A 115,343-nucleotide genomic window follows, 5' to 3' on the forward strand; every position below is an offset into this window, starting at 1 on the left:
CTTCGACAACATCAAGTRCTTCGTCCGGTCCACGGAGCGGCAGGCCGCCAGCTGGGAGGACCTGCCCGAGGACATCAAGAACACCTACGACCGGCTGGGCATCCCGGAGGCCGAGAAGCAGCGCCTCGTCGCCGGTGTCGCCGCGCAGTACGAGTCGGAGGTCGTCTACCACTCGATCCGCGAGGACCTCGAGAAGCAGGGCGTGCTCTTCCTGGACACCGACACGGCCCTCAAGGACCAGCCGGAACTGTTCAAGGAGTACTTCGGCACGGTGATCCCGGTCGGCGACAACAAGTTCGCCGCGCTGAACACCGCGACCTGGTCCGGCGGCTCGTTCATCTACGTCCCCAAGGGCGTGCACGTCGACATCCCGCTCCAGGCGTACTTCCGGATCAACACCGAGAACATGGGCCAGTTCGAGCGGACCCTGATCATCGTCGACGAGGACGCGTACGTGCACTACGTCGAGGGCTGTACCGCCCCGATCTACTCGTCGGACTCGCTGCACTCCGCCGTCGTCGAGATCATCGTGAAGAAGGGCGGCCGCTGCCGCTACACGACGATCCAGAACTGGTCGACCAACGTCTACAACCTGGTCACCAAGCGCGCCGTGTGCCACGAGGGCGCGACGATGGAGTGGGTCGACGGCAACCTCGGCTCCAAGGTCACCATGAAGTACCCGGCCGTGTACATGGTCGGCGAGCACGCGCACGGCGAGGTGCTCTCCGTCGCGATGGCCGGCGAGGGCATGCACCAGGACGCGGGCGCCAAGATGGTGCACGCCGCGCCGTACACCTCCTCGACGATCATCTCCAAGTCGATCGCCCGGGGCGGCGGCCGCACGTCCTACCGCGGCCTGGTCCAGGTCATGGACGGCGCGCACCACTCGAAGAGCACCGTCAAGTGCGACGCGCTCCTCGTGGACACCATCTCCCGCTCGGACACCTACCCCTACGTCGACGTCCGCGAGGACGACGTCCAGATGGGGCACGAGGCCACCGTCTCGAAGATCAGCGACGACCAGCTCTTCTACCTGATGAGCCGTGGGCTGACCGAGGACGAGGCCATGGCGACCATCGTGCGCGGCTTCATCGAGCCGATCGCGAAGGAGCTCCCGATGGAGTACGCCCTCGAGTTGAACCGTTTGATCGAGCTCCAGATGGAAGGCGCTGTCGGTTAATGCTCTCCGAAACCATCGTCCCGCCGAAGACCCGCGCGCAGGAGCTTCGCTCGTACGACCCCGCTGACTTCCCGGCCCTCACCGGCCGGGAGGAGGAGTGGCGGTTCACCCCGCTCAAGCGCCTCCTCGGCCTCGCCGACGGGGACGCCGCGGTGGCCGCCGCCGGTCCGCGGCACGAGTACGGCCAGAACCTGCCCGGGGTCACCGTCGGCGTCCTCGCCAAGGGTGACCCGCGGTTCGGCGCGACGCTCGTCCCGTTCGACCGGCCCAGCGCCGTGGCGTACGCGGGTGCGGACAAGGCCCTGCTCGTCGAGATCGGCCGCGAGGCGGTCCCGGCGGAACCCGTCACCGTGCGGATCATCGGCGGCGGCGTCGACGGGGTCGCCTACGGGCACACCGTCGTCGACGTCGGCCCGCTGGCCGAGGTGTCCGTGATCCTGGAGCAGTCCGGCCCGGCCGTGCTCGGCGACAACGTCGAGGTGCTCGTCGCCGACAGCGCCCGGCTCACGCTGGTCACCGTCGCCGACTGGGACACCGGCTCGGTGCAGGCCCAGCACGTCAAGTTCCGGCTCGGCCGCGACGCCAAGGTCACGCACGTCCAGGTGACGCTCGGCGGGGACCTGGTCCGGCAGTACACCTCCGCGGAGTACACCGGGCGGGGTGGCGACTTCGAGAGCTTCGGCCTCTACTTCGCCGACGCCGGCCAGCACCAGGAGCACCGGCTCCTCGTGGACCACACCGTGCCCGACTGCCGCAGCCACGTGACCTACCGGGGCGCGTTGCAGGGCGAGGGCGCGCACACCGTCTGGGTCGGCGACGTGCTGATCCGCGCGGCGGCCACCGGCACCGAGACGTACGAGATCAACCGGAACCTGATCCTCACCGACGGCGCGCGCGCCGACTCGATCCCGAACCTGGAGATCGAGACGGGCGAGGTCGCCGGGGCCGGGCACGCGAGCGCCACCGGCCGGTTCGACGACGAGCATCTGTTCTACCTGATGAGCCGGGGCATCACCGAGGAGGAGGCCCGCCGGCTGGTCGTCCGGGGCTTCTTCGCCGAACTGCTGGCGAAGATCCCCGCGGAGGACCTGCGCGAGCGGCTCAGCGCGGTGATCGACACCCGGCTCACGGCGGTGGGCGAATGACCCGGATCTGCTCCGTGGAGGACGTGCCCAAGGGCTCCGTCCTGCGGGCGGACATCGACGGCCTGGCCGTCGCGGTCGTACACGCCGAGGACGACAACTTCTACGCCATCCGTGACGAGTGCTCGCACGCCGCGATCGCCCTGTCGGAGGGCGAGGTCGACGGCTGCACGATCGAGTGCTGGCTGCACGGTTCGCGGTTCGACCTGCGGACGGGCGAGCCGTCCGGCCTGCCGGCCACCGAGCCGGTCCCTGTTTACCCCGTCGAGGTGCGTGACGGCGAGATTCACATCATTGGAGTGGTAAGCGCATGAGCGTGTTGGAGATCAAGGACCTGCAGGTCGCGGTCAAGCTGGCCGAGGGTGAGCTGAAGCCGATCCTGTCCGGGGTGAACCTGACCATCCGGGCGGGCGAGACCCACGCGATCATGGGGCCGAACGGTTCGGGCAAGTCGACGCTCGCGTACTCGATCGCCGGGCACCCGAAGTACCAGATCACCGGCGGCACGGTGACCCTCGACGGCGCCGACGTCCTCGAGATGACCGTGGACGAGCGGGCCCGCGCCGGCCTCTTCCTGGCCATGCAGTACCCGGTGGAGGTGCCCGGCGTCAGCGTCGCGAACTTCCTCCGCACCGCCAAGACCGCCATCGACGGCGAGGCCCCGAAGCTGCGCACCTGGGCTAAGGAGCTCAAGGACGCGATGGCGGCCGTGCAGATGGACCCGGCGTTCGCCCAGCGCAACGTCAACGAGGGCTTCTCCGGCGGCGAGAAGAAGCGGCACGAGATCGTGCAGCTCGAACTGCTCCGGCCGAAGATGGCCATCCTCGACGAGACCGACTCGGGCCTGGACATCGACGCCCTGCGCGTCGTGTCCGAGGGCATCAACCGGGTCAAGGAGCGGGGCGAGACCGGCCTGCTGCTGATCACGCACTACACCCGGATCCTGCGGTACGTGAAGCCCGACTTCGTGCACGTCTTCGTCGGCGGCCGCATCGTCGAGCAGGGCGGGCCGGAGCTGGCCGAGCACCTCGAGGCCAAGGGTTACGAGCGGTTCCTCCCGACAGGAGTCTGAGATGACGTTGACCATCCCGGAGGGGATGCCGCAGTACGACGACGCGCCGCGGTTCGACGTGGCGAAGGTACGCGCCGACTTCCCGATCCTCAACCGGGTGGTCAACGGTAAGCCTCTCGTCTACCTGGACAGCGCCAACACCTCGCAGAAGCCGCAGCAGGTGATCGACGCGATCGCCGTGCACTACGCGTTCCACAACGCGAACGTGTCCCGGTCGGTGCACACCCTGGGCACCGAGGCCACGGACGCCTACGAGGGCGCCCGGGCCCGGATCGCGGCCTTCATCGGCGCGCCGTCGGCCGAGGAGCTGGTCTTCACGAAGAACTCCTCCGAGGCGATCAACCTGGTGGCGCACGCCTTCCGGGAGCGCTCGGAGGACGACCGGTTCCGGATCGGCCCCGGCGACGAGATCCTGATCTCGGAGATGGAGCACCACTCCAACATCGTGCCGTGGCAGATGCTCGCGGAGCGGACCGGCGCGACCCTGCGCTGGTTCCCGATCACCGACCACGGCCGGCTCGACGTGTCCACCCTGGACGACCTGCTCAACGAGCGCACGAAGATCGTGTCGATCGTGCACATGTCGAACATCCTGGGCACGGTCAACCCGACGGCCGCGATCACGAAGCGGGCCCGCGAGGTGGGCGCGCTGGTCATGCTGGACGCGTCGCAGTCGGTGCCGCACCTGCCGATGGACGTGGTCGCCTACGACGTGGACTTCATCGCGTTCACCGGGCACAAGATGCTCGGCCCGACCGGGATCGGCTGCCTGTGGGGCCGCGGCGAGCTGCTCAACGCGATGCCCCCGTTCCTCGGTGGCGGCTCGATGATCGAGACCGTGACGATGGAGAAGACCACGTACGCGGCGGCGCCCGCCCGGTTCGAGGCCGGCACCCCGCCGATCGCCGAGGCCGTCGGGCTGGGCGTGGCCGTGGACTACCTGACCGCGCTCGGCATGGACGCGGTGCAGTGGCACGAGAAGGAGATCACGGCGTACGCGCTCGACGCGCTCGCCACCGTCCCCGGTCTGCGGATCATCGGGCCGGAGATCCCCATCGGGCGCGGCGGGACCATCTCGTTCGCCCTCGACAAGATCCACCCCCACGACGTGGGTCAGGTCCTCGACTCCGAGGGCGTGCAGGTCAGGGTCGGACACCACTGCGCCAAGCCGACGTGTGTCCGGTTCGGCGTACCGGCGATGACCCGTGCCTCGTTCTACGTGTACACGACGACCGAAGAGGTCGACGCGCTCGTGCGCGGGCTCGAGCAGGTCCGGAAGGTCTTCGGCTGATGCAGCTTGACCAGCTCTACCAGGAGATCATCCTGGATCACTACCGCCGCCCGAAGGGCAAGGGCCTCCGGGACCCGTTCGGAGCGGAGGTGCACCACGTCAACCCGACGTGCGGTGACGAGATCACCCTGCGTGTCTGGTTGGTCGGCGGGGTCGTCAAGGACATCTCCTACGACGGCCAGGGCTGTTCGATCAGCCAGGCCGCCGCGAGCGTCATGTACGAGCTGCTCGCCGGCGCCAAGCTCGAGACCGCCCTGCACCTCGGGGACGTGTTCGTCGAGCTGATGGGCAGTCGCGGCAAGATGGAACCGGACGAGGAAATGCTGGGCGACGGAGTGGCCTTCGCCGGGGTGTCGAAGTATCCGGCCCGGGTCAAGTGCGCGTTGTTGCCCTGGATGGCGTTCAAGGACGCGGCCGCCCGTGCCGCTGCGGTAGGGGAGTAGAAGCCATGAGTGAAGCTGTCGAACTGGCCACCGAGCCGAAGCCGAAGCCGAGTCTGGAGGACCTGGAAGAGGCCCTCAAGGACGTGGTGGACCCGGAGCTCGGGATCAATGTCGTCGACCTCGGCCTGATCTACGGGATCCACGTCGACGACGAGAACGTCTGCACCGTCGACATGACGCTGACATCGGCGGCGTGCCCGCTGACCGACGTGATCGAGGAGCAGGCCCGCGCGGCGCTGCTCACCGGTCCGGGCGGCGGGCTGGCGACGGACCTGCGGATCAACTGGGTGTGGCTGCCGCCGTGGGGCCCGGACAAGATCACGGACGAGGGCCGCGAGCAGCTCAGGGCGCTCGGGTTCAACGTCTGACCGTTGGGACCCGGCGTGGACGACGCTGGACTGCGCCGGGCCACTTCGCCCCAGATCAAGGGCACGTTCACAATCTTCATATGGTTACGGTGGGGCGTGACCGGCATCTGAAGGTAGGCCCCGCGTGACCACAGGAAAAAGGGCGCTCCCCGTGGGGAGCGCCCTTTTCTGGCTTACTTGGCGGCGGCTTTTCTCGCCTCGCCCCGGAGCTGCGCGTCACGCTTCTCCGCCGACTTCTTCTTCTTGATCCGGTCCTTCGTCCAGCGGACCTTGCCACGCGCTCCTCTACCCATTCGGGAAGTGTAGCCGCAATAATTCTGTATTCCCCGGTCAGCCCCTACGCAGCCAGCTGATCCCGAGCTCCTCGGCGGTGTGGGCGACCAGAGTGCGTAGTTCCGCCGCTTCCGGGGTGTCGCCCAGGACGTCGGCGAGGGTGTTCTGGGCGGCGGCGAGCTGGGGGCGGGCCCCGGCGGCGGCGCGCTGCTGTACGGACAGCCGGAAGAGGGGCACGGTGTCCTCCCCGGTGGCCAGGTGCCGGGTCGCGTACGACTCCAGCAGCACGTCACCGGTGTCCCGGGCCCACTGCCGGACCTTCTCGTAGCCCACGGTGGCCGTCGGGGTGTCGCCGCGCAGGTTCTCCGTGGACACGGCGTGCCAGAAGATCGGCCAGCCGCCGAGCTCGGGGGCGTCGAGGACCGTGGCGAACAGGTCCACCGGGTCGGCGTCCAGGCCGGGGAGGTCGAGGGAGAACAGCCGGCCCCAGTAGGTGACCTGGCCGGTGAGCAGGGTGGCGAGTGGGGTGTCGCCGAGGGCGGCGATCGCGGCCAGGGCCGGGGCGACGTCGCCGAGCTGCCAGAGGAACCGGTCGACGGTGATCTCGGCGATGAGGGCGGCGCGGACCGGGTCGGGGGCCGCGTGCGTGGTGGGGGCGGCTCCTTGGGCGGCCGGGCCCTCCGCGTGCCCGTCCGGCAGGGTGGTGCCGAGGTGGTCGAGGGCCAGGTTCCACTGGCCGGCGCGCTGGAGGTGTCGGGCCACGGCGAGTTCCGGGCGGGACAGGTAGGCTTCGTCAAGCGTCATGGGACCTACCATGCCCCCTCTCCGTGTAGGTGGTCAAGTGCGTTACGAGGACTACATCGCGAATCTGGCCCGGCTCGCCGTCGAGCTCGCCAACGGCGACGGCCCGACCCCGTTCAGTGACATGATGTTCGGCGACCACGGGGTCGCGCGCCCCACCCCGGACGAGGTGGCCGCACTCCTGGCCGAACTGCGCCCCGCCCTGGAGGCGGTGGCCGACGGCGGCCCGCTGACCCCGGTCAACGCGCTGCTCGCGCACTACCCGCCCCGGCTGCACATCAGCGACCACGACGGGCTCGGCGACCCGCACCTGCACCACGCGTACGACGGGGAACCCGCCCTGGACTGGCTCGCCCGGGGGTGCGGCGCGGCCCTCGCCCACATCGCATGCGGGGTGCCGGAGGTGGTGCTCGGCCGGTGCGGGGCGAAGGGCTGCCCGCACTTCTTCGTCGACTCCTCGCGGAACCACAGCCGGCGGTTCTGCGGCAACACCTGCGCCAGCCGGACCACGGTCGCGGCCCACCGCAGCCGCGCGAAGCGGGCCTGAGTGTCTACAGGTGCTTCAGGGCCTCGCGGACCGAGAGCGGGGACAGCGTGTCCCGGTGCGCGGCCACGAACGCGCGGACCAGCTCGGGCTCCGTGTGCGCGTACTCCCGGAGGGCCCAGCCCAGGGCCTTGCGGATGAAGAAGTCGGGGTGGCCGGCGAGGTCGGCGCAGTACCCGAACAGGCGGGTCGCGTCCGTGCGGCCCTTGTAGCGCAGCTGGTGCAGGACCGCCGTCCGGGCCACCCAGAGGTTGTCGTCGCGCGCCCAGGCGTCCATGGTCGCGACCAGCTCCGGGTGCGCCGTCACCAGCGGGCCGACGACGTGCGCGGCGAGCGCGTCCACCGTGTCCCACCACGAGTGCGTCTCGACCAGGAACCGGGCGGTGTCCAGGAACTCCGGGCCGGCGACGGCGATGTGGCGGGCCGCGTAGTCAGTACCAAAATAGTGGTATTCGCGTTCGTCGAGCGCCCAGCAGGCGCGCACCACCGACTCCAGCTCCGCCCCGGACGGCTTCGGCAGGCCCCGGGTCACCTCGCGGGACAGCGCCCGGCGCGGCGTCGACATGATGCCGAGGAACGCGAACTGGTCGCGCATGTAGGCCGCCATCGCCGCGGCCCGCTCCGGATCGGCGGCCCCCTCGAAGGCCGCGGTCAGCCGGGGGAGCAGCGTCGACGTGGTCACAACCCAGAGCATCCCATCCGGGTACGACACCCGGGCGGAAACCCACGCCCCGCCGAGTGCCGCTCCGGCCGCGCCCGGGGTGGCATAGCGTGGCGGCATGGCGAGCAGACCAGCGGTGGGCGGCGGACGATGGGTGGACGTGGCCCCGGCGCGTCTGGACAAGTGGATCGCCGGCTTCGCGGAACGGCACGGCGGCGCGACCGAGGCCGGGCTGACCCTGACCGGCGGGGACGGCGAGACCGCCGAGTTCCACCTGACCGTCGGCGCGGCGGCGACCCTGGCGGAGCTGGTCGCGGCGGCGAACGAGCCGTACCGGATCGCCCTGATCCTGGCCCGGCGCGGCGGCTACGCGGTCGGGGTGGCCGCCGGTGACCGGCTGACCGTCTCGAAGGTCGACACGAAGTACGTCCAGAGCCGCACGGCCGCCGGGGGCTGGTCGCAGCAGCGGTTCGCCCGCCGCCGCGCCAACCAGGCCCGGCAGGTCTGGGACGCGGCGGCGGACACGGCCGTCCGGGTACTGGTGCCGGCGGGGCCGGTCAGCGCCCTGGTGTGCGGCGGGGACCGCCAGGCGGTCGACGAGATCCTCACCGACCCCCGGCTCGCCGCACTGGCCGCGGTGCGGGTCGACCGGTTCCTCGAGGTGGCCGACCCCCGGCTCGCGGTCCTGGAGCAGGCGGTTCTCCAGGCGCGGTCGGTGCGGGTGCTGTTGAGTTCCTGACGGGGCGGCGACGCCGTTGTCGCCGCCCCGCCGGATCCGGGCCACTCCCAGCCCGGAGTCCTGATCCGGGTCACCCCGGCGACCCTGTCCGTTCCGGCCCGGGAGCCCCGGAGTTCCCCGCCCGAGGGCGGAGGGGCCGGTGCGGGCGGCTCCCGGCCAGGAGCCGCCCGCCGACCGCGCGACCCGACGCCCCCGGGACGCGCGGCCCGACCGCGCGGCCATGGGTCGGCCCGGCCGCGCGACCGTCTAGAACCCGTAGATCTGGTACGAGAACGTGGTGCTCCCCGACGCGCCCCCGGCCGTCGCGGTGACCTTGACGCTGTAGGTCCCGGCGGTCGTCGGCGTGCCCGAGATCGCGCCGGAGGAGCTGATCGCCAGCCCCGGCGGCAGGCCGGTCGCGGAGAACGTCAGCGTGCCGCCCGTGCTGGACGTGGCCTTGACCTGCACCGGGAACGACTGGAACCCGACGAACCCGCTCTGGTTACCGGGGTTGGTGACCGTGACCGTGCCGTTCGGCGGCGTGGTCGGCCCGGCCGTGGGGCTCACGGTGGGGCTGGTGGTCGGCCGCGGTGTGGGGCTCGACGACGGGGACGCGGTCGGGCTGGACGTCGGCGACGGCCCGGAGTTCACGGCCTGCGCCCAGATCGTGTACGCGATCCCGTCCGCCGCCCGGTTCAGCGCGGTGTCGTTGATGTTCGTCGGGTACTTGTCGCAGGACGCGTGGTAGCACGGGTCGTACGAGGAGTTGGCGGTCCCGCCCCATTTCTGCTGCTGGGCGGACGTCTTGCGCGCGCTGGCCCCGGTGGCGTACCCGGAGCTGGGGATGCCCGCGTTCTGGAAGGAGTAGTCGTCGGACCGGCCGGCGCCTTCCTTGTTCTCCTCGGGTGCGAGGTTGAGCGATTCCCAGTAGTCCTTGAGCGGTTTGGCGACGGCGGTGGTGATGTTGTTGACGAAGTACCCGGCGTTGGTGGAGGCGATCATGTCGAAGTTGTAGTACCCCTTGATGGCGCTCTTCTGGGTCGAGGTCAGGGAGCCGACGTAGAACTTGGAGCCGTTGAGGCCCTGTTCCTCGTCGGTCCACCAGCCGAACCGGACGTGTTTGGTCATCGTCGGGTTGGCGCTGGCCAGGGCCAGGGCGGCCTCCAGGATCGCCGCGGAGCCGGAGCCGTTGTCGTTGATCCCGGGGCCGGCGGAGACCCCGTCGAGGTGCGCGCCGAACATGACCGTCTGGCTGGTGTCGCCACCGGGCCAGTCGGCGATCAGGTTGTCCGAGGCGTACTGGCAGCCGCTGGAGCAGCGCTGCCGGGCCACCGTGTACCCGGCGTCCTTGAGTTTCTGCTCGATGTAGGCCACCGACGCGGTGTGCCCGCCGGACCCGGCCCGCCGGTTGCCGGAGTTGTTCGTGGCGATGGTCTGGAGCTGGTTGAGGTGAGCCTTGACGTTGTCGACGCTGATGTCGGGGGCCGCGAGCGACGGCGCCGACTGCGGGCCGGCGTTGGCGGTCACGGCGACCGCTACGGCGCCGGCCAGGCCGAGTGCCAGGGCGGTGAGGGCGATACGTGAGGTCTTCATGGGCACGTCTTTCGCTGAGGGGTTCCCCGCCCCGGGGTCAGTGGGGTGGGGAGAGGGGACCGGCCCGGGACGCGCACCCCCCTCGGGACACGCCCCGGGCCGGGGCTGCTGGCTAGAAGCCGTAGATCTGGTAGCCGAACGTGGTGCTGCCGGTGGCGCCGCCGCTGCTGGTCACGGTGACCTTGACGGAGTACGCGCCGGCCTGGCTCGGAGTGCCCGTGATCGAGCCGGTCGCGCTGATCGACAGGCCCGGCGGCAGTCCGGTGGCCGCGTAGGTCAGGGTGCCGCCGTTGCTGGAGGTGGCCCTGATCTGCACGGGGAAGGACTGGAAGCCGACGAAGCCGGACTGGTTACCGGGGTTGGTGACGGTCACGGTGCCGCCCGGCTGCCCGGTCGGGCTGGTGCTCGGGCTGGCCGTCGGGCCCACGGTCGGGCTGGTGCTCGGCGACGGGGACGCCGTCGGGCTGGTCGACGCGGACGGGGACGCGGTCGGGGTGGAGCCCGTGCAGGTCGGCTCGTTGGACTGCGCGGGGACGCTGACGGCGTTCCACGCGGCCTTCACGGCGTTGTACTGCGCGCACGTCGAGTCGATGTTCTTCGCCGACGTGAGGGTGAGCGTGCGGTACTTCGCGTACGTCATGTTCGACGTCTTCGCCAGCATCGCGTTGTAGAAGATCGCCCCGGCCTTCTTGATGTCCTTCAGCCCGGTGACCGTCGAGTTGTTGCAGGTCGGGCTGTTCGGCTTGCCGCCGCCGGGCGCGCTGCCCTCGGCGAGCAGGTAGAACCAGTGGTTCATCGGCCCGGCCGCCTTGTGCACCTCGGTGTTGGGGATCGAGGAGGAGTAGCAGTTCGGGTCGTTGGAGACCTTCGAGGGCTCGTACATGTTGCGGATCGGGCCGTTGCCGGAGAAGTTGATCTCCTCACCGACGAGGTAGTCCGGCTCGTCGTACTCGGCGGACTCGTCGGCGTACGCCTCGGTCAGCGCGCCGAAGATGTCACCGGTCGCCTCGCCCAGGCCCGCCTCGCCGGACACGGAGCTGCCGCCCCCGGTGTACTGGTCCAGGCCGTGCCCGAACTCGTGGCCCACCACGTCGAGCGAGCTCAGCCACTCCTTCGCGGAGTTGTAGCCGATCTTCACGTACGGGGCGGAACCGCCGGTCCAGTACGCGTTGTTCTCCTGGAGGCCGACCCGGATCTGGAAGCCGCCGCCCTGGCCGTCGATCCCGTTGCGGCCGTACCAGGACTTGAGCATGTCCCACTCCTTCTGCGCGGCGAACAACGCGTCCACGCAGCCGGTCTCCTTGTCCTTGGCCTGCCCGTTGCCCCAGGTGTTGTCGGAGCCGCTGAACACCGTGGAGTTGCCGTAGTCGGCGCACGACAGCCCGGGCCGCTTCGGGTCCTTCATGGAGTACGTCGAACCCGACAGCGTCGTGTCGATCGTCAACGGGCTCGGGCCGTTGTAGTGCGCGGTGCCCTGGCCGGCCTCGGCGTGCACGTCGTCGTAGGTCCGCACGACCCCGGCGGTGCGCGCGTCCACGAACACGTGCTTGCGCGACTCCAGGCCCTTGTCCCGGCCCGCCACGATGGTCTCCCAGGTCAGGGTCGGGGTGCCCCAGGCCAGGACCACGAGCCGCTGTCCCTCGACCGCGGTGACCTCGGTGAGCTGGCCCTTCGAGACCGCCGTCGCCCGCGCCGCCTCCACGGTCGGCGTGGTGTCCACCGCGATGGCCGCGGTCTGCGCCACCGACGTGGACCGGACCCGGCCCTGCGCGTCGGTCACGACGGTGAAGTCCCCGCCCACCACGGGCAGGCCCTTGTACTGCCGGTCGTACGTCACGTACTGCAGGCCCTGTGGGCTGGAGGCGACGCCCCGGGCCGCGTACCTCTCGTCCGCACCGGTGAACAGCGCACCGGCCTTCGCGGCGATCAACTGGTCCGCACCGGCGACCGCGGCCACCGGGTCGACCACGGGGTTGGCGTTGGCCGCCAGGGCCGGGGGCAGGGCGGCACCGGCCAGGCCGGGCGCGCCGGCTCCGGTCAGGGCGGCGGCGGTCGCGACCGCGACGGCGGCGCCGACGGCCACCCCCGCGGCTAACAGACGCTGGGTCCTCATGGAAATCCTCGCTTGTCAGAGGGGAAAACGGCCGATGAACAAGGGGGTTCATCGAGACCGGTGAACGGAGCGTAGGAGCGCGCGGACCTGGGGAAATGCCCGAGAAGGGTGATCGAGGGTGATCCGTAGGGTGTGGGCGAGGGTTGTGTGACCCACCGCACACAACGGGTCGCTGTACGTGCTGACCTGGGAACACTCGCCTGAAACGGGCCGGACGGGCAGACTGGCGCTATGCAGGATGTCGCCGCCGTCCTCGGCCGTACGGAGGTCCTCGACCGGTGCCGGGTGCGGCTCGACCGGGGCGGCGGGCTGCTGCTGTACGGCCCCGCCGGCATCGGCAAGACCACCCTCGTCGACGCGCTGGCCGCCGAGGCCGCCTCCGCCGGCACCCTCGTGCTGCGCAGCACCCCCTCCGTGGCGGAGTCCGAGCTGCCCTACCTGGCGCTCGCCGACCTGTTCGGCGGCGTGATGGTCGCGGCCGGCCCCGTCCTGCCCACCCCGCAGCGGGTCGCCCTGGACACCGCGCTGCTCCGGCGGGTGCCCGCGCCCGGCTCCCGGGTCGACCCGCTGGCCGTCCGGCTCGCCGTCGTCGAGCTGCTGCGGTACCTGACGACCCGGCGCGGCGTCCTCCTCGTCCTCGACGACGCGCAGTGGATCGACCAGGCCAGCTTCGACGTGCTCGCCTTCGCCGCCCGTCGGCTCACCGGGGGCCGGCTCCGGGTGCTCGCCGCCGAACGCACCACCGGCCCGCCCGCCCGCACCGCCGTCGTCCCGGCCCCCGACGAGGAGATCGAACTCGGCCCGCTGTCCGAGGACGTGCTCGCCGACCTGCTCCGGGCCCGGCTCGACGTGCGGCTCGTCGGCCCCGGCCTCAGCCGGCTGTGCGCCGCCAGCGACGGCAACCCGTTCTACGCCCTGGAACTCGGCCGCTCCCTCCGCCGGCACGGCACCCAGCCCTGGCCCGACGAGCCGCTGCCCGTACCCGACCGGCTGCGCGCCCTGGTCGCCGCCCGGCTCGCGGACCTGCCCCCCGAGTCCGGCCCGGCCCTGCTGCTCATCGCCCTCACCGGCCGGCCCGAACGGGTCCTCGTGCCCCGCACCGACCCCGGCGTCGTCGCCGCGATGGACGCGGGGGTCCTGGTCTTCGGCGTCGACGGCCGGCTCCGGTTCAGCCACCCGCTGCTCAGCGACCTCGTGCAGGCCGAGGCGGACCCGGCCGACCTGCGGGCCGCGCACGCCCGGCTCGCCGCCCGCGCCGACGACCCCGTCGAACGCGCCCGGCACCAGGCCCTCGCCGCCGACGGCCCCTCCGAACAGCTCGCCGCGGACCTGCTCGCCGCCGCGGTGGTCGCCGAGGACCGGGGCGCGCCCGGCACCGCCGCCGAACTGGCCCACCTGGCCGCCGGCCGGACCGTGGAGCCGGCCCTCGCCGCGAGCAGGCTCGTGACCGCCGGCTGGTACGCGCACCGCGCCGGCCTCGCCGACCGGACCCGCGCCGTGTGCGAGGAGATCCTGGCCGGCGCCGTACCGTCCGCGCGGGTCGAGGCCCGACTGCTGCTCATGGAGCTGTCCGGCGGCGACACGACCGGGGTCCGTTCCCTGCTGGCCGCCGCCGAGGCCGACGCGCGCGGCGACGACCGGCTGACCGGCTGGGTCTACCGCTACCGCGCCGAACTGGCCGTCCGCGAGACCGGCTGCGCGTCCGCCCGGCCCGACCTCGACATCGCCGAGGAGCTGGCCGAACGCTGCGGCGACACCGAGCTGCTCCTCGACACGCTCACCATCCGGCTGTCCGTCGAGGTCACCATCGACCCCGAGCACGCCCGGGAGGTGCTCGACCGGGGCCTGCGGCTCGCCGAGGGGCGGGAACTGACCCGGGGCTCGGCCATGTTCCGCCGGTACGCGGCCCTGAGCATCATGCGCGCGGGCGACCTGCCCCGCGCGGTCGACGTGATGGAACGCCTCCGCGCCGACGTGGAGCGCGCCGGCATCCTCACCGAACTGTTCGAGGTGCTCCAGCTCTGCTCCGTCGTCTACGGCCGGGTGGGCCGGTGCGCCGACGCGTACGCCATCGGCCTGCTCGCCGGCCAGCTCCGGATGGAGGTCGAACCGACCCCCGGCCGCGGTCTCGTGCACCAGGGCACCGCGGAGCTGTTCGGCGGCACCGTCGAGCGCGCCGTCGAACTCCTGGACGCCGCGGTCGACGTCCAGGAACGCATCCACGACCAGGAGTGGCTGGGCTTCGCCCTGATGGCCCGGGGCCGCTGCGACCTGCTCCTCGGCCGGTTGGAGGCGGCGGCCGCCCGGCTCGACCGGGCCCGCACCCTGATGCACAAGCTCGGCCTCACCGACCCGACCCAGGCGGTGATCGACGCCGACCTCGCCGAGGCGTTGGCCCTGACCGGGAACGCCGACCAGGCCGACCTCGTGCTCGCCGGGGCCCGGGCGGAGGCGGACCGGCTGCACCGCACCTCCGTGCTCCTCGGCTTCACCCGGGCCGACTGCGTCATCGAGGCCGTCAGCGGCCACCCGCGCCAGGCCGCCGACCGGCTGCGCGCCGCGCTCACCGAACCCGACGCGCCGCCCCTGGAGATCGCCCGCGCCTGGTTGACCCTGGGGGAGCTCGAGTGGCGGGCCCGGCGGCCGGGGCTGGCCCGGGTGGCGCTGCGCGAGGCGGCGGACCTGTTCGCGCTGGCGGGGTGCCGGCCGTGGCACCGGTACACGATGGAGCGGTTGGCCCGGCGCGACGCGGAGGGCGGGCCGGCCTCGGAGACGGAACGCCGGATCATCGAACTGGTCCGGGCGGGCGCGACGAACAAGGAGATCGCGGCGACCCTGCACCTGTCGGTGAAGGCGGTGGAGGCCAACCTGACGAAGCTCTACCGCCGCCTGGGGGTCCGCAACCGCGCGGGCCTGGCCCGCACGACCCAATAACCCAACCTCTTCCGGGTACCGGGCCCCGCGCGCCCCCTCAGGCCCGGAACGTCTGCCGGTACGCCGCCGGCGGCGCGCCCACGATCCGCCCGAAGTGCGCCCGCAGACTAGCGGCGGTCCCGAACCCGCAGGTCGCGGCGATCCACCCCACGGGCTGGTCGCTGGTCTCCAACAGCTCCTGGGCCCGGTACACCCGCTGGTGCAGCACCCACTGCAACGGCGACATCCCGAGCGCCCCGGCGAACCTGCGCTCCAGGGTCCGGACGCTGACGTTGGCCTGCTCGGCCAGTTCGGCGGTGACCAGGGGCAGGTGCAGGTGTCCGCCGACCCAGTCGAGGAGCGGGGCGAGCCAGTCGTCGGTGTCCGGCGGGGTCGGCCTGCGGAACTGGGCCTGGCCGCCCGCGCGGTGCGGCGGGGTGACCATCCGGCGGGCGATGTCGGCGGCGACGGCGGCCCCGTGGTCGACGCGCACCACGTGCAGGCAGGCGTCGATGCCGGCCGCGGTACCCGCCGAGGTGATGACGTTCCTGTCCTCGAGGTAGAGGACCGAGGCGTCGACCCGGACGGCCGGGTAGCGCCGGGCCAGGTGCTCGGCGTGCAGCCAGTGCGTCGTGGCCCGCCGCCCGTCGAGGACCCCCGCCGCGGCCAGCACGAACGCCCCGGTGCAGATCGACAGGATGCGCGCGCCCCTGGCGTGCGCGGCCCGTACGACCTCCACCAGGTCCGCCGGGGGGTCGTCGAGGTCCGGGCAGGCCGGCACGACCAGGGTATCCGCCCGGTCCAGGTCGGGGCTGTGCCCGGCGGGGAGCTGGAAGCCGGGGCCCAGGGTGACCGGAGTGGCGCCGACGACGGCGATCGAGAACCGGTACCACGGCTCGGGGAGCCGGGGCCGGGCGGCGAAGATCTCGCACGGCACGGCGACCTCGAAGATCGGCATCCGGTCGGAGAGTGCCATGACGACGACGTGCGGCTGCGCGGGCATGACGCAAATCTAGCGCATGCTGCCGTTCGCGGCACTGTTGGCGGCGTCCGGGCCCGGGCAGACTCGGCGACATGCGCAGCGAACAGACGCCGGGACAGGCGATCACCGTGTACGGGGCCTACGGGCACACAGGCAGGTTCGTCGTCGCCGAACTGCGGCGGCGCGGCTGGACCCCGGTCCTCGCGGGCCGGGACGCGGCGAAGCTGGCTGCCGTGCGGGACGCGACGCCGCCGACCGGCGCGCGGGACGTGGCGACCCCGCCCGGAGCCGGGGGCGTGGCGATCCCGGCCGGCGCGCCGGGTGAGCCAGGGGGCCCCGCGGCGCCCCTGGAGATCCGGCCGGCCTCCGTGGACGACCCCGCGGCCCTCGACCGCGCGCTCGCCGGTTCCGTGGCGGTCATCAACTGCGCCGGCCCGTTCGCCGAGACCACGCCCCCGCTCGTCGACGCGGCCCGCCGCGCCGGCATCCCCTACCTGGACGTCACCGGGGAGGCGCTCGTCGCGATCAGCACGTTCGAGCGCTACGCCGACGGCGACCGGAGCATCGTCATCGCGCCGGCGATGGCCTTCTTCGGCGGACTGGGCGACCTCCTCGCCACCGCCGCCGCACGCGACTGGGAGTCCGCCGACGAGGTGACCGTGGCGGTCGCGCTCGACAGCTGGAAGCCGACCCCGGGCAGCACGAAGGCGGGGGAGCGCCGGGCCGGCCGGCGGGTCGTGTTCCGCGACGGCGGGCTCGCGGTCCTCCCCGGCGACAACCCGCCACCGATGGGTACCTGGGAGTTCCCCGCGCCGTTCGGCACCCAGGAGGTGATCAGCGAGGTGTCCGCCACGGACGTGGTGACCATCCCGCGCCACCTCCGCACGTCGGCCATCCACGCGCTGCTCAACACGCGCCCCCTCGCCGACCTCCGCGATCCGACGGGTACGGGTCCGGACGCGGTGGACGACAGTGGACGGTCGGCGCAACGGTTCCTCGTCGACGTGGTGGTCCGCAGGGGGACCGAGGAGCGCCGGGCCTCGGCCCACGGGCAGGACATCTACTGGTTCACGGCCCCGATCGTGGTGGAGGCGGTGGAACGGATCCTCGACGGCCGGGCGAAGGCCACCGGGGTCGCCACGGCCGGCGAGCTGTTCGACGCCCGCGACTTCCTGGAGTCCCTCCCGTTCGACCGGCTCGACCTCGACGGAAACTGACCCGCGCGGGGCCGTGACCGGCCGTCATCCCGGCGGAAGCGACCACCGGCCCCAGCACGCGAAACGGCCCCCACCTCGGTGGGGGCCGTCCGCACAACTAGATCAGCCGAGCGCGTTCCCGAACGTGTTGCACTGCTTCGGGTCCCCGGTCTCGAAGCCCTTCCCGAACCACTGCTGCCGCTGCACGCTCGACCCGTGCGTCCACGAGTCCTTGTTGATGCTCCCGGTGGCCTTCTTCTGGATCGCGTCGTCCCCGACCGCCGCCGCGGCGCCGAGCGCCTCGGAGATGTCCTGTTGGGTGATGGACTTGAAGATGGCGTTGCCGGACTGGTCGGTCGTCGCGGTGGCGGCCTTGGCCCACACCCCGGCGTAGCAGTCGGCCTGGAGTTCCAGCATCACCGAGTACTGGTTGGCGTTGCCCGGGTCGCGCTGCTGGGCGCGGCGCATCTGCGCCTCGGTACCCAGCAGGTTCTGCACGTGGTGCCCGTACTCGTGCGCCAGCACGTACGCCTGCGCGAACTGCCCCGGCGCGCCGAACCGCTGGGCGAGCTCGTCGTAGAAGGTGAGGTCGATGTACACCTTCTTGTCGCCCGGGCAGTAGAACGGGCCGACGCCGGAGCTCGCGCTGCCGCACGCGGTGTTGACGGAGCCGGAGAAGAACTGGGTGGGCGCGAGCTGGTACGCCCGGCCGAAGTTGGCCTGCAGCCCGCCGCGCCAGTAGTTCTGGATGGAGTTCACGAAGAGGGTGTTGCGGCACTTGACGTCCTTGAACCGGTCGGGGTTCGAGACGGCGCACTTGGTCTGGAGGTCGGAGTTGTCGACGTTCTGCCCGGAGGTGGTGCCGCCGGAGTCGAGGATCCCGCCCATCCCGCCGAGGTTGCCGCCGACGCCGAGGAAGCCGAGCAGGCAGATGATCAGCAGCCCGACGATCCCGCCGCCGAACAGCCCACCCTTGCCGCCGAGTACGGACCCCAGCCCGCCGCCGCCGGCACCGCCGCCGGAGTCGGCCCCGGGGAACGACGCGCCGCCGGGGAACTGGAAGCCGCCGCCACCGCCCGAGGAACCACCCGTGGCGTCCTCGACCTGTGACGTGTCGATCTCGGCCTTCTCATTGAATTCCATCTCGCCTCCTGCGGACAGATTACGGTCGCTTCGTCCCCCGTGTCACACGTGACGCAAAACCCATTTTGATCATGAATGCGCCCCCGGTAGACTGGCCGGGTGCCTCTCCTCCTCGACTGACCCGACGGTGTCCGTTCCCGTCCTCGTCACGCCTTTCTTAGTTCCCCGAGAGTGAGCACTTCTACCATGATTTCCGTCAGCGGCCTCGAGCTGCGCGCCGGCTCCCGCATCCTGCTGTCCGACACCACTCTGCGGGTCCAGCCCGGCGACCGGATCGGCCTCGTCGGCCGCAACGGCGCGGGCAAGACCACCACCCTGAAGGTCCTGGCCGGCGAGGGTCAGCCGTACACGGGCCAGATCGAGACCAAGGGTCCGATCGGGTATCTGCCGCAGGACCCCCGCACCGGCGACCCCGCCCAGCGGGCCAGTGACCGGGTGCTGTCCGCGCGCGGGCTCGACGTCATCATGGCCGAGATGAAGGCCGTCGAGGCCCAGTTGGCCACGGAGCACGGCGACAAGCTCGTCCGGAAGTACGGGGCGCTGGAGGACCGGTTCGCCGCCCTGGGCGGTTACGCGGCCGAGGCCGAGGCCGCCCGGATCTGCTCCAACCTGGGCCTGCCCGACCGGGTGCTCGCCCAGAACCTCGGCACCCTCTCCGGCGGTCAGCGCCGCCGGATCGAGCTGGCCCGGATCCTGTTCTCCGACGGCGCGGAGGGCGGCATCCTGCTGCTCGACGAGCCGACGAACCACCTCGACGCGGACTCGATCTCCTGGCTGCGCGGCTATCTCGCCGGCCACAAGAGCGGGCTCATCGTGATCAGTCACGATGGCTCGCTGCTGGAGGCCGTGGTCAACAAGGTGTGGTATCTGGACGCGAACCGCTCGGTGGTCGACCAGTACAGCCTGGGCTGGAAGGCCTATCTCACCCAGCGCGAGTCCGACGAGCGCCGCCGCAAGCGCGAGCGGGCCAACGCGGAGAAGAAGGCCGGCGCGCTGTTCGCCCAGGCGGACAAGATGCGGGCCAAGGCCACCAAGACCGTGGCCGCGCAGAACATGGCCAAGCGGGCCGAGAAGATGATCAGCGGGCTGGAGGAGGTCCGGGCCAGCGACCGGGTCGCGAAGGTCCGGTTCCCGGCCCCGGTGCCCTGCGGCAAGACCCCGCTGACGGCGTCCGGGCTGAGCAAGTCCTACGGCTCGCTGGAGATCTTCACGGACGTGGACGTGGCGGTCGACCGGGGTTCGCGGGTGGCCATCATCGGCCTGAACGGCGCCGGCAAGACGACGCTGCTGCGGATGCTCGGCGGCGTGGTCGAGTCCGACACGGGCGAGGTCGTCGCCGGCCACGGCCTGCGGATCGGCTACTACGCCCAGGAGCACGAGACGCTGGACGTGGACCGCACGGTTCTCGACCACATGCGCTCGGCGTCCTCGGCGGTCGGCCCGCACGGCACCGGCCAGACGGACACGGAGCTGCGCAAGATCCTCGGCGCGTTCCTGTTCACCGGCGACGACGTGGACAAGCCGGCCGGGGTGCTCTCCGGCGGCGAGAAGACCCGCCTCGCCCTGGCGGGCCTGGTCTGCTCCGGCGCGAACGTGCTGCTCCTCGACGAGCCGACGAACAACCTGGACCCGGCGAGCCGCGAGCAGGTGCTCGACGCGATCGCCAACTACCCGGGTGCGATCGTGCTGGTCACGCACGACCCGGGCGCGGTGCTGGCGCTGAAGCCGGACCGGGCGATCCTGCTGCCGGACGGCGTCGAGGACGCGTGGTCCGACGACCTGCTGGAGCTCATCGAGCTGGCCTAGCCGCCATGGGCCGACCGCTTCTCGCGGACATCGGAGCCAAGAACAAGAGCGCTTTCGTCGGGTACTCCGGCGAAGGCGCTCTTTCTCGCGGGTACCCGGATGAGGCGTTCCTGTTCGTGCCCCGGTGCCGCGAGCTTTTCTCACCAGGGGGTCGCGAGCGCAGCCTCGATCACAATCGCTGTGAGAGCCCCTGCGGTGACCAGGAGTAGCGGAGGGTGCACCGGTGCACCGGCCGGGCGTTCCGGGGCCGTGGCGGCCACCAGGAGCCACGGGAAGAACGGCAGCCACGCGTGCTCCACCCCGCCGCGCGCGAACCCGGCGAACACCGAGAACAGGATCGCCACGAGCGCGCCGATGAGGAACGGCCAGCCGGGGGTGTTGCGCAGCTTGCGGACGCTGGCCACCAGCGCGGGCCCGGCGGCGAGCAGGAGCACCACGAGGCTGATCCCGCTCCACCACAGCGCCGAGCGGTGCGGCTCGATCCGGGCGGCGAAGTCGGCCTGGGCGGTGACCAGCCCGTCGAACCAGTTGAACCCGGCCCAGGTGGCCAGGAGGACCGGGATGAGCGCGCCGAGCCCGCTGGCCAGGTGCAGCATCGGCCGGCGGCGGGCGAAGTACAGGCAGACGACGGACAGGCCCAGCCACGGCACGGAGTACGAGAACAGCGCCGCCACGCCCAGCACCAGCCCGGCGGCCAGGGTCAGCCCGGCCGCCCGCCACCCGGTGCGGATGTGTTTGCTGCCCCGCTCGCCGAGCATCACCCCGGTCGCGCCGAGCAGCGCCACGATCGCGTCGAGGCTGACGGCGGTCCACACCGCGTACGGGGCCAGGACCAGCACCGGCACGAACGCCCGCGCGGCGGCGTCCCCGCACGACCCGCGCACCGCGACCAGCACCACGGGCACGGTGAGCGTCCCCACGGCGGTGAGCAGCAGGCCGATCGACAGGTCGGGCAGGCCGGCCTCGCGCAGCCAGCCGAGCAGCAGCAGCGGGCCGGGCGGGTGCCCGACGCCGGTCGAGTCGTCGGTGAACGTCAGGGAACGGGTCAGGCCGCCCGCGCCGTCGACGAGGGCCAGCCCGACCGCCCAGGCGAATCCGGCGACGTAACCGAAGGCGAGCACGTGCCGCCACCGGAGTCCGTCGAGCAGTCCCCGGGCCGCGGCGACCAGGACGACCAGCGCGACCGCAGGTGCGAGAAGGCTCCCAGGACCGAGGTGGAAGCGGTAATGTCCCAGGAAGGGGGCACTGGCGGTGCCCAGATGCGCACCTCCGTGCACGGCCAGCCACGTGAGCGTGAGCCCGACGCCAGCGAGCGTCAACCAGGTCACCAGTTCACGCCGCTCGATCCGGCCCGGTTGTGTCGTCACGGAGCAAGAGGCTATCGGGTACCCGACACGAGCGCGCGTGTTGGTTGGCTTCCGGGGCATATCTGGCGCATGATCTTTGGAAACGATCTCATGGGTGGGATCGGCAACCGCTCACAGCGAGACGTGAGGGATAGATGATGGTAGCCACCGGCACCAGCACCACCACCGAGAAGGGGCGCCGGATCATCGGGGCCGAGCGTCAGACCCTGGCCAAGGACCTCGTCGAGCGGTACGCCGCCGGCGAGAGCATCCGGGCCCTGGCCGCCTCGACCGGTCGCTCGTACGGCTTCGTGCACCGGGTGCTCTCGGAGTCCGAGGTGCAACTACGACAGCGAGGCGGCGCGCGGCGTCGTAAGAAGGCGTGACCTGGCCGAACAGGGGGCGTCGGTGACGACACCGGCGCCTCACGCCTCTTCTTCATCGTCCCCGGCGGGGGTGCGGCTCGACGTCGACGGCCAGGTCGCGACGGTCACGCTGTGCCGCCCCGAGGTGCTCAACGCGCAGACCCCCGCACTCTGGGCGGCGCTGCGTGATTTCGGCCGCCAACTGTCCGGCGACATCAGGGTCGTCGTGGTTCGGGGCGAGGGCCGGTCGTTCTCGGCCGGGCTCGACGCGGCCGCGATGGCCGGTGGGGAACTGGCCGGCGGGCTGTCCCTCACCGAGATGGCCAAGCTCTCCGAGGACGAGTGCGCGGCCCTCATCGCGGGGTACCAGGAGGCGTTCAGCTGGCTCCGCCGCCCGGACCTCGTGACGGTGGCCGCCGTGCAGGGCCACGCCATCGGGGCCGGCTTCCAGCTGGCGCTCGCGTGCGACCTGCGGGTGCTGGCCGACGACGCGAAGTTCACGATGGCCGAGCCGACCCTGGGCCTGGTGCCCGACCTCGGCGGCACGCAACCCCTGGTCCAGCTCGTCGGGTACTCCAGGGCGCTGGAGATCTGCGCGACGGGCCGCCGGGTGGGCGCGCTGGAGGCCGAACGGATCGGCCTGGCCACCCTGGTCGTTCCCGGCGAGGAACTGGCCGAGGCCGTGGACGACCTGGTCGCCGCCCTCCTCGGTCCGAACCGCGACGCCGTGGTGGAGACGAAGGCGCTGCTGCTGGGCGCCGCGGACCGGTCCTACGCGGACCAGCTGGCCGCCGAGCGCTCCGCCCAGGTCCGCCGGCTGCGTGATCTGGCCGGCCTCGGGGAATAGGTAAGGGTCGACAACCGCTACCACTCCTGACAATATCTCCGACGGGCTCCGCGCTGCGGGTCCGTCTGTGAAGATGGCAGTGGGGTGGCTGAATGGCGATGGGCGGCGGCGGTTTCGGGGGCGGCGGCCTCGGCGGTGAGATGGTCCGCGCGATGCGTCGCGAGGACCAGCTCGGTGACCGCAAGTTGGCCAAGGGCAGCTGGCGGCGGATCGCGGCGTTCGCGGGGCCCTACCGGCAGGACATCACGCTGTTCCTGATCCTGGTCGTGCTGGACGCGGTGGTCGGTGTGGCCACCCCGGTCTTCGCCGGCCGGGTCGTGGACGCGATCACCAAGCCCGGCCCGGGGGCGCAGAAGGCCGTCATCACGATCGCCCTGATCATCGCGGGCCTGATGCTCGCCGACGCGTTCCTGTCGATCACACAGCGCTGGTTCTCGTCCCGGATCGGGGAGGGGATCATCCTCGACCTGCGCACCCAGGTGTACGACCACGTGCAGCGCATGCCCCTGCAGTTCTTCACCCGGACCCGGACCGGCGCGCTCGTCAGCCGGCTCAACAGCGACGTCACCGGCGCCCAGCGCGCGTTCACGTCCACACTGTCCGGAGTGGTCAGCAACGCGATCTCGCTGATCCTGACCGTGGCCGTCATGTTCACGATGTCCTGGCAGGTCACCCTGTTGTCCCTGGTCCTGGTGCCGGCGTTCATCCTGCCCGCGCGCCGGGTCGGCCGGAAACTGGCCGCGATGACCCGGGAGTCGTACCAGCTGAACGCGGACATGACGACCACCATGACCGAGCGGTTCGGGGTGTCCGGCGCGCTGCTGATCAAGCTGTTCGGCCGGCCGGAGACCGAGGCGAAGCGGTTCGAGGAGAACGCGCACCGGGTCCGCGACATCGGCGTGCTCACCGCGATGTACGGCCGGGCGTTCTTCACCGCGATGCTGCTCGTGTCGGGCCTGGCCCAGGCGCTGACGTACGGGCTGGGCGGGTCGCTGGCGGTGGCCGGGGCACTCAGCGCCGGTACCGTGGTGTCCCTCGCCCTGCTCCTCACCCGGCTGTACGGGCCGCTGACCGCGCTGTCCAACGTCCGGGTCGACGTGATGAGCGCCCTGGTCAGCTTCGAGCGGGTCTTCGAGATCATCGACCTGCCGCCGGGGATCCGGGAGAAGTCCCCGACCGTGCCGCTGCCGGCCGGGCCGGTGCGGGTGGAGTTCCGGGACGTGGAGTTCAAGTACCCGAGCGCGGCGGAGGTGTCGCTGGCCTCGCTGGAGGACGTGGCGGTGCTCGACCGGCGGGAGAACGACCTCGTGCTGCGGGGCGTGTCCTTCACCGTGGAGCCCGGCCAGCTCGTGGCGCTCGTCGGCTCCTCGGGCGCCGGCAAGTCCACGACCTCGATGCTGGTGCCCCGGATCTACGACGTGACCTCCGGCGCGGTACTCGTCAACGGGGTGGACGTGCGCGACACCTCGCTGGACGAGCTCCGCGACACCGTGGGCGTCGTGACCCAGGACTCGCACCTGTTCCACGAGACCATCGCGGAGAACCTGCGCTACGCCCGGCCGGACGCCACCGAGGCCGAGATGCTGGAGGCCCTGGAACGCGCCCAGGTCGGCGACCTGATCCGCACCCTGCCCGACGGGCTGGACACCCTGGTCGGCGAGCGGGGCTACCGGTTCTCGGGCGGCGAGAAGCAGCGGATCGCCATCGCGCGGCTGCTGCTGAAGGCGCCCGGGTTCGTGATCCTGGACGAGGCGACGGCGCACCTGGACTCCGAGTCGGAGGCGGCGGTGCAGCGCGCGCTGGGGGAGGCGCTGGTCGGGCGGACGGCGCTGGTCATCGCGCACCGGCTGTCGACGGTGCGGGACGCGGACCAGATCATCGTGCTGGACGGCGGCCGGATCGTGGAGCGGGGGACGCACGAGCAGCTGGTCGGCTCCGGGGGCCTGTACTCCGACCTGTACCGGACCCAGTTCGCGGTGCTGGACGTCGGCTGACCGCCCCGGATCCGGTCACCCGCCCCGGATCCGCGCGGGTCACAGCCCGTGCAGCGCCCCGCCGTCCACGGGCACCGTCACCCCGGTCAGGTAGCTCGCCGCCGGGGACAGCAGGAACGCCGCCACCTGTCCGAACTCGTGCGGCTCGCCCAGTCGGCGCAGCGGGATCGCGCCCCGGGCAACGGCCTCGGCGCGCTCCGGGTCCCCGGTCGCGGCCAGCAGCTCCTGGTTGCGTTCCGTCTTGATCCGGTGCGGCAGGAGGCTGAGCACCCGGATCCCGTGCGGCCCGTACTCCCGGGCCATGTCCTTGGCGACGCCCGCCAGCCCCGGCCGGAACCCGTTGGAGACGCCGAGCCCGTCGATCGGCTCGCGGACCGAGGACGACAGCACGAAGCCGATCACGCCGCCCGTGGTGAGCTGCTTGGCCGCCGCCCGGGCCATCCGGACCGAACCGAGGAACACGGTCTCGAACGCGTCCCGCCACGCGTCGTCCTCCGTGCCGGCGGCGGTGCCCCGGGCCGGGCCGCCGACCGAGATCAACACCCCGTCGAGCCGGCCGAACCGCTCCAACGCCGCGCCCAGCAACAGATCCGGGGTGCCCGGGTCGGCCAGGTCCGCCGCGACGCCCACCGCGTGCTCCGGGCCGAGGGTCGCGACGGCCTCCTCGAGTCGGCCGTGGCCGCGCGCGGACAGCACCACCCTGGCGCCGTCGGCCACGAGGGCCTGCGCCGTGGCGAATCCGAGGCCCCGGGAACCCCCGGTGATGACATAGACGCGGTGCCGCAGTCCGAGATCCATGCGCCGACCCTACCGGCGGACAGAGGGCAGGTGACGCACCGTACAGAATGCTGGTCTTAAAGCTTTCTAAAGAGGTTTGCGGACCGCGCCCTCGACGAGATCGAGCACCGGGCCGAGGTCGTCGGCGGGGCGGCCCATCGCGAGGTGCATGACCAGGCCGTCGTAGGCCAGTTCGAGAAAACGCTGCAGGGTCTCGACGGGTACGTCGTCGCGGAGCACCCCGGCCTCGCGCTGCCGGTCGAGCCGGTCGCGGGTCGCCTGCGCGATCGCACCGGACCGCTCGGCCCACTGCTCGCCGAACTCCGGGTCGGTGCGCAGCCGGCGGGTCACCTCGAGCTGGGTGCCGAGCCAGCCGACCACGTCGGGGTTGCCGACCAGGTCGCGCATCACCTGGACCAGCCCGTTCTGGGCGACGGTCACCGCCATCTCGGCCGCGTCGTCGGCGGCCACGGCGAGGAAGAGCGAGTCCTTGTCGCGGAAGTGGTGGAAGATCGCGCCCCGGGACAGCCCGGTCTCCTCCTCGAGGCGGCGCACCGTGGCGCCCTCGTAGCCGTACCGCGCGAAGCAGGCCCGCGCGCCGGCGAGGATCTCGTGGCGGCGGGCCGCGAGCTGATCCTGGCTGACTCTGGGCACAGAGTGATCGTGACATGCCGTAGTGCTTATTGCAATCCGTACGTACGGCTTGCAAGGTGGACCGATGAAGATCGTAGATCCGAGTGTACGGGTGGCACAGCTGGCCGACGAGCTACGGGCCATCGCGGCCACCTCGTTGTACTTCAGCGAGGATCCGCACGACCGCGCGCGCTTCGAACAGATCCGGATCGTCGCCGCGGAACTGACGGCCGTCGTCGACCGGCGCGACGCGGCCGAGATACGAGCGATATTCGAAGACGACCTCACTCCGCGTACTCCACTCGCGGGCGCCGACGCCGTCATCTTCGACGCGGCCGGCCGGTTGCTCATCACCGACCGGGCCGACGGCCGGGGCTGGTGCGTGCCCGGCGGGCTGGTCGAGGTGGGGGAGTCCGCGTCGGAGGCGGCGGTGCGCGAGGCGTACGAGGAGGTGGGGCTGACGGTCCGCGCCACCGAACTCCTCGCGGTGTACGACAACCGTAAGGTGTTACCGCCTGGGAGGGCCCACGTTTTTCACCATGTGCACCGGTGCGAGGTCGTCTCGGGGGAACCTGTCACGACGCACGAGGTGCGGGATTTCGGGTGGTTCCATGAGTCCGAAATCGACAAACTGACGTTCTTTTCACTCCATGCCACCCTTGTTCGGGACGCGTTTCACGCCGGTAAACAAACGCTCTTCCACTGACCGGCTCTGTTGCGCCGCGCGAAACTGGCGTAACGTCCCGCGCGTGCCGCTGCTACTCCTCGACCTGGACAACACGCTGGTCGACAGAACCGGCGCGTTCCGATTGTGGGCAAAGGAATTCCTGCCCGTGATCGGCGCGCCGGACGCCGACCTGGAGTGGCTCATGAAGCTGGACGGCGACGGGTTCACGCCGCGCGAGGAGGTCGCCTCGGCGATGCGCGCGCGGTACCTGCTGGACGCCGCCGTCTCCGACATCGTCGCCGAACTCCACATGGGCGTCGTCGAGCACACCCGCCTCGACCCGCTGATCGCCTGCGCCCTGCAGATCGCCGACCGGGCCGGCTGGATGCCCGTCATCGTCACCAACGGCACCCAGCGCCAGCAGGAGGCCAAGATGCGCCGGATCGGCCTGGACCGGTACGTGGCGGCCTGGGTCATCTCCGAGGAGGTCGGGGTCCGCAAACCCGACCCGCGCATCTTCGAGGCCGCCGCGAACCGGGCCCGGCACCGGCTCGACGGCGCGTGGATGATCGGCGACAACCCGGCGGCCGACATCGGCGGGGCCACCCGGGCCGGGATCCCGAGCGTGTGGATCAGCCACGGTCGGCACTGGGACGAGCCCCGGTTCGCGCCGACGGAGATCGCCGGGAACTGCCTCGCGGCCGTGTACAAGGTGCTGGCGGCCTGACGGAAGTGCCGATGCGCGCCGGGTGAGTGGCGCGGCGTAACCCTCTGATGCTCTTGATCTGAGCCTGGGTAAGCGGAAGGCCGACCCGACAGGACAAGCGCCCCGCGGATCGGCCTTCCGTGTGTGACTAGCTGGCCGCGCGCACCATGCCTCGCAGCACGTACTGCAGGATGCCGCCGTTGCGGTAGTAGTCCGCCTCGCCGGGGGTGTCGATCCGGACCACGGCGTCGAACTCCACGCCGTCGGCCTTCACGTGCACCGTCTCCGGGATGCCGCCGTCGTTGAGCGCCGTGACCCCGGTGATCTCGAAGGTCTCGGTGCCCGTCAGGCCCAGCGACTCGGCGTTCTGGCCCGCCGGGTACTGCAGCGGCAGGACGCCCATGCCGATCAGGTTCGACCGGTGGATCCGCTCGTAGGACTCGGCGATGACGGCCTTGACGCCCAGCAGCGCGGTGCCCTTGGCCGCCCAGTCCCGCGAGGAACCGGAGCCGTACTCCTTGCCGGACAGGATGACCAGGGGCACGCCGGCCGCCTGGTACGCCTGCGACGCGTCGTAGATGCTCTCCACGGCGCCGGACAGGAAGTTCGTGGTGAAGCCGCCCTCGGTGCCGGGCGCGATCTGGTTGCGCAGCCGGATGTTGGCGAACGTGCCCCGGATCATCACCTCGTGGTTGCCCCGCCGGGAACCGTACGAGTTGAAGTCGCGCCGCTCGACGCCGTGCTCCGCCAGGTACTTACCGGCGGGCGAGTCGGCCTTGATCGTGCTGGCCGGCGAGATGTGGTCGGTGGTGACCGAGTCGCCGAGCTTGGCGAGCACCCGCGCGCCGGCGAAGTCCACGACGGGCGTGGTCTCCATCGTCATGCCCTCGAAGTACGGGGGCTTGCGCACGTAGGTCGACTGCGGGTCCCACGCGAACGTGTTGCCGGTCGGGGTGGGCAGGCCCTGCCACTGAGCGTCGCCGGCGAACACGTCGGCGTAGCTGTCGGCGAACTGGGCCGGGTCGATCGCGGAGGCCACGACCTCGTTGATCTCGTGCGCGCTGGGCCAGATGTCCTTGAGGAACACCGGCTGGCCGTCCGAGCCCGTGCCGAGCGGCTCGGTGAGCAGGTCGATGTCCATCGTGCCGGCCAGGGCGTACGCGATGACCAGCGGCGGGGACGCCAGGTAGTTCATCTTCACGTCCGGGTTGATCCGGCCCTCGAAGTTGCGGTTGCCCGACAGCACGGACACGACGGTGAGGTCGTGCTCGTTCACGGCGGCGCTGGCCTCGGGGAGGATCGGGCCGGAGTTGCCGATGCAGGTGGTGCAGCCGTAGCCGACCAGGTTGAAGCCGAGCTTCTCCAGGTACGGCGTGAGGCCCGAGCGGTCGTAGTAGTCGGTGACGACCTTGGAACCGGGGGCCAGGGTGGTCTTCACCCACGGCTTGCGGGTCAGGCCCTTGTCCACCGCGTTGCGGGCCAGCAGCGCCGCGCCCAGCATGACCTGCGGGTTCGACGTGTTGGTGCACGAGGTGATGGCGGCGATCACGACGTGGCCGTGGTCCAGCTCGTAGCTGTTGCCGTCGGTGCCGGTGACCGTGACCTTCTTGGACACCCGCGGCTTCAGCGCGGTCGCGGAGGCGTGCGGCTGGCCGTTGCCGTTGTGCACGGCGGGGGAGTCCGACGCGGGGAACGACTCGGCGACGGCCTCGTCCAGGGCGGACTCGACGCCGTCGGTGCCCACGTAGTCCACGATCGCGGCGCGGAAGCCGGCCTTGGAGGACTTCAGCGGGACCCGGTCCTGCGGGCGCTTCGGGCCGGCGATCGAGGGCTCGATCGTGGACAGGTCGAGCTCCAGGCGCTCCGAGTAGTTCGGCTCGGCGGCGGCGTCGTGCCAGAGGCCCTGGGCCTTCGCGTACGCCTCGACCAGGTCGGTCTCGGCCTTCGAACGCCCGGTCAGCGTCAGGTACTTCACCGTCTCGGCGTCGAGCGGGAAGATCGCGACCGTGGAGCCGTACTCCGGGGACATGTTGCCGATCGTGGCCCGGTTGGCCAGCGGCACGGCGGAGACGCCCGGCCCGTAGAACTCGACGAACTTGCCGACGACGCCGTGCTTGCGCAGCATCTCGGTGATCGTGAGCACCAGGTCGGTGGCGGTGACGCCCTCGGGCAGCTCGCCGGACAGCTTGAAGCCGACGACCTTCGGGATCAGCATGCTGACCGGCTGGCCGAGCATGGCGGCCTCGGCCTCGATGCCGCCGACGCCCCAGCCGAGCACGCCCAGGCCGTTGACCATGGTGGTGTGCGAGTCGGTGCCGACGCAGGAGTCCGGGTACGCCACGCCGTCGCGGACCATGACCGTGCGGGCCAGGTGCTCGATGTTGACCTGGTGCACGATGCCGGTGCCCGGGGGCACGACCTTGAACTCGTTGAACGCGGTCTGGCCCCAGCGCAGGAACTGGTAGCGCTCCTTGTTCCGCTCGTACTCCAGCTCGACGTTGCGGGCGAAGGAGTCCGGCGCGCCGAACAGGTCGGCGATCACCGAGTGGTCGATGACCAGCTCGGCGGGCGCGAGCGGGTTGACCTTGGTCGGGTCGCCGCCCAGGTCCACGACGGCCTCGCGCATGGTGGCCAGGTCGACCACGCACGGCACGCCGGTGAAGTCCTGCATCAGCACCCGGCCCGGCGTGAACTGGATCTCCACGCTCGGCTCGGAGCTGGGGTCCCACTCGCCGAGGGCGCGGATGTGGTCGGCGGTGATGTTCGCGCCGTCCTCCGTGCGGAGCAGGTTCTCCAGCAGGATCTTCAGGCTGTAGGGCAGCCGCTCGTGACCGGGGACAGCGTCCAACCGGTAGATGTCGTAGGCCGCGTCACCGACCTCAAGTCGGCTCTTCGCACCGAAGGTGTCGAGGCTCGCCACGTCGTACTCCTCAGTCATGGGATCTTCGTGCAGTCTCCCGCACCGACTGCTCCGTGCGGGTCTTAGGGTCCTCTACGCTCACGCAAACCGTACGTCCGTCTTGCTAAATCCGCAACTCGACGCCAGACTGTGGGACATGACCCTGCATCACGTACAGCTTGCCTGCCCGGCCGGCAGCGAGGACACGCTTCGGGGGTACTACACGGGCGTCCTCGGCTTCGTCGAGCTCCCCAAGCCCCCCGCCCTGGCCGCGCGCGGCGGCGCGTGGTTCCGCTCGCCCGGCGGCGCCGACCTGCACCTCGGGGTGGAGGAGGACTTCCGCCCGGCCCGCAAGGCGCACCCGGCCCTGATCTGGCCGGACCTCGACGCCCTGGCCGAGAAGATCCTCTCCGCCGGGTACGAGGTGACGTGGGGCGAGAACGAGGTGCCCGGGATGCGCCGGTTCCACACGTTCGACGTGCTGGGGAACCGGTTGGAGTTCGTGGCGCCGGAATAGGCCCGCCCGGGTCAGGCGACGATCTCCAGTGCCGACTGGGTGCGCGCCGGCCCGCCGGCGTCCACGTCCGCGCGGGCCAGCCTCAGCCGCCGCACCACGTCGACCAGCTGCGCCTCCGGCAGCGTGTACGGCAGCCGGACGAACCGTTCCATCAGCCCGTCCAGCCCGAAGCGCGGCCCGGCCGCCACCCGGACCCCGCGGCCCTCGGCGGCGGCGGCCAGCGCCGTGCTCACCGGCGCGTCCAGCTCGACCCACATCGACATCCCGCCGGTCGGCACCGTGAACCGCCAGTCCGGGCACTCGGCGCGCAGCGCGGCGACCAGCGCGTCGCGCCGGGACAGCAGGGTGGCCCGCTGGGCCGGGATGATCTCCTCGGCGCGGGCGATCAGCCGGCCGGCGACGAGCTGCTCCAGCACGGGGGAGCCCATGTCCGCGCCGACCCGCAGGGCCGCCAGCCGCTGGATGACGGGGCCGGCCGCCCGGATCCAGCCGATCCGCAGCCCGCCCCAGTACGCCTTGCTCATGCCGCCGACCGTGATCACCCGGGAGTGCCGGTCGAACGCGGCCAGCGGCAACGGCATGTCCTCGCCGGTCAGGGACAGCTCGGCGAACGTCTCGTCCACCACCAGGTCCGCGCCGACCGGGTGCGCGGCGGCGGCCAGCCGCTCCCGGGTCGCCGCCGGCATCAGGTGCCCGGTCGGGTTGTGGAAGTCCGGCAGGAGGTACGCCACCCGGGGCCGGACCTGCCGGAGCGTCGCGATCAGCTCGTCGGCGTCCCAGCCCGTGCCCGGCAGGCCGTAGCCGGCGACCCGGGCGCGGTGCGCGGTGAGGGCGACGAGCGCGTTGGCGTAGGTAGGGACCTCGACCAGGGCCGGCTCGCCCGGGGACAGCAGGAGCCGCAACGTCAGGTCGAACGCCTGCTGCGCCCCCGTCGTGATCATGATCTGCTCGGGGGTCGTCGCCAGCCCCCGGGCCGCGTACCGCTCCGCGACCGCCGCCCGCAGCGGGGCCAGCCCGGTCGGCGTGTACCCGGAGCCGTTCGCGAACCGGGGCAGCTCCTCGGCGGCCTCGCGCGCGGCGTCGGCGAGCTGCGGCGGGGCGGGCAGCGCGGCACAGCCCAGGTCGAGCACGTCCTCGCCGGCCCCCGCGTCCGACCACAGGCCGCTGGTGCCGATCCGGTGCCCGTCGGGGACGGAGGTCCAGCTGCCCGCGCCCTGCCGGCTGGTGAGGAAGCCCGACTCGCGCAGCCGCCGGTACGCCGCCGTGACCGTGGTCCGGCTCGCGCCCAGCACCAGGGCCGCCTCGCGCTCGGCGGGCAGCCGGACGCCCGGCGGCACCCGGCCGTCGAGGACCAGGCGGTGCACGGCCCCGGCGAGGGCCAGGTAGTCGGCCTCCCGGCTGCGCCAGTCACCGAGCAGCCGGGCGAACTGGGTGGCGCTGAGCATGCGTTTCAAGGCCAGTACCCCGCAATTGGCTCTTTAATCGGGCTGGAATGGCCTTAAGAATGGCATGCATGAAGGACCTCGGCAAGCGCTTCGCCCAACTGCAGCTCGGCCTGGTGATCTACGGCGTCAGCATGGCCCTGATGATCCGCGCGCACCTCGGCACCATGCCGTGGGACGTGTTCCACCAGGGCGTGGCGGCGCAGACCCACCTGCCGTTCGGGTGGATCGTGGCCGGTACCGGGGCGCTGGTCCTGCTGCTCTGGATCCCGCTGCGGCAGAAGCCCGGGGTCGGCACCATCAGCAACGTGCTCGTGATCGGCTTCGTCGCCGAGCTCACCCTGCGGCTGCTCCCCGAACCGGGGCCGCTCCCCGTCCGGATCGGCCTGCTGCTGTCCGGGGTGGTGCTCAACGGGCTGGCCGGCGGGCTGTACATCGGCGCGCGGCTCGGCCCCGGCCCCCGCGACGGGCTGATGACCGGGCTGGCGGCGAAGACCGGGAAGTCGATCCGGCTGATCCGCACCCTGATCGAGATCGCCGTGGTGACCAGCGGCTGGCTGCTCGGCGGCACGCTCGGCGTCGGCACCCTGCTGTACGCGGTCGCGATCGGGCCGCTCGTGCAGTTCTTCCTGGCCCGCCTCACCGCGCCGACGGCCCGCCTGGCCGCGCCCCCGGCCCGGGAGGCCTGAAACCGCCGCCCCGGGCGGGGCGTGCCCACTCACGTTCCGCGCGGGGCGGCTCGCCGCCGTTCCCGAACGTTCCCGAACGCTCTCTCGACCGTTCCGGTGATCATTCGACGCGACGTGAACGTTTACATTGTCCACATGGGAGTGGCGGACAGCGTGGACGTTCGGGACCGGATCAGGGAACTGCTCGCGGCCGGGACCTGGGTGGTGAACCTGGTGGGGCCGGTCGGGATCGGCAAGTCCCGGCTGATGGCGGAGCTGGCCGGGCCGGGTGGCGTGGTGGGGTCCGGTTCCAGCGGGCCGTCCACGGCGGCCGGTGCGGACACCGCTACCGGGCCGGGCCGCGCCGCCCCGGGTGACCCGACCGACCCGTTCCCCGACGTCCGGTTCGTCGACGAGGTCAACGACGAGGCCGCCGTCGCCCGCCTCGTCCTGCCCGCCGGCCCGCTCGTCGTCGCCAGCCGCCGGCCCCTGCCCGCCCACCGGTCCTGGGACCCCGAGATCCCCGTCGCCGTCGTGCACGCCGAACCGTGGTCGGACGCCCGGATCGCCGAGCTGGTCGCCGCGTCCGGCGTCGACGACCCGGCCTCGACCCGCAACGTCGTCCGGCTGTCCGCCGGCATCCCGCTCCTCGCCCGCGAACTGTGCCGGGCCCTGCGCGCCGCCGCGATGGCCGACGCGCCCGGGGCCGTCGTGCACGCCGCCGTGGCCGGGGTGCTCCGCCGGCTCGCCGTCGAGAACGCCGGCACCGAGGAGGCGCTCCTGCTGCTCGCCACGGTCGGCCAGGCGGACGGCGACCTGCTGACCGTGCTCGGCGCGGGGCCGGAGTTCGCGGCGCTCGCCGAGTCCAGCGTCGTCGTCGCGGTGGCCACCGGGCTGGCGGTGGCGGAGCCGTACCGGACCGTCTTCGACCTCGCGCACGAGTGGCGCGCCCCGGTCGGGCACCGCACCGCCGCGACCCGGGCCGCCGCGCACCACGGCCGGCTGCTCGCCACCGAGCACGGCGACCGGGCCCGGGCCGACCGGGTCGCCCAGGCCCTGTTCCTCACCGTCCCCGACCCGGCCCGCCGGCTGTTCCGGCCCGTCACCGCGCCCGCGCACGTCCGGCCGGCCGGACCCGCCGACGCCGACGACGTCGCCCGGCTGGTGCGGCGCTGGGCGCGGTGGGGCTCGCTCGGCGCGCGGCGGACCGAGCGGCTGCTCGACGGGTGGATGCGGACCACCCCCGACGGGTTCCACCTGGTCTGCGACCGGGAGGGCCAGGCCGTGGGCCTCGCCAACGTGTTCCCGGTGACCGACCGGGCCATGGCGACCATGGAACCGCTGCTCCAGCAGCACACCGGGGTGCTCACCCCGGGCAAGGGCGCCTTCATCGGTCTCGCCACCTACGACGACCGGCAGCCGGCCGCCCGGGCCGCCCTGTTCCGGTTCCTGCTGTCCATGGGTATCCGGCACGGCGGGATGGTGATCTCGACCCCGTCGCGGGAGTACCAGCGGCTGGCCGCCGGGCTCGGGCTGCACGCGCACGGCGGTACCCGGGACGACGTTCTGGACTGTGGCCGGCCCAACCAGGTGTACTCGCACGACTTCGACACCGAGAGCCTGCCCCGCTGGCTGGACCGGCTGCGCGGCCCCGGACTGGCCCCGGTCGTGCCCGACGACGCCGGCTGGGTGCTCCGCCAGCTCCGCGAGGCGCTCGACCACGTGCACGAGCCGCTCGCCCTGGCCCGCAGCCCGCTGCTCGCCGTGGCCGGCGGGCCCGGCCCGCTCCGCGACCTGCTGGTCGGCGCGATCGGGGAGCTCCAGGCCGGTCCGGCGGCCGCCGACGTGGAGGCGGGGGAGATCCTCGCCCGGTACTACCTGGAGCGCCGCGGCGGCCACGAGCACATCGCGATGCGCCTGCACCTCAGCCGGGCCACGTACTACCGCCGGCTGCACCACGGCCTGGCCCGGCTCGCCCGTCCATTCGTCGTCCAGTCGCGCTGAGCACACTGCCCGCAGACCAGCGCGTTCCCGTACCCGCCCGAGGTTCCACTATGGACGCGGGACCGTCATGCTTGTCGATGGTCGCACCGGCGCCCGTCACCGAACCCAGAGGAGACAACCATGTCCCGACTGTCCAGATCCGTCAGCGCGGTAGCCCTCGTCGCGGGCGTCGCCGGGGCGATGCTGGTGGGGGCGGCCCCCGCCCAGGCCAGCACGCTGTCGGCCACCCAGTTCTGCGAGTCGATCCGGAACAGCATCCTCTGCGAGGCCACCGTCGCGGGGGGCACCGCGCCCTACACGATCAAGTGGTACTTCAACGGCTACTACTTCTCGCAGCACGACAACAAGCGGTTCGTGTCCTGGGGCTGTCAGCCGTACACCACGCCGCAGTCGAAGATCGTGGTCACCGACGCGGCCGGCGCGAGCGTCACGAAGATCACGAACCAGCGCTGCACCGGTGGGGCGCCGTAACCGGTCCGCGGCCCGACTCCGGGACGGGTCCTCGACGCTGTGACCGGTCCCGGCCCGGCCGGGTGACCGGCCTCAGCCCGACTGCCGGGTGAGCAGGAGCCGGGCGTCCTCCAGCAGGTCGCCCGGCGCCACCCCCAGCTCGCGGCGCAGGGCCACCCGGGCCCGGCGGTAGACGGCCACGCCCGCCGCGCGCTGGCCCAGGGCGTGCAGCACCCCGATCAGCCGGGCCTGGGCGCCCTCGTCGAGCGGCCGGTCCCGGGCGTCCCGCTCCACGAGGGCGAGAGCCTCTCCGGGGGTACCGGCGGCGACGGCGGCCGCCGCGTACCAGCCCAGGACGAGTTGGCGGTCCGCGTCCAGGCCCGCGACGGCCGGGCAGTGCGCGAGTTCGGCGAGCACCGGGGCCCGGCACAGGTCCAGGGCCCGCGCGCAGAGTTCCAGCACCCGGCCGGGATCCCGCGGTCCGGCGGCCCCGGCGTCGCGCGCCTCGCGGACCAGGTGCCGGAACAGCCACACGTCCACGTCGTGGTCGGCGAGCCCGAGGGCGTACGCGTCCGTGCCGGGCACGCTCGGCAGTACCGCGCTCGGCGTCCACCGCACCCGGTCAGGTTCCAGCGCCCGCCGCAGCCGCCGCACGTACGTGTGCACCACGTTGCGGGCGCACCGGGGCGGATCGGCCGGCCACAGGGTGTCCACCAGCTCGGCGACCCGGACCGGCCGGCCGCCGCCCAGCGCGATCAGGCCGAGGACGGCGCGCTGCCGGGCCGGGCCGAGCGGCACCTCCGCGGGGCCGTCCCAGGCGGCGACCCGACCGAACAGTTCGAGGCGTACGGCGGACACGGGACCTCCAGTGGCGAGGTGTACTCGCGCCACCGTACGGAGGTTCCGGGGCCGCCGTCGTCTCAGAACCGTCTTGGAACCGTCTCACGTCGCGGGGTGGGACCGGGCCCCGCCGGGGGTCAGCTGAGGAACTTGGCCAGGGTGGCCTGGAGCGCGGCCGGGTCGAGCTGCCCGTTCGGGCTGGACTCGTCGACGAGCGCCGGCACGACCTGGCTGAGCGTGTCGCTGACCTGCTCGGGGGTCGCGCCCGTCTCGGCGGCGATCTCGTTGACCGTGTCCGGGCCGAGGGCCTCGGTGAGCTTCTGGGCGTCCACGGGCTCGTTGGCGCCGGTGCCGATCCAGGACTGGAGCTGGCCGCCCAGGCCGGCCGCGTCGAGCTGGCCGACGAGCCCCTTGCCGCCGCTGCCGCCGAGTACCCCGCCGAGGATCTTGCCCAGGTCGATGCCGCCGCCACTGCCCCCGGAGCCGCCACCCAGCACGCTGCCGAGGATGCCGCCGAGGTCGATCCCGCCCGGCGCGGCCCCCGCCGGCGCCGCCCCGTTCGCCGCGCCGCCGAGCTTGCCGGCGAGCAGCTTGGTCACCAGCGCGAGGATGATCTGCTGGGTCATCGGGTTCTTCAGGATTTGCTGCAGGTCCATGGGTTGCTCCAGGTTCGAGTGAAATGCCGCCTACCGACCCTAGGCCGAACGGGTGGACGGGACATGCGAAACGCCCCGGGAGGGTGCTCCCGGGGCGTCGTGTCGCAGAGCCCGATCAGCCCGGCCGGGTGGCCGGGGCGGCCCGGCGGCGTGCGCCGGACGCGGTGCGGTCTAGCCCGGCAGTCGCGGGCCCGCCTCGCGCTGGGCGGCCATCCACGACTCCACCTCGGTGGCGGTCCGGGGCAGCCCGGCCGACAGGTTGATCGAGCCGTTCTCGGTGACCTGGATGTCGTCCTCGATCCGGACGCCGATCCCGCGCAGCTCGGCCGGGACCAGCTCGTCCTCCGCCTGGAAGTACAGCCCCGGCTCGACGGTCAGCACGTAGCCGGTGTCGAGTTTGCCGTCGGTGTACATCTCCTTGCTGGCGTGCGCGCAGTCGTGCACGTCGAGGCCCAGCATGTGGCCGAAGCCGTGCAGGGTCCACCGGCGGAAGTACTGCGCGTCCGCGCTGAGCGCCTCCTCGACGGAACCCGGCAGCACCCCGAGGTCGCCCAGGCCCTCGGCGAGCACCCGGTTGCAGGTGTCCCGGATCTCCTTGTACTCCACGCCCGGCTTGATGGCGTCGATCCCGGCCTGCTGCGACGCGTACACCACGTCGTAGACGGCGCGCTGGAGGTCCGTGAACCGGCCGGTCACCGGCAGGGTACGCGTGACGTCGGCGGTGTAGAGGTTGTTGTTCTCGACGCCCATGTCCATCAGCAGCAGGTCGCCCGGCTGCGTCCGGCCGTTGTTGCGGGTCCAGTGCAGGATCGTGGCGTGCGCGCCGTTGCCGACGATCGAGCCGTAGCCGACGTCGTTGCCGTCGTGCCGGGCCCGGAGCGCGAACACGCCGTCGAGCAGCCGCTCGGACACGGCCCGGTCGGCGGGCAGGATCCGGGTGACGTCCTCGAAGCCGCGCACCGTGGCGTCGATCGCGTCCTGGAGCTGCGCGATCTCCCAGGCGTCCTTGACGAGCCGCAGCTCGGAGAGCACCTTGGCCAGCTCCGCGTCGCGGGCGGCGTCGGTGACCAGCACCGCGCCGTCGACGGCGGCGTCGTAGCCGCGCAGCACCCGGGTCCGGCCCGGGGCCAGGTCGGCCAGCGCCTTCGGCAGGTCGGCCAGGTCGGCCGTCGGGAGGCCCAGCTCGGTGGTCTTCTCGGCCAGGGTCTGCCGGCGGCCCACCCACAGCTCGCCGTGCTGGGCGTTGCGGAAGAAGGCGTCGGTGTCCTTGGGCGAACGGGGCCGCACGTACAGCACCGCGTCGTGGCCCGTGGCGGTCGGGTGCAGGATCAGCACCGACTCGGGGTCGTGCTCGCCGGTGAGCCACATGAAGTCGCTGCCCGGGCGGAAGGGGTAGTCGGTGTCGTTGGCCCGGACCTGCTCGCGCCCGGTCGGGACGACCAGGTTCTCGCCGGGGAAGGCGGCCGACAGCTGGTCACGCCGGCGCGCGTGGTGCGCCGACTGGGGGAGGGCGAGCACGTTCAGAGGGGATTCCGCCCAGCCGGTCCGCATGAACTCCAGGAACTTCTCCGGGAACATCGGGTCGTGGCTGCGCTCACCCTCGGGGCGCTCTTCGGTCATCTGGGGGCTCCTCGCGGTAGTACGGCTAGAGCCAAGGTACCCCTTACGGGCCGGTAATGTTCCACTGCTTCATAACAGTTGTTCGGTACTTTGCGCCACAGTCGTGTTCGGCCCCGCGCCGGCCCCGCGCGACGTCACCGCAGCCGCGCGTCGACGATCATCATCAGGTCCTCGCGGACGTCCTCCAGGGCCCGGTCCGGCGAGTGCACGAGCCAGTCCAGCGCCACGGCCAGCACCACCCCGAACAGGGCGGACGCCCCGAACCGGACATCGACCCGCTTGTCGAACTCGCCCGCGTCCACCCCGCGCTGGATCACCTCGGCGATCGCGGTGACCGCCTCGTCCCGCAGCGCGTGCAGGGTGGGCGTCCACTCCCGGTTCGTCCGCCACATCTCCGCCATCAGGAGCTGGGCGAACTCCTGGTACCGCTGGATGTAGCGCAGCTGGGCCGTCGCCACCGCGTGCACCCCGTCCGGCCCCGACAGCCCCTCGGCGGCGGCCCGCAGCTCGGCGGTCAGCGCGCCGAGCCCGTACCGGAGCAGCTCGGTGAACAGCACCGGCTTGGAGGTGAAGTTGTAGTACACGGTGCCCTTGGCGACCCCGGCGGCCGCCGCGATGTCGTCCACGGTGGTCGCGGAGTAGCCCCGCTCGGCGATCAGCGTGACCGCCGCGTCGAACAGGCGTTGCCGGGTGGACTCGCGTCGGCCCATGGTCGCTCTCACATCACGAGGTCGGGGTGCAGTTTGCTCGGGGTGAGCCGCCGGGACCGGCGCAGCACCAGGGTCGTCAACCCCAGCGCCCCGACGGTGAAGGCGATCAGCACGAACACAGCCTGCCACACCGGGCCCGCCGCGCCGCCGTTGATGAGGTGCCGCAGACCCCGCACGACATAGGTCATCGGCAGGTACGGGTGCAGCGCGCGCAGGAACGCCGGCGACGTCTCGATCGGGTACGTGCCGCCCGACGACGTGAGCTGCACCATCAGCAGCATCAGGGCCAGCACCCGGCCGGCCGCGCCGAGCTTCGCGCCGATCAGCTGCAGGATCGCGGTGAACGCGCCCACGGTCAGCACCAGCAGCCCGGCCGCCGCCCAGGGCCGCACCAGGTCCAGCCCCAGCGCGAAGTGCAGCACCGCGAGCAGCACCGCGCCCTGCACCAGCCCGACGGCGAACCCGGGCAGCCAGCCCGCGAGGGCCACCCGCCAGGCGGGCGCGCCGGACGCGAGGTGCCGGGAGTTCACGGGCCGCAGCAGCATGTACGCGAGCATCGCGCCCACCCACAGGGCCAGGGCGATGAAGTACGGCGAGAAGCCGACCCCGTACGTGGCGGCGGCGTTCTTCGCGGAGCGCTGCAGGGCCACCGGGTCGCCCATGATGTCGGAGCGCTGGGCGCGCGCGTCGGCGTCGTACCCCGGAATTTTCCCTTCCGCGTCCGTCAGCCCGGTGGCGAGCTTCCCGGCCCCGTCGTGCAGGGTGACCAGGCCGCCGGCCAGCTCGGCCGCGCCGCCGGACAGGGTGCCGACCCCGGAGTCGAGCTGCCGGGCGCCCGTGGACAGCCGGTAGAGGCCGCCGGACAGTTCCTTCATGGCCCCCGTCGCGCTGGTCAGGCCGGTGTGGATCTGGTTGGCCCCGGTCGCGATCTGCTCGGACGCGGTGGCCAGCGCGTTGACGGACGCCCGGGCGCCGGCCACGTCGTCGGCGAGGTGCGGGGCGGCCTGCTGGAGCGCGCGCGCCCTGGTGGCCACGTCGCGCAGCTTCGTCTTCAGCGCGGCGAACGCCCCCGGGTCGGTGTTCAGCGCCGACTGCACGGCCTTCGCGGAGTCCACGGTCCTGTTGGCGGAGTCGAGCACGGCGACGTAGGTGGTGTCGGACTTCAGCTCCGGCTTCTCCTCGCCGAGCTTCACGACGTTGCGCTGGACCGCCTGCGCCTGGGTGGTCGAGTCCGTGACCAGGTTCGGCAGGGTGTCGAGCCTGTTGGCGATCAGCTCCGCCCCGTCGGCGACCGCGCCGGCCGCCGTGGCCAGGTCCCCGCCGTGCTCGCGGAGGAACGGCTCGACCGTGTCGGCCGCCCCGGACAGCTTCGTGGCCAGCGCCCGGTTGCCGGCCGCGAGCTTCGTCGTGCCGTCGGCGAGCTGCCCGGTACCCGCGTTCAGCGTGACCAGGCCGTCGGTGATCTTCTTCGCCCCCGCGTTCGCGCCGGCCAGGCCGGTCGCGAGCTGGCTGCTGCCGGTGTGCGCGGAGCCCAGCCCGCCGTCGAGCTTCGCCGCCCCGTCGCTGAGCCTGCCGGAACCGTCGTTGAGCCGCCCCGCGCCGTCGGCCGCGTCCCCGATGCCGGCCTTCAGCTCCGAGACACTCAACAACATCTTGTCCAGGTACTTCTTCGTCGTCTTCCCGCTCGCCCCCGCCCGGATCTCCGTGAACGCCGAACGCGCCAGCATCCCCGACAGGTAGTTCGTCGCGTCGTTGGTGACCACGGACAGCTCGCCCCGGCGCGGGGCCGCGGCGGAGTCGGCCGGCGAGTTCAGCGACGCGGAGAAGTCCTTCGGAATCGTGAACACCAGGTGGTACGTGCCGTCGTCGAGCCCCTTCGCCGCGTCCTTCGCGTCGGTGACCTTCCAGCCGAAGACCTGCCGGTCGATCAGGGTCTGCTGGAGGTCGGCCCCGGCGGTGACGTCCCCGGCCCGGACGTCGGAGTTCACGATCGCGACGGGAATCCGCTTGAGCTGCCCGTACGGGTCCCAGAAGGCCCACAGGTACAGCGCCCCGTACAGCAGCGGCACCAGCATCAGCACGACCATGGCGGCCCGGGTGAGCCGGGCGCGCATGAACCGGCGCAGCTCGAACCTCGCCAGCGTGAACATCACTTCTCCTTGGTGAGGGTGAGAACGTGGTCGGCCACGGCCGAGGGTTCGCGGCTGACGGCGACGACGGCGGTGCCCGCGTCGGCGACCTCGCGCAACATGCCCCAGAACGTGGCCTGCTCCTCGCCGGTCAGCGCGGTGTCCACGTCATCGGCGACGATGACCCGGGGCCGGCCGAGCAGCGCCAGCTCCAGGCAGAGCACGTGCCGCTGGAACGGGGACAGGTCCCGGGCCAGGGTGCGGTCGGTGTTCCGCTCACCCCGGCGGCCGAGGAGCACCCGGCGCTCGCGGAAGTGCTCGCCGACGGTCAGCGCGGGCTCGGGCTCGTGCACCCCCGGCACGTACCCCAGTGCGAGGTGTTTCCAGTGCTGTTTCGGCAGCGTCAGGGTGCCGTGGTTGGTGGTGAACCGCCCGGCCAACGCCAGCAGCAGCGAACTGCGCCCGCTCGCGGCGGGACCGGCGACGCAGATCAGCTCGCCGGGGTGCACGGACAGGGTCACGTCCCGGAACACCCAGCCGCGGCCGGTGCGCAGGCCGAGGTCGTGCGCGGAGACGACGGGCAGCGGGGCGCGCTCGACGATGGCCGCGGCCTCCTCGACGACCCCGGACTCGTCCACGTCCTGGGGGACCGCGGTCTCCTCGGTCTCGGGTTCCACACACGCTCCTTGAACTGACCGGTCAGTACAAAAACCAAGGTATGCGGGGGCGGAGGTTCCTGTCCAGCCGAGTGACGATAGTCATGCACTACCGCGACGTCACCTTTGTCCGCCGGACCGGCGAATGGGCGGAACGCGAAGGCCCGCCGTCCCCGGGGGAACGGCGGGCCTGCCCTGCGGACCGGTGGAACTACAGCTCGAAGCCCGTGGGGAACGGGTCGCGCGGGTCGAGGAGGTACTGCGCCATCCCCGTGATCCACGCCCGCCCCGTCACGGTCGGCACCACCGCCGGGTACCCCCCGACCGTGGTCTCCTCGACCAGCCGGCCGATGAACCGGGTCCCGATGTAGGACTCGTTGACGAAGTCGTCGCCGAGCGCCAGTTCCCCGCGGGCCCACAGCGACGCCATCCGCGCCGAGGTGCCCGTCCCGCACGGGGAGCGGTCGAACCAGCCCGGGTGGATCGCCATCGCGTGCCGGGAGTGCTTCGCGTCGGAGCCGGGCGCGGCCAGGTACACGTGGTGCACGCCCGCCATCGTCGGCAGCAGCGGGTGGGTCGGCGGCGGGACGGCCGCCATGATCGCCAGGCCGGCCTTCAACAGCTCCTCCTTGGCGGAGCGCTCGAAGGGCAGGCCCAGTTCGTCGAGCTGGACGATGGCGTAGAAGTTGCCGCCGTACGCCAGGTCGTAGCGGACCGTGCCGTAGCCGGGGACGTCGACCGTGGCGTCCAGGGCCACCGAGAACGCGGGCACGTTGGTGAACGTGACCGACTCCGCCCGGCCGTCGCGGACCGCCACCGAGGCGACGACCAGGCCGGCCGGCGTGTCCAGGCGGACCGTGGTGACCGGCTCGGTGACGGGCACCATGCCGGTCTCGACCAGGACCGTCGCCACGCCGATCGTGCCGTGCCCGCACATCGGCAGGCAGCCGGACACCTCGATGAACAGGACCCCGAAGTCGGCGTCCGGCCGGGTCGGGGGCTGCAGGATCGCGCCCGACATGGCCGCGTGGCCGCGCGGCTCGTTCATCAGGAACTGCCGGATGTGGTCGGAGTTCTCGATGAAATGGGTACGACGTTCCGCCATCGTCGCGCCCGGGATCACGCCCATCCCGCCGGTGATCACCCGGGTGGGCATGCCCTCGGTGTGCGAGTCGACGGCCGTCAGGTAGCGGGAGAAGTTCACGCGACGAACCCCAATCCGCTCAGCCCGCCCGCGCTCATCGCTGCGCCAGGTACGAGATCGCCTTGTCCATGTCGGCCTTCACCTGGGCGGTCTGGGTCTCGTTCAGCGGCCCGCGCGGCGGCCGGCACGCCCCGCCGACCCGCCCGACGAGCTCCTGGCCCAGCTTGATGGCCTGCACGAACTCGGTCCGCGAGTCCCAGCGGAACGCGGCGACCAGCGGCTCGTAGATCGCCCGCGCGCCGGCCACGTCCCCGGCGGTCGCGAGCGTGTACAGCTCCACCGACTCCTTCGGGAACACGTTCGGGAAGCCGGCCAGCCAGCCGACGGCGCCCATCAGCAGGCTCTCCAGGACCACGTCGTCGGCGCCGGACACCACGTCGAGGCCGGGGGCCGCCTCGCGGATCTCCAGGACCCGGCGGACGTCGCCCGAGAACTCCTTCACCGCGACGATGTTGTCGAGGGTGGCGATCTCGGCGAGTACCGACGGCGTCAGGTCGACCTTCGTGTCGATCGGGTTGTTGTAGACCATCACGGGCAGCCCGACCTTCGCGATCTCGGCGAAGTGCGCGACGACCTCGGAGCGGTTGGCCCGGTACATGGTCGGCGGCAGGGCGAGCACGCCGTGCGCCCCGGCCTCGGCGGCCTGCTCGGTCCACAGCCGCGCCTGGTGGGAGCCCGGGGCGGACACGCCGGCCACCACGACCCCGTTGTCGCCGACGGCGGCCACGGCGGTGCGGACGACCTGCGCGCGCTCCTCGTCGGTGAGGGACGAGTACTCGCCGAGCGACCCGTTCGGCGTCACGCCCCGGCAGCCGTTCGCGACGAGCCAGGCGCAGTGCTCGGCGTACGCGTCGTGGTCGACCCGCAGTCCGGCCGGGGCGGCGGCGTCGGAGACGTAGGGCAGGGTGGTGGCGACAATGACGCCGCGCAGATCCGTGGTCATGAGGGGTCCTTTGCTGAGGCGAGGTCGCCGAGGGTGATGGGGGTTGCGATGGGACGGTGGTCGGCGGGCGGCAGCCCCGCCAGGTCCGCGACGTTGCGGCCGCAGACCCGGCCCTGGCACCAGCCCAGGCCGGCCCGGGTGCACAACTTGAGGGTGCGCAGGCCGGTGACCTGGTCGGCGAGGGCCGCGCGCAGCGTGCCGCACGTGACCTCCTCGCACCGGCAGACCAGGGTGTCTTCGTCGAGCCAGGTCCGCCAGCCGGGCTTCACCGGGTACACGGCGTCGAGTGCCGCCGCGAACCGGGTGTAGGTGGCCCGCTGCTTCGTTGCCGCCGGGTCGGGGGCGGCCCCGGCGGCGGCCAGCCCGGCGAGCCGACCCTCGGCGGCGGACAGCGCCGCGCCGCCGATCCCGGTGAGCTCGCCGGCCGCGTAGACGCCGGGGACGGTGGTGCGCTGGGTGGCGTCGACCCGCACGAAGGCCTGGCCGGAGTCGGGGGCCGCGGTCCGGGCAGCGCTCCGGCCCGCGGTCCGCGCGACGGTCGAGCCGGCGGTCTGGTCCGGCGTCCCGATTCCGGTCGTGCCGGCGGCCCGGCCCGCGGTTCCGTCGGTGTGGTCGAGGGCCTGGCCGACCGCGCAGCCCAGGGCCGTGGCCAGCTCCAACTGCGGGGTGAAGCCGTAACCGACCGCGACGGCGTCGACCTCGACGGTCCGGGTCGACGCGACCGTCCAGTCCGGACGGAGCTTCGCCACGGTGGCGGCCTCGACCCGGTCGGTGCCGTGCACGGCGACGATCGCCTGCCCGTAGCGGACGAGGACGCCGTGCCGGGCCAGGACCGCGTTGTAGTGCGCCGCCTCGGCCAGCTTCGCGGGGACCCGCAGGAGGTCGGCCGGCCGCCGCAGCCAGCCGCCGGCGATCCGGTTGGCCTCCAGGACCCCTTCGAGGTGTACGCCGGCGGCCAGCAGCCCCGCCGCGACCGGCAACAGGAACGGCCCCGTCCCGCCGACGAGCATCCGGGCGCCCGGCCGGACCCGCTGCCCCTTGACCAGCGCCTGGGCGGCCCCGGCGGTGTACACCCCGGGCAGGTCCCAGCCGGGGAACGGCACGGCCCGGTCGTACGCCCCCGTCGCGAGCACCACCGCGGCGGCCGTGACCGCGCCGCCGGCCCGGCCGTCGGTGAGCAGGTGCAGCACGTGGCCCGGGTGCCCGTCCGGTCGGCTGGACGCGGGCTCGGCGGCCCAGACCGTGGTGCTCGTCCGGTGCTCGATCCGGCTGTGCGCGACGACCTGGGCGATCAGGTCGGCGGCGGCCCGCTGGTCGGGGTGCGCGCGTTCGGGGTGCGCGGCGCGGAAGCTCCCCGGCAGCTGCCGGTGGTACTGCCCACCGGGCCGGGCGTTGGCGTCCAGCAGCAGGACGCGGGCCCCGGCGTCGGCGGCGGCGAGCGCGGCGTGCAGACCGGCAGGCCCGGCCCCGACCACGACGACCGTGTGGCCGCGCGCCGGGGAGCCGTTCGACGTCGTGTCCGGTCCGGTTGCGGTCGCGCCGCCGGAGGGCGCGAGGGAAGGGGCGGCCGTGGGCGGCGGCGGGGTGGTGCCCGTGCCGCCCTGGGTGCGGATCGCGTCGCCGTCGGACACCGGGCGCAGGCAGGCCCGCACGTCCGGCTCGTCGTTCACGGTGACCAGGCAGTCGAAGCACGCCCCGATCCCGCAGAACACGCCCCGGGGCCTCCCGCCGAACCGGGTGCTCCGCCAGGCGGCCCGCCCGTCGGCGATCAGGGTCGCGGCCACGGACTCGCCGTCCCGGGCGACCAGCGGCACACCGTCCACGGTGACGGTCACCGCCGCGGCGTCCACCCCGACGGGATCGTCAGGGATGCGGCCGGCGGCCTGAGCGCGGGTGGAGCCGCTGGCCCGGCCCGGGGAGGCCTGGGAGCCCGGGGAGCCTGCGGGGACTCGGCCGGGCGTGCCGGCGGAGCCGATCCGACCCGGGTCGGCGGTGGCCGCCTGCGGGGGCTGGTCCGGGGAGCCGGCCGTGGGCGCGGTCACGCGAACCTCCCGGGGGAGAAGGGGATCGGGTCGACGGTGGAGGTGCCGCCGGTCATCAGGGCCGCGAGCAGCGCGCCGGTGGCGGGGGCCAGGCCGATGCCCGCGCCCTCGTGCCCCGTCGCGTACCACAGCCCCGGGTGCCGGGGGTCCTCGCCGATCACGGGCAGGTGGTCGGGGGCGTACGGCCGGAAGCCGCCGTAGGCGCGCATCACGCGTACCCCCGAAAGGGTGGGGAAGAGGGAGACCGCGCCCTGGGCGAGCACCCGCAGCGCCGCCACCCGGATGGTCGCGTCGAAGCCGATCCGTTCGCGGGTGGAGCCGATCAGGATCGGGCCGGCCGGGGTGCCCTCGACGACCGCCGACGCCTGGAGCCCCGCGTCGTCGCTGGCGACGGCGGCGAGGTAGCTGGCGTCGTAGACCTTGTGCCGCACGAGCGCGGGCACCGGGGCGGTCACCAGGACCATGCCGCGCCGGGGCTGGATGGGCAGGTCGGCCCCCGCCAGCGCGGCGACGGCGCCCGACCAGGGGCCGGCGGCGACGACGACCTGCGCGGTGGAGAGCGTGCCGAGGGTGGTGTGCACCGCGCGCCCCGGCTCGATCCCGGTGACCGCGGCCCCGGTCAGCAGGACCGCGCCGAGGCGGCGGGCGGCGGTGAGCAGGGCGGCCGTGGCGAGCACGGGCTGGACCTGGCAGTCCTGCGGGTAGTGCGCGGCGCCGGCGACGTCCGGAGTGAGGTGGGGTTCGCGGTCGGCGAGTTCGTCGGCGGTGATGTCGCGGGCGTCGACCCCGACCTCGCGGTGGGTCTTCGTCAGGTGCCCGAGCGCGGTGGCGGCCTCGGGGGTCCGGGCGACGAGGATGCCGCCCTTGTCCTCCAGCTCGACCTCCGGGCCGAGGCCCAGGGCGTGCCAGCGGGTCAGGGAGTCGCGGGCCAGGTCCAGCTCCGGGCCGGGCGGCTTGTCGGAGACGAGGAGGTTGCCCTCGCCGCCGGACGTGGTGCCCCCGGCGAGCGCGCCCCGGTCGACGACGGTGACGGACAGCCCGAGCCGGGCCAGCTCATACGCCGTCGCGGCGCCGATGATGCCGGCCCCGATGATGACGACGTCGCTGTTCACCGTTCTCCTGTTCGCTATATCGAACGCTTCGTTCGACACAGTATGCCTGTCACATGTACTGCGTCAAATATTACCGGCCGACGGAAGCCCGGTCACCCGTGCGCGCGGGCGACGGCCATACGCCAACTTATGGGACGCGGGGACCACCCGGACGCGCAAAGCGCCAACTTCGCCCTCAGGACCTGGGATCGCCTCTGTTCTTGATCTGACGTCTTGGCCCGCTGAGGGCGGGGAGCCGAAGGCGGAGGTGCGTCCGCATACCGGTGTTGTATGCGGACGTGCCGACAACGCGCGGATCGTCGCCCTCAGCGGGCCCCACCCACTACGAAGAGTGCTGAAGGATCAAGGTCGACAGCACGGGCCCGTCCACCGCCTCGTAGCTGTGCGGAATGCTCGCGGAAAAGCACACGTAGTCACCGGCCCGCAGTTCGAACGGGTCGTTCGGCGGCCCCACCCGCAGCACCCCGGACACCACGTGGATGTGCTCCAGTCCCGGGTGCCCCTCCGAGTGCTGCACGGCCCCGGGGCGCACGCGCTGCTCGTACACCTCGATGATCGTTCTTCCTGCGTCGAGCCGGTGCAGCAGCCGCAGCTCGACCGCCGCCCCGCTGATCTTCGTGCCCTCGCCGGCCCTGACCAGGGCGATCGCGCTGCGCTCGGCCTCGCTGACCAGCGCCGAAACCGGGACGTCCAGGGCGCGCGACAAGGAGAACAGCGTCTCGATCGTCGGGTTCCCGCCGGGCCCCTCCAGCTGGGACAGCGTCGCCTTGCCGATGCCGGAGCGTCTGCTCAGCTCCGACAGGGAGATGTTGCGGGCGGCGCGCAGGGTGCGCAGGTTCGCGGCGAGGACGGCTTGCATCGTGGACACGCTCAGCAGCGTAGCGGGACGTCGTGACAGGATAGGGAGCATGTGTGGACTGCTCACCTTCGTCAGCGCTCTCGGAGCGGCACCCCTGCAGCAGGCGGCGTTCACCGCGGCCCTGGACACGATTCAGCACCGTGGGCCGGACGAGACCGAGGTCACCCGGGCCGGGCACGACGTCCTGCTCGGCTTCCAGCGCCTGTCGATCATCGACGTGGAGAAGAGCCACCAGCCGATCTGGTACGACCACGACCGGTACGTGATGACCTTCAACGGCGAGATCTACAACTACATCGAGCTGCGCGAGGAGCTGGTCAAGCAGTTCGGCGCGGAGTTCCGCACGGACGGCGACTCGGAGACCATCGTCGCGGCGTACCACTACTGGGGCCCGCAGGCCGTCAAGAAGCTGCGCGGCATGTTCGCGTTCCTGATCTGGGACACCCAGTCCAAGACGGCGTTCGGCGCGCGCGACCCGTTCGGCATCAAGCCGCTGTTCTACACGCTCACCGAGGACGGGCTGTACGTGGCGAGCGAGAAGAAGGCGCTCATGCCCTTCTCGGCCGCGGCGCGCAACGGGGACGCGGGCATCGACGGGGCGAACCTGTCGCACTACCTGACCCTGCAGTACGTGCCGGAGCCCGGCACCATGACGAAGGGCATCTCCCGGCTCGGCTCGGGCGAGTGCTTCACGTACCAGCCGGGCGGCTCGATGGAGGTCATGCGGTACTGGAAGGCGGAGTTCCGCCCGACCCCGGTCACCGACACGGAGCGCAAGTACGCGCAGATCCGTGAGGCCCTGCGGGAGAGCGTCCGGATCCACATGCGCTCGGACGTGCCGGTCGGCGCGTTCCTGTCCAGCGGCATCGACTCCACGGCCGTCGTCGCGCTGGCCCGGGAGTTCAACCCGAACATCCTCACCTTCACCGCCGCGCTCGACGTCGAGGGCTACTCGGAGCTCGACGTCGCGCAGGACTCCGCCCGGCACCTGGGCGTGAAGACGTACCCGGTGGTCGTGACGGCCCAGATGATGATGGACGCGCTGCCGAAGATCGTCTGGCACCTCGACGACCCGGTCGCCGACCCGGCCCTCGTCCCGCTCTACTACGTCGCGAAGCTGGCCAGCGAGCACGTCACGGTGTCCCTGTCCGGCGAGGGCTCCGACGAGTTCTTCGGCGGCTACACGATCTACCGCGAGCCGCTGTCCCTGCGCTCCATCACGGGCCTGCCCGACGGGGTGCAGAAGGGCCTGCGCGCCGTCTCGAAGGTGATCCCCGAGGGCGTGAAGGGCAAGAGCTTCCTGGAGCGGGGTACGACGCCCCTGACCGAGCGGTACTACGGCAACGCCAAGATCTTCACCGAGGACGAGAAGCGCGACCTGATGCGCCGCTACGACCCGGCGGTCCGCTACACCGACGTCACCGACGGGATCTACACCGAGGCCGCGCACCTCGACGACGTGACGAAGATGCAGTACATCGACCTGTACACCTGGCTGCGCGGCGACATCCTCGTCAAGGCGGACCGGATGTCGATGGCCAACTCGCTCGAGGTCCGCGTCCCGTTCCTCGACTACGAGGTGTTCGCGGCCGCCGCCGACCTGCCGGTGGACCTCAAGCTCCCGCCGCGCTCCACGGACACGAAGTACGCGCTCCGCCAGGCGCTGCGCGGGGTCGTCCCGCCGGAGATCGTCAACCGGGTCAAGCTCGGCTTCCCCACCCCGATCCGGGTCTGGCTGAAGACCGAGATGTACCAGTGGGCCAAGGACATCTTCGCGTCCTCGGGCGCCGGCAGCCTGGTCGACCTGGGCTACGCGCAGCGCCTGCTCGACGCGCACCGGGCCGGCGAGGGCGACCAGAGCCGCAAGGTGTGGACGATCCTGGTCTTCTGCCTCTGGTACGCGATCTACGTCGACCACACCCTCAACCCGGGCGTCGGCCACAACGCCTCCCAGCTCAAGCTGAAGCCCCGGGTCGACCGGGTCGTCGCGTAGCCCGATGACACTCCGCGCGGCCGGGTCTGTCGTGCCCGGACCCGGCCCGGCCGCGCCCCGTCAGGGGCCCGGCCGGTGATCCGGGTCATGGTGGTCGACGACCATCCCATGTGGCGCGACGGTGTGTCCCGCGACCTCACCGCCGCCGGGTACGACGTCGTCGCCACCTGCGGCGAGGGCCGCCAGGCGGTCAGGATCGCCCCGGCAGTCCGCCCGCAGGTCGCCGTCCTGGACCTGCAACTGCCCGACCTGTCCGGGGTGGACGTGGTGCGCGGCCTGCTCGCCGCCGACCCGGAGATCCGGATCATGATGCTGTCGGCCGTGGACGAGCGCCAGGCCGTCCTGGACGCGGTGAAGGCCGGCGCGCTGGGCTACCTCCTCAAGTCGGCGCACACCGCCGAGTTCCTGGAGGCGGTCCGGGCCACCGCCGCCGGGGAGGCCGTGTTCTCGCCGGGGCTGGCGGCGCTGATCCTGGGGGAGTACAAGCAGCTCCCGGCCGGCGGGCCGCAGCTCACCGACCGGGAGACCGAGGTGCTCCGGTTCGTCGCCAAGGGCCTCAGTTACCGGCAGATCGCCGAGCGCCTCGTCCTGTCGCACCGCACCGTGCAGAACCACGTGCAGAACACCCTCACCAAGCTCCAACTGCACAACCGCGTCGAACTGGTCCGGTACGCGATCGAGAACGACCTCTACGACTGAGTACGACCGGCCGGCGAGGCTGGACCCGTGCGGCCTCCAGCTCGTGGCATGCGCGATCCGGCGTGCCCGCCCCGGATTCTGGGTACCTTCGACCTCATGGTGGACGACGACCCGACCCGTGCCGGGGCGCGGCAGCTCGCCCTGTGCGCCGCCGTCGGTATCGGCTCGGCGGTGCTCTGGCTGCTCGGCGGCTGGGGCGTCGGCTCCCTGATCCCGTGCGAGATGGACGGCTTCGGCTGCCTGGGCACGATGCTGGTGGCCCTCGCCGTAGCGGTGCCGGTCACCATGCTGGTCAGCTGGATCGTGCTCCGGCTGCTGAGGGTGCGCGGCCCGGCCGCCGTGGCCCTGCTCGGTCCGGTCCTGACCGTCGCGCTGGTCTACGGCGTCGACAAGCTGCGGCTGTGGGGCCCGACCAGCGCGGTGCCCGGCCTGTCCGAGGCGCTGGGCGCGGTGCCGGTCCTGGCGGCCGGCGTCGGCTACCTGCTCGTCGGCTGGCTCACGTACGCGGTGACCGCCCGGCGTGCCGCGGCACGCGGAACTCGATTTCGGTCCCCTGACCCGGGGCCGTGACCAGGGACATCGTCCCGCCGAGGCCCTCGGCCCGCCCGCGCATCGACTGGGCGACCCCCAGCCGGCCGGCCGCCGCCGCCCGGTCCACCTGGTCGGCCGTCGCCCCCAGCCCGTCGTCGCGGACCGACACCAGCACGTCGGCGCGTTCCTCCTCGACCGTCACCCAGGCCCGCGCCCCGGGGCCGGCGTGCCGGGTGACGTTGTCCAGGGCGGCGCCGACGGCGGCGACGAGTTCCGTGGCCCGGTCCGACGGCAGCAGTACCGGACCGGCCGGGCCCGAGACCGACACCTGGGTGGACGCGAAACCTGTGAGGAGTGCGCACAGGTCCGCCTCCCCGCCGGGGGCCACCGGCCCGTGCACGCCGAGGACCAGGCCGCGCAGGGCCGCCTCCTGCTCGCCGGCCAGCCGGGCGATCTCCGCGCCGTCCGGGCCTAGGTCGGGGCCCCGCCGGTGCACGAGGGTGAGGACCTGGAGCACGCCGTCGTGCACGATCCGGGCGAGCCGTTCGCGTTCGTTGACGGCCGCCTCGCGCTCCGTCATCAGGGTCATCCGCCACTCGGCGTCGCGGAGCAGCTGGGACACCAGGCCGACGACGCCGCCGCCCATCAGGAGCATCACGACGTCGTACAGGGTGTTCTGGCTCGGCGGGACGCCCGGCAGCACCATCGTGATCACGATGATCACCAGGCTGGCCGCCATGCCGCGCCACGGGCCGCCGAGGATCGCGCAGGCCAGCACCGACGCGGACACCCACGGGCCGGTGACCGTCGCGTCCGGGTCGCCGCCGTCGAGAACGTAGAACGTGCCCAGCAGGAGTACGGCGCTGACGGCCAGGTCGGCGAGGCACACCGCCCACCGCCGGCCCCGGTCGACCGCGTTGGCGGCGGTCATCGCGACCGTCCACAGCACCATCGTGACGAACACCCCGAGGGCGAGCCGCCGGTCGGTGTACACCGGCCAGTAATGCACGGTCTGCATCGCGGCGTAGCCGAGCAGAATCACGCGGTACGCGATCAAGGCGCGCCACAACGGCGTCGCGAACCCCAGCGTCTTCACGCGCCCATCGTGCCACCCACCCCGGCCGCCGTCAGCCCGCCAGCGCCGTCAGCTGCGCCCCGACAGCTCCACGAACCCCCGGCTGACCGCCTCCAACGCGAAGGCCGCCCCCAGCTCCGGCCACCGGCTCAACGCCAGCTCGGCCACCGCGGAGACGTCCGCCCCGTCGGCGTGCCCCTCCCGGATCGTCCAGTCCAGCCCGGCGAGGTCCTTGCGCTGCTCCTCGACGAACTCGCGCCCCACGACGTCCCCGTGCCCGGGCACCACGGGACCGTCCCCGCACAGTTCCAGCAGGGCGCCGAGCGCGTCGGGCCACGACAGCGGGTACGCGTCCGCGAACGACGGCGGCGCGCCCTCCTCGACCAGGTCCCCGGCGATCACGACCCCGTCCACGGCCACCACCAGGTCGCCGGGGCTGTGCCCGAGGCCGAGGTGCCGCAGGTGCACGGCCCGGTCGCCCAGGTCGAGGGTGTGCGAGGTGCGCACCCGGTGGGTCGGGGGCGTGACGACGACGTCGAGCAGGCCGTCGAGGCCGGGGGTGGTGCCCCAGCTCTCGTACACCCGGCGGGTCAGGGTCTCGGAGTTCTCCGCCAGCCGGTCGGCCGTGGCCTCGTGCGCCCAGATGTCGCAGTTGGCGAACGCGGCGTTGCCGAAGCAGTGGTCGAAGTGCGCGTGGGTGTTGACGACGGTCAGCGGCAGGTCGGTGACGGCCCGCACGGCCACCTCCAGCTCGGCGGCCTGCCGGGGGGTGGACAGGGTGTCCACCAGCACCGCGCCGTCCGCGCCGAGGATCAGGGAGACGTTGACGTCGAGCACCGGGTACCGCCAGACCAGAACGCCCGGGGCGACTTCACGAAATGCCATGCGCCTTCTCCACGAATCGGTGCCGGTCGACGACGAGCCGTTCGATCCGGCCCTCGGCGACGAGCGTGTCGGCGTCGTGCAGGGTCACTGTGAAGATCAGCCTACGGCCCTGGACGTCGGCGAGAATGGCTTCGCAGACGACGGTGTGCCCGATGATCGACGGCGCGAGGTGCGAGAACTCGACGAGTACCCCCACGGTCGTGCTGCCGCTGTTGATCTTTCTGGCGGTCGCGGCCACCGTGGCGGCCTCCGCGAGGGCCAGCGCCCGGGGCGTGCCCAGCACGGGAACGTCCCCCGAACCCAGCGCCTGGGCGGTGTCGGCGTCCGTCACGGTCATCTCGAGACGGGCTGACAGGCCCGGCAGCAGCTCCATGTGCTCAGCCTAACGGTGGAAGGCCCTCAGGCACCCGATAGGCTTGGCCGGCTATGACAGCCGAGGAACCCGACACCGCAGGTGCGTCCCGCCGTCGCCGGATCATCGGGATGGGCGTGTGGGCGGCCGCTTTTCTCGTCGGTTGGCTGGTCATCGGCCTGCCGACCGACCCGATCTACGCCTTCGGATGGCTGTGGGCGGCCACGATCGCGTGGAACAACAACCGGCCGTGGCGCTACCACCTCGGCTTCGTCCGGGACTGGTTGCCGATCGTCTCCCTGCTGGTGATCTACAACCTGTCGCGCGGCTTCGCCGGCAAGGGCGTCCCGCACGTGTACGAGCTGGTCGAGTTCGACACCTGGATGTTCGGCTGGGCGATGGACGGCCTGACCCCGACCGTGTGGCTGCAACGGGAGCTCTACGACCCGGCGACCATCCACTGGTGGGACGTCGCGGGCAGCTGGGTCTACTTCTCGCACTTCGCCGCCGCCCTGGTCGTGGCCGTCGTGCTCTGGCTGCGCAGCCGCGACCTGTGGGCCCGGTTCATCCGGCGCTGGTTCTTCCTGTCGTTCATCGGCCTGATCACGTACTTCGCGTACCCGGCCGCCCCGCCGTGGTGGGCCGGCAAGTACGGGGTCGTCGACGAGGTCGCCCGGATCTCCACCCGGGGCTGGCAGGCGATGGGCCTGCACGGCGCCGGCAACATGCTCAACGCCGCCCAGGTCAACGTCGCCAACCCGGTCGCGGCGATGCCGAGCCTGCACACCGCGTTCGCGCTGCTCGTGGTGGCGTTCTTCTTCACCCGGGTCCGGAAGCGCTGGATCCCGGTGCTGCTGCTCTACCCGCTGGCCATGACGTTCACCCTGGTCTACTCGGGCGAGCACTGGATCATCGACGTGCTCGTCGGCTGGCTGTACGTCGGCGTCACCTTCGCAGCCTGCGCCCTCGCGGAGAAGGGCTGGGCGCGTTGGCGGGCCCGGCGGGTGACCGGGGCGAAGGAACCGGTCCCGGTCCCGTGAGGCCGGACGCCACCGGTTCCGCACGACCGCACGCCACCACTTCCGGTTCCGCGCGGCCGGACCCAGCCGGTTCCGCGCGGCCGGATCCGACCGGTCCCGCGCGGTTCGACGACGCCTTCCGGGCCGGTTTCGACACCCTGCTGCGCTGGCGGCGCGACGTGCGGCACTTCTCGCCCGCACCCCTGCCCGCCGCGCTCGTCGAGGAGCTGCTGGACGCCGCGTGCCTCGCGCCGAGCGTCGGCAACGCCCGGCCGTGGCGGTTCGTGTCCGTGGACTCCCCGGACCGCCGCGCCGCGATCGGGGACAACTTCGCCACCGCGAACCGCGCGGCCCTCGCCGGGTACACCGGGGACCGGGCCAGGACCTACGCGACCCTGAAACTGGCCGGGCTCCGCGAGGCGCCGCAGCAGTTCGCCGTGTTCTGCGAGGAACAACCCGTCGAGGGGTACGGGCTGGGCCGCGCCACCATGCCCGAGACCCTGCGCTACTCGGCCGTCCTCGCCGTGCACACCCTGTGGCTGGCGGCCCGGGCGCACGGGGTGGGGGTGGGCTGGGTGTCGATCCTCGACCCGGTGGCCGCCGCCGCGACCCTGGAGGTGCCACCCACGTGGCGCCTCGTCGCGTACCTGTGCCTGGGGTATCCGCTCGCCGAGTCCGAGACGCCCGAGCTGGAGCGGCTGGGGTGGCAGGCGCGGACGAGCGCGTGCCGCGAGGTGCTCCGCCGCTGAGGGCTGCCGCCCCAGCCCTGTGCGCGGGGGTCCCGCGCGGATCGGGCGCCTCGGTGGCCCGGACCGGTGTTCCGGCCGCACGCGCCGGTCCCGGGAGGCCGCCGCGTGGCCGCCGCTCTAGTCCCGGGACGCCGCCGCGCGGGCGTGCAGCTCGGCGGCGAGCCAGTTCGCCTCGGCCACGGTGCGGTAGTCCGCCGTCACCCGGGCCCCGCCCGCCGTGTGCACCCGCACCGACGCGAGCCCGAGCCGGCGCTGCCACGGGCCCTGTTCGAGGCTGACGGCCTGGATCCGGGTGTACGGCACGACCGTCACCCGGGGGCTGAACAGCCCCGACCGGGTCACGAACAGCTCGGGGGTGAGCCCGAAGCCCAACGTCCGGGCCCGCACCGGGGCCCGCCAGCGCGCCCGCTCCGGGGCCGGGGACAGCGGCATGGTCGCCGCCACGGCCGCGCCCGGCAGCGCGCGTTCCAGGATCGGCCACGCGGTGCCCGGGTCGGCGACCGGCAGCAGGGTGTCGCCCGTGATCGCTTCGCCCTCACCGGTCCGCACCCCGGCGACGTGCAGCTCGCACGCCACCCAGCCCTGCGAGCGCCACAGCAGCGGCCGGACCACCGCCACGGACTGCACCCGCTCCGCCGGGACCGTCTGGTGCCGGGTCTCCGTCGCGCCGTGGCTGATCCGCAGCCCCTCGGGCACCGCCGCGACGGTGAAGTCGTAGAACCGCAGGAACCGCCGGATCGGGGTACCGAGGGTGCCCAGCGCGGCCGTCACCGTACCGGCGATCCCGACGAACGACAGCTCCGGGTTGAACGAGAACAGGACGATCGGGACGGCGAGCGCGAACGGCGACAGCAGCGCCGACCAGGTGAGCGCCTGGGACACGGCGAGATCTCGCAACGCCACCTGGTGCAGCACCTCGGGGGCGGGTTCCCCGTCGGCGGCGACCGTGCCCGTCGTCGCGGCGGGGAACCCGCCCGGGTCGGTGTCGGAGCCCGCACCCGCGTCCTGGTCGGCGCCGGTGTCCGGTGCCGCCACCGGTGCCGGTCCGCGCTTCAGGGCCAGCAGTTCCACCCGGAGCCGCTCGGCGTCGACCACCGGCAGGTACGCCAGCCGCGCCTCCGACTTGTCCCCGCCGACCACCTCGATCCGCAGCTCCGCGAGCCCGGTGAGCTGGGCCAGCAGCGGCCGGATCACCTCGATGGACTGCATCCGCTCCAGCGGCACCGACCGGTTGCGCCGGACGAGGAGCCCCTCCTGGATCCGCAGTTCCCGGTCCACGACCTCGAAGTTGCTGACCCGCCAGGCCACGAACGAGTACGCGAGCGCGCCGGCGCCGCCGATCGCCACGATCAGCGCGCCCTGCTGGAGCCCGAACCGGGCGAAGCCCTGCCAGGACAGGGCGGCGATCACCACCCAGAACGCCCTGACTCCCTTGAGCAGCGGGGTGAGCGGGTGCAGCCGCTGGCTCACAGGCCCTCGGTCCCGTGCCGGCCGAGCGCGGCGAGCCGGTCCCGCAGCCGCACGGCCTCGGCGGGCGCGAGGCCCGGCACCGTAGCGTCGGCCCCGACGGCGGCGGTGTGCATCTGCACCGTGGCCAGCCCGAACATCCTTTCCACCGGCCCGACGGCCACATCCACGAACTGCATCCGGGCGTACGGCACGATGGACAGTCGGCGGATGAGCAGCCCGTGCCGGACGAGCAGGTCGGCGTCGCGTTCCGCGTACCCCCAGGACCGGATCTGCCGGACGAGGAACGGGGCGCGCACGAGGCCGTAGACCACGACGGCGACGGCCCCGGCGAGGGCGGGCCACCAGTCGGTCACCAGCCAGCCGACCACCCCGGCGACGGCGAACGCGAGCGTCCCGGTGGCCAGCGAGATCAACCGCACCAGCACGTACCGCGGCGAGAGTTTCTGCCAGGTGACGTCGGGCAGCGGGTCCAGCGGGCTCGTGCTCGGGTCCGTCATGACTCCACGGTAGCGTCCGGCGCGGTGGTGAGCGGTTCGACGCCGAGCAGGAAGCCGCGCGCGTCCAGGAAGCTGGAGAGCGAACCCCGGTGCTCGTCGCAGGCGACCCACACCTTGCGCCGGTCGGGCGCGTGCAGTTTGGGATTTCGCCACACAACGGACCAGGTGGCGGGGGATTTGCATTGTTTCGCGGAGCAGATGATGGACTCGGCGGAGCTGATTGTCTCGCTCATGACGCCCAAGTCTGAAGTATGAGGAGCGCCGGGCAGCCACGGGGGAAGCTGCCCGGCGTCGATGCCAATGCTACACGCGGCCCGGGGGGCGATGTCCAGCACAGGTTGCGGCCCGCGGCGAGAATTTACCGGGGCCGAACGGAGCCGGTCGCGGTGCGCACGGCCGGGTGGTGCCGGCGTGTAATGCTGGGGGTCGACAAGCTCACCATCACCGTGGAGGTTCCGTGTCGACCCAGCAGACCACGCCCGCCCAGGACGCGACGCTCCTGGAGAAGGCGTTGTTCGAGGTCAAGCGCGTGATCGTCGGTCAGGACCGGATGATCGAGCGGATGTTCGTCGCGCTGCTGGCCAGGGGACACTGCCTGCTGGAGGGCGTGCCCGGCGTGGCGAAGACCCTCGCGGTGGAGACGATCGCGAAGGTCGTCGGCGGTTCCTTCTCCCGGGTCCAGTTCACCCCGGACCTGGTCCCGGCGGACCTGGTCGGCACCCGGATCTTCCGGCAGTCCAGCGAGAGCTTCGATGTCGAGCTCGGCCCGGTGTTCGCCAACTTCCTGCTCGCCGACGAGATCAACCGCGCGCCCGCGAAGGTGCAGTCGGCGCTGCTGGAGGTCATGGCGGAGCAGCAGGTGACGATCGGGGGCAAGGCGTACAAGGTGCCGCTGCCGTTCCTCGTGATGGCCACCCAGAACCCGATCGAGCAGGAGGGCGTCTACCCGCTCCCGGAGGCGCAGCGCGACCGGTTCCTGCTCAAGATCCAGGTGGGCTACCCGACGGACGCCGAGGAGCGCGAGATCGTCTACCGGGTCGGCGTCGCCATCCCCGAGCCGAACGTGGTGTTCGCCCCGGAGGACCTGACCACCCTGCAGAAGAAGGCCGACGAGGTCTTCGTGCACAACGCGCTGGTCGACTACGCGGTCCGGCTCGTGCTGGCCACCCGGTCGCCGGCCGACGCGGGACTGCCGGAGATCGCCCCCCTGATCCAGTACGGGGCGAGTCCCCGCGCCTCGCTCGGCATCGTCCGGGCGACCCGGGCGCTGGCCCTGCTCCGGGGCCGCGACTACGCCCTGCCGCAGGACGTCCAGGACATCGCGCCCGACATCCTCCGCCACCGGCTCGTGCTGTCCTACGACGCGCTCGCCGACAACATCCCGGCGGAGCAGATCGTCGAGCGGGTGCTCCAGGTCGTGCCGGTGCCCACGGTGGCGCCCCGGCAGCAGGCCGCCGCGCACCCGGCCCCGACCGGCGGGCCCGCCCCGGTGTACGCGCCGGCGCCCCAGCCCGCCCCGGCCAGCCCGGGCGCCTGGTGACCGGGCGGCCCGCCACCAGGCCGCTCGCCGCCGGACCGTTGACGACGGAGCGGGCGGAGGTCGTCCTCTCCAAGCTCCAGCTCCTGATCACCCGCAAGCTCGACGGCCTGCTCCAGGGCGACTACCTGGGGCTGCTGCCCGGGCCGGGCTCGGAGCCGGGGGAGTCCCGGGAGTACCGGCCCGGTGACGACGTGCGCCGGATGGACTGGCCGGTCACGGCCCGGACCACGGTGCCGCACGTCCGGCAGACCGTGGCCGACCGGGAGCTGGAGACCTGGATGGCCGTGGACCTGTCGGCCTCGCTGGACTACGGCACCGCCAACTGCCTCAAGCGCGACCTGGTGGTGGCGGCCTCGGCGGCCATCTCGCACCTGACGGTGCGCGGCGGCAACCGGATCGGCGCGGTCGTCGGCACGGGCGAGGGCGTGACCCGGCTGCCGGCCCGGCCGGGCCGCAAGGAGGCCGACGGGCTGCTCCGCCAGCTCGCCCGGACCCCGATCCGTCCGGGCCGCGCCGACCTGGGCACGCTGATCGACAAGCTGAACTCGCCGCCGCGCCGCCGGGGGATGGCCGTGGTGATCTCCGACTTCATGACCCCGACCGGTTGGGAGCGTCCGCTGCGTAAGCTGGCCGTCCGGCACGAGGTGCTGGCCATCGAGGTGGTCGACCCGACGGAGCTGGAGCTGCCCGACGCGGGCGTGCTCACCCTGGTCGACCCGGAGACCGGCTTCTCGCACGAGGTGCAGACCGGCGACGCCCGGCTGCGGGCCCGCTACGCCGCCGCGGCGGCCGAGCAGCGCGCTACGATCGCGCGGGAGATCCGGCGTGCCGGCGCGGCCCAGCTGCGGCTGCGCACCGACTCCGACTGGCTACTCGACATCGTGCGCTTCGTCGCCGCCCAACGGCACGCGCGTACCAGGGGGACCACCCGATGATCCGTTTTCTCGAGCCGTGGTGGCTGCTGGCGGTGCTGCCGGTGCTGGCGCTGGCGGGCGCGTACGTGTGGCGCCAGCTCCACCGCCAGGCGTACGCGCTGCGGTTCACCAATGTGGACCTGCTCAAGACCCTGGCCCCCCGGGGCCTCGGCTGGCGGCGGCACGCGGCGGCCGTGGCGCTGCTGTTGAGCCTGCTGGTGCTGTCCACGGCGATGGCCCGGCCCTCGACGGACGCGCGGACGCCGATGGAGCGCGCGACGGTGATGATCGCCCTGGACGTGTCGCTGTCGATGCAGTCCCGGGATGTGGCGCCGAGCCGGATCCAGGCCGCCAAGGACGCGGCGAAGGACTTCGTGAAGCAGCTGCCGAAGTCGTTCAACATCGGGCTGGTGTCGTTCGCGAAGAGCGCGAACGTGCTGGTGTCCCCGGTGAAGGACAAGGAGGCGGTGGTGGCGGCGATCGACGGGCTGCAGCTCGCCGAGTCCACGGCCACCGGCGAGGCGGTGTTCACGTCGCTGCAGGCCATCCAGTCGGTGCCCGCCGACGGGGCGCAGGGCGCGCCGCCGGCCCGGATCGTGCTGATCTCCGACGGCTTCCGGACGTTCGGCCGGTCGATCGAGGAGGCGGGCCAGGCGGCCGCCGCCGCGAACGTGCCGGTGTCGACCATCGCGTTCGGGACGGACGAGGGCACGGTGGACATCAACGGACAGACCACCCGGGTGCCGGTGGACCGGGTGTCGCTGGAGAAGCTGGCCACGTCGACCAAGGGCCACTACTACCAGGCGGTCACGAGCGAGCAGCTCAAGCAGGTGTACCAGGACATGGGCCACTCGATCGGGTACCGCACGATGTCCCGCGAGATCAGCCAGTGGTTCATCGCTCTGGGGCTGTTGTTCGCTTTCGCGGCGGCGGGTATGAGTCTGCTCTGGACGTCCCGACTGCCATAGCACGACGGGTATCTCCTCCGAAGCAGAGTTCGCGACTTTCGCAAACAAATGTCCGTTAGCTAGTACATTCCGCGCATGGGGATGAAGCGGGTCGCTCGGTGGTGTGCCCTGGCTGTCGTGGCGTCGGGGCTGGTCGTGTTGCCGGGGCTCCCGGCGCAGGCGGCGGTCATCACGCCGTTCACGCTCTCGTACGACCAGAAGGTCTACGGCCGCTTCATCACCAACGGCAACGGGGTGATGCAGTGCCCGCCGGACGGTACGCCGCAGATCGGGTCGTTCTCGTGCCCGGGCGGGGCGAACCGCACCGACCCGAACGCGCCGAACGACTACTTCTCGATGCGGTACACCGACGTCGACGCCGACGCGCTGACGTTCAACTCCAGCCGGGCGCTCATCCCGATCCCGCCGGGGTCGACGATCGACTACGCCAAGCTCGGCTGGGCCGGCAACACCGGCGTCGTCGGCGGCATCGGCGAGCCGGCCTGCGGGGCCAACGCGGCCCCGACCGGCGCGGTGCGGGCGACCAACCCGGCCGGTACGCCGGCCACCCAGCAGGTCCGGGTCACGGTCGGCGGGGGCTCGACCACGTCCGTCGCCCCGTCGCCGTTCATCGCCGAGCCCGCCCCGGCGTTCAACGCGCCGCAGTACTACAGCGGCCAGGCCGACATCACCGCGATGTTCGCCGGGGTGAACGGCGACACGACGGTGACGGTCGGCAACGTGTGGACGCCGACCGGCTACGGCTGCTTCGGCGGCTGGTCGCTGACCGTGGTGTACAAGTTCGCCGGCCCGGAGCCGACGTACGCGCCGGAGCTGCGCGAGATCTTCATCTACGACGGGCACGTCCGCCAGGGCGCCATGGACCCCCCGACCGACGTGACGATCTCCGGCTTCAAGAACGCGGGCGGGCTGGTCCGGTCCGGGGTCACCGCCTACGAGGGGGACTACTCGATCGTCGGTGACCAGTTCCTCATCAACGACCAGGCGATGAACGAACCCGCGATCGGCGGCACGTCCAACTTCTTCATCAGCAACGCCGAGCACGAGTCGAACCCGACCCCGCTCAACAACTACTCGGTGGACGCCAAGTCCTTCCAGCTGCCGGCGGGCGTGGTGAACGCCGGCGACACCTCCGTGAAGCTGACCGTCTCGACCAGCGGCGACTCCTACATGGCCACCCAGGTCGTGTTCTCGGTGCCGATCGCCGAGCTGCGGGTACTCAAGGAGGTCTGCCAGTCGAAGGTCGTGGCCGACTGCACGTCCCCGACCGGCCCGTGGGCCCCGTCGGTGAACCTGCTGCCCGGCGACACCGCGTACTGGCGGATCACGGTGTCCAACATGAGCGCCGGCGACGCCAACAACGTGGTCCTCAACGACCCGGCCGAGGCCTCGTGCGTGACCGCCGCCGGCACGTTCATGGTGCCCGCGAACTCGTCGAAGGTCTTCTACTGCTCGACGGCGAACGTGACCGACACGAAGGCCAACACGGTGACCAGCCGGTTCCCGGCCCCCGACGACCCGCCCGGCTCGCCGCCCCGGGAGTCGCCGCCGTCCACGGCCACGGCCAACATCGCCCGGATGACCCTGCTCAAGCAGGTCTGCCAGTCCGCGGTGGTCGCCAACTGCCAGACCGGCGGGGCCGGCCCGTGGGTGACGAGCACGAACATCCCGTACAACTCGACGGCGTACTGGCGGATCGCGGCCACGAACACCGGGCAGGTGGCGCTGACCAACGTGGCGATCGCCGACGCCGACGAGCCGACCTGCGCGGCGACCGTGGACCTGGCGGTCGGCGAGACGAAGTACGTGCACTGCTCGACGGCCGGCGTGACCGGCAACAAGACCAACACCGCCAGCGCCGTGTTCCCGCCCCCGCCGGGCTCCCCGCCGGGTACCCCCTCGACGAATGTCCCGCCGACCAGCGCGAGCGTCGGCACCTACGAGGTCACCCTCGTCAAGGAGGTCTGCACCTCCACCACCGTGGCCGACTGCCAGAGCCCGACCGGCCCGTGGGTGGACGCGACGAACGGCCCGGTCGGCTCGACCGCGTACTGGCGGCTGACGCTGACCCACCGGGGCACCGTGCCGGTCACCGGGATCACCGTGACCGACCCGGGGCAGCCGTCGTGCGCGCCGGCCGGCACGGTGGACCTGGCCGTGGCCGAGACGAAGTACTTCTACTGCAACACGACCTCGGTGACCGCCGACAAGGTGAACACGGCGACGGCGAGCTACCCGCCGCCGGGGCTGCCCCCGGGCACCCCGCCCACGACGGTCACCGACTCCGCGACGTACCGGGTCTACGGCCTGACGATCCTGAAGGAGGTCTGCACCTCGACCACCCCGGCCGACTGCCAGAGCCCCACGGGTCCCTGGGCGGCGGCGGGCACCGGCCCGGTCGGCTCGACCGCGTACTGGCGGATCACGGCCACCAACACCGGCACCCTGACCCTGACGGGCGTGACGCTCGCCGACCCGGGCCAGCCGGCCTGCGCGACGGCGGCGGGCACGTTCGACCTCGCGGGCGGCGCCTCGAAGCAGGTGTACTGCTCCACGGCGAACGTCACGGACAACACGACCAACACGGTCACGGGCACCTTCACCCCGCCCGGGAGCCAGACACCGGTGACGACGCCGCCGTCCAGCGCGACGTACTCCGTGTTCGCCCTGGTCCTGAACAAGGAGGTCTGCACGTCGGCGACGGCGTCCGACTGCGGGACCGGCGGCGCGGGCCCGTGGGCGAAGGAGACCACGGTCCCGGTCGGCACCGCCGCCTACTGGCGGATCACGGTGACCAACACCGGCAAGGTGCAGCTGACCGGGATCACGGTCACGGACGCCACCGAGGCGACCTGCCAGACGGCCGCTGACGCCGTGGGGCCGTTCACCCTCGCCGCGGGAGCGAGCCGGGTGTTCCACTGCTCCACGGCCGCCGTGACGGGCGACAAGGCCAACACGGCCACGGCCACGTTCACGCCGCCCGGCACGACCACCCCGCAGACGTCCACCTCGACCGCGACGGCGCACACCCACGGCCTGACAATCGTGAAGTTGGTCTGCACGGGTACCGGGGCCGACTGCGCCGGCGCGACCGGCCCGTGGGCCCCGACCGCCACCGGCCCGGTGGGCTCGACGGCCTACTGGCAGATCACCGTGACCAACACGGGCACCGTGAACCTGACCGGGGTGCAGGTCGCCGACCCGCTCGTCCCGGGCTGCGTGAAGACCCTGGACGTGCCGGTCGGCGCGCCCCAGGTCTTCTACTGCTCCAGCGCGGACGTCCGCAACAACCTGACCAACGTCGCGAAGGCCACGTACACGGTCGACGGGCGGAGCACGACGACCCCGGACGCCTCGGCCACCTACAAGGTGTACGCGATGACCGTGGTCAAGGAGGTCTGCCAGTCGTTGACGGCCGCCGACTGCCAGGCGGGCGGGGCGGGCCCGTGGGCGGCCAGCACGAACGTGCCGAAGGGCGGCACCGCGTACTGGCGGATCACGGCCACCAACACCGGTGACGAGACCATCACCGCGATCACGCTGACCGACAGCGCCGAACCGGCGTGCGCGACCGCGATCGGCGGCCCGTTCGACCTGGCCAAGGGCGCCGTCCGCCAGGTGTACTGCTCGACCTCGCCCGTGAACGGCGACACCGCCAACACGGTCACCGGCACGTTCACCCCGCCGGACAAGCCGCCGGTGACGGTGCCCCCGACGACGGCCGAGGTGCACGTCTACGCGCTGACCCTGCTCAAGGAGGTCTGCACGTCGGCCACCCCGGCGGACTGCGCGCCGGGCGGGACCGGCCCCTGGGCCGCGACGGCCAACGGACCGGTCGGTTCCACGGCCTACTGGCGGCTGACCGCCACGAACACCGGCACCGTGGCCCTCACCGGGATCACGGTCACGGACCCGGCCGAGCCGGCCTGCGCGGCGGCGGCGGGCTCGTTCGGGCTGACGGCGGGGGAGACGAAGCTCTTCTACTGCTCCACGGCGGCCGCGACCGGGGCGAAGGTGAACACCGCCACCGCCACGTTCACCCCGCCGGGCAAGCCGCCGGTCACGACCCCGCCGACCACGGCCACGTACGACGTGGTCGGGCTGACCCTGCTCAAGGAGGTCTGCACCTCGACCTCGGCGACGGACTGCGCCGGGCCGGGGCCGTGGGCCGCGACCGAGGTGGGCCCGACGGGCTCGACGGCGTACTGGCGGATCAGCGCCACCAACACCGGTTCGCTGGCCCTGACCGGGGTGGCGATCGCCGACCCGGCCGAGCCGACGTGCGCGACCACGGTCGACGTACCCGCCGGCCAGACCCGCTACGTCCACTGCTCGACGGCGAACGTGACGGCGGATCGGGCCAACACGGCCACCGCCACGTTCACCCCGCCGGGCAAGCCGCCGGTCACGACCCCGCCGACCACGGCGACGTTCACGATCGTCGGGCTGACCGTCGTCAAGGAGGTCTGCCGGTCGGCGACCCCCGCTGACTGCGGCGTCGGCGGCGTGGGCCCGTGGGGTCCGACGACCTCCGTGCCCACCGGCTCCACGGCCTACTGGCGGATCACGGCCACCAACACCGGCACCGGCCCGCTGACGGCCGTCACGCTCACCGACTCCGCCGAACCGTCCTGCGGCGCGGCGTTCGGCGGACCGTTCGACCTGGCCGGGGGCGCGTCGAAGGTGTTCCACTGCTCGACGAGCTCGGCGACCGGGAGCGTCACCAACACGGTCACCGGCACGTTCACCCCGCCGGGCAAGCCGCCGGTCACGGTCCCGCCGACCACGGCGACGGTCGAGACCCACGGCCTGACGGTCCTCAAGCAGGTGTGCCCGCCGAACGGGTCCTGCTCGGCCTCGGCCACCGGGGACTACGGCTCCGCGGCGCGCTGGCGGATCACGGTCACCAACACCGGCAGCCTGGCGCTGACCGGCGTGACGGTGGCCGACCCGGACGAGCCGACCTGCGCGGCGACCATGGACCTCGCCCCCGGGCAGGTCAAGGTGATCGAGTGCTCCACGGCCAACGTCACGGGGCGCAAAACCAACACCGCGACGGGTACGTACACGCCGCCGAGCTGCCAGGAGAAGGCGGAGGCGACCTGCGCGCCGGTGAGCACTCCGCCGTCCACGGCCACCTACGAGGTGTCCCCGCCGCCGCCGACCCCGATGCCGGTGACCGGTTCCTCGGCGGCCCCGCTGCTGCCCCTGGGCGGGCTGCTGCTGGGTGCCGGTGGCGCGCTGGTCTGGTTCTTCCGACGGAGGCGGTCCGCGTGAGCCTGCTCCTGGTGGCCGCGCTGTACGCGGTGACCCCGTTGCCGGCGGTCGCCCCGCTGCGGGAACCACCGCCGCCCAGGGTCGCGGTCGAGATCAGTGACGGGGCCGACCGCGCGGCCCCCGGCGACCTGCGGGTGTACCGGATCGGGGTGCGCAGCTACGAACCGGTCACCCCGGTCGGCCTGACGGTCGTGGCCCGGCTGCCCCTCGGGGCCCGGGTGCGCGACGCCGGCCCGGGCGCGGTGCTCGGCGACGGCACGGTGTCCTGGACCGCGGGCGTACCGGCCGGCGGCACCTGGGAGACGACGGTGTCGGTACGGATGCCGTCCAGGCCGGCGGACGGCCCGGCGCGGCTGGCCGGGGTGGCGTGCGTCGTGCCGGACGGCTTCGACCGGCCGGCGGTGTGCGCGTCCGACGTCGACGGGGCGGCACCGGGTCCGGTCGCGGCGGACCCGGGTGCCGGCGGGGCACCCGCGGTGGTGGCGGTGGCCGGCGGGCTGCCGGCACTGGCCACTGTGGGCGCGGCCGGCCAGCTGTGGTGGTGGCGCAGGCGGGTCGGCGCCTAGCGGGTGTGGTCGATGAGGATCACGAGGAAGACGACCCAGACGGACGCCAGCGCGAAACCGAGACGGGGGAGAAAACGGAGCATGGCAGTGACCTTCCAGCGGGAAGAATGAAGGAAAGGAACGCTGGAGGCACGGTCGAGAACTGACCGACGTGCGTCGTCGGTCGTCACAGGGTGTGAGGAAAACCCAGCTCAGGCTCGACCGCGACTAGGAGGATCGCTATCTCGCACAGCGATCACCTCCTAGGGTCAGGGCACACACTCAGGGCCGGAGACATCGTACACGCAACCCCGGTGTTTCCGGTACTTGGCGGTAGCGCCTAGTCTCCTTGGCGACTGTGCAGAAGGCTTGGGAGGACGCGTGGCGCGTACGGTACTGGTCACTGGCGGTAATCGTGGCATCGGGCTGGCGATCGCTCAGGCGTTCGCCAAGCAGGGCGACCGGGTCGCCATCACCCACCGGGGCAGCGGCGCGCCGGACGGGATCTTCGGGGTGCAGTGCGACATCACCGTCCCCGAGCAGGTCGACGCGGCGTTCGCGGCGATCGAGGCCGAGCTCGGCCCCGTCGAGGTGCTGGTCGCCAACGCCGGCATCACGGCCGACACGCTGCTGATGCGCATGAGCGAGGAGCAGTTCGGCAGCGTCGTCGACACCAACCTCGGTGGCGCCTGGCGGGTCGCCAAGCGCGCGTCGAGCAAGATGCTCCGCGCCCGGTGGGGCCGCATGATCTTCATCTCGTCCGTCGTCGGGCTGTACGGCGGCGCGGGTCAGACGAACTACGCCGCCTCCAAGGCCGGCCTCGTCGGCCTCGCCCGCTCGATCACCCGCGAACTGGGCGCGCGCAACATCACCGCCAACGTCGTCGCGCCCGGCTTCATCGAGACGGACATGACGGCGGAGCTGCCGGCGAACCTGCGCGAGCAGTACGTCAAGGCGATCCCGGCCGGCCGGATGGCCACCTCCGAGGAGGTCGCCAGCGTGGTCACCTGGCTCGCGAGCGACAACTCGGCATACGTCACCGGGGCGGTCATCCCGGTCGACGGCGGCCTCGGCATGGGTCACTAGAGGGAGTACACGAAATATGTCTGGACTGCTCGCCGGCAAGCGCATCCTGATCACCGGCATCATCACCGACGCGTCGATCGCGTTCGCCACGGCCAAGTTCGCCCAGGAACAGGGCGCGGAGATCGTCGTCACCGGCTACGGCCGGCTGTCCCTCGTGGAGCGGATCGTCAAGCGGCTCCCGAAGCCGGTCGGCGCGGTCATCGAACTCGACGCGACCAACCCCGAGCACCTCGCCGGCCTCGCGGACGAGGTCCGCAAGCAGGTCGACGGGCTCGACGGCGTCGTGCACTCGATCGCGTTCGGCCCGCAGGGCGCCCTCGGCGGCGGCTTCATGACCGCCTCCTGGGAGGACGTCAGCACCGCCCTGCACGCCTCCACGTACTCCTACAAGGCCCTCGCCGTCGCGTGCGCGCCGCTGATGGGCCGGGGCGGCTCGATCGTCGGCCTCACCTTCGACGGTTCGTTCGCGTGGCCGGTGTACGACTGGATGGGCGTCGCCAAGGGCGGCCTGGAGTCCACGTCGCGCTACCTGGCGCAGTACCTGGGCGAGAAGGGCATCCGGAGCAACCTCGTCTCCGCGGGCCCGCTGCGCACCATGGCGGCCAAGTCGATCCCCGGTTTCGAGAAGTTCGAGCAGGCCTGGGTCGACCGCTCCCCGCTCGGCTGGGACCTCACCGACTGCGAGCCGGCCGGCAAGGCCGTGTGCGCGCTGCTGTCCGATCTGTTCCCCGCGACGACCGGCGAGATCGTGCACGTCGATGGCGGCTTCCACGCGATCGGCGCCTGAGAGCACACATTTACGGTACCCGCCGGCCCCTGATGTCCCTGTTTTGTGGGATATCAGGGGCCGGAAAACCGTGATCCGCGAAATTGAGAGATCAACCCGCGCTTCCCAGTGGTGCGAAGCGCGCCGAGATCGGACAGGATGTCGGAGTGACCTACGACGCCTTCCTCCTCGTCTCCTTTGGCGGCCCCGAAGGGCCTGACGACGTGGCGCCGTTCCTGGCGAACGTGACGCGCGGCCGAGGAGTTCCCCCGGAGAGGCTCGCCGAGGTGGCCGAGCACTACCGCCACTTCGGTGGCGTGTCCCCCATCAACGACCAGTGCCGGGCGTTGATGGCCGGGCTCCGCGACCGGATCGACCTCCCGATCTACTGGGGCAACCGCAACTGGCGGCCGTACCTGGTCGACGCGCTGCGGGACATGCGCGACGCGGGGATCCACCGGGTGCTGGCCTTCGTCACGAGCCCCTACGGCTCGTACTCGTCCTGCCGGCAGTACCTGGACGACATCGCCGCCGCCCGCGCCGCCCTGGGCGAGCGCGCCCCCGAGGTGGACAAGCTCCGGCACTTCCACGACCACCCGCTGTTCATCGCGGCGCACGCCGACGCGGTGAAGGCGGCCCTGGCCACCCTGCCGGACCCGGCCAACGCCCGGCTCGCGTTCACGGCGCACAGCATCCCGGTGTCCATGGCGGACACCGCCGGCCCGGTGCGCAACGGCGGCCGGTACGTCGCCCAGCTCACCGAGACCGCCCGGCTGATCGCCGCAGCGGCCGCCCCCGGCATGCCGTACGAGCTGGTCTGGCAGTCCCGCTCCGGCCCGCCCGTCGTGCCGTGGCTGGAGCCCGACGTCAACGACCACCTCGCGGCGCTGTCCGCCGAGGGGGTCACCGGGGTCGTGGTCAGCCCGATCGGGTTCATCTCCGACCACATCGAGGTGCTCTGGGACCTCGACCACGAGGCCGCCGAGACCGCCGAGAAGCTCGGGCTCGCCTACGCCCGGGCCGCCACGCCCACCGACGACCCGCGGTTCATCGACATGCTCGTCGAGCTGATCGAGGAGCGCCGCAACCCGGGCGCCGAACGCGCGGCCCTCGGCGAGATCCCCACGTGGGACCGGTGCGCCCCCGGGTGCTGTCCCGCGCCGCCGAAACGTCGATAATCGATGCCATGACCTCCGTCCACCGTCGCGCCGCCGACCGCACCCGGCACGCCGCCCGGTTCGTGGCCTGGGCCCGCGCGTGGCGGGCCGGGTTCGTCTCGTACGACGAGGTGGGCCCCGCCGTCACGGGCGGCGAGGAGCACCTGGTCACCGACCTGCCCGGCCAGGACTGGGAGGTGCCCCTCGGCACGGCGCTCGCCGCGCTGTCCCGGCTGCGCGCCGACGACCTGCGCCTCGTGCTGCCGGCCCCCGGCGACCCGCGCGGCCTGCCCGGGCCCGGCGCGTTCAGCAGCGCGGCGCTCGGTGCCGGCGAGGGAGTCATCGCGGGGGAACTGGGGCTGGTGCCCGCCATCCGGGAGCACGTGTCCGGCTCGGGGGACACCTGGCACACCGTGCGCTGGCAGGTGCTGCCGGTGCAGGCCGGGGCGCACCCGGAGTACATCGCGCCGGGGGAGGCCGAGCTGGACCTGGCCCGGGAACTCAACGGCGCCGCCGACGCGCTGATCCGGCTCGACGTGGCCCGCTGGCAGCCCGAACTCGCCGGGGCGCTCGCCGCGCTCCGCAAGCCGGGCTCCGGGGCCGACCTGCCGCCCGGCTTCGACCCCCGCTGCCGCCGGCTGTACGCGCGCGCCGCCATGCTCGACGGGGTGCTGGTGCTCGCCGACCACAACGCCCCGGGCGGGGCCGTGACGGCGCACGAGGCCCACCAGCGCTCGGAGGTGCTGCGGCCACTGCGGACGGCGTGCCGGCGGGCGCTGATGGCGGCCTGCAACGCGCGGCTGAGCGCCTGAGGGTGCCGCCGGTACAGCGTGCGGTGGTCACCGGCTCGGCAGTGCCTCCAGAAGCCGGGTCGGGGCCCACCGTAACCATCTGATGCGTTTGACCTGGGGTTACTCGGTGATGACGATGCCCAGGGCGTCGGCGAGGGTGTAGGACAGCGCCACCAGGTCCTGGCCCTCGACCCGCGCGCCGGCGAAGCTCGTCACCCCGCCCAGCTCCGCCAGGGCGCAGCGGCTGAACACCGTGCCGTCCATCAGCGCGTTGTGGAACTGCGCCCCGGTCAGGTCACAGCCCGCGAACCGCACGCCGCGCAGGTCAGCGTTGGTGAAGTCGGCCCGGGTCAGGTTGCACCCGGTGAACACGACGTCCTTGAACTTCGAGAACCGGAAGGTGCACAGGTCGAGCCGACACTCGGTGAGCGCGACGTCCTGCAGCACCCCGTCGATCCACTGCAGGCCGGTGGCCCGGCTGGCCGAGAGCTCCACCCGGCGCAGCGTCGAACCGGTGGTGCGCAGGTTCGCCAGGTTGGAACGCTCGACGACGCAGTCGGTGAGGCGGGCCCGGTCGAGGCTGGTGCCCGACAGGTCCACGGACGTGAGACGGCACTGCTCGAACTCCACCAGCTCGGCGACCCGGCGCGACAGGTCCTGGTCGGTGAAGGAGAGTTGCCAGTAGGACGCCTCGCTGTCGAACACGCCACTCTCCGGCCCGGCGGGGGTGATCCCGCCCGGTACGGCCGGTTGCTGGGGGCTCTGGGAGACGCGGGTCTTCGGCGGCATGGATGAACACTAGCTGTCCGAGGCGTGATGAGGCTCTACCCTGTTTCGCATGGACGTCTTGGCGGGAGACTGGCGACGGCGGCGCGAGGTGCCGACCGTGGAGGCTGAGCTGGACCTCGTCGTGGAGGACGCCACCGGCGACTTCTGCGGCGCCGTGGTCGGCTACGAGGCCGACGGGGTGGTCCTGGAGGACCGCCGCGGCCGCCGACGGGTGTTCCCGCTGCTCCCGGCCGCGTTCCTGCTCGACGGGGAGGTGGTGACCCTGCGCCGGCCGGCCCCCGGCCCCGTGACCCCGCAGAAGCGCCGCACCGCCTCGGGTTCCGTGGCGGTGCCCGGCGCCCCCGCCCGGGTGGCCCGCGCCGGCCGGATCTGGGTGGAGGGCATCCACGACGCGGCCCTGGTCGAACGGATCTGGGGCGACGACCTGCGGGTCGAGGGCGTGGTGGTCGAGCCGCTGGACGGGGTGGACGACCTGCCGGAGGCGGTCCGGGCCTTCGATCCGACCCCGGGCGCGCGGTTGGGCGTCCTGGTCGACCATCTGGTCCCGGGGAGCAAGGAGTCCAGAATCGTCGCCTCGGTGACGAACCCGCACGTCCTGGTCACCGGCCATCCCTATGTGGACATCTGGCAGGCCGTGAAGCCCGCCCGGCTGGGGATCGCGGCGTGGCCGGTCGTGCCGCGCGGCCAGCCGTGGAAGGAGGGGGTGTGCGCGGCCCTCGGGGTCGCCGAGCCGTACGAGCTGTGGCGGCGCATCCTGACCAGCGTGCGCGACTTCCGGGACGTGGAGGCGCCGCTGCTGGGGGCCGTCGAGCACCTGATCGACTTCGTGACGGAGCCGGGGGAGCGGTAGCTACCAGTTCGCCTCGGGGTGCCGGGGCGGCAGCGGCACGTCCGGGCGGTGGATCACGTACACGATCCCGCCGCTCGCCCCGAGCCAGGCCCGCTCCAGTTGGGCCCGCCGGTACACCCGGCGGACCGACGCGCTGTCCGGGGCCGCCGGGTCGTGGCACACCACGTCGCCGCCCGCCGTGAAGCCCGCGATCACCAGCAGGTGGCCGCTCGCCGTGTAGCCCGCGCCGTCCAGCTCCCCGGCCACCACCCGGATCGAGGCGACCAGCGGGATGCCGGCCGCGACGAACTCCTCGGCCTCGGTCAGGTCCCGCAGCCGGGTCACGAACGCGTCCAGACCGTACCGGGCCGCGTACGCCGTGTTGAAGGACCAGTTGCCGGCCCCGTCGTAGGAGTAGTCGTAGCAGTGCCGGACGGCGTGGTGCACGTGCCGGTCGACGTAGTCCGGCTCGACCCAGGCGAACTCGTCCTGGTAGGGGCCGTCCGTCCAGTACCGCATGACCATGCTCGTCGAGGTCGGCGAGCACCACGAGTCGCCGCCGCCGTCCCAGTGCGGGTACTGCCCCGCGTGCAGCCGCTGCGAGTACGACGGCACGTCCAGCACCCGGCCCACGGTCGGTCCCGGCGCGCTCGGCCCGGCCGGCTCCGTCGGCAGCGCGGACACCATCGCGCCCAGGTAGCTCAGGGTGGGCGACAGCGCCGTGCCCGCCGGCCGCAGCAGGGTGACCCGCAGCCGCCACGCCAGGCCCTCGTTGCCGTCGGCGGCCAGCCACGCGTCGGTGGACACCCGGCCGGTGGCCTCCCGCTGGCCGGGCACCGAGGTCGGGTGCACGGTCGAGTCGTCCCCGGACCACCGGGCCAGGGTCAGCCAGCTCGACGGGCCGGCCGTGCCGCGCACCTGGGCGGCGATCTCGATCCAGGTGCCCTCGGGGGTCGACGCCGCCCAGGACGCGATCAGGTCCGTGAAGCCGAACGGGACGGTGACCTCCGCCGTCGTCCACTGCCCGTACTCGAACTCCTGCGCCGCCGCGTGCGCCACGAACGGGTCCGTGTAGGACACCGTGCCGACCGGCCGGGTGAGGACGACCCCGCTCCGGGTGTGCCGCGCGCCGTCGCCGTGGCCCTCGGCGAGGTCCGCCGCCCGGTACGCGACGTGCCGGGGCGCGCCCTGTGTTTCGACGGGCACGACGGTCTCCGAATACGTGGCGTACGACATCCGCGGCTTCTCCCCAAAGGCCGGCCCAACCGGGCAATTTTCTAGCGGCACACTAGCAACTTCACCTGGGTGTACCCCCAAACGCCTCGGCGACTCGCAGTCGTCCGGGAAACCTGTCACGATCGAGGCGTGGAGTCGGCGGTGGTATGGATCGTCATCGGGATCGCTCTGGCGGTCGCCGAGGTGTTCACCATGACGTTCGTTCTTCTGATGTTCGGCCTCGGGGCGCTCCTCGCGGCCGGCGCGGCGGCCGTGGGAGCGCCCGTCTGGGCGCAACTGGTCGCGTTCGGGATCGGTTCCGGCCTGTCCCTCCTCCTGCTCCGCCCGGTGCTCACGAAGCACCGGCTGGGTAAGGCCGGCGCGATCGCGGTCGGGTTGGAGGCGATCGAGGGGTCCGACGCGATGGTTCTGAAGACCGTCACGGCGGACACGGGCATGATCAAAATCGGGGGCGAGATCTGGACCGCCCGGGCCTATGACGCCACGCAGGTGATCGAGGCCGGAGAGCACGTCCAGGTCATGAAAATCGATGGCGCCACGGCGCTGGTGTGGAGGAACTGATGGGCAACCTGGTCCTGGTGTTGGTCGCCGCCCTGGTATTCCTGGTGGTGGTGATCCTCGCGCGCTCGGTCCGGATCGTCCCGCAGCAGCGGCACGACATCGTCGAGCGGCTCGGCAAGTACAACCGGACGCTCACCCCGGGTCTGAACCTCCTGATCCCGGTGATCGAGTCGGTGCGGGCCAAGGTCGACATGCGCGAGCAGGTCGTCAGCTTCCCGCCGCAGCCCGTGATCACCTCGGACAACCTGGTCGTCTCGATCGACACGGTGCTGTACTTCAAGGTGATCGACCCGGGCCGCGCCACCTACGAGATCGCCAGCTTCCTCCAGGCGATCGAGCAGCTCACGGTCACCACGCTGCGTAACGTCATCGGCTCGCTGGACCTGGAGAAGGCCCTGACCAGCCGGGACCAGATCAACCAGCACCTCAGCGTCGTCCTGGACGAGGCGACCGGCCGCTGGGGCATCAAGGTCACCCGGGTCGAGATCAAGGCCATCGAGCCGCCGCCGAGCATCCGCGACTCCATGGAGAAGCAGATGCGCGCCGAGCGGGACCGCCGGGCCGCGATCCTGACCGCCGAGGGTGTCAAGCAGTCCCAGATCCTCACCGCCGAGGGTGACCGCCAGGGCCAGGTCCTGCGGGCCCGGGGCGACCGGGAGGCCCGGATGCTGCGCGCCGAGGGTGAGGCGAAGGCCATCCAGACCGTGTTCAACGCGATCCACGCCGCGAACCCGGACCCGAAGCTGCTGGCGTACCAGTACCTGCAGACCCTGCCGCAGATCGCCAATGGCCAGGCCAACAAGGTGTGGATCATCCCGGCGGAGCTGACCCAGGCGCTCGGCGGCATCGGACAGGCCCTCGGCGGCGCGTTCGGCGACCTGAGCAACCCGAGTCCGACCCCGATCACGTCCCCCGCGGAGGACGTGGACCCGGAGATCGCGGAGATCGAGAAGGCCGCGGCCGCCGAGGTCGCCGCGATCGAGGAATCCGGCAAGACCCTCTAAAACCATAATGTGGTTACGATATGTGACCGGCCCGCCGTCCGACGGCGCGCCGGTCATTGTCTTTCCGCCGGCCGTACGGGGTTCGCCGTGGGCGCGCACCCGGGCATGCCGGTCGTCCGAGCAGGTAACGGGCGTTACCGGGCACCGGGCCGGACCGGGGCGGGCCGTCGCCGACTGCGCACGGGCGCGGGCACACCGACCACGCACCGTCAGGGACAATGGTGCGGTGCCCATCGTGATCACCGACCCCGACGACCCCCGCCTCGCCGACTACCGCGCGCTGACCGACGTCGCCCTGCGGGTGGCCTTCGAGCCGCCGCACGGCCTGTTCGTCGCGGAGGGTGAGCTCGTGCTCCGCCGGGCGTTGCGGGCCGGGTACCAGCCCCGGTCGTTCCTCGTCGACGCCAAGCGGGTCGACCAGCTCCCGGAGACCGACGCCCCGGTGTACGCGGCCGACCAGGCCGTCCTGGAGCAGATCACCGGCTTCCACGTGCACCGGGGCGTCCTCGCCTCGTTCCACCGCAAGCCCGACCGCGACGCCGCCGACCTGCTGGCGACCTCCCGCCGGGTCGCCGTGCTGGAGGACGTCAACAACCACACGAACCTGGGCGCGATCTTCCGGGGCGCCGCCGGGCTCGGCATCGACGCGGTGCTGCTGTCCCCGTCGTGCGCGGACCCGCTGTTCCGCCGGTCGGTCCGGGTGAGCATGGGCGAGGTGTTCGCCGTGCCGTACGCGACGCTGTCGCCGTGGCCGCACGCCCTCGCCGACGTCCGGGCGCACGGGTTCGCGGTGCTGGCGATGACCCCCAGCCCGGAGGCGGTCCCGCTGCACCGGGCCGTCAAGACCGACCGGACGGCCATCCTGCTCGGCGCGGAGGGCCCCGGGCTGTCCCGGCACGCCATCGCGGCCAGCGACACCCCGGTCCGGATCCCGATGCGCCGGGGCGTCGACTCGTTGAACGTCGCCGCCGCCGCGGCCGTGGCGTTCTACGAACTCGGCCGTGAAGACGACTGACATGTTCCCCACCGTCCGCGACGTGCTGGTCCTCGACCCGGTCCGGTACGGTGCGCCGCGCGTCGTGGCGGGGCACGCCGGCCTCGAACGGCCGGTCCGCTGGGTGCACTCCGCCGAGGTGCCCGACATCGCGGGCCTGCTCAAGGGCGGCGAGCTGGTCCTGACCACCGGGATCGGCATGCCGGCCAGCGACACCGGCCTGCGGACGTTCATCGCGGAGCTGGCCGAGGTCGGCTGCGCGGGGCTGGTGGTGGAGCTGGGGCGGCGGTACACGAGCGGGGTGCCGAAGTCGATGGCCATCGCCGCCGAACGCGCCGGGCTGCCCCTGATCGAGTTGCACCGGGCCACGCCGTTCGTCCCGATCACGGAGGCCGTGCACGCGCTGATCCTCGACGCCCAGCTCGCCGAGCTGACCGCCACGGAGGCGATCCACCAGCGGTTCACCGAGCTCACGGTGGAGGGCGCCGACCCGGCCGAGGTGGTCCGCGAGGTGGCCCAGCTCGCGCACAACCCGGTGGTCCTGGAGAACCTGGCCCGCCAGGTGCTCAGCTACGACGCGGCCGGCGACCGGCCCGAGATGCTGCTCGACGGCTGGGAGGCGTTCAGCCGGGGCCTGCGGGTCGAGGGCCGGACCGGCTTCGACCCGGCCACCGGCTGGCTGGCCACCGTCGTCGGCGCCCGGGGACACGACTGGGGCCGGCTGCTGCTGCGCTGCGGGGGAGAGGGCCCGCCGCCGTCCCGCCTGATCATCCTGCTCGAACGGGCCGCCTCGACCCTGGCGCTGGACCGGCTGGTCCGCCGGGACGAGGAGGGCCTCGAACGCCAGGTGCACCGGACCCTGCTGACCGGCCTGCTGGAGCACTCCCGGTCGGCCGCCGAGATCGCGCTGCGGGCCAAGGCGCTCGGCGTCCCCCTGGAGCGCCGCCGGCTCGTCGGTCTCGTGCTCCGCAGCCGGGAGGACGAACGGGGCCCCGTCGCCGCGCACCTGCAACTCCGCGAGCTCACGGACAGTGTCGGCGCGGCGCTCCGCGAGACCCGGCTGGCGGGGCTGTGCGGGGCGCTCGACGAGCACGCGGTGGGCGTCCTGCTGGCCCTGCCGGGGGCCGACAGGGAGCCGGCGGCGCTGGCCACGTTCGCCGAGTGCGTGCACCGGATGAGTACAAGGGCGGTGCTGATCGGGGTCGGCTCCGGGGTGGACGAGATCCGGGAGGCGCGCCGGAGCCTGTTGGAGGCCGGCCAGGTGGCCCAGGTGGCCCGGCACGCGACCCGCCCCGCCCCGTACTACCAGCTCACCGATGTGGGCCTGCGCGGCCTGCTGCACCTGTTGCGGGGCGACGCGCGGCTCCAGACGTACGTGGAGCGCGAACTGGGGCCGCTGCTGGCGTCCCGGGGCGGGGTGCCGGGGGAGGAACTGCTCGGCGCGCTCCGGGCGTACCTGGCCCACGGAAGGAACAAGTCGGCGGCGGCCGCGGCGCTGCACCTGTCCCGCCCGGCGTTCTATGAGCGGCTGAACCGGATCGGCCGGCTCCTCAAGGTCGACCTGGAGTCGGCGGAGGACTGCCTGTCACTCCACGTGGCCATCCTGGCCCTCGACGCCCTCCGCGACTGACCCCTCCGCCCCCGGACCGGACCGCCCTCCCACCTCGGGCCAGGGCTGCCCACCCATCCGCGAGGCCCCCGCCTCCGGTGCCGAGCACCTGTCACCCGGCGCCCGATCCCAGCCCGGCGTCTCCTCCAGCACCCGAGCCGCCCCAGCCCCGCCCCCGGTGCCGAGCACCTGTCACCCACCCGCGACGGTCGAAGGATGCGGCGCCCCCGGATCCAGACTCAGCGCCGCCAACCAGGCCGCCCCCGCCGCCCCGTCCACCGCGGACCCGACCTCGGCCCCCGGCCACCGGGCGCCCATCTCCTCCCGTACCCGTCGGGCCAGGGGTGTCGGAACGGTCAGGAGCGAACCGGCCAGGACGATCGGGCTGGTCTCCTCCGGCCCCCGGACCGCGGCGGTCGAACGGAGCAGGTAGCCGGCGGCCTCGGCGATAAGGTTTTTCGCCACCGGGTCGCCCTCTGCGGCAGCTTCAAGAACTAATGGCGCGAATCTGGATAAAGTGACCGGTGGTCCGGTGTGCGCGGCGGCGATCAGAGCGCTCACCAGCCCGCGACGGGTCGCGAACACCGATTGCCCGACGAGTCTGTCCCTGATCATGGCGGTAAGGGAGGTTCCGATGCCCTCCTCTATGTCGGCGAGGGCTGCCCGAACGGCGTGCAGTCCTAACCAGAATCCCGACCCCCGGTCGCCGAGCAGCCAGCCGTGGCCGTCGGAGATCAGGCCGAGCCGGCGCGCTGTGATCTGTCCGGCGATCGCCCCGGTGCCGGCGATCAGCACGGTGCCGTCGGGGCTCGCGGTGCCGGCGGCGAACGCCACCACGGCATCCCCGATCTGCCGGACCTGGCAGGTGATGCCGTGGTCAGGCCATACTTCGTCCAGGGCCCGGCGCTCCTGGGCACCCCCGGCGAGTCCGATCACCGCCGCTCGGATCCGGCCCGGGTCGATCCCCGCCAGGGCGGCGTCGAGGGCGGTCCCGACGGCGGCCGCGGCGGCCTGCGCGCCGTGGGCGACGGGGTTCCCACCGCCCCCGCGACCGGTGCCGAACCGGACACCGTTCAGGTCGGTGACCACTACTCGGGACGAGGTACCCCCGACATCCAACCCAATGACCAACGGATCGGACACGATCAACCCCTCACTGTGGCGTGGCGCACGTTCATGTCATATTGTGCGCGGTAGAAGCAACGAGCAAGCAGTAATGGGCATCGAGCCGGGACTGTTAAGTAACAGTTTGAAAACATGAACCACAGGCTTGACTTGATGGTCGCTTCGGTAATAATTTTCGCCACAGGGCACGAGATCGAGGAAAGGGGTGAGGATCATGGCCGAGCAGGTCCCGAGCTACGCGACGGAACTGGCCGTCGGCGAGAACGTCCTCATCCGGATCCGCTCCCTGTTGCCGGAGCTCACCGGTGCCCTGCAGCGCGTCGCGGAGCAGGTGCTCGCCGACCCGCTGCGCGCCGCCCGGGCCACGATCGTCGAGCTCGCCGAGCGCAGCGGCACCTCCCCGGCCACCGTCACCCGGTTCTGTCGGGCCCTCGGCTTCGAGGGGTACGCGGAACTGCGGCTCGCGGTGGCCGCCGAAGCCGGGGCCGCCACCCGGGCCGCCGGTTGGAGCGTGGACATCGGTAGGGAGATCCTGCCGACCGACCCGCTGGACCGGGTGCTCAACCAGATCATCGTCGCCGACGCGCGAGCGATCGAGAGCACGGCCGCCCTGCTGGACCTCGACGCGGTCGACGCGGCGGCCACGGCCATCGCGAACGCCAACCGGGTCGACATCTACGGCATCGGCGGCAGCGCCCTCGTCGGCGCGGAACTCCAGATCTGTCTGCACCGGATCGGCGTCGCCTCCTGGGCCTGGACCGAGGTGCACCTGGGCCTCGCGAGCTCCGCGCTGCTCGGCCCCGGTGACGTGGCCCTCGGGGTGTCGCACTCCGGCGGGGCCCGCGAGACGATCGAGATGCTCGCCGAGGCCGGCAGCCACGGCGCGACCACCGTCGCGCTCACCAGTTTCCCCCGGTCGCCGCTCGGCGAACTGGCCGACATCGTGCTCACCACGGCGGCCACCGAGATCGCGTTCCGGCCCGACGCGCTGTCCGCGCGGCACTCGCAGCTGGTCGTCCTCGACCTGGTGTACGTGGCGGTCGCGCAGCGTACGCACGACCGCAGCCACGCGGCGTTCCAGCGCACGGCGCACGCCGTCGCCGGGCACCGCGACGAGCAGACCGCCAGCCGGCGGCGCGGCCGGGCAGTCCCCACGGTCGGGGGCGAATGATGACCGATTTTCTCGCAGGAGTGCACGAGACCCTCGACAAGGTCGCGTCCACCCAGGCGGACAGTGTCCAGCGCGCGGCGACGGCCATCGTCGACGCGCTGGCGGCAGGCGGAGTGGTGCAGGCATTCGGTGCCGGTCATTCCGAGGGCCTCGCGATGGAGATCGCGGGCCGGGCGGGCGGGCTCGTGCCCACCAACCGGATCGCACTCCGGGACATCGTCATCTACGGGGGAGAACCCCCCGAGGTGCTGTTCGACGCCTTGCTCGAACGTCAGCCGGGGATCGCGCACCGGTTGTACGAGCTGGCGGCTCCGCGTCCCGAGGACGTGTTCGTGCTCGCCTCGCAGTCCGGCATCAACGGCAGCGTGGTCGAGTTGGCGTTACTGATCAAGGAACGCGGTCACCCGTTGATCGCGATCACGTCCGTGGAGCATTCCTCCGCCGTCCCGCCGCGTCACCCTTCGGGGCTGAAGCTGGCGGAGCTCGCGGACGTGGTGCTCGACAATGGCGCGCCGTACGGCGACGCGGTGCTGCCGCTGGAAGGCGGCGGTGCGGTCGGCGCGGTCTCGGCCATCACGGGTGCGCTTCTCGCGCAACTCGTGACGATCGAGGTCGTCCGACAGATCCAGGCTGCGGGCAACACACCCCCCGTGTACCTGTCCGCGAACGTCCCCGGTGGGGACGAACACAACACTGCCCTCGAGTCGCGGTACGCCGGACGTATCCGGCGCACCGCCTGACCCGAACCGAGGAGACACACAATGTCCAAGACCCCTGACCTGCCTGGTGAGGTTTCCCGTCGCACGGTGATCACCCGGGCCGCTGCCATCGGTGCCGCGATCCCGGCCGCCGGCCTGCTCGGCGCGTGCGCCGGCGGTGGCACCGAGGATAAGAAGACCGACGCCTCGAACACCGGTGACGCCAAGAACCCGTTCGGCGTGAAGGATGGTGACCCGTTGGAGGTCGTCATCTTCAACGGTGGCTACGGCGAGAAGTACGCCAAGGACATCCACGAGCCGATGTACAAGGCCGCCTTCCCGAAGTCGGAGATCAAGCACTCGGCCCCGACCGAGATCTCCACGACGATCCAGCCGCGGTTCGCCGGTGGCAACCCGCCGGACTTCCTGAACAACTCGGGCGCCAAGGCGATCGACATCGGCTCCCTGGTCGGCGACGGCCAGCTGCTGACGCTCGACAAGCTGTGGTCGGCCCCGTCCTACGACGACCCGAAGAAGACGGTCAAGGACACCCTGATCCCGGGCACCATCGAGTCCGGTGAGTTCGACGGCAAGTCCGTCCAGCTCAACTACGTGTTCACCGTCTACGGCATCTGGTACAACTCGGCCCTGTTCTCCAAGAACAGCTGGGTCGCGCCGAAGACGTGGGACGAGACCACCGCGCTGTTCGACAAGATCAAGGCCGCCGGCATCACGCCGTACGCCTACGCGGGCGCCAACGCCGCGTACTACCAGTTCGAGGTCATCCTCTCCAACGCCGCCAAGATCGGTGGCGCCGAGGTGCTCAAGAACATCGACAACCTCGAGGACGGCGCCTGGCAGGTGCCCGCGATCAAGGACTCGCTCGAGTTCTGGGCCGGCATCGGCGCGAAGTACATGGACAAGGCGCACGAGGGCCTCAAGCACACCGAGGTCCAGCTCCAGCAGAACCAGGGCAAGATCGCGTTCTACCCGTCCGGCTCCTGGCTCGAGAACGAGCAGGCCAAGGAGACCCCGGCCGACTTCAAGTACGCGATGACCCTCGTGCCGAGCAAGGGCGCCAGCGACAAGATCGGCTTCACCGGCATCCACGCCACCGCGGGTGAGCCGTACGTCATCCCGGCCAAGGCGAAGAACCAGGCCGGCGCGCTGGAGTACATGCGCATCATGCTCTCCAAGAAGGGCGCCAACGAGTTCGTCAAGCTGAACGGCTCGCTGACCTCGGTCATCGGCTCCTCGGACGGCGCGACGCTGACCCCGGGCACCGCCTCGGCGAAGACCGCGCTCGACGCCGCTGGCAAGGACGTCTTCACGTTCCACATCAACGACTGGTACGCGGACATGAACACCGAGATGAAGGCGGCCACCAACGCCCTCATGTTCGGTCACCAGAACGTGGCCCAGTTCGTCGAGCGGGTCCAGAAGGCCGCGGACAAGCTCAAGAAGGACGCCAGCATCAAGAAGAACAAGGTCAAGTAGTAACGCGCAAGCGTCGCTTCCTACAAGACCGAGTGGAGAGCACAGGTCATGCGGCACGGTAGAAATCCGTTTATCATCGGCTTCTTGACGGCGCCAGTAATTCTGTACGTGTTCTTTGTGATTCTGCCTTACGTTGAGGCATTCTATTACTCGTTCACGAGCTGGCACGGTTTCCAGAAGGCCGAATGGGTTGGCCTCGCCAACTACCAGAAGATGTTCGACGATGACACCTTCTGGAAGGCTGTTACGCACAACGGGATCATTCTGCTGCTCCTGCCGCTGGCCACGCTCGTCATCGCCCTGTTCTTCGCCTTCCTCCTGAACGTCGGGGGGAAGGCGAAGGCGGGGGTCTCGCAGGGGGTCAGGGGGTCGAAGTTCTACCGCCTGGTGTTCTTCTTCCCCCAGCTCCTGGCGGTCCCGATCGTCGCCGTGCTGTTCCAGTCGGTGTACCGGCCGGACAAGTCCGGTGTGCTGAACGGCATGCTCGGCTGGCTCGGGATCAAGCCGGTCGGCTGGCTGATCGAGCCGAAGATCGCGCTGCTCATGCTCATCGCCGTGATGGTCTGGCAGGCCATCGGCTTCTACGTGGTGCTGTTCTCCGCGGGCATGTCGTCCATCCCGGCCGAGATCTACGAGGCGGCCGAGCTGGACGGGGCGACCCCGGCCACCACGTTCCGCAGGATCACGCTGCCCCTGCTGTGGGGCAACATCCAGACCGCGTGGGTGTACCTCGGGGTCGCGGCGTTCGACGCCTTCGCGATCGTCGACGTGCTCTCCAACAACCAGGGCGGTCCCGACTTCAGCACCACGGTGCTGTCGGAGGAGATCTACAAGTCCACCCAGGCCGGCAAGTACGGCTACGCGACCACGCTCGGTGTGGCGTTGTTCTTCCTCACCGCGACCTTCGCCGTGATCGCGTTCACCACCACCAAGCGCGAAACGATCGAGTACTGATGGGAACGAAGATGACGAAGAAGCCGCGCGGCAAAGCCAGCGCCTTCATGAGCCTCGGTCACATCGCGCTCGCGGGTTTCGCCGTGATGGTCATCCTCCCGATGCTCTGGGCGTTCATCTCCTCGTTCAAGAACAACTCGGAGATCTTCGACCACGCCTTCACCTGGCCGGCCGAGTTCCGGTGGAGCAACTGGATCGACGCGTGGAACACCGCGCACATCGGTACCTACTTCTTCAACACCGTGATCGTCGTGTTCTTCGGCGTCGCCGGTACGATGCTGCTCGGCTCCATGGCGGCCTACGTGCTGTCCCGGTACGACTTCATCGGCAACCGGGTCATCTACTACGCCATCATCGGCGGGCTCGGCTTCCCGGTCTTCCTGGGCTTCGGGCCGCTGTTCAAGCTCGTGCAGATGACCGGTGACTTCCCGGTGATCGGCCAGTTCCTGGGCCTCAACTCGTACGTGACCCTGGTCCTGGTGTACATCGCCTACTCACTGCCGTTCACGGTGTTCTTCCTGTCGGCGTTCTTCCGCACCCTGCCCACCTCGGTGGCCGAGGCCGCGATGATCGACGGCTGCTCGCACACCCGGCTGTTCTTCCGGGTCATGCTGCCCATGGCCAAGCCCGGCCTGGTCGGCATCACGATCTTCAACGTGATCGGGCAATGGAACCAGTACATGTTCCCGACGCTGCTGATCAACGACCCCGAGAAGTGGCAGCTCACCCAGGGCATCGCGCGGATCTCCGTGTCCGCCGGGTACGAGGCCAAGTGGGGGCCGCTGTTCGCCGGCATCTGCATGGCGATCATCCCGATGATCCTCGTGTACGCCTTCTTCCAGCGCCAGATCCAGTCGGGTCTCACCCAGGGCGCCGTGAAGTAGTCCGAAGCCGCGCGGCCCCGTACTGCCCACAGGCGTACGGGGCCGCTGCATGTCCGGGGCGGCGCAGGGCCGCCCCGGTCGCGCGGAGGTTCAGGTGGCCGCGAAGTACGCCGCCGCGACCGCCGTGTGGTTCGGGAACGCCAGCTCGGTGGGGCCGAAGATCACCTCGTACCCGCTGGTCTCCTCGGTCAGTTCCGTCGGCGCCGCCGCGATCTCCGGCACCAGCCCGAACACCAGGATGTGCCACTGGCTGCTCTGCACCGTGTGCAGCCGCACCTGCTCCGCGGCGAACTCGATCGTGGTCTCCTCGCGCAGCTCCCGGACCACCGACTCCTGCCACGACTCGCCGAACTCCATGAACCCGCCCGGCAGGCACAGGTGGCCGCGCTGCGGCTCGATGTCCCGGCGCACGGTCAGCAGCCCGCCGCCCCGCACCGGAACGACCGCGAGGGCCACGGGCAGCGGGTTGCGGTAGGTGAACTCGCCGCAGCCCTGGCAGTGCCGGGGCCACAGATCATTGGTGTACTTGGTGCCGCAGTGGGTGCAGAAGATCGCCATGGACAGATCCTGTCAGAGGGCTGTGGCACAGTCAGTGCCGTGGAGCGGATCGCGGTGGTGGAGACCCCGGAGGGGGGTTTCCGGCTGCGCGCGCTCGACCGGCCCGGCACGCCGACCGAGCAGGTCACCGACCCCGCGGCGCTCGACCGGCCCGGGGTCCGCTGGGTGTGGGCCGACACGTCCGCGATCTACCCGAAGCTGCTCGCCGCCGGGGTGCGGGTCACCGCCTGCCACGACGCCGCCCTCACCGAGGCCCTGCTGTCCGGGCACGACGGGAGGTGGGGCGAGCCGCGTGCGCTGCGGGCCGCCTGGGCGCGGCTGACCGGCGGGCCGGTGCCCAAGGACCCGCCGCCCCGGGAGCGCGACGCCCAGCCGACCCTGTTCGACCCGTTCGACGACGGGATGCCCGCCGGGGTCGACGCCCTCGACGCGCTGACCGCCGTGCACGCCGCCCAGGTCGCGCGGATCCCCGACCCGGCGTTCCGGCTGCTCGTGGCCGTGGAGTCCGCGGGCGCCCTCGCCGCCGCCGAGATGGGCCACGTCGGGCTGCCCTGGCGGGCCGACGTGCACGACGCGCTGCTGGTGGACATGCTCGGCGAGCGGGCCGGCCCGGGCATGCCGCCCCGCCGGCTCACCGAGCTGGCCGCCGAGGTGGTCGCCGCGCTCGGCGGGCCCGTGTTCCACGTCGACTCGCCGGCCGAGGTGGTCCGGGCCTTCGCCCGGGTCGGGGTCCGGCTGCCGTCGACCCGGAGCTGGGTGCTGAAGGAGGTGGACCATCCGGCCGTCGCGCCGTTGCTGGTCTACAAGGAGCTCTACCGGTTGTACGTGGCGCACGGCTGGAACTGGCTCGACGCGTGGGTGCGGAAGGGCCGCTTCCACGCGGAGTACGTGGCGGGCGGGGTCGTCACCGGCCGGTGGGCCACCCGGGGCGGGGCGGCGCTCCAGATCCCCAAGGTGGTGCGCCGCGCGGTGATGGCCGACCCCGGGCACGTGCTCGTGTGCGCCGACGCGGGCCAGCTGGAGCCGCGCATCCTGGCCGCGATGGCGGGGGACCGCCGGCTCGCCGAGGCCGCCCGCGACGCCGACCTGTACGCGGCACTGGCCGCCGAGGCCTTCGGGGGCGACCGGCAGCGCGCGAAGATCGGCATGCTCGCCGCGATGTACGGGCAGACGTCCGGCGAGGCCGCCGCCCCGCTGGCGACGCTGCGCCGCCGGTTCCCGGTGGCCCTGGACTGCGTGGAACAGGCCGCGCGGGCGGGGGAGGAGGGCCGGCTGGTCCGGTCACGGCTGGGGCGGACGTGCCCGTCGCCGTCGGTGGGCTGGTGGGGGGCCTTCGAGGGGTCCGGGCTCGACGGGCCGGGGGCCGGGGAGGGCGGCTCGGCGGAGGGCGGTGGGCTGGGCGCCGGTGGGGGCCGGTGGCCGGGCGCCGGCGGCCCGGGATCGAGCGGAGGCACGGGTGGCGGGTTCGGCGCCGGCTCGGGCCAGGGAGGTGGTCCCGGTGGAGTGCCGGGCGCGGAATCCGGTGGCGCCGGCGGCGGCTGGGGTGGCGCGTCGAGCGGGTCGGACGGTTCGGGCGGTCGGCGGGACGCCGGGTCCCGGGCGCGGGCCCGGGGGCGGTTCACCCGGAACTTCATCGTGCAGGCCACCGCTGCCGAGTGGGCGTTGGCGCTGGTCGCGGGCCTGCGCCGGGAGCTGATGGCGATCGACGGGGCGGAGCTGGTCTTCTTCCAGCACGACGAGGTGATCGTGCACTGCCCGGCCGGGGTCGCCGGACAGGTCACGGCGGCGGTCACGGAGGCGGCCCGGCGGGCGGGGGAGCTGCTGTTCGGGGACACGCCGGTGCTGTTCCCGGTGGGCGCGGCGGTCGTGGACTCCTACGCGGACGCGAAGTAGCCGGCACGGACCGCCGCACACCGGGTCGGTGACGCGTCGTAACCATATTGCGTTTGTGATCTCAGGGAGCTGTGTGGCTCACCCCGGTGAGCAGCACCCAGACCCGGCAGCTGTTCGCCGCCGAGCCGGCCAGGGGCGGGCCCGCCGTCGTGCAGGTCGTGCGCAGCGTGACGGTCTTGCCCGCAGGCACGTCCACCGGGGTGGCCACGTGGTGGTCGATGTCGCGGATGTTCGCCAGGGAGAAGACGAGGAGCACCTGCCCGTCGACCAGCAGTTCGACCTTGCCGGTGTCGCCCTGCGGCGCCTGGAAGAGCAGGTCGGTGATGCTCAGCGACGTCTTCGCGCCGAGCGTCAACGGCGAACCGGACGTGGTGCCGCCGTTGGCGACCGTGTTCTCCAGCCGGAACCGGTAGTTCGCGTGCACGGCGGCCGGGGGCTGCACGGGCGGCGGGGGCGGCGGCGGGGAGCCCTCGGCCTTCGCCTTGGCCTCCTTGGCGAGCTGCTCGGCGTTGCTGGCCTTCTCCGCGACCTGGGTGAGCGGCTCCTTCACCGACTCCTTCGCCGTGGACTTCACGGCCGGCTTGAGCAGCAGGAACCAGGCCGCGATCCCGGCGAGCACCAGGGCGAGCACGCCGGCCACGACCCGGGCCAGGGTCGGGGAGAACACCGGGGACTGCACGATCGCGCCGTCCAGGGTGATCGGCCGGGCGCCGTCGTCGGGGGTGACCGTGACCTGGAACGGGTGCGTGACCGGCTGCCCCCGCCACAGCCGCTGGTTCGCCCGGACCACGACGGTCGTGAACACGGCCTGGCCGGGCGGCACGGTGACGATCGACGGCCGGGGCGAGACGAGCAGCCTGCCGTCGGGGTCGCCACCGTCCACCTGCACCGTGACCGGCAGGTTGCCCCGGTTGTCGATGGCCAGCTCGTGCCTGGCGCGCCGGCCCCGCGAGGTCCGCGGGGTCAGCTCGGCCCCCGTGTCCGTGTACGCGAGGACCCGCACCACCCCCTCGGGCGCGGTGGCGGTCTCCGGGTGCTCCGTGGGCAGCACCCGGACGGCGAACGGCACCTCCCCCGCGGGGACGGCCGCCGAGCGGGGCGGATGGAAGGAGACCACGACGACGGTCTCCGCGCCGGGGTACAGGCTCACCACCCCGGGCTCGACGGTGGCCCAGGGCGCGGCGTCGCCGACGACCTGGAACCGGTACTCCTCGACGACGTCGCCGTTGTTGCGCAACGTCAGTTCGCAGGCGGACTGCGAGCCAGGGGTTACTTCGAGCACAGCGGAAGTCAGAGCGGCCAGGGTCGTCATGATCACGAGGTTATGAAGGGGTTTGCCGTGTCGGTACGGGCGGGCGGGAACACTTTCGGGCAAGAGTTCTGCCCGTTGACCCCACGTTGACTGGATGCTGAGGGGCATCGGTCATGCTCTCCTCAGATGTCCCTCTGGCACGGGGAGCAATTCATGTTGATCAGTAGAATCCCGGTGTACCTGCACGCCGCCGACCCGATCTCGCACGCGGGCGTCGCCGGCCAGTTGCGTCCCCGCCCGGAGATCCAGATCCTGGGCGAGGCGGAACTGGACCTCGCGAAAGTCGCCCTGATGGTGGTCGACACCGTCGACGACGAGGTCCTGCGCCTGCTGCGCAGCCTCCGGTGCGGCGGCGTCCACCAGCTCGTCGTCGTCGCCCGCCAACTCGCCGACTCCGACCTCGTCGCGCTCGTCGAGGTGGGCGTCGGCGGCCTGATCCGCCGCTCCGAGGCCACCTCGGACCGCCTCGTCTCCGTGATCATGAGCGCCGCGGCCGGCGAGGGCGTCATCCCGCCAGACCTGCTCGGCCGGCTGCTGTCGCAGGTCGGACAGGTGCAGCGCCAGGTCCTCGGGCCGCGCGGCCTGACGTTCTCCGGCCTCGCCGAGCGCGAGATCCAGGTGCTCAAGCTCGTGGCCGAGGGGCTGGACACGGCCGAGATCGCCCTGAAGCTGTCGTACTCGCAGCGCACGGTCAAGAACGTCCTGCACGACATCACCAGCCGGCTGCACCTGCGCAACCGGTCGCACGCGGTCGCGTACGCGCTCCGGCACGGGCTGATCTGATGATCCACGAGGTCGACGACGGGCTGCGCCGGCTGCTCCGCGAGGAGGCGCTCCGGGGCACCGAGGTCGAGATCGCCCTCGACGCGCCCACCAAGGACTGGGCGGCCCGGCGCAACGCGCCCACCGTCAACATGTACCTCTACGACATCCGCGAGGACATGCGGCGCAAACAGCGGGGCATGCTCAACGAGTACGGCGGGGACGGGACGGTGGCCGCCCGGCACTCCCCGCCCCGGTACCTGAAACTGTCCTATCTCATCACCGCCTGGACCCAGCGGCCCGAGGACGAGCACCGGCTGCTGTCGGACCTGCTCGTCACGCTCCTGCGGCACGACGCGCTGCCGGTGGGGCTGCTCAGCGGTTCCCTGGCCGGGTTCGGGCTGCCCGTGCCGCTGACGTGCGCGTTGCCGCCGCCGGAGGACCGGGCGTTCGCCGACGTGTGGACCGCGTTGGGCGGGGAGCTGAAGCCCTCGTTGGACGTGGTGGTCAGCGCGCCGGTGGATCCGGGGCGGCGGATTCCCGTCGGGCCGCCGGTCGAGGGCGGGATGCTGCTGAAGATGGGTGGGGAGAGCGTGTCGCACGAGGTGCCCGAAGGGGCGGAGCCCGGGGAGCCCCGGGTCGCGATGATGCGGTCGCGGGCCGGGCGGGGGGAGGGATGACGGCAGGGGACGGGGATCGGGCCGGGGTGATCCGGCCCGGGCAGGGGTCGCCGTTGCGGGCCGGGTTCGGCGCGGAACGGGAGTCGGCTTCCGGGCCGAGTGACCCTGACCGGGGTGACGGCGGGGCCGGGTCCGCCGCCGGGTCCGCCGCCGGGGACGACGACGGGCTCGGGCGGCTGCTCGGGCTGCTCGCCGACCTCGAACAACGGGTCCGGGTGGCCGTCGCCGCCCGGCGCGCCGCCGACCCTGCCCCCGACGACCCGTTCCGGGGGCTGTACCTGTCCGACGAGGCGATCGACGCGTTGCTCGACGCGCGGCGCGATCCGTGGCCGGCCGGCGGGCCCGCTGCCGAGGCAGGCGCTGTGGCCGGGCCCGCTGCCGAGGCGGGCGCTGTGGCCGGGCCCGTCGCCGCGGCAGGTGCTGTGGCCGGGCCCGCCGCCTGGACCGACCTCGGGCGCGATCCTGTTCCGCCTGGTGGACCCGGTCTCCGGGGTGTTCCCGGGCCGGATGCCGACGACCGCCTCGCCCGCCTCGCCGACGCCGCCCGCCTCGACCCGCTCGACGTGCGACTCCTCCTCGTCGCGCTCGCCCCCGACGTGGACAGCAGATTCGAACAGTTCTACGGGTACCTGAACGACGACGTCACCCGCCGCCGGGCCAGCGTCGGCCTGGCGCTCCGCCTCGCGGGGCTCCCCGAGGGCGCCGGCGCCGGCCGGGCCCGACTCGACGCGGGCGCCCCCCTGCTCGCCGCCGGGCTGCTGGCCGTCGAGGAGACCGACCGGCCCCTGCTGTCCCGGCCGCTGCGGGTACCCGACCGGGTCGTCGCGCACCTGCTCGGCGGCGACCTGCTGGCCCCGGCGCTCACCGGCCTCCTCACCGACGCGCGCCCCGAACCGCTGCTCGCGGAGCGGGCCGACGCCGTCCGGTTGGGGCGGGCGCTGGCGGGTGGGGCGCTGCTGGCGTACCTGCGGGAGCATGGCGGGGGCTCCGGACAGGCCCTGGGCGTGGCCGGACTCGCGGCGGCCGGTCAGTCGGCGCTCGCCGTGGACGCCGCCCGGTACGCGGCCGGCCCCGCGGGCACCGCGCTGGTCCGGGAGGCGGTGCTGCGCGGGGCCGGAGTCGTGTTCGGACCCGTCGACGGGTACGACCCCACGGACCTCCTCGACCTGTTCGGCCGGGTCGGCGTGCCCCTGCTGCTGTACGGCACCGTCGGCTGGGACCCCCGGTGGACGCACCGCCCGCCCCTGAACGTCCCGGCCGCACCGGTACCGGCGGACCTCCGTGCCCAGCTGTGGCGCACCGCCCTCGACGGCGCGCGCCTCGCCGACGGGGTCGACCCGGCCGCCGTCACCGCGCACTTCACCCTCGGCCCGCCGCAGATCCGCCGGGCGGCCCGGGCGGCGACCCTGGCCGCGTACGGCGACGACGGCGTCGTCCGCGCCGAGCACCTCCGGCACGGCGCGCGCAGCCAGAACGCCGCCGGCCTCGAACGCCTCGCCCGCCGGATCGAACCGGCCGTCGGCTGGGACGACCTGGTCCTGCCGCCCGCCGTCACCGGCCAGCTCCGCGAACTCGCCGGCCGGGCCCGGTACCGCGACCGGGTTCTCGACGAGTGGCGGATGCGCCCCGGCGGCGGGCGCGGCCGGGGCGTGACCGGGCTGTTCGCGGGGGACTCCGGCACCGGGAAGACCATGTCCGCCGAGGTCATCGCGGGCTCACTGGGCCTGGACCTGTACACGGTGAACCTGGCGACCGTCGTGGACAAGTACGTCGGGGAGACCGAGAAGAACCTCGAACGCATCTTCACCGAGGCCGCCGGCGTGAACGGGGTACTCCTCTTCGACGAGGCGGACGCCATCTTCGGCAAGCGGTCCGAGGTCCGCGACGCGCACGACAGGTACGCCAACATCGAGTCCGCGTACCTGCTCCAACGGCTGGAGACCTTCGACGGCCTGGCGATCCTGGCCACCAACCTGCGCGCCAACCTCGACGACGCGTTCACCCGGCGGATCGACATCGTCGTGGACTTCCCGCTCCCGGAGTCCGAGCTGCGGCGCGCGCTGTGGGACAGCTGCCTGGGACGCCTCGTACCCCGCGGCGACGATCTTGATCTGGGGTTCGTGGCCGGGGCGTTCGAGCTGGCCGGGGGGCACATCCGCTCGGCGGCGATCACGGCCGCCTATCTGGCGGTGGAGGCGGGGCGGCCGGTGGCCATGGTGGACCTGATCGGGGCGGTGGCGCGCGAGTACCGGAAACTGGGGCGGCTCTGCCTGGAGCGCGAGTTCGGCGGGTATCTGGAGCTGCTGGGGCCGTGAGCCGGGCGGTGCGGGCCTGCCTGGGCGCCGGCCGGGTGGTGCGGGCCCGGGCGGCACCTGCCGGAGGGTCGCCGGTCGTGCGCGGACCGTTCCTGGGGCGTCCGGGCCGCGCGCGGATCGTGGCGTGGCCGTCAGCTGTGCCCTCTCGGGCAGCCGACTGTGCCCCGCTCGCCCGCCTGACCTGGGGCATCCTGAGTACATGCGTGGGCATGAGCATGACGTCGAGGAGGCCGCCCGGCCGAAGGGCGACCGGATCCCGCACGAGGACACCGACCTGCTGGGGCGCGCCGCCGCCGCCGGCCGCCCCGATGTGCTCGGCCCTGCCGGGCTCCTCGGGCTGCAACGGGTCGCGGGCAACGCCGCGGTGGGCGACATGGTCGGGGACGTGGCCGAGTCGCCGGTGCACGGCGTGGTCAACTCCGGCGGCGGGACCGGGCTCGACCCGGACACCCGGGGGGACATGGAGTCCCGGTTCGGGCAGGACTTCGGCGACGTGCGGGTGCACACCGACAGCGCGGCGCACGACTCGGCGGCGGCGGTCAACGCGCGGGCGTACACCGTCGGCTCGAACATCGTCTTCCAGCGCGGCATGTACGACCCCGGCTCCGACCAGGGACGACACACCCTCGCGCACGAACTGACCCATGTGGTGCAGCAGCGCAGCGGGCCGGTCGACGGGACGGACGCGGGCGGCGGGGTACGGGTCAGCGATCCGTCGGACCGGTTCGAACGCGAGGCGGTGGCCACGGCGGACCGGGTGATGTCGGGGCCGTCGCCGGTCGCCGGGGTGGGGTCGGTGCCGGGGCCGGGCGGCGGCGGTGCGGTGCAGCGGGTCGCGGCCGGGGACGTGCAGCGGCACGCCGAGGACGACGCGGAGGTGCAGCGCATCGAGGACGGGGCTCCGATCGTGCAGCGCGAGGAGGAGGCCGCACCCGAGGAGGAAGAGGCCCCGGCCTGACCGGCACGCCCTGACCTGAAGACCCACAAGCCTTCATCGGGTACCGGCGCCCCGGCTCACCCGGTCGGTGACGTGCCCGTGCCCACACCGGCGACGCTGAGCTTTCGGCCCGCCTGGCGGCGGATCGCCACACTCTTCGGTGCTCGGTGCTCGGGGCAGGTGGCAGGACGAGCTGACCGAACTGGTCCAGGATGGCAAGCCGTTCCTGTCGCACCCGGGCGGTTCGTCCTCGGCAGGAAGCGGCGTCAGTCGGCGCGCTCGACGATGCCCAGGATCCCGCCGGCGAGACCGAGTCGGCCGGCGGGGGCGCGAAGTCACTACGGCTGTGCCGGCACCGGTAGGTCCAGGGCTCGGGCCAGTGCGGCGGTGACGGGAGCCGCGTGGTCGGGGAGATGCCGAGCGGTCCAGTCGGCGGCGAGCCGGAGGAAGTCGACCAGGTCTCGTTCGGCACCGTCGAGCAGGCGGCGTAGATCGGTGACCGGCAGCTCCGTCGTCGGACTGTCCAGGCCCTCGTCGGTGGTCAACCGGACGGTGTCGCCGTAGCGTTCGGCGAGCATGGACGGGTCGTGGCCGAAGGACGCCCGACCGTCGCCGTCCAGGACGTCCAGCCAACTGTCACGGTCCTCCAACCCTTCGCAGCAGCCGGGCACGAGCACGACGCCGGCGGTGGTGTCGGTGACTAGGAGCCCGCCGGCGACGAACAGGTCGTCCGTCGTGAGCAGCTCGTGCAGGAAGGCGCCGAGCGGGTCGGCCGGCCGAGGTGGTCGGCCGTCCTCGTCGGGGTCGATGTCGTTGCAGGTGGCGAAGCACAGCACAGCCGTGCCGACCTCGGCAGGGGTGAGGGCGGCACTGAGCGGCAGATAGACGAACGGTGCGCAGTCCGCGACCGGCCACAGGGTGAAGCCGTCGTGGATCGGAACCTCGACGACGGCCTGGATCACGAACACTCCGCGATTCTGTCGCACCCGCTGCTCGAAGCGCCTCTCCAATACCGCCCGGACCCGCACGGTGACACCCGTGGGCAGACGGACGTGATCGGAAACGGCGCCGAGCGCGGGCCGTCCCGCAGACTGGCGTGGACACGGCCCCCGGTGGGGCGTTCCGCGTTGAGCGCGGGGTCGGCTCGCTGGGTGGGCCCCGGGAGGGCTTCCGTGTCGTGAGTCGGGTCTGCCCGCACGTTGGCGTGCGCACAGGTCGCGTCGAGCGCGGGGCTGGCGTGCAGGCTGGGGTGCGTATGGGCCCCGGGAGGGCTTGCGTGTCGTGAGTCGGGCCTGCCCGCACGCTGGCGTGCGCACAGGTCGCGTCGAGCGCGGGGCCGGCCTGCAAGCTGGCGTGCGCATGGGCCTCCGGAGGGCTTCCCGTGTCGAGTTCGGGGTCGCCCCGAAGGCTGGGGCCGGCACGCGTCTCCCCGGAGGGCTCCCGCGTCGGGCACCGGGCTGGCCCGCACGCGGGCGCGGGCCACCCGGAGGGCTTCCGCGTCGATGCCCATGTCGGGCCCCGCGCGTACGCCCCCGCGGGCAGGCCGGCCTCGGCTAGGGGATCAGCACCCCCGGATTCAGAATCCCGGTCGGGTCCAGCGTGGACTTCACGGCGCGCAGCACCTCGACCCCCAACGGGCCGATCTCGGCCGCGTACCACGGCTTGTGGTCCCGGCCGATCGCGTGGTGGTGCGTGATGGTCGCGCCGGCCGCCGCGAGCGCGTCGCTCGCCGCCCGCTTCGCGACCTCCCACTGGGCGAGCGGATCGGGGCCCTGGGCGGCGGTGACGGTGAAGTAGAGGGAGGCTCCCGTCGGGTACACGTGGGAGATGTGGCACAGCACCAACGGCGGGGTGTCCTGCTCGACGAGCGCGTCGACGAGGGCCTCGCGCACGTTCTCGTACACCCTCGGGAGGGTGGACCAGAAGCCCGCCGTCTCCAGGGTCTCCACGAGCGCGCCCGCGTCGAGCAGCGCGTCGCGCAGGTACGGAGCGGAGAAGCGGCCCGCCGCCCACGCCTCGCCCGGCTCGGTGCCCAGCGGCTCGCCGCCGAGCGCGCGCAACCGGTCGGCCGCGAGTGCCCGGCGGGTCGCGACGTCGGCCGCGGTGCCCTCGAAGCCGATCAGCAGCTGGCAGCCGCCGGCGCCCGAACCGAGGCTGCCGGGGCGGGACAGGCCGATCGCGGTCTCGAACTCGTCGGACAGGCGCAGCACCGTCGGCGCGGGGCCGTCCTGGGTGATGGTGCGCATCGCGTCCGTACCACTCGTGAAGTCCTCGAAGGTCCACGCCTCGTAGTGCCGGGCCTCCGGAACCGGGCGGATCTGCACCGTGATCTCGGTGAGGACGCCGAACGCGCCCTCGGAGCCGAGCAGGAGCTGCCGCAGGTCGGGGCCGGCCGCGGAGCGGGGCGCCCGACCAGCCTCGAGGGTGCCCGTCGGGGTGGCGGCCCTCACCGCGACCACGAGGTCGTCGAACCGGCCGTAGCCGGCGGAGGACTGGCCGCTCGACCGGGTCGCGGCGTAGCCGCCCAGGGTCGCGTACTCGAAGCTCTGCGGGAAGTGGCCCAGAGTGAAGCCCTGCTCGGCGAGCAGCCGCTCGGCCTCCGGCCCCCGGATGCCCGGCTCGAACGTCGCGGTCCGCGACACCGGGTCGAGGCGCAGCAGCCGGCTCATCCGGGACAGGTCGACCGCGAGCACGCCGGTGAAGCCCTCCCGGTCCGCCACCAGGCCGCCGACCACGGACGTGCCACCGCCGAAGGGCACCACGGCCAGGCGGTGTTCGGCGGCGAGGGTCAGCAGGTGCAGGACCTCGTCGTGGGTGTGGGGTCTGGCCACCGCGTCGGGGGCGTCGACGGCGTCGCCCACCCTGATGCGGAGCAGGTCCGGGGTCGACTTGCCGCGCAGGTGTGCGAGCCGGTCGGTGTGGTCGGTGCTCACCTCGCCGAGCAGCGCGAGCACGGAGCCGGGGATCCGGCAGGGCTCCAGCGGCAGGTCGGCGGGGATCGGCGGGCCGGGCCGGTCGACGCCCAGCGCCTGGCCGAGCAGGCCCCGGACGGAGTCGGACAGGGTCGCGGTGCGGTCCGGGTCTCCCCAGCCGCCCCAGCGCATGGGTGCGTCGGTCGTATTCATGAGTTACACTGTGACACATGACGTCCAGTCGTAACAACCCGACGCGCGCAGACGAGGACCTTCTCCTCGACGCCGCCCGCGACCGGATCATCGCGGTCGGCCTGCGCCGGGCCACCCTGACCGACATCGCGCGCCGCGCCGGGGTGTCCCGGATGACCATCTACCGGCGGTGGCCCGACATGGCCACCCTGGTCGGCGACGTGATGACCCGCGAGTGGGTCGGCCTGATCGGCACCGTCGGCGCGGCGGCGACCGGCGCGCACACCCGCGAGCGCCTGGTCAGCGGCGTCGTCGAGGGGGTCCGCACGATGCGCGACCACCCCATGTTCCGCCGGATCGTCGACCTTGACCCCGAGGTCCTCCTGCCGTACCTGGTGGACCGGCGCGGCGCGAGCCAGGACGCGATGCTCACCCAGATCTCGGCGGGCGTCGTGGCCGGCCAGGCCGACGGCTCGATCCGCGCCGGGGCCGTCGACATCCTCGCCCAGTCGGTCCTGCTCACGCTCCAGTCGTTCGCGCTGTCCGCCCCGATCATGGGCGGCCCGGTCGAGGAGCTGGACGAAGAACTCTCCACCCTCCTCCATAGGTACCTGGCCCCGATCCCCGTCGGCGACCTCATCCCGGGCACCGGCTGGCAGGTGGAGTGGAGCCTCACGGGCCACGAGTCCCCGGACCGCGCCCGTGCCGGGTCTCCGGACCGCGCCCATGCCGAGAAGGTGGAGCTCGCCCGTGCCGGGTCTCCGGAGCTCGCCCGTGCCGAGGAGGCGGACCTCGCCCGTGCCGAGGCGCCGGGTCGCCCGGGTCGCGGGGCGTCCGTCTCCGGAGCGGGCGGTTCATGAACACCTCGTTGAACGCCGCACGCAGGGCCGCCGAGCTGGCAGCGCTGGATGAGGTGGACGTGCTCGTCGTCGGCCTCGGCGCGACCGGGGCCGGTGCCGCGCTCGACGCCGCCTCGCGCGGGCTGCGGGTCGCGGCGGTCGACGCCCACGACCTGGCGTTCGGCACCAGCCGGTGGAGTTCGAAGATGATCCACGGCGGCCTGCGGTACCTGGCCCAGGGCCAGGTCGCCGTGGCGTACGAGAGCGCGGTCGAACGCGGCACCCTCCTCACCACCACCGCTCCGCACCTGGTCAGACCCCAGCCGTTCGTGCTGCCCCTCACTCCTGAGGTGAGCGCCGGCCGCGCCCGGATCACCCGGATCGGGTTGGGGCTCGGTGACGGGCTGCGCCTCCTGGCCGGCACCCCGGGCCGCGTGCTGCCCCCGCCCCGCCGGATATCCGTCGCCGAGACGCTCCGCCTGGCCCCCGGCCTGCGTACAGAGGGGCTGCGCGGCGGCCTGCGGCACTGGGACGGGCACGTCGTCGACGACGCCCGGCTCGTCGTGGCCCTCGCCCGGACGGCGGCCGGGCACGGGGCGTCGATCCTCACCCGGTGCCGTGCGCTGTCCCTCGGCCCGGTCTCGGTGCTCCGCGACGAGCTGACGGGCACCACGTTCGAGGTCCGGGCCCGCGCCGTCATCAACGCAGCCGGGGTCTGGGCCGGCCAGCTCGACCCCACGCTGCGGCTCCGGCCCTCGCGCGGCGCGCACCTCGTGCTGCCCTCCGCGCTGCTGGGCGACCCGACGGCGGCCCTGAACATCCCCGTCCCCGGCGAGCGCTCGCGCTTCGTGCTCGTCCTCCCCCAGGGCGACGGCCGGACGTACGTGGGCCTGACCGACGTCCCCGTCGACGGCGAGCCCCCGGACGTGCCCGTGCCCTCCGCCGAGGAGGTCGACTTCCTGCTCGGCGCGGTCCGGTCGGTGTTCGCGACCCCGATCCGCGAGGACGACGTGATCGGCGCGTTCGCCGGGCTGCGTCCCCTGCTCGCCGCCGACGGGCACACGGCCGACCTGTCCCGCCGGCACGCGGTGCGGGTGTCCCCGACGGGCGCGGTGACGATCGTCGGCGGCAAACTGACGACGTACCGGCGGATGGCCTCCGACGCCGTCGACCGGGCGGTCCGACTCGCCGGGCTCCGGTGCGGTCCGTGCGTGACGCGCCGACTGCCACTGGTGGGTGCCGAGGGCGCCACGGGCGCCACGGGTGCCACGGGTGCCACGGGTGCCGAGGTTGCCACGGGTGCCGTGGTCGCCGCGGGTGCCGAGGGCCCGGCAGGGGAGAGGGACGCGCCGGGTGCCTCGGGGGCCGTGCTCGGCGACGCGGCGGGCGTCGTCCCCGACCGGCTCCTCGCGCGCTACGGCACCGAGGCCGCCCTCGTGGCCAGGGGGGACCTGACCCCGGTCGCGCCCGGCCTGGACGTCACCCGGGCCGAGCTGGACTGGGCGGTGCGACACGAGGGCGCGCTCGACGAGGATGATCTGCTGGACCGGCGGACCAGGATCGGCCTGGTGGCCCCTGACCGGGCTGCGGCACTGCCCGCCGCACGCGCGGCCCTGCACCCCTGAGTCGGGTTCGTCCGGGCGGAAGTCCGCCACGCTCCCGCCCGAACCGGACATCCGTTATCCCCTTGGCGCACCTTGCGATCATGGGCGCATGACATGGACAGCACCCGAGATCACCCGTACCCGCGCCCCGCGACTCGCCGACGAGCGCACCGCCCTCCAAGGCTGGCTCACCTTCCACCGCCAGACCCTCCTGCACAAGTGCTCGGGCCTGACCGCCGCCCAGCTCAAGACCGCTTCCGTCGAGCCGTCGAACCTGACGCTGCTGGGGCTCGTCCGGCACATGGCCGAGGTGGAGCGCTGGTGGTTCCGGACCTGTTTCGCGGGGGAGACGCACCCGGACCTGTACAACACGGACGAGTACGAGGACGGGGACTTCGACCTGGTCGCCGACGCCGACGCGGAGTCCGACCTGGCGACCTTCGTGGTGGAGTGCGACCTGGCCGACCGGACCGCCGCCGGCCGTTCCCTGGACGACACGTTCCCGAGTCCGCGCTCCCCGGAGCTGCGGATCGACCTGCGGTGGGTCTACGTGCACATGATCGAGGAGTACGCCCGGCACAACGGCCACGCGGACCTCATCCGCCAGCGGATCGACGGCGCGACCGGCGAGTAGCCGCCCAGGCCCACCCGGCCCGCCCCGAGAGGGTGGCGACACCCGCCAGGCCCCCCGGTCCGCCCCGAGGGATGACGGCACACCCGCCAGGTCCCCGGACTGCCCCAAGGGATGGCGGCACACCCGGTCCGCCCCGAGGGGTGGCGACACACCCGCCACCACCCCCGGGCACCCCACCTACCAGCCGAACCCGGCCGCGTACGTCACCTCGGCCAGTACCCGCTGACCCTCGTTGTTCGGGTGGAAGTAGTCCCACCCGGACACCTGGGACAGCTGGAACGGGTAGTTGAACACCACGTTGCCGTCGAACTTGCACCGCGAACCGTACGCCGCGCAGGCCTGCGCGAGCTGCGTGTTGTAGTCGGCGACCCGCTGCCGGACCCGGTCGCGCCGGGCGACGTCGGCCGCCGCCGTGGAGGTCGGGTTGGCGAGCATCGACTGACACACGTTCCCGACGGACCACACGTTGCGGGCGTTGCTGTTGTCCTTGCCGATCTGCCAGAGGCGCTTGAGGTCGGGCACGCTGGCGATGAACACGGAGGAGTTGGGCAGGCCGGTCTTGATCCTGGCCAGCGCCGTGTCGAGCTGGGCGCGGTAGGTCGCGACGGAGGTCATGCCCGCCTCGGAGGACGCGCACGCGTCGTTGGCGCCCATCAGGATCGTCACGTATCCCGCGCCCTGGGACACGGCGGACCCGGCCTGTCCGTTGAGGTCGGCCATCGTGGCGCCGGTCTTGGCGTCGTTGAAGGTGTTCCCGTCGATGCCGTCGTTGACGGAGTTGATCCGGTCGTAGTGCGACTCGATGTAGCCGTCGATGCCGGTGCTCCACGAGCGGCGGGTGCAGTCGCTGTACCAGCCGCACGCGTTGAAGCCGCGGGTGATCGAGTCGCCGAGGCTGGCGATCGAGTTGGGGGCCGGCGGGGCGGCGAACGCGGCCGCGGGTGCCGCGACGGCGAACGTGACCGCCGCGGCGAGGACGACGAGGAAACGCGTGGATCTCACTGGGCCTCCTGGAGGGGGTGGCTCCACTGTGTTCAGTGGAGCCTCCGCACGATATGGCCTGGTGAAGATCAAAAGCGACGCCGTGGGTGGAGATTTCACCTTCCGTCCCGCGAGCATTCGACTCGCCGCCCACAGATCCGATCTTGACGGGTACGCAGCGCAGCCGGCCGAACACCCGTCCGTCCCACCGGGGCCGGCACGGCCGCCGAGCCCTCCCGGGAGCCCCGGCCGGTCCGCGTGCACCCCGACGACCACGGTCGCGCCCCGATCCGCCCGCGCGCGACGTGGCTTCGACGGCCGCCCGCCGACCCGCGCGGGAGCCCCGCCTACCAGCCGAAACCGGCCGCGTACGTCACCTGCGCCAGTACCCGTTGCCCCTCCGCGTTCGGGTGGAAGTAGTCCCACCCCGACACCTGGGAGATCTGGAACGGGTAGTTGAACACGGCGTTCCCGTCGAACTTGCACAGCGACCCGTAGGCCGTACAGGCCTGGGCCAGCTGCGCGTTGTAGTCGACGACCCGCTGCCGGACCCGGTCGCGCCGGGCGACGTCGGCCGCCGCGGTGGAGGTCGGGTTGGCGAGCATCGACTGGCAGATCCCGCCGACGGACCAGAAGAACCGGGCGGTGCCGTTGTCCTTGCCGACCTGCCAGAGGCGCTTGATGTCGGGGACGCTGACGGCGTACACGTAGGAGGTGGGTAGTCCGCTCTTGATCTTCGCGAGGGCGGCGTCGAGGTTGGCGCGGTAGGTCGCGACGGAGGTCATGCCGGCCTCGGTGGAGGCGCACGCGTCGTTGGCGCCCATCAGGATGGTCACGTAGCCGGCGCCCTGGGAGACGGCGGTGGCGGCCTGGCCGGGCAGGTCGGCGCTGGCGGCCCCGGAGACGGCGTCGTTGTAGTTCTTCCCGTTGATCGCCGGGTTGACGGCCCTGATCCGCAGGTACTGGCTGTTGACCGTCCCGTCGGTGCCCGTGGCCCAGGATTTCTCCGTGCAGTCGCTGTACCAGCCGCACGCGTTGAACCCGCGCGTGATCGAGTCGCCCAGGCTCGCCATCGAGCTCGGCGGCGGGGGCGGGGCGGCGACCGCCAGGGCCGGGGTCGCGAGGGTGACGGCGGTGGCGGCGGCGAGAACGGCGAGGATGCGAGTGGGTTTCACTGTGCCTCCCAAGGGGTGTGACCACTGTGCGCAGTGGTTACCGCACGGTAATACCAGGCATAGATCAAAGGCAATGGCTGCTGTCGCGCCTCCGACACGGTGGGTGGTGAACGGCGCATCGGGACCGTACTATGTGTTGACTGGCATCTATGGGAGGTTTCGGATGCTTGACCTGGTGCGATTCGACGTCGGAGACAGCACTTCGATCGTCGTGGAGGCCGAGGTGGGCGAGTCCGGGTTCGGGCGCGCGGCCCTCGGCGTCGACGGCATCGGGATCGCCGCGGTCTCCTTCGAGCACGCGCTCGGCCAGATCCGCAGTGTCGCCGACGCGGCCCTCGGGGAGCTGCGCCAGCTCGCGTCCTGCCCCGACGAGATCGAGTTGGAGTTCGGCGCCAAGTTCGACGGCCAGATCGGGGCGGTGCTGGCCAAGGCGTCGGCGGAGGGCCATGTCCAGGTGCGTCTCACATGGAAGAAAGCTGCGGACTGAGCCGTGCCGGGGTCGCGGAGGCGTGACGCCTGGCGGGTGCGGATCCTGGGCGCCGACGGCAGGGTGTGCGGCGGCGGAGTGCTCGTCGACCATGATCTGATCCTGACCTGCGCGCACGTGGTGACGGCCGCGCTGCGCGCCGACCCGGGGCCCGCGCTGCCCCGGACCTCGGTGCGGGTGGACTTCCCCGCGTTCAGCGGACTGACCCGGCAGGCGTGGGTCGCGGCGGGTGGCTGGCTGCCGATCGCCGCCGACGGCTCCGGCGACCTCGCCGTCCTCAAGCTCCAGGGCCCGGTGCCCGCGCAGGCGGCGGCGATCGGCGCGTGGACGGAGGTCGCCGAGGAGAGTGTCCGGGTGTACGGGCACCCGCGCCAGCTTCCCGAGGGCGTCTGGGCGCACGCCACCCTGAGCGGTACCGGGGGCCCGGGCGGGGAGCTGGTGCAGCTCATCGGCCGGTTGGAGGGGCGCAGGATCGAACGGGGCTTCAGCGGCTGCGGGGTGATGGACGCCGAGACCGGCGCGGTGGTCGGGATCGTGGTCGCCGAGGACGGCTCGGAGGGCTCGCGCAACGCGTGGATGCTCCCGATGGAACTGGCCTACCGGCTCGCGCCCCTGGCGGGACCGTCGGGCGCGCTGGAGCCGGCCCGCGACTACCTGGACGACCTGCTGCACGAACTGCAGTCGGTCCCCGGCCTCGACGACCGGGTCAACCGGGGCTACCTCGTGGACGAACTGGAGCGCGAACTGGACCGCCGGGTCGAGTTCACCAGCAGCGACCACACGGCCCGCGACCTGCTGCAACTGCTGCGCGGCTGCCTGGAGGACCCGGACGGCGAGGCCCTCGACGCGCTGGTCCGGGCGCTGCGCCGGCTCTACCGGGGCCACCCCGGGGTCCGCCGGATCGCCGAACTCGCCCAGGAGCGGCCCCTGCTGCTCCGCCCGGAACGCCAGCGCCTGATCCGGACCCTCGGCCGGCTCGGCCCCGACCTGGTCACCCGGTCGGTGCGCAGCGCGTTGGGGCCACTCGGCGTCGGGCACCACCTCGACCCGGCCGACGTCGGCGGCGTCGTGGACGAACTCGCCGAGCTGGGCCGGCCCCTGCTGCTGTTCCTGCTCCGGGTCGCCGAGCAGTGCGACCAGGCAACGGCCGACGAGCTGCGCGAGCACTACGCCCGGTGCGCGCGCCGGCTCGGGATGGCGGACCGCGAGATCGACCGGCTCCGGGTGTCCGAGCCCTTCCGTCCGGCCACCCCGCGCCGGACCTACGTGGTGGTCGAACTGCACGAGTACTTTCCGAATCCGGAGAAGTACCTGCTCGCGGTGTGGCTACAGCACGACACGGGCGACGGGGACCGGCCGTTGCGCACGGGGGACGGCGAGCCGCTGAGCCTCGCCGAGCTGCCCGGCAAACTGAGCGAACTGCTCCGCGAGCTGGCGTCGGCGAGCCTGGAGGCGCTGGGCGAGCTGACCATCGAGTTCGTGCTACCCGACGAGTTGCTCAGCCACCCCGTCGACCAGTGGAAGGTGACCCCGATGGGCTTCCCCCGGGAACTGGGGATGGAGTACCCGGTGGTCGTCCGCAGCCTGGAACGGGTCCGCAACTCCCTGACCCGGGGCCGCTGGAGACGACGCTGGTCGTGGCTGCAGAGCAACGGCGGGCACATCTCGGCCGTGCAGTGGCTGCACCTGGGTGCCGTCGACCAGGCGATGCTGCTCGCGGACCTGCGGATCAGCGGCGACGACCACCCGGTGTGCCTGGTGCTGTGCGGGCAGCCGGGCACCGACGAGGCGCTGAAGAAGGCGATCGCCGCGGTCCTGGAGGCCGGGGTGCCGGCGGTGCTGTGGTGTCGCGACGACCGGACCGCGAAACGGTTCGAGGACGAGACGACCGTGATGCTCGGCGGCCGGGAGGTGCTCGACCTGCCGATGCTCGTCCTGAGGCACCGGCAGGACGCCGTGCGCCGCGGCCGGCCGACGGAGCACCTCGGGCTGCACCTGTCCCTGTTGTGGGAGGACGCCGAGCGGTTGCCGCCGGCGGGCCGCCGGTGAGAAGAGAGGGCCGATGACGGAGACAGCACGCGAGGCGCTGGGGGAGTCCGAGCGGGACTGGCGGATCTACCGGGGCAACGGCCGGCCGCACACGGACATCGACCAGCTGCCGGCCCCGCCGCGCTGGCGGCAGTTCGTCGGCGGTCCGCTGGTCGCCGAGACCCCGCCGCTCGACGGTGCGGAGGCGGGAGAGCGGGCCCGGTCCTATCAGGCCGGCGACGAGGTCATCGAGATGGTGAACGCCGCCCTGTACCTGCGCCGGCCGCTGCTGGTCACGGGCAAGCCCGGTACGGGCAAGTCGAGCCTCGCGCACAGCATCGCCTACGAGCTGGGCCTCGGCCCGGTGCTGGCCTGGCCGGTGACCAGCCGCACCACCCTCTCCGACGGCCTGTACCGCTACGACGCGATCGGCCGCCTCCAGGACAGCGGCGCCGACGTCCCCGACATCGGCCGCTACCTGAGCCTGGGGCCGCTGGGCACGGCGCTCCTGCCCCGCCACCGGCCCCGGGTGCTCCTGGTGGACGAGCTGGACAAGAGCGACATCGACCTGCCCAACGACCTGCTCAACGTCTTCGAGGAGGGCCGGTACGAGATCCCCGAACTCGCCCGGCTCCCCGCCGACCACGCCGAGGTGGACGTCATGACGGCGGACGGCGGGGACCGGGTGCGGATCTCGCACGGCAGGGTCCGGTGCCGGGCGTTCCCGATCGTGGTGATCACCAGCAACGGGGAGCGCGAGTTCCCGCCGGCCTTCCTGCGCCGGTGCGTGCAGCTGACGATCGCGCCGCCGGACAAGGACAGGCTGCTGCGGATCGTGACGGCGCTGCTCGGCCCCGAGGTGGCGGCCGACAGCGAGGAGCTGGTCGACGCGTTCCTGGAGCAGCGGTACCGCAGCGAGGTCGCCACCGATCAGCTCCTCAACGCGATCTACCTCGTCACCTCGGGCATCCGGCCGCCGGAGGCCACCCGCGAGCGGTTGCGGGCGGCTCTGCTGCGACCCCTCGACCAGACGGGCTCGGGATGATCGAACGGCTGCTGGCGGCGCTGGACGCCGCGTCCCTGGAGCTGACGCCCACGGAGGTCGCCGAGACCCTCTGGCTGGCCGAGTTCCTGCCGGAGGGTCAGGCTCTCTGGCGGACCCGGCCGGCCCGGGAGGACATCCGGCCGCCGGCCACCGAGAAGATCAGCCAACCCGAGCCGGGTCCGCCGCGGGTCGAGGTGCCCGGCGAGACCGTGCCGCGGCCCCGGCCCGTCCGGCCGAAGCGGGGCGAGCTGGGCCAGGCCGCCGGGCTGTACCCGCCCGGCGACGGCCAGTCCCCGCCGAACTCCCCGGCGCTCACCACCCGGGTGCCGGCCGTTCCCGCGCTGCCCGGCGCGTTGGACATCTCCCGCGCGCTGCGGCCCCTGCGCTGGCGGGGTTCGTCCCGGCGGGACGGGATCCTGGACGAGGACGCGACGGCGGAGGCGAGTGCGGCGGCCGGCAACGGCAACTGGCTCCTGCGGTACGCGGCGGCGCCGAACCGGTGGCTCGACCTGGCCCTGGTCGTGGACGCCGGCCCCTCGATGGCGGTGTGGCAGCGCACGGTGGTGGAACTGCGCCGGGTGTTCGAACGGCTGGGCGCGTTCCGGGATGTCCGGACCTGGTACGCGCACCCCGGCGGCGACGGTCTCGCCCTCGGGCCCGACCCGGCGCGGGGCACGGCGGCCCGGAGCCCCGAGGAACTGGTGGACCCGACCGGCCGCAGGCTGGTGCTGCTGGTCAGCGACTGCGTGGGCCCTGCCTGGCGGAGCGGCGAACTGGGCCGCTGGCTGGAACTGTGGGGCCAGTCGGGGCCGGTCGCGATCGTCCAGCCGTTGCCGCAGCGGCTGTGGGACCGGTGCGTACCCGAGTTCTTCCGGGCGCATGTCGCGGCGGACCGGGCCGGGGTCGCCAACGCGGCGCTCGACGTCCGGCTGCGGGGAACGGTCGATCCGGCCCCCAAGGGGCTCGCGGTCCCGGTGCTGGAGCCGGAGGCGAGCTGGCTCGGGCCCTGGGCCGCGCTGGTGTCGGGCGCCCGGAGGGACGGCATGTGGGGGGCGGTCGTCTACACCGGGGCGCCGGTGCGCCCGGAGCAGGGGGAGCCGGGTCCGGAGCCCTCGGCGCTGGAGCGGGTCGCGGCGTTCCGGGCGACGGCGTCGCCGACCGCGTACGAGCTGATCCGGTGCCTGTCGGCCACGTCGCTGAACCTGCCGGTGATGCGGCTCGTCCAGAATCTGATGCTGCCCCGGTCCCGCCCCCAGCACCTGGCGGAGTTGCTGCTGGGCGACCTGATCCGCCCCGCGCCGGGCGTGACCGGCGGTCACCTCGCCGAGGAGGTCGGCTACGACTTCCAGCCCGGGGTCCGCGACGTGTTGCTGGAGACGTTGAACCGGCGGGACCGGTTGTACATCAACACCCGGGTCTCCGAGTACGTGATGAGCCACCTGGGGTCCACGCTGGACTTCCCGGCGTTGCTGGCCGGAGCGGTGAGCCCCGGCACCATCGACGACCGCAGCCGCCCGTTCGCGACCGTGACCCACACGGTGCTGCGGAGCCTGGGCGGACGCTACACCGACATCGCCGACCTGCTGGCCAAGGCGCTGTCGGAGTCACTGAATCCCCCCATCACGGAGAACAGGGATGGCGACATGACGGAGCAGGAGCCTGCGGCGGAGCAGCCGGCGGTCTGGGGCAGCAGCATCCCGCCCCGCAACCCCAACTTCACGGGCAGGGTGGAACTGCTGGTGGGCCTGCGTGACCAGCTCACCAGCAGGACCACGGCCCTGCTGCCGCACGCGTTGCACGGCCTCGGCGGGGTCGGCAAGACCCAGCTCGCCGTGGAGTACGTCTACCGGTACGCCTCCAGCTACGACCTCGTCTGGTGGGTGTCCGCCGAGCAGCCGGCGTTGGTCCGCCAGTCCCTGGCCGCGCTCGCCCCGAAGCTGGGTATCGCACCGAGCGAGGACGTGACCCGCACCCTGGAGGCCGTCTACGACGCGTTGCGCACCGGCAGGCCGTACCGCAACTGGCTGCTGGTCTTCGACAACGCCGACCAGCCGACCGACCTGCAGCAGTTCCTGTCGATCCCGGGCGGGCACGTCCTGATCACCTCGCGGAACTGGGGCTGGACCGGCTTCGCGTCGACCGTCGAGGTGGATGTGTTCAGCCGGGAGGAGAGCGTCGAGCTGCTCCGCCGCCGGTTGCGCACCGTGTCGGCGGAGGACGCCGGCCGGCTCGCCGAGGCGCTCGGGGACCTGCCGCTGGCCCTGGAACAGGCCGCGACCTGGCAGGCGGCGACGGGCACCCCGGTCGACGAGTACCTGGAGCTGCTGTCCGAACGGGTCGGCGTCCTGCTCTCGGAGGGTCTGCCGGGCAACTACCCGACCCCGGTGGCGGCGACCTGGGGCGTGGCGTTCGACCGGCTCAACGACCGGTCGCCGGCCGCCGCGCAGCTGCTCGAACTGTGCGCGTTCTTCGGTTCCGAGCCGATCTCGATCCGGTTGGTGCGCGCCGGCAGGTTCGCGAGCCTGCCGTCCCCGCTGGACATGGTGGTGCGGGACGACATCGCCCTGCGCGGCGCGATCCGCGAGATCGGGAAGTACGGCCTGGCGAAGGTCGACGCGGGCCGCAACAGCATCCTGATCCACCGGCTCGTGCAGGCCGTGCTCCGGGACCGGCTCAGCCCGGCGGAACGGGACGCGTACCTGGCCCGGGCGCACGAACTGCTCGCGGCGGCGAGCCCGGGCGACCCGACCGACGACCCGTCGGACTGGCCCCGGCACGTGGAACTGGCCCCGCACGTCATGCAGGCCGGGCTGATCGGCAGCACGTCGGAGGAGGCGCGCAAGGTGGTGCTGGACCAGATCCGGTTCCGGTACGTGCGCGGCGACTACGAGAGCAGCCGGGTGCTGGCGGAGGCGGCGTACGAGGACTGGCTGGACCGGCTGGGCCCCGACCACCAGCAGACCCTGGTCTGCGGCCGGCACCTCGCCAACGCCCTGCGGTCGGTGGGCCTGACCGGCAGGGCCCGCGAGGTGAACCGCGAGGTCCACACCCGGGCACTCGCGACACTGGGGCCGGACCACGAGCACACGTTGACGATCGCGACGAGCGTGGGCGCCGACCTGCGGCACGCCGGGGCCTGGTCGGAGGCGCTGGCCCTCGACGAGGACAACTGGGACCGGCACAAGCACACGTTCGGGGAGGGCGACCCGAACACGCTGCGCGCCGGCAACAATCTGGCCGTGGACCTGCGCCTCCTCGGCCGGTACGAGGACGCGCTCGCGGTCGAGCGGACCGTGGTCGACGGGCGCACGGAGGTGCTCGGCCCGGAGCACCCGGACACCCTGTTCTCCCGGAGTTCGTTCTCGCGGAACCTGTTCGGGCTGGGCCGGTTCCAGGAGGCCCGCGACATCCAGCAGCCGGTGCTGACCAGTCTGCGGGCCCGGCTCGGCCCGGACCACGCGAACGCGCTGATCGCGACGCGGATCCACTCGGTGACGCTGCGCTGGCTCGGTTCCTACGAGGAGGCCATGAGGATCGACGAGGACACCCTGGACCGTTACCGCCGCACCTACGGTGACGACCACTTCAACACGATCTGCACGATCATGTCCTACGCGAACTCATTGTTGCTGGTCAACGAGTTGGGCGCGTCGAGGGACATGGGAGAGGACGCCCTGGCCCGCTTCCGTCGGCTGTTCGGGGAGCACCATCCCTTCGTGTACGTGTCGATGACGAATCTGGCCGCCACGTTGCGCGCGTTGGGCGACTACGCGATGGCCCGCCGGTTGGACGAGCGGGCTCTGGCCGGCCTGCGGGACTCGCTGGGCGACACGCATCCGCACACCGAGTGTGTGGCGGTCAACCATACGAACAACCTCGCGCTGAACCGGGAGTACGCGCCCGCCAGGGAACTCGGCGAGGCGACCTTCGCCCGGATGCTGAGCGCCGGCGGCCCGCGGCACGCCGAGACGCTGGCCTGTGCGCAGAACCTGGCGATCGACCTGCGCTCGACCGGCGACCGCAACCGGGCCCGACAGCTCGCCGACGAGACGGCGAATCTCTACCGGGAGGTGCTCGGGGCCGCGCATCCGGTCACACAGTCGGCCGTGTCGGGCAAGCGCGCGTTCATCCTGGTGGAGCCGCCGGCGTTGTGACCGGCGGACATCCAGCGCAGCAGTGCCAGCGGATCCGGACCCGCGCCGGCCGGCGGCCGCAGCGCGCGGTGCACCGCCAGCAGGAGTTCGGGCGCCGGGAACGTGGCGCCCGCCGCGTGGCCCTCGGCCAGGACCAGTCCGGCCCAGTGCTCGGCCCGGTCCGGGTCCTCGAGCAGCAGGTCCCGGTAGCCGGCGGCGGCGGCGGGGTAGTCGGCGCGGGCGTGCGCCAGATCCGCCGCCGTGGCGCCGGGCACGAGGCGTGCCTGTTCCGCCGGGTCGACGCTGAGGCGGACGAAGCGGTCCGGATCGGCGATCCTGAGCCCGGTCAGGTCCCGACGCACATTGGGTACGAGGGCCCGCACGCCCGGCAGGGTCTCGGTGTCGACCGCGACCAGGTCGGGACGGTCCTCGCCCCGCGCGTACCGGGCCGCGAGCGTCGCCACCGCCGCGCGGTCGGGGCGCAGGTTGCGGAGCCGCCAGCCGATCTGGTGGTCCTCCGCCGCGTCCGCCGCGAGCGCCTCCGCCGTGTCGGGGACGGGTTCCCCGGTCTGCCACCGGTCCATGGTGTCGCGCATCCCGGCGAGCACGGCCCGGCCGGCCTCGGCCAGGTTCCCGGTGGCCAGCACGTCCAGCACCCGGCCGACCCGTTCCCGCCACCGGGCGAACTCGAACTGCGCGTACAGCCCGTCGGTGGCCCGGCGCACCCGCCAGAAGTCGGTCACCCCGAGGAACGCGTAGGCCCCGTGCAGCAGCCCGTCGAGCGGTCGGGGGTCGTCACGCCAGGGCGCGTAGTACAGGGCTTCGTCGGTGTGGTGCAGCGGGATCAGGTCCATGAGCGCGCCCAGCTTGGCGTGCTGGAACTCGTGGAGCACGGCGACCGCGAGCCCGGCCGCGTCGGACGGCGGGCTGAGCAGCACCGCCCCGAACGCGTCCATCGACGTCGCGCTGACCCCCCGGCTGGCCCCGTCGGCGCGCAGCGGGACGAGGACGCGCAGTCCGGCGGCGGCCGCCTCGGCGTACGGCCGGTGGTCGGTGACCAGCAGTTCCCAGCCGGCGCGCAGCCGGTCCCGCCAGACGGCCACCTCGTCGCGGGTCAGCCGGGGGGCGGCGCCGAGCCCGTGCAGGTCGCGGTACGGATCGAGGTCGTCGAGCACGACGTCGACGTCGAGTCCGCCCGCGCTGGCCCGTAGCCGCCACAGGGCCTCGACCGGACCGGTGCCCCCGCCCCCGGCCAGCTCCGCCAGGTCGTCCCGCGCCAGCGTCCCGGCCGGTCGCCGGCCCAGGGTCGGCAGGAACGCGGACCCGCCCCGGCCGGGCACCGCGATCCGGAAGTCCAGCCCGGCCCGGTGCGCGGCGACGGCGGCGACGGCGGCGGCGTACCCCGCGTCGACGGGGTCGAGGTCGTGACGGCGACGGACGCAGCGCCCGGCCCATCCGCCCACCCCGGGGTCGGCGAGCAGGTCCGTGACCGGGCCGGGGGCCGCCTCGTGCGCGGCGGCGAGCAGCTCGAACGCCTCGGCGGGCACCAGGGGTGCGAGCACGTGCAGCTGGTGCAGGCGCTTGCTGAGCTGCCCGGCCCGCAGGTGCCGCACGGTGGTGGCGTCGCCCTGACCGGCGGCGAGCAGGGCGAAGTCACGGCCGGGCAGCCGGTGGGGGACGGTCATGGCAACCTCGTCAGGGCGCGCAGGTCGGCCCTCAGCCGGCCGCTGATGTGGTCGATGAGCCGGCGCATGTCGGCGCAGTACACCGAGGGGTTGCGGAAGCCGCTGCCCGCCCGGTACCGGTGCGGATAGCAGCCCCCGCCGCACACGTCCCGCACCGGGCACCGCATGCACGTCGGCGACAGGGCGGCGAGCCCGATCTGCCGGGCGACCATCGCGGGGTGCCGCAGGGCAGCGTCGAAGGGGTGGTCGAACACGGACAGCCCGGTGTCCGGCGCGCCGTGGTAGGCGGCCTTGAGCGTGTCCACCTGTTCCACCGCGCCGTCGGTGTCGACCACCACCACGCCGGACGGGCTGAGTCCCACGACCTCGGTGCGGCTGGGCCGGCCGAGGACGAGCCGGATGATCTCGTCGAACAGTCGGATGTCGGTCTCCCACCGGGGCGCGTCGTACCAGCGGTCGAACACCCTGATCAGCCAGTCCGCGTAGGGCGCGCTGCCGTCGGCGGGGCGGCGGGGCGGCGGGGAACTCCACGTGCCGTGCGGCAGGAGCAGGTCCATCGCGGGCGGCCGGAACGCCAGCAGCGCCTCGTACGTGGCCACCGGGGGGTTCTCCAGGTCCACCGTGCACAGGAGCCCGGCGAACATGCCCGGCCGGGCGGCCAGCCGGTCGAGCGCGGCGACGACGGCGTGGTGGCTGCCGCGCCCGTTCGCGTACCGCCGGTGCCGGTCGTGGGCGACCTGGTCGCCGTCGAGGCTGAGGCCCACCGTGTAGCCGTGCGTGGCGAGCGTGTCGAGCAGGGCGTCGGTGAGCAGCACCCCGTTGGTCTGGACGCTCAGCGCGACCGTGGTGGCCGGGGGCAGCGCGGCCCGCAGCGCCGTCGCGGTCCGGGCCAGGGTGGCGGCCCCGGCGAGCAGGGGTTCACCGCCGTGCAGCACGACCCGGACGGAGCCCAGGCCGTGCGCGCGGACGTGCTCGCCGATCCGGGCGCAGGTGCGGTCGACGATCTCCGGCGACATCACGGTGGGCTTCGAGCGCCAGGTGGAGTCGCCGAGTTCGTAGATGTAGCAGTAGTCGCAGGCGAGGTTGCACCGGCTGTGCACCTTCACGACGAACTGCCGGAACGGCGTCGGACGCCAGCCGTCCGCCTCCAGCGCCGCGACGTCGAGGTGTTCGGGCCATTCGGTGCTCAGTGGCATGGGGGTCGTCAGAGTGCGGACTGGAACCCGGCGATCGCGTCCTGTGGTCGGTCGGCCTCGTCGAGCAGTCGGCGGAGGGACCGGGCGAGCACGGTGTCGTCCAACTGGCCCAGGTGTGCCAGGCGCACGGCTGTGAGGTCGAGCATGTCAGACTCGCGGTCGCTCGTGGCGTCCATCGGCAGAGCACCCTTCCCCGGTCTTGAGGGGGACCGCAGCACACTATGACTAAACCCAACGGCGAATTGTAACGCCGGCCAGGCCCTTTTCCTAGTTATCGGCACGCAACACGATAGTCGCGGGTCGGATGCGGCGCTGTCTGGTACAGGACCGGTCCTCAGTGGAACGCGATGTGTGAATGGCGGGTAAAATCGATCGATTCCTTTCTATTGCCTGTGATCTTCCGCGTCGCTATGTTCCAACCAACCGCCAGCGGCCAGCCGACCCCCCGGCAGGTCGACAGCGGTGGAATGAGGGAGGATTCCGTGGCTAGAACAGCACTGCGCATTCTGTCCCGTCTCGGCGTCGTTGCCGTGACCGGAGCACTCCTGGCGGGCGGCTTCACCGCGCCCAGCCAGGCCGCTGACCCGACCCCCACTGTCGTTGGCGGGACCCGGGCCGCCCAGGGCGAGTTCCCCTGGATGGTCCGCCTGTCGATGGGTTGCGGCGGCGCGATGTACACCGAGCAGATCGTGCTGACCGCGGCGCACTGCGTCAGCGGGACCGGCGCGAACACCAGCATCACCGCGACCTACGGCGTGGTCGACCTGCAGTCGACCAGCGCGGTCAAGGTCAACTCGAAGTACGTCCTGCAGGCCCCGGGCTACAACGGCACGGGCAAGGACTGGGCGCTGATCCAGCTGGCCTCGCCGATCACCGGTGCGTCGCTCCTCAAGCTGAACACCGACCCCGCCAACGACGCCGGCACGTTCGACATCATGGGCTGGGGCGCGGCCTCCGAGGGCGGCGCCCAGCAGCGCTACCTGCTCAAGGCCCAGGTGCCGTTCATCAACGACACGACCTGTAAGGCCGCCGGCGGCTCCTACAGTGGCCTGGTGGCCGCCGAGGAGATCTGCGCCGGGCTCACCCAGGGCGGCGTCGACACCTGCCAGGGCGACTCCGGTGGCCCGATGACGAAGGTCGTCAACGGCGTGCCGGTGCAGATCGGCATCGTCAGCTGGGGCGAGGGCTGCGCGCGGGCCGGCAAGCCGGGCGTGTACACCCAGGTCTCCTACTTCGCCGCGGCCATCAAGACCGCCGCTGACTCGCTCGGCGGCACTGTCCCGCCCGGCGGCTGTGGCAAGTCGTTCACCAACGCGACCGACGTGGCGATCGTCGACAACGCGACCGTGACCAGCTCCGTGGCGGCCTCCGGCTGCACCGGCAACGCGGCGGGCGCGTCCAAGGTCGCCGTCGACATCAAGCACACCTACCGTGGCGACCTGGTCATCCGGCTGCTCGCGCCGGACGGCACCAGCTACCTGCTGGAGGACATCACCAACAGTGACAGCGCCGACAACGTCATCAAGACGTACACGGTGAACCTGTCCAGCGAGGTCGCGAACGGCACCTGGAAGCTCTCCGTCCAGGATGTGGCCAGCCAGGACGTCGGCAAGATCGACAGCTGGACCATCACGGTCTAGCCCGCACTCCCCACCCCAGGCGCCGCCGCGACCCAGGTCCTCAGGTCGCGGCGGCGCTCTGCGCGCACCCGGCGCCGACCACAAGCCGCACCCGGCGCCCACCGGAACCGCCCAGCGCAACCGCCCACCGGAACCCGACCGTTACCCCCGGACGCAACCCGCCACCCCCCTCGGAACGTCTCCATACCGAGTATGTCGACTACGAGGGGAAGTACCCGCGTGCGCAGGCTTGTGCTCTTCGTGCTGGTCCTGGTCCTGGCCCTCCCGGTGGACGGGGTGCTGTGGCTGGTCGACGAGACCAGGGTCCCGCCCGAACCGGACCGACCCCAGGCCTCCACGGTGTACTACTCCGACGGCGTCACCGTCCTCGCCCGGATCGGCGTCGAGGACCGCTCCGACGTCCCCCTGGACCGGGTCCCCGGGCACCTGCGCCGGGCGGTGCTCGCGGCCGAGGACCGGGGCTTCGCCGAGCATCCGGGCGTGTCGGCGCGCGGCCTCGCCCGGGCCGCGTGGGTCAACGTCACGGACGGCGGCGGGGAGGGCGCGTCGACGATCACCCAGCAGTACGTGAAGAACGCCTACCTCACCCAGGCGCGGACCGCCGAGCGCAAGTCCCGGGAGATCATCCTGGCGCTCCGGCTCGAAGGGGCGCTGTCGAAGGACCAGATCCTGGAGCGCTACCTCAACACGATCTACTTCGGCCGGGGCGCGCACGGGGTGCAGGCGGCCGCGCTGGCGTACTTCGGGAAGTCGGTGGAGCGGCTGTCCCTGGAGGAGGGCGCGGTCCTGGCGGCGGCGATCAAGGATCCGAGCGGCTTCGACCCGGCCAACGACCGGGCGGAGGCGGAGGGCCGGTGGGCGTGGGTGCTGACGTCGATGACGGAGCTGGGCTGGGCGCCGGCGGAGCACGGCCCGTACCCGGCGACCCTGGGTCCGACCGGGCGCCCCGCCCAGCGCACCGGCCCCGTCGGGGTGATCGTCGACCGGGTCTCCGACGAGCTCGCCGGGGCGGGGCTCAGTGCCCAGCTGGTCCGGACGGGCGGCCTGCGGATCGTCACGACCATCGACGTGGCCGCCCAGCGGGCCGCCGAGGACTCCGTGGGCATGGCGGTGACGGGCGGGAACCGGGCGGCCGTGGTGTCGGTGGTGCCCGGCACCGGCGAGGTCCGCGCCTACTACGGCGGCCCGGACGGCTCGGGCTTCCTCGACACCGCCGCCCGGCCCCGCCCGCCGGGGGGAGCGTTCGCCCCGGTGCTGCTCGCGGCGGCCGCGCGGTCGGGGATCGGGCCGGGTTCGTTCTGGAACGGCGCGAGTCCGCGCACCTTCGCGGCCCGGGGCGTGCCGCTGGCCAACCGGGACGGCGCGACCTGCGGCCTGTGTCCGCTGGACGTGGCCGCGCGGATGGGGCTGGACACGGTGCTCTATCCGGTGGCGGAGCGGGTCGGGCCGCAGCGGATCGTGGATCTGGCCCGTGACCTGGGCGTCTCTCCGAAGTACGCGGGGGCGGCGAGCCTGGTGGACCAGCCGGGCGAGCCGATGCCGGGCCGGGCGCGCGCGGAGATCGGCCTCGGGTGGTACCCGGTCACCCCGGCGGACCTCGCCGACGTGTACGCGACCCTGGCCGCCGACGGCACGCACGCCGACCGGCACCTGGTCAGTTCGGTGACCTCGGCGGTGGGGGAGCGGATGCTGGGCAGCGCCACGGCGATGCACCGGGTGCTGCCGGTGGAGGCGGCCCGGGCGGCGGGGGTGGTCGGGGGCCCCTGGAAGGTCACCGGCCCCGACATCCGCAGGTTGGAGGCCACGGCGGACCCCGAGGCCCGCCGGCGCGCGGAGCTGGCGGCCGAGGCCGGCAGGCTCGAGGGGGCGGCCCCCTGGTCGGGGGAGGTCCGGTGGCGGGAGACGGCGGACAGCTCGGACGTGTGGGCGGCCGGCGTGGGCGGCGGACTGGCCACGGTGGTCTGGGTGGGTACGGCGGTCCCCGGCCCGGTGCGGGTCGGCACGACGCGGGCCCGGCCGGACCTGCCCGCGGGGGTGTGGCGCGCGGTGTCGTCCGCCTACCGGGCGGCCCCCGGGGAGAAGATTCCCGGTCTGCCGGAAATGAGCCCGGTGCCGGCGCTCTCCCCGGCGAGCCCGACAAGCGTGAATATGCCCTGATGGGGGCGTAGTCGCCGGCCCGCTGTCATCCGACGTCCACGCCCCCCGACCCGGTTCGGGCGAAATGTTGATCGTACTGCACCGTAGCGATCATCCGTCCCTTCTGAGTAGCGTCATCCCTACGGTCCGTGCTCCGGAAGTAGGTCGATGTTGGTCCGGTGTTGGTCAGCCGGGGTCGACCGGTCGAC

The 115,343-nt window shown here is 72.6% G+C and carries 98 protein-coding genes and 1 pseudogene; 59 read left to right on the plus strand and 40 right to left on the minus strand.

Features of this window, described 5'->3' with window-relative positions:
- From sufB to PT931_RS14900, 7 genes are all read left to right on the plus strand, one after another.
- Positions 1–1,180 (plus strand): Fe-S cluster assembly protein SufB (sufB, locus tag PT931_RS14870; RefSeq protein ID WP_456246333.1); only part of this gene is annotated, 1,180 nt, incomplete at its 5' end.
- Positions 1,180–2,325, plus strand: coding sequence for a Fe-S cluster assembly protein SufD (gene sufD, locus PT931_RS14875; RefSeq protein WP_456246334.1), 1,146 nt, complete (start codon positions 1,180–1,182; stop codon positions 2,323–2,325). The genes sufB and sufD, both read left to right, overlap by 1 nt.
- On the plus strand, positions 2,322–2,636 hold the full coding sequence (locus tag PT931_RS14880) for a non-heme iron oxygenase ferredoxin subunit (RefSeq protein WP_456246335.1): 315 nt from the start codon (positions 2,322–2,324) through the stop codon (positions 2,634–2,636). The genes sufD and PT931_RS14880 overlap by 4 nt, the downstream gene beginning before the upstream one ends.
- A complete protein-coding gene (gene sufC / locus PT931_RS14885; RefSeq protein ID WP_363726924.1) occupies positions 2,633–3,394 on the plus strand; it encodes a Fe-S cluster assembly ATPase SufC in 762 nt (253 codons plus the stop codon). Before PT931_RS14880 ends, sufC begins: the two co-directional genes overlap by 4 nt.
- Position 3,395: 1 nt before the next feature.
- A complete protein-coding gene (locus PT931_RS14890) occupies positions 3,396–4,685 on the plus strand; it encodes a cysteine desulfurase (protein ID WP_456246336.1) in 1,290 nt (429 codons plus the stop codon).
- A complete protein-coding gene (gene sufU / locus PT931_RS14895) occupies positions 4,685–5,128 on the plus strand; it encodes a Fe-S cluster assembly sulfur transfer protein SufU (RefSeq protein WP_456246337.1) in 444 nt (147 codons plus the stop codon). The genes PT931_RS14890 and sufU overlap by 1 nt, the downstream gene beginning before the upstream one ends.
- A 5-nt stretch (positions 5,129–5,133) precedes the next feature.
- Positions 5,134–5,496 (plus strand): metal-sulfur cluster assembly factor, encoded by a 363-nt coding sequence (locus PT931_RS14900; protein WP_456246338.1) that lies wholly within the window; start codon positions 5,134–5,136, stop codon positions 5,494–5,496.
- A gap of 330 nt (positions 5,497–5,826) precedes the next feature.
- On the opposite strand, the gene PT931_RS14905 is transcribed toward PT931_RS14900, so the two are convergent.
- Positions 5,827–6,573 (minus strand): hypothetical protein, encoded by a 747-nt coding sequence (locus PT931_RS14905; protein ID WP_456246339.1) that lies wholly within the window; start codon positions 6,571–6,573, stop codon positions 5,827–5,829.
- 37 nt (positions 6,574–6,610) lie between these two features.
- On the opposite strand from PT931_RS14905, the gene PT931_RS14910 reads away from it, so the two are divergent.
- Positions 6,611–7,117, plus strand: a complete 507-nt coding sequence (locus PT931_RS14910) for a CGNR zinc finger domain-containing protein (protein WP_456246340.1) — start codon at positions 6,611–6,613, stop codon at positions 7,115–7,117.
- Positions 7,118–7,121: 4 nt separating this feature from the next.
- On the opposite strand, the gene PT931_RS14915 is transcribed toward PT931_RS14910, so the two are convergent.
- Positions 7,122–7,808 carry a DNA alkylation repair protein gene (locus tag PT931_RS14915; RefSeq protein WP_456246341.1) on the minus strand — a complete coding sequence of 229 codons (687 nt, stop codon included), beginning with the start codon at positions 7,806–7,808 and terminating at the stop codon, positions 7,122–7,124.
- Between the two features lie 85 nt (positions 7,809–7,893).
- On the opposite strand from PT931_RS14915, the gene PT931_RS14920 reads away from it, so the two are divergent.
- A complete protein-coding gene (locus PT931_RS14920) occupies positions 7,894–8,514 on the plus strand; it encodes an acVLRF1 family peptidyl-tRNA hydrolase (RefSeq protein ID WP_456246342.1) in 621 nt (206 codons plus the stop codon).
- Positions 8,515–8,760: 246 nt separating this feature from the next.
- Here PT931_RS14920 and PT931_RS14925 read toward each other — a convergent pair whose 3' ends face one another.
- Positions 8,761–10,086: a M20/M25/M40 family metallo-hydrolase gene (locus tag PT931_RS14925; protein WP_456246343.1), complete on the minus strand. Its 1,326-nt coding sequence runs from the start codon at positions 10,084–10,086 to the stop codon at positions 8,761–8,763.
- A 112-nt stretch (positions 10,087–10,198) separates the two neighbouring features.
- A complete protein-coding gene (locus PT931_RS14930) occupies positions 10,199–12,199 on the minus strand; it encodes a M4 family metallopeptidase (RefSeq protein ID WP_456246344.1) in 2,001 nt (666 codons plus the stop codon).
- Between the two features lie 231 nt (positions 12,200–12,430).
- On the opposite strand from PT931_RS14930, the gene PT931_RS14935 reads away from it, so the two are divergent.
- Positions 12,431–15,133, plus strand: coding sequence for an AAA family ATPase (locus tag PT931_RS14935; RefSeq protein ID WP_456246345.1), 2,703 nt, complete (start codon positions 12,431–12,433; stop codon positions 15,131–15,133).
- Positions 15,134–15,170: 37 nt separating this feature from the next.
- Here PT931_RS14935 and PT931_RS14940 read toward each other — a convergent pair whose 3' ends face one another.
- Positions 15,171–16,115, minus strand: coding sequence for a helix-turn-helix domain-containing protein (locus PT931_RS14940; RefSeq protein ID WP_456246346.1), 945 nt, complete (start codon positions 16,113–16,115; stop codon positions 15,171–15,173).
- A gap of 71 nt (positions 16,116–16,186) precedes the next feature.
- Here PT931_RS14940 and PT931_RS14945 point away from each other — a divergent pair, with 71 nt between their 5' ends.
- Positions 16,187–17,311: a saccharopine dehydrogenase family protein gene (locus tag PT931_RS14945; protein ID WP_456246347.1), complete on the plus strand. Its 1,125-nt coding sequence runs from the start codon at positions 16,187–16,189 to the stop codon at positions 17,309–17,311.
- 102 nt (positions 17,312–17,413) lie between these two features.
- Here the strand turns inward: PT931_RS14945 and ypfJ are convergent, their stop codons facing one another.
- Positions 17,414–18,433, minus strand: coding sequence for a KPN_02809 family neutral zinc metallopeptidase (ypfJ, locus tag PT931_RS14950; protein WP_456246348.1), 1,020 nt, complete (start codon positions 18,431–18,433; stop codon positions 17,414–17,416).
- A gap of 186 nt (positions 18,434–18,619) precedes the next feature.
- On the opposite strand from ypfJ, the gene PT931_RS14955 reads away from it, so the two are divergent.
- A complete protein-coding gene (locus PT931_RS14955) occupies positions 18,620–20,239 on the plus strand; it encodes an ABC-F family ATP-binding cassette domain-containing protein (protein ID WP_456246349.1) in 1,620 nt (539 codons plus the stop codon).
- A gap of 140 nt (positions 20,240–20,379) precedes the next feature.
- On the opposite strand, the gene PT931_RS14960 is transcribed toward PT931_RS14955, so the two are convergent.
- Positions 20,380–21,606, minus strand: a complete 1,227-nt coding sequence (locus PT931_RS14960) for a hypothetical protein (RefSeq protein ID WP_456246350.1) — start codon at positions 21,604–21,606, stop codon at positions 20,380–20,382.
- A 137-nt stretch (positions 21,607–21,743) separates the two neighbouring features.
- Here PT931_RS14960 and PT931_RS14965 point away from each other — a divergent pair, with 137 nt between their 5' ends.
- From PT931_RS14965 to PT931_RS14975, 3 genes are all read left to right on the plus strand, one after another.
- Complete coding sequence (locus tag PT931_RS14965; protein WP_363727012.1) at positions 21,744–21,971, plus strand: helix-turn-helix domain-containing protein; 228 nt, start codon at positions 21,744–21,746, stop codon at positions 21,969–21,971.
- Between the two features lie 22 nt (positions 21,972–21,993).
- Positions 21,994–22,797 carry an enoyl-CoA hydratase/isomerase family protein gene (locus PT931_RS14970; protein ID WP_456246351.1) on the plus strand — a complete coding sequence of 268 codons (804 nt, stop codon included), beginning with the start codon at positions 21,994–21,996 and terminating at the stop codon, positions 22,795–22,797.
- A gap of 92 nt (positions 22,798–22,889) precedes the next feature.
- Positions 22,890–24,791 (plus strand): ABC transporter ATP-binding protein, encoded by a 1,902-nt coding sequence (locus PT931_RS14975; protein ID WP_456246352.1) that lies wholly within the window; start codon positions 22,890–22,892, stop codon positions 24,789–24,791.
- 39 nt (positions 24,792–24,830) lie between these two features.
- Here the strand turns inward: PT931_RS14975 and PT931_RS14980 are convergent, their stop codons facing one another.
- Together PT931_RS14980 and PT931_RS14985 are read right to left on the minus strand one after the other, a co-directional pair.
- Positions 24,831–25,589: an SDR family oxidoreductase gene (locus PT931_RS14980; RefSeq protein ID WP_456246353.1), complete on the minus strand. Its 759-nt coding sequence runs from the start codon at positions 25,587–25,589 to the stop codon at positions 24,831–24,833.
- A gap of 66 nt (positions 25,590–25,655) precedes the next feature.
- Positions 25,656–26,222, minus strand: coding sequence for a TetR/AcrR family transcriptional regulator (locus tag PT931_RS14985; RefSeq protein ID WP_456246354.1), 567 nt, complete (start codon positions 26,220–26,222; stop codon positions 25,656–25,658).
- A gap of 64 nt (positions 26,223–26,286) precedes the next feature.
- On the opposite strand from PT931_RS14985, the gene PT931_RS14990 reads away from it, so the two are divergent.
- Both PT931_RS14990 and PT931_RS14995 read left to right on the plus strand, forming a co-directional pair.
- A complete protein-coding gene (locus PT931_RS14990; RefSeq protein ID WP_456246355.1) occupies positions 26,287–26,907 on the plus strand; it encodes an NUDIX hydrolase N-terminal domain-containing protein in 621 nt (206 codons plus the stop codon).
- 43 nt (positions 26,908–26,950) lie between these two features.
- The gene (locus PT931_RS14995) at positions 26,951–27,595 is read left to right on the plus strand and encodes an HAD family hydrolase (protein WP_456246356.1); all 645 of its coding nucleotides are present in this window, start codon (positions 26,951–26,953) and stop codon (positions 27,593–27,595) included.
- 127 nt (positions 27,596–27,722) lie between these two features.
- Here PT931_RS14995 and acnA read toward each other — a convergent pair whose 3' ends face one another.
- Positions 27,723–30,512 carry an aconitate hydratase AcnA gene (gene acnA, locus PT931_RS15000; protein WP_456246357.1) on the minus strand — a complete coding sequence of 930 codons (2,790 nt, stop codon included), beginning with the start codon at positions 30,510–30,512 and terminating at the stop codon, positions 27,723–27,725.
- A gap of 118 nt (positions 30,513–30,630) precedes the next feature.
- Between acnA and PT931_RS15005 the strand changes: the two genes are divergently transcribed.
- Positions 30,631–30,990 (plus strand): glyoxalase, encoded by a 360-nt coding sequence (locus PT931_RS15005; RefSeq protein WP_456246358.1) that lies wholly within the window; start codon positions 30,631–30,633, stop codon positions 30,988–30,990.
- A gap of 11 nt (positions 30,991–31,001) precedes the next feature.
- Here the strand turns inward: PT931_RS15005 and yczR are convergent, their stop codons facing one another.
- Positions 31,002–32,435, minus strand: a complete 1,434-nt coding sequence (gene yczR, locus PT931_RS15010) for a MocR-like transcription factor YczR (RefSeq protein ID WP_456246433.1) — start codon at positions 32,433–32,435, stop codon at positions 31,002–31,004.
- Between the two features lie 68 nt (positions 32,436–32,503).
- Between yczR and yczE the strand changes: the two genes are divergently transcribed.
- From yczE to PT931_RS15025, 3 genes are all read left to right on the plus strand, one after another.
- Entirely contained in the window at positions 32,504–33,121 is a 618-nt protein-coding gene (gene yczE / locus PT931_RS15015) for a membrane protein YczE (RefSeq protein ID WP_456246359.1), read from the plus strand.
- 135 nt (positions 33,122–33,256) lie between these two features.
- Positions 33,257–35,104, plus strand: a complete 1,848-nt coding sequence (locus tag PT931_RS15020; protein WP_456246360.1) for a hypothetical protein — start codon at positions 33,257–33,259, stop codon at positions 35,102–35,104.
- Between the two features lie 120 nt (positions 35,105–35,224).
- Positions 35,225–35,575 carry a hypothetical protein gene (locus tag PT931_RS15025; protein ID WP_456246361.1) on the plus strand — a complete coding sequence of 117 codons (351 nt, stop codon included), beginning with the start codon at positions 35,225–35,227 and terminating at the stop codon, positions 35,573–35,575.
- 72 nt (positions 35,576–35,647) lie between these two features.
- Here PT931_RS15025 and PT931_RS15030 read toward each other — a convergent pair whose 3' ends face one another.
- The 11 genes from PT931_RS15030 to PT931_RS15080 all read right to left on the minus strand — a co-directional run bounded on the left by PT931_RS15030 (position 35,648) and on the right by PT931_RS15080 (position 48,325).
- Entirely contained in the window at positions 35,648–36,412 is a 765-nt protein-coding gene (locus PT931_RS15030) for an AfsR/SARP family transcriptional regulator (protein ID WP_456246362.1), read from the minus strand.
- Positions 36,413–36,531: 119 nt separating this feature from the next.
- Positions 36,532–37,050: a YidB family protein gene (locus tag PT931_RS15035; RefSeq protein WP_456246363.1), complete on the minus strand. Its 519-nt coding sequence runs from the start codon at positions 37,048–37,050 to the stop codon at positions 36,532–36,534.
- 171 nt (positions 37,051–37,221) lie between these two features.
- Positions 37,222–38,670 (minus strand): aminopeptidase P family protein, encoded by a 1,449-nt coding sequence (locus PT931_RS15040; RefSeq protein WP_456246364.1) that lies wholly within the window; start codon positions 38,668–38,670, stop codon positions 37,222–37,224.
- Between the two features lie 134 nt (positions 38,671–38,804).
- Complete coding sequence (locus PT931_RS15045; RefSeq protein ID WP_363726864.1) at positions 38,805–39,380, minus strand: TetR/AcrR family transcriptional regulator; 576 nt, start codon at positions 39,378–39,380, stop codon at positions 38,805–38,807.
- A gap of 8 nt (positions 39,381–39,388) precedes the next feature.
- Positions 39,389–41,530, minus strand: a complete 2,142-nt coding sequence (locus PT931_RS15050) for a YhgE/Pip family protein (RefSeq protein WP_456246365.1) — start codon at positions 41,528–41,530, stop codon at positions 39,389–39,391.
- Positions 41,530–42,186 (minus strand): ABC transporter ATP-binding protein, encoded by a 657-nt coding sequence (locus PT931_RS15055; RefSeq protein WP_456246366.1) that lies wholly within the window; start codon positions 42,184–42,186, stop codon positions 41,530–41,532. The genes PT931_RS15050 and PT931_RS15055 overlap by 1 nt, the downstream gene beginning before the upstream one ends.
- A 190-nt stretch (positions 42,187–42,376) precedes the next feature.
- Positions 42,377–43,369, minus strand: a complete 993-nt coding sequence (locus PT931_RS15060) for a proline racemase family protein (protein ID WP_456246367.1) — start codon at positions 43,367–43,369, stop codon at positions 42,377–42,379.
- A gap of 34 nt (positions 43,370–43,403) precedes the next feature.
- Positions 43,404–44,312 (minus strand): dihydrodipicolinate synthase family protein, encoded by a 909-nt coding sequence (locus PT931_RS15065; RefSeq protein ID WP_456246368.1) that lies wholly within the window; start codon positions 44,310–44,312, stop codon positions 43,404–43,406.
- The gene (locus PT931_RS15070) at positions 44,309–46,354 is read right to left on the minus strand and encodes a 2Fe-2S iron-sulfur cluster-binding protein (protein WP_456246369.1); all 2,046 of its coding nucleotides are present in this window, start codon (positions 46,352–46,354) and stop codon (positions 44,309–44,311) included. The genes PT931_RS15065 and PT931_RS15070 overlap by 4 nt, the downstream gene beginning before the upstream one ends.
- Positions 46,351–47,466, minus strand: a complete 1,116-nt coding sequence (locus PT931_RS15075; protein ID WP_456246370.1) for an NAD(P)/FAD-dependent oxidoreductase — start codon at positions 47,464–47,466, stop codon at positions 46,351–46,353. Before PT931_RS15075 ends, PT931_RS15070 begins: the two co-directional genes overlap by 4 nt.
- A 322-nt stretch (positions 47,467–47,788) precedes the next feature.
- Entirely contained in the window at positions 47,789–48,325 is a 537-nt protein-coding gene (locus tag PT931_RS15080; RefSeq protein WP_363727008.1) for a helix-turn-helix domain-containing protein, read from the minus strand.
- A 49-nt stretch (positions 48,326–48,374) separates the two neighbouring features.
- Here PT931_RS15080 and asnB point away from each other — a divergent pair, with 49 nt between their 5' ends.
- The 3 genes from asnB to PT931_RS15095 all read left to right on the plus strand — a co-directional run bounded on the left by asnB (position 48,375) and on the right by PT931_RS15095 (position 51,587).
- A complete protein-coding gene (asnB, locus tag PT931_RS15085; RefSeq protein ID WP_456246371.1) occupies positions 48,375–50,318 on the plus strand; it encodes an asparagine synthase (glutamine-hydrolyzing) in 1,944 nt (647 codons plus the stop codon).
- 87 nt (positions 50,319–50,405) lie between these two features.
- The gene (locus tag PT931_RS15090; RefSeq protein WP_456246434.1) at positions 50,406–51,017 is read left to right on the plus strand and encodes a response regulator; all 612 of its coding nucleotides are present in this window, start codon (positions 50,406–50,408) and stop codon (positions 51,015–51,017) included.
- A gap of 96 nt (positions 51,018–51,113) precedes the next feature.
- Complete coding sequence (locus PT931_RS15095; protein WP_456246372.1) at positions 51,114–51,587, plus strand: hypothetical protein; 474 nt, start codon at positions 51,114–51,116, stop codon at positions 51,585–51,587.
- On the opposite strand, the gene macS is transcribed toward PT931_RS15095, so the two are convergent.
- Genes macS through PT931_RS15110 form a run of 3 tightly spaced genes read right to left on the minus strand, consistent with a single transcriptional unit; the run spans position 51,514 to position 53,881 of the window.
- Positions 51,514–52,644: a MacS family sensor histidine kinase gene (macS, locus tag PT931_RS15100; protein WP_456246373.1), complete on the minus strand. Its 1,131-nt coding sequence runs from the start codon at positions 52,642–52,644 to the stop codon at positions 51,514–51,516. The genes PT931_RS15095 and macS overlap by 74 nt on opposite strands.
- A gap of 48 nt (positions 52,645–52,692) precedes the next feature.
- On the minus strand, positions 52,693–53,508 hold the full coding sequence (locus PT931_RS15105) for an MBL fold metallo-hydrolase (protein WP_456246374.1): 816 nt from the start codon (positions 53,506–53,508) through the stop codon (positions 52,693–52,695).
- Complete coding sequence (locus PT931_RS15110) at positions 53,495–53,881, minus strand: thioesterase family protein (RefSeq protein ID WP_363728694.1); 387 nt, start codon at positions 53,879–53,881, stop codon at positions 53,495–53,497. The genes PT931_RS15105 and PT931_RS15110 overlap by 14 nt, the downstream gene beginning before the upstream one ends.
- Before the next feature lie 53 nt (positions 53,882–53,934).
- Here PT931_RS15110 and PT931_RS15115 point away from each other — a divergent pair, with 53 nt between their 5' ends.
- Together PT931_RS15115 and bluB are read left to right on the plus strand one after the other, a co-directional pair.
- Positions 53,935–54,900 carry a phosphatase PAP2 family protein gene (locus tag PT931_RS15115; RefSeq protein ID WP_456246375.1) on the plus strand — a complete coding sequence of 322 codons (966 nt, stop codon included), beginning with the start codon at positions 53,935–53,937 and terminating at the stop codon, positions 54,898–54,900.
- Positions 54,897–55,628: a 5,6-dimethylbenzimidazole synthase gene (bluB, locus tag PT931_RS15120; RefSeq protein WP_456246376.1), complete on the plus strand. Its 732-nt coding sequence runs from the start codon at positions 54,897–54,899 to the stop codon at positions 55,626–55,628. Before PT931_RS15115 ends, bluB begins: the two co-directional genes overlap by 4 nt.
- A 117-nt stretch (positions 55,629–55,745) precedes the next feature.
- Here bluB and PT931_RS15125 read toward each other — a convergent pair whose 3' ends face one another.
- The 3 genes from PT931_RS15125 to PT931_RS15135 are packed head-to-tail and all read right to left on the minus strand — an operon-like array spanning position 55,746 to position 57,828.
- Positions 55,746–57,098 carry a PH domain-containing protein gene (locus PT931_RS15125; RefSeq protein ID WP_456246377.1) on the minus strand — a complete coding sequence of 451 codons (1,353 nt, stop codon included), beginning with the start codon at positions 57,096–57,098 and terminating at the stop codon, positions 55,746–55,748.
- Complete coding sequence (locus PT931_RS15130; protein ID WP_456246378.1) at positions 57,095–57,595, minus strand: PH domain-containing protein; 501 nt, start codon at positions 57,593–57,595, stop codon at positions 57,095–57,097. The genes PT931_RS15125 and PT931_RS15130 overlap by 4 nt, the downstream gene beginning before the upstream one ends.
- Positions 57,592–57,828 carry a hypothetical protein gene (locus tag PT931_RS15135; protein ID WP_456246379.1) on the minus strand — a complete coding sequence of 79 codons (237 nt, stop codon included), beginning with the start codon at positions 57,826–57,828 and terminating at the stop codon, positions 57,592–57,594. The genes PT931_RS15130 and PT931_RS15135 overlap by 4 nt, the downstream gene beginning before the upstream one ends.
- A gap of 224 nt (positions 57,829–58,052) precedes the next feature.
- On the opposite strand from PT931_RS15135, the gene PT931_RS15140 reads away from it, so the two are divergent.
- The 9 genes from PT931_RS15140 to PT931_RS15180 all read left to right on the plus strand — a co-directional run bounded on the left by PT931_RS15140 (position 58,053) and on the right by PT931_RS15180 (position 70,660).
- Positions 58,053–59,135 carry an AAA family ATPase gene (locus tag PT931_RS15140; RefSeq protein ID WP_456246380.1) on the plus strand — a complete coding sequence of 361 codons (1,083 nt, stop codon included), beginning with the start codon at positions 58,053–58,055 and terminating at the stop codon, positions 59,133–59,135.
- On the plus strand, positions 59,132–60,070 hold the full coding sequence (locus tag PT931_RS15145) for a DUF58 domain-containing protein (RefSeq protein WP_456246381.1): 939 nt from the start codon (positions 59,132–59,134) through the stop codon (positions 60,068–60,070). Before PT931_RS15140 ends, PT931_RS15145 begins: the two co-directional genes overlap by 4 nt.
- A complete protein-coding gene (locus PT931_RS15150) occupies positions 60,067–61,017 on the plus strand; it encodes a VWA domain-containing protein (protein WP_456246382.1) in 951 nt (316 codons plus the stop codon). The genes PT931_RS15145 and PT931_RS15150 overlap by 4 nt, the downstream gene beginning before the upstream one ends.
- Before the next feature lie 75 nt (positions 61,018–61,092).
- Positions 61,093–66,294 carry a DUF7617 domain-containing protein gene (locus PT931_RS15155; RefSeq protein ID WP_456246383.1) on the plus strand — a complete coding sequence of 1,734 codons (5,202 nt, stop codon included), beginning with the start codon at positions 61,093–61,095 and terminating at the stop codon, positions 66,292–66,294.
- Positions 66,291–66,860, plus strand: a complete 570-nt coding sequence (locus PT931_RS15160; protein ID WP_456246384.1) for a hypothetical protein — start codon at positions 66,291–66,293, stop codon at positions 66,858–66,860. Before PT931_RS15155 ends, PT931_RS15160 begins: the two co-directional genes overlap by 4 nt.
- Positions 66,861–67,220: 360 nt before the next feature.
- Entirely contained in the window at positions 67,221–67,925 is a 705-nt protein-coding gene (gene fabG, locus PT931_RS15165) for a 3-oxoacyl-ACP reductase FabG (protein ID WP_363728683.1), read from the plus strand.
- 16 nt (positions 67,926–67,941) lie between these two features.
- Complete coding sequence (gene fabI, locus PT931_RS15170) at positions 67,942–68,712, plus strand: enoyl-ACP reductase FabI (RefSeq protein ID WP_363728682.1); 771 nt, start codon at positions 67,942–67,944, stop codon at positions 68,710–68,712.
- Between the two features lie 146 nt (positions 68,713–68,858).
- On the plus strand, positions 68,859–69,869 hold the full coding sequence (locus PT931_RS15175; protein WP_456246385.1) for a ferrochelatase: 1,011 nt from the start codon (positions 68,859–68,861) through the stop codon (positions 69,867–69,869).
- 8 nt (positions 69,870–69,877) lie between these two features.
- Positions 69,878–70,660: a hypothetical protein gene (locus PT931_RS15180; protein WP_456246386.1), complete on the plus strand. Its 783-nt coding sequence runs from the start codon at positions 69,878–69,880 to the stop codon at positions 70,658–70,660.
- Between the two features lie 99 nt (positions 70,661–70,759).
- On the opposite strand, the gene PT931_RS15185 is transcribed toward PT931_RS15180, so the two are convergent.
- The gene (locus tag PT931_RS15185) at positions 70,760–71,428 is read right to left on the minus strand and encodes a pentapeptide repeat-containing protein (protein ID WP_456246387.1); all 669 of its coding nucleotides are present in this window, start codon (positions 71,426–71,428) and stop codon (positions 70,760–70,762) included.
- A gap of 49 nt (positions 71,429–71,477) precedes the next feature.
- Here PT931_RS15185 and PT931_RS15190 point away from each other — a divergent pair, with 49 nt between their 5' ends.
- Positions 71,478–72,278: a DUF3097 domain-containing protein gene (locus tag PT931_RS15190; protein ID WP_456246388.1), complete on the plus strand. Its 801-nt coding sequence runs from the start codon at positions 71,478–71,480 to the stop codon at positions 72,276–72,278.
- Here PT931_RS15190 and PT931_RS15195 read toward each other — a convergent pair whose 3' ends face one another.
- On the minus strand, positions 72,279–73,493 hold the full coding sequence (locus PT931_RS15195) for a C39 family peptidase (RefSeq protein WP_456246389.1): 1,215 nt from the start codon (positions 73,491–73,493) through the stop codon (positions 72,279–72,281).
- Positions 73,494–73,685: 192 nt separating this feature from the next.
- On the opposite strand from PT931_RS15195, the gene PT931_RS15200 reads away from it, so the two are divergent.
- The 4 genes from PT931_RS15200 to PT931_RS15215 all read left to right on the plus strand — a co-directional run bounded on the left by PT931_RS15200 (position 73,686) and on the right by PT931_RS15215 (position 77,682).
- On the plus strand, positions 73,686–74,054 hold the full coding sequence (locus PT931_RS15200; RefSeq protein WP_456246435.1) for an NfeD family protein: 369 nt from the start codon (positions 73,686–73,688) through the stop codon (positions 74,052–74,054).
- Positions 74,054–75,058 carry an SPFH domain-containing protein gene (locus tag PT931_RS15205; RefSeq protein WP_363728675.1) on the plus strand — a complete coding sequence of 335 codons (1,005 nt, stop codon included), beginning with the start codon at positions 74,054–74,056 and terminating at the stop codon, positions 75,056–75,058. The genes PT931_RS15200 and PT931_RS15205 overlap by 1 nt, the downstream gene beginning before the upstream one ends.
- Before the next feature lie 226 nt (positions 75,059–75,284).
- Positions 75,285–76,073, plus strand: a complete 789-nt coding sequence (locus tag PT931_RS15210) for a TrmH family RNA methyltransferase (RefSeq protein ID WP_456246390.1) — start codon at positions 75,285–75,287, stop codon at positions 76,071–76,073.
- Between the two features lies 1 nt (position 76,074).
- Positions 76,075–77,682, plus strand: a complete 1,608-nt coding sequence (locus PT931_RS15215) for a PucR family transcriptional regulator (RefSeq protein ID WP_456246436.1) — start codon at positions 76,075–76,077, stop codon at positions 77,680–77,682.
- A 171-nt stretch (positions 77,683–77,853) separates the two neighbouring features.
- On the opposite strand, the gene PT931_RS15220 is transcribed toward PT931_RS15215, so the two are convergent.
- Positions 77,854–78,804 carry an N-acetylglucosamine kinase gene (locus tag PT931_RS15220; protein WP_456246391.1) on the minus strand — a complete coding sequence of 317 codons (951 nt, stop codon included), beginning with the start codon at positions 78,802–78,804 and terminating at the stop codon, positions 77,854–77,856.
- Between the two features lie 196 nt (positions 78,805–79,000).
- Here PT931_RS15220 and PT931_RS15225 point away from each other — a divergent pair, with 196 nt between their 5' ends.
- The 5 genes from PT931_RS15225 (at position 79,001) to PT931_RS15245 (ending at position 83,990) form a co-directional block, all read left to right on the plus strand.
- A complete protein-coding gene (locus PT931_RS15225) occupies positions 79,001–79,957 on the plus strand; it encodes a MurR/RpiR family transcriptional regulator (RefSeq protein ID WP_363728672.1) in 957 nt (318 codons plus the stop codon).
- Entirely contained in the window at positions 79,957–80,697 is a 741-nt protein-coding gene (locus PT931_RS15230) for an SIS domain-containing protein (RefSeq protein ID WP_363728671.1), read from the plus strand. The genes PT931_RS15225 and PT931_RS15230 overlap by 1 nt, the downstream gene beginning before the upstream one ends.
- Positions 80,698–80,718: 21 nt before the next feature.
- A complete protein-coding gene (gene ngcE / locus PT931_RS15235; protein WP_456246392.1) occupies positions 80,719–82,152 on the plus strand; it encodes an N-acetylglucosamine/diacetylchitobiose ABC transporter substrate-binding protein in 1,434 nt (477 codons plus the stop codon).
- 213 nt (positions 82,153–82,365) lie between these two features.
- Entirely contained in the window at positions 82,366–83,106 is a 741-nt protein-coding gene (locus PT931_RS15240) for a carbohydrate ABC transporter permease (RefSeq protein WP_456246393.1), read from the plus strand.
- A complete protein-coding gene (locus PT931_RS15245) occupies positions 83,106–83,990 on the plus strand; it encodes a carbohydrate ABC transporter permease (protein ID WP_456246394.1) in 885 nt (294 codons plus the stop codon). Before PT931_RS15240 ends, PT931_RS15245 begins: the two co-directional genes overlap by 1 nt.
- Positions 83,991–84,080: 90 nt before the next feature.
- Here the strand turns inward: PT931_RS15245 and PT931_RS15250 are convergent, their stop codons facing one another.
- Positions 84,081–84,548 (minus strand): NUDIX domain-containing protein, encoded by a 468-nt coding sequence (locus PT931_RS15250; RefSeq protein WP_456246395.1) that lies wholly within the window; start codon positions 84,546–84,548, stop codon positions 84,081–84,083.
- 39 nt (positions 84,549–84,587) lie between these two features.
- Here PT931_RS15250 and PT931_RS15255 point away from each other — a divergent pair, with 39 nt between their 5' ends.
- The gene (locus PT931_RS15255) at positions 84,588–86,441 is read left to right on the plus strand and encodes a bifunctional 3'-5' exonuclease/DNA polymerase (RefSeq protein ID WP_456246396.1); all 1,854 of its coding nucleotides are present in this window, start codon (positions 84,588–84,590) and stop codon (positions 86,439–86,441) included.
- A gap of 61 nt (positions 86,442–86,502) precedes the next feature.
- On the opposite strand, the gene PT931_RS15260 is transcribed toward PT931_RS15255, so the two are convergent.
- Positions 86,503–87,753 carry a COG1470 family protein gene (locus PT931_RS15260; protein ID WP_456246397.1) on the minus strand — a complete coding sequence of 417 codons (1,251 nt, stop codon included), beginning with the start codon at positions 87,751–87,753 and terminating at the stop codon, positions 86,503–86,505.
- 153 nt (positions 87,754–87,906) lie between these two features.
- Here PT931_RS15260 and PT931_RS15265 point away from each other — a divergent pair, with 153 nt between their 5' ends.
- The 4 genes from PT931_RS15265 (at position 87,907) to PT931_RS15280 (ending at position 92,468) form a co-directional block, all read left to right on the plus strand.
- Complete coding sequence (locus PT931_RS15265) at positions 87,907–88,536, plus strand: helix-turn-helix transcriptional regulator (protein WP_363728664.1); 630 nt, start codon at positions 87,907–87,909, stop codon at positions 88,534–88,536.
- Complete coding sequence (locus tag PT931_RS15270; protein WP_456246398.1) at positions 88,536–89,195, plus strand: DUF4255 domain-containing protein; 660 nt, start codon at positions 88,536–88,538, stop codon at positions 89,193–89,195. The genes PT931_RS15265 and PT931_RS15270 overlap by 1 nt, the downstream gene beginning before the upstream one ends.
- Entirely contained in the window at positions 89,192–91,510 is a 2,319-nt protein-coding gene (locus PT931_RS15275) for an ATP-binding protein (RefSeq protein WP_456246399.1), read from the plus strand. The genes PT931_RS15270 and PT931_RS15275 overlap by 4 nt, the downstream gene beginning before the upstream one ends.
- A 199-nt stretch (positions 91,511–91,709) precedes the next feature.
- A complete protein-coding gene (locus PT931_RS15280) occupies positions 91,710–92,468 on the plus strand; it encodes an eCIS core domain-containing protein (RefSeq protein WP_456246400.1) in 759 nt (252 codons plus the stop codon).
- Positions 92,469–92,785: 317 nt separating this feature from the next.
- On the opposite strand, the gene PT931_RS15285 is transcribed toward PT931_RS15280, so the two are convergent.
- Positions 92,786–93,415, minus strand: coding sequence for a hypothetical protein (locus PT931_RS15285; RefSeq protein ID WP_456246401.1), 630 nt, complete (start codon positions 93,413–93,415; stop codon positions 92,786–92,788).
- 585 nt (positions 93,416–94,000) lie between these two features.
- Positions 94,001–95,572 (minus strand): FAD-binding oxidoreductase, encoded by a 1,572-nt coding sequence (locus PT931_RS15290; protein WP_456246402.1) that lies wholly within the window; start codon positions 95,570–95,572, stop codon positions 94,001–94,003.
- A gap of 17 nt (positions 95,573–95,589) precedes the next feature.
- Here PT931_RS15290 and PT931_RS15295 point away from each other — a divergent pair.
- The 3 genes and pseudogenes from PT931_RS15295 to PT931_RS15305 all read left to right on the plus strand — a co-directional run.
- A pseudogene (locus PT931_RS15295) lies at positions 95,590–96,171 on the plus strand (TetR/AcrR family transcriptional regulator); the annotation flags it as partial.
- Positions 96,172–96,407: 236 nt separating this feature from the next.
- Positions 96,408–98,015: a glycerol-3-phosphate dehydrogenase/oxidase gene (locus PT931_RS15300; RefSeq protein WP_456246403.1), complete on the plus strand. Its 1,608-nt coding sequence runs from the start codon at positions 96,408–96,410 to the stop codon at positions 98,013–98,015.
- An 88-nt stretch (positions 98,016–98,103) separates the two neighbouring features.
- Positions 98,104–98,628, plus strand: coding sequence for a DinB family protein (locus PT931_RS15305; protein WP_456246404.1), 525 nt, complete (start codon positions 98,104–98,106; stop codon positions 98,626–98,628).
- Between the two features lie 177 nt (positions 98,629–98,805).
- Here PT931_RS15305 and PT931_RS15310 read toward each other — a convergent pair whose 3' ends face one another.
- Complete coding sequence (locus PT931_RS15310) at positions 98,806–99,630, minus strand: SGNH/GDSL hydrolase family protein (protein WP_456246405.1); 825 nt, start codon at positions 99,628–99,630, stop codon at positions 98,806–98,808.
- A 326-nt stretch (positions 99,631–99,956) separates the two neighbouring features.
- Positions 99,957–100,784 (minus strand): SGNH/GDSL hydrolase family protein, encoded by an 828-nt coding sequence (locus PT931_RS15315; protein ID WP_456246406.1) that lies wholly within the window; start codon positions 100,782–100,784, stop codon positions 99,957–99,959.
- Between the two features lie 175 nt (positions 100,785–100,959).
- On the opposite strand from PT931_RS15315, the gene PT931_RS15320 reads away from it, so the two are divergent.
- The 4 genes from PT931_RS15320 to fxsT are packed head-to-tail and all read left to right on the plus strand — an operon-like array spanning position 100,960 to position 108,498.
- Positions 100,960–101,271, plus strand: coding sequence for a CU044_2847 family protein (locus PT931_RS15320; protein ID WP_456246407.1), 312 nt, complete (start codon positions 100,960–100,962; stop codon positions 101,269–101,271).
- A 36-nt stretch (positions 101,272–101,307) separates the two neighbouring features.
- On the plus strand, positions 101,308–103,320 hold the full coding sequence (locus PT931_RS15325) for a VMAP-C domain-containing protein (RefSeq protein WP_456246408.1): 2,013 nt from the start codon (positions 101,308–101,310) through the stop codon (positions 103,318–103,320).
- A gap of 13 nt (positions 103,321–103,333) precedes the next feature.
- Positions 103,334–104,344, plus strand: a complete 1,011-nt coding sequence (locus tag PT931_RS15330) for an AAA family ATPase (protein WP_456246409.1) — start codon at positions 103,334–103,336, stop codon at positions 104,342–104,344.
- Complete coding sequence (fxsT, locus tag PT931_RS15335) at positions 104,341–108,498, plus strand: FxSxx-COOH system tetratricopeptide repeat protein (RefSeq protein WP_456246410.1); 4,158 nt, start codon at positions 104,341–104,343, stop codon at positions 108,496–108,498. The genes PT931_RS15330 and fxsT overlap by 4 nt, the downstream gene beginning before the upstream one ends.
- On the opposite strand, the gene PT931_RS15340 is transcribed toward fxsT, so the two are convergent.
- The 3 genes from PT931_RS15340 to fxsA are packed head-to-tail and all read right to left on the minus strand — an operon-like array spanning position 108,405 to position 111,534.
- A complete protein-coding gene (locus PT931_RS15340) occupies positions 108,405–110,162 on the minus strand; it encodes an HEXXH motif domain-containing protein (protein WP_456246411.1) in 1,758 nt (585 codons plus the stop codon). The two genes, fxsT and PT931_RS15340, sit on opposite strands and share 94 nt — an antisense overlap.
- Complete coding sequence (locus tag PT931_RS15345; RefSeq protein ID WP_456246412.1) at positions 110,159–111,358, minus strand: FxsB family cyclophane-forming radical SAM/SPASM peptide maturase; 1,200 nt, start codon at positions 111,356–111,358, stop codon at positions 110,159–110,161. Before PT931_RS15345 ends, PT931_RS15340 begins: the two co-directional genes overlap by 4 nt.
- An 8-nt stretch (positions 111,359–111,366) precedes the next feature.
- Positions 111,367–111,534 carry an FxSxx-COOH cyclophane-containing RiPP peptide gene (gene fxsA / locus PT931_RS15350; protein WP_456246413.1) on the minus strand — a complete coding sequence of 56 codons (168 nt, stop codon included), beginning with the start codon at positions 111,532–111,534 and terminating at the stop codon, positions 111,367–111,369.
- Positions 111,535–111,840: 306 nt separating this feature from the next.
- On the opposite strand from fxsA, the gene PT931_RS15355 reads away from it, so the two are divergent.
- Positions 111,841–112,998, plus strand: a complete 1,158-nt coding sequence (locus tag PT931_RS15355; protein ID WP_456246414.1) for a trypsin-like serine protease — start codon at positions 111,841–111,843, stop codon at positions 112,996–112,998.
- Between the two features lie 219 nt (positions 112,999–113,217).
- The gene (locus PT931_RS15360) at positions 113,218–115,155 is read left to right on the plus strand and encodes a transglycosylase domain-containing protein (protein WP_456246415.1); all 1,938 of its coding nucleotides are present in this window, start codon (positions 113,218–113,220) and stop codon (positions 115,153–115,155) included.
- Positions 115,156–115,343 lie beyond the last annotated feature (188 nt).

This window comes from Longispora urticae, from assembly GCF_053902585.1.

Bases quoted from the DNA above. Each gene is read 5' to 3' on its own strand.
- sufD (WP_456246334.1), top strand. From the start codon at position 1,180: ATGCTCTCCGAAACCATCGTCCCGCCGAAGACCCGCGCGCAGGAGCTT.
- PT931_RS14880 (WP_456246335.1), top strand. From the start codon at position 2,322: ATGACCCGGATCTGCTCCGTGGAGGACGTGCCCAAGGGCTCCGTCCTG.
- sufC (WP_363726924.1), top strand. From the start codon at position 2,633: ATGAGCGTGTTGGAGATCAAGGACCTGCAGGTCGCGGTCAAGCTGGCC.
- PT931_RS14890 (WP_456246336.1), top strand. From the start codon at position 3,396: ATGACGTTGACCATCCCGGAGGGGATGCCGCAGTACGACGACGCGCCG.
- sufU (WP_456246337.1), top strand. From the start codon at position 4,685: ATGCAGCTTGACCAGCTCTACCAGGAGATCATCCTGGATCACTACCGC.
- PT931_RS14900 (WP_456246338.1), top strand. From the start codon at position 5,134: ATGAGTGAAGCTGTCGAACTGGCCACCGAGCCGAAGCCGAAGCCGAGT.
- PT931_RS14905 (WP_456246339.1), bottom strand. From the start codon at position 6,573: ATGACGCTTGACGAAGCCTACCTGTCCCGCCCGGAACTCGCCGTGGCC.
- PT931_RS14915 (WP_456246341.1), bottom strand. From the start codon at position 7,808: ATGCTCTGGGTTGTGACCACGTCGACGCTGCTCCCCCGGCTGACCGCG.
- PT931_RS14920 (WP_456246342.1), top strand. From the start codon at position 7,894: ATGGCGAGCAGACCAGCGGTGGGCGGCGGACGATGGGTGGACGTGGCC.
- PT931_RS14925 (WP_456246343.1), bottom strand. From the start codon at position 10,086: ATGAAGACCTCACGTATCGCCCTCACCGCCCTGGCACTCGGCCTGGCC.
- PT931_RS14930 (WP_456246344.1), bottom strand. From the start codon at position 12,199: ATGAGGACCCAGCGTCTGTTAGCCGCGGGGGTGGCCGTCGGCGCCGCC.
- PT931_RS14935 (WP_456246345.1), top strand. From the start codon at position 12,431: ATGCAGGATGTCGCCGCCGTCCTCGGCCGTACGGAGGTCCTCGACCGG.
- PT931_RS14940 (WP_456246346.1), bottom strand. From the start codon at position 16,115: ATGCCCGCGCAGCCGCACGTCGTCGTCATGGCACTCTCCGACCGGATG.
- PT931_RS14945 (WP_456246347.1), top strand. From the start codon at position 16,187: ATGCGCAGCGAACAGACGCCGGGACAGGCGATCACCGTGTACGGGGCC.
- ypfJ (WP_456246348.1), bottom strand. From the start codon at position 18,433: ATGGAATTCAATGAGAAGGCCGAGATCGACACGTCACAGGTCGAGGAC.
- PT931_RS14955 (WP_456246349.1), top strand. From the start codon at position 18,620: ATGATTTCCGTCAGCGGCCTCGAGCTGCGCGCCGGCTCCCGCATCCTG.
- PT931_RS14965 (WP_363727012.1), top strand. From the start codon at position 21,744: ATGGTAGCCACCGGCACCAGCACCACCACCGAGAAGGGGCGCCGGATC.
- PT931_RS14975 (WP_456246352.1), top strand. From the start codon at position 22,890: ATGGCGATGGGCGGCGGCGGTTTCGGGGGCGGCGGCCTCGGCGGTGAG.
- PT931_RS14980 (WP_456246353.1), bottom strand. From the start codon at position 25,589: ATGGATCTCGGACTGCGGCACCGCGTCTATGTCATCACCGGGGGTTCC.
- PT931_RS14990 (WP_456246355.1), top strand. From the start codon at position 26,287: ATGAAGATCGTAGATCCGAGTGTACGGGTGGCACAGCTGGCCGACGAG.
- acnA (WP_456246357.1), bottom strand. From the start codon at position 30,512: ATGACTGAGGAGTACGACGTGGCGAGCCTCGACACCTTCGGTGCGAAG.
- PT931_RS15005 (WP_456246358.1), top strand. From the start codon at position 30,631: ATGACCCTGCATCACGTACAGCTTGCCTGCCCGGCCGGCAGCGAGGAC.
- yczR (WP_456246433.1), bottom strand. From the start codon at position 32,435: ATGCTCAGCGCCACCCAGTTCGCCCGGCTGCTCGGTGACTGGCGCAGC.
- yczE (WP_456246359.1), top strand. From the start codon at position 32,504: ATGAAGGACCTCGGCAAGCGCTTCGCCCAACTGCAGCTCGGCCTGGTG.
- PT931_RS15020 (WP_456246360.1), top strand. From the start codon at position 33,257: ATGGGAGTGGCGGACAGCGTGGACGTTCGGGACCGGATCAGGGAACTG.
- PT931_RS15025 (WP_456246361.1), top strand. From the start codon at position 35,225: ATGTCCCGACTGTCCAGATCCGTCAGCGCGGTAGCCCTCGTCGCGGGC.
- PT931_RS15035 (WP_456246363.1), bottom strand. From the start codon at position 37,050: ATGGACCTGCAGCAAATCCTGAAGAACCCGATGACCCAGCAGATCATC.
- PT931_RS15040 (WP_456246364.1), bottom strand. From the start codon at position 38,670: ATGACCGAAGAGCGCCCCGAGGGTGAGCGCAGCCACGACCCGATGTTC.
- PT931_RS15045 (WP_363726864.1), bottom strand. From the start codon at position 39,380: ATGGGCCGACGCGAGTCCACCCGGCAACGCCTGTTCGACGCGGCGGTC.
- PT931_RS15050 (WP_456246365.1), bottom strand. From the start codon at position 41,530: ATGTTCACGCTGGCGAGGTTCGAGCTGCGCCGGTTCATGCGCGCCCGG.
- PT931_RS15065 (WP_456246368.1), bottom strand. From the start codon at position 44,312: ATGACCACGGATCTGCGCGGCGTCATTGTCGCCACCACCCTGCCCTAC.
- PT931_RS15080 (WP_363727008.1), bottom strand. From the start codon at position 48,325: ATGCAAGCCGTCCTCGCCGCGAACCTGCGCACCCTGCGCGCCGCCCGC.
- asnB (WP_456246371.1), top strand. From the start codon at position 48,375: ATGTGTGGACTGCTCACCTTCGTCAGCGCTCTCGGAGCGGCACCCCTG.
- PT931_RS15090 (WP_456246434.1), top strand. From the start codon at position 50,406: ATGGTGGTCGACGACCATCCCATGTGGCGCGACGGTGTGTCCCGCGAC.
- PT931_RS15095 (WP_456246372.1), top strand. From the start codon at position 51,114: ATGGTGGACGACGACCCGACCCGTGCCGGGGCGCGGCAGCTCGCCCTG.
- PT931_RS15105 (WP_456246374.1), bottom strand. From the start codon at position 53,508: ATGGCATTTCGTGAAGTCGCCCCGGGCGTTCTGGTCTGGCGGTACCCG.
- PT931_RS15110 (WP_363728694.1), bottom strand. From the start codon at position 53,881: ATGGAGCTGCTGCCGGGCCTGTCAGCCCGTCTCGAGATGACCGTGACG.
- PT931_RS15115 (WP_456246375.1), top strand. From the start codon at position 53,935: ATGACAGCCGAGGAACCCGACACCGCAGGTGCGTCCCGCCGTCGCCGG.
- PT931_RS15130 (WP_456246378.1), bottom strand. From the start codon at position 57,595: ATGACGGACCCGAGCACGAGCCCGCTGGACCCGCTGCCCGACGTCACC.
- PT931_RS15135 (WP_456246379.1), bottom strand. From the start codon at position 57,828: ATGAGCGAGACAATCAGCTCCGCCGAGTCCATCATCTGCTCCGCGAAA.
- PT931_RS15150 (WP_456246382.1), top strand. From the start codon at position 60,067: ATGATCCGTTTTCTCGAGCCGTGGTGGCTGCTGGCGGTGCTGCCGGTG.
- PT931_RS15155 (WP_456246383.1), top strand. From the start codon at position 61,093: ATGGGGATGAAGCGGGTCGCTCGGTGGTGTGCCCTGGCTGTCGTGGCG.
- fabI (WP_363728682.1), top strand. From the start codon at position 67,942: ATGTCTGGACTGCTCGCCGGCAAGCGCATCCTGATCACCGGCATCATC.
- PT931_RS15180 (WP_456246386.1), top strand. From the start codon at position 69,878: ATGACCTCCGTCCACCGTCGCGCCGCCGACCGCACCCGGCACGCCGCC.
- PT931_RS15185 (WP_456246387.1), bottom strand. From the start codon at position 71,428: ATGCCGCCGAAGACCCGCGTCTCCCAGAGCCCCCAGCAACCGGCCGTA.
- PT931_RS15190 (WP_456246388.1), top strand. From the start codon at position 71,478: ATGGACGTCTTGGCGGGAGACTGGCGACGGCGGCGCGAGGTGCCGACC.
- PT931_RS15195 (WP_456246389.1), bottom strand. From the start codon at position 73,493: ATGTCGTACGCCACGTATTCGGAGACCGTCGTGCCCGTCGAAACACAG.
- PT931_RS15200 (WP_456246435.1), top strand. From the start codon at position 73,686: ATGACGTTCGTTCTTCTGATGTTCGGCCTCGGGGCGCTCCTCGCGGCC.
- PT931_RS15205 (WP_363728675.1), top strand. From the start codon at position 74,054: ATGGGCAACCTGGTCCTGGTGTTGGTCGCCGCCCTGGTATTCCTGGTG.
- PT931_RS15215 (WP_456246436.1), top strand. From the start codon at position 76,075: ATGTTCCCCACCGTCCGCGACGTGCTGGTCCTCGACCCGGTCCGGTAC.
- PT931_RS15225 (WP_363728672.1), top strand. From the start codon at position 79,001: ATGGCCGAGCAGGTCCCGAGCTACGCGACGGAACTGGCCGTCGGCGAG.
- PT931_RS15230 (WP_363728671.1), top strand. From the start codon at position 79,957: ATGACCGATTTTCTCGCAGGAGTGCACGAGACCCTCGACAAGGTCGCG.
- ngcE (WP_456246392.1), top strand. From the start codon at position 80,719: ATGTCCAAGACCCCTGACCTGCCTGGTGAGGTTTCCCGTCGCACGGTG.
- PT931_RS15240 (WP_456246393.1), top strand. From the start codon at position 82,366: ATGTTCGACGATGACACCTTCTGGAAGGCTGTTACGCACAACGGGATC.
- PT931_RS15245 (WP_456246394.1), top strand. From the start codon at position 83,106: ATGGGAACGAAGATGACGAAGAAGCCGCGCGGCAAAGCCAGCGCCTTC.
- PT931_RS15250 (WP_456246395.1), bottom strand. From the start codon at position 84,548: ATGGCGATCTTCTGCACCCACTGCGGCACCAAGTACACCAATGATCTG.
- PT931_RS15260 (WP_456246397.1), bottom strand. From the start codon at position 87,753: ATGACGACCCTGGCCGCTCTGACTTCCGCTGTGCTCGAAGTAACCCCT.
- PT931_RS15265 (WP_363728664.1), top strand. From the start codon at position 87,907: ATGTTGATCAGTAGAATCCCGGTGTACCTGCACGCCGCCGACCCGATC.
- PT931_RS15270 (WP_456246398.1), top strand. From the start codon at position 88,536: ATGATCCACGAGGTCGACGACGGGCTGCGCCGGCTGCTCCGCGAGGAG.
- PT931_RS15275 (WP_456246399.1), top strand. From the start codon at position 89,192: ATGACGGCAGGGGACGGGGATCGGGCCGGGGTGATCCGGCCCGGGCAG.
- PT931_RS15280 (WP_456246400.1), top strand. From the start codon at position 91,710: ATGCGTGGGCATGAGCATGACGTCGAGGAGGCCGCCCGGCCGAAGGGC.
- PT931_RS15290 (WP_456246402.1), bottom strand. From the start codon at position 95,572: ATGAATACGACCGACGCACCCATGCGCTGGGGCGGCTGGGGAGACCCG.
- PT931_RS15300 (WP_456246403.1), top strand. From the start codon at position 96,408: ATGAACACCTCGTTGAACGCCGCACGCAGGGCCGCCGAGCTGGCAGCG.
- PT931_RS15305 (WP_456246404.1), top strand. From the start codon at position 98,104: ATGACATGGACAGCACCCGAGATCACCCGTACCCGCGCCCCGCGACTC.
- PT931_RS15330 (WP_456246409.1), top strand. From the start codon at position 103,334: ATGACGGAGACAGCACGCGAGGCGCTGGGGGAGTCCGAGCGGGACTGG.
- fxsT (WP_456246410.1), top strand. From the start codon at position 104,341: ATGATCGAACGGCTGCTGGCGGCGCTGGACGCCGCGTCCCTGGAGCTG.
- PT931_RS15340 (WP_456246411.1), bottom strand. From the start codon at position 110,162: ATGACCGTCCCCCACCGGCTGCCCGGCCGTGACTTCGCCCTGCTCGCC.
- PT931_RS15345 (WP_456246412.1), bottom strand. From the start codon at position 111,358: ATGCCACTGAGCACCGAATGGCCCGAACACCTCGACGTCGCGGCGCTG.
- fxsA (WP_456246413.1), bottom strand. From the start codon at position 111,534: ATGGACGCCACGAGCGACCGCGAGTCTGACATGCTCGACCTCACAGCC.